The sequence below is a fragment of the Clostridium bowmanii genome, from assembly GCF_018861315.1.
Taxonomy (GTDB): domain Bacteria; phylum Bacillota; class Clostridia; order Clostridiales; family Clostridiaceae; genus Clostridium_AD; species Clostridium_AD bowmanii.
This window is the reverse complement of record NZ_JAHLDL010000010.1, coordinates 1-115,343: the sequence shown is the minus strand read 5'-3', so window position 1 is coordinate 115,343 and position 115,343 is coordinate 1. Positions and strand designations below refer to the sequence as shown.

General features: G+C 31.0%; 113 protein-coding genes, 5 pseudogenes and 1 riboswitch (1 of these 119 running past the window's edge). Of the genes and pseudogenes, 89 read left to right on the top strand and 29 right to left on the bottom strand.

What is annotated here, in order from left to right; all coding sequences use genetic code 11:
* From phnE to KPL51_RS08810, 3 genes are all read left to right on the top strand, one after another.
* Positions 1–749: the 3' portion of a phosphonate ABC transporter, permease protein PhnE gene (phnE, locus tag KPL51_RS08820; RefSeq protein WP_216159682.1), read on the top strand. The gene continues 37 nt to the left of window position 1, outside the view; 749 of the gene's 786 nt are visible here — the last part of the coding sequence; its start codon lies beyond the left edge, outside the window; the stop codon is at positions 747–749.
* The gene (locus KPL51_RS08815; RefSeq protein WP_216159679.1) at positions 749–1,612 is read left to right on the top strand and encodes a PhnE/PtxC family ABC transporter permease; all 864 of its coding nucleotides are present in this window, start codon (positions 749–751) and stop codon (positions 1,610–1,612) included. The genes phnE and KPL51_RS08815 overlap by 1 nt, the downstream gene beginning before the upstream one ends.
* Positions 1,613–2,147: 535 nt before the next feature.
* Positions 2,148–2,384 (top strand): hypothetical protein, encoded by a 237-nt coding sequence (locus KPL51_RS08810; protein WP_216159676.1) that lies wholly within the window; start codon positions 2,148–2,150, stop codon positions 2,382–2,384.
* Positions 2,385–2,666: 282 nt separating this feature from the next.
* Here the strand turns inward: KPL51_RS08810 and KPL51_RS08805 are convergent, their stop codons facing one another.
* Positions 2,667–4,016 carry an APC family permease gene (locus tag KPL51_RS08805; protein ID WP_216159673.1) on the bottom strand — a complete coding sequence of 450 codons (1,350 nt, stop codon included), beginning with the start codon at positions 4,014–4,016 and terminating at the stop codon, positions 2,667–2,669.
* A gap of 195 nt (positions 4,017–4,211) precedes the next feature.
* Here KPL51_RS08805 and KPL51_RS08800 point away from each other — a divergent pair, with 195 nt between their 5' ends.
* The 7 genes from KPL51_RS08800 (at position 4,212) to KPL51_RS08770 (ending at position 14,671) form a co-directional block, all read left to right on the top strand.
* The gene (locus tag KPL51_RS08800) at positions 4,212–5,891 is read left to right on the top strand and encodes a Mur ligase family protein (RefSeq protein ID WP_216159670.1); all 1,680 of its coding nucleotides are present in this window, start codon (positions 4,212–4,214) and stop codon (positions 5,889–5,891) included.
* 264 nt (positions 5,892–6,155) lie between these two features.
* Positions 6,156–6,959: a cyanophycinase gene (locus KPL51_RS08795; RefSeq protein WP_216159667.1), complete on the top strand. Its 804-nt coding sequence runs from the start codon at positions 6,156–6,158 to the stop codon at positions 6,957–6,959.
* Between the two features lie 89 nt (positions 6,960–7,048).
* Complete coding sequence (gene cphA, locus KPL51_RS08790; protein ID WP_216159664.1) at positions 7,049–9,700, top strand: cyanophycin synthetase; 2,652 nt, start codon at positions 7,049–7,051, stop codon at positions 9,698–9,700.
* Between the two features lie 444 nt (positions 9,701–10,144).
* Positions 10,145–10,804 (top strand): TetR/AcrR family transcriptional regulator, encoded by a 660-nt coding sequence (locus KPL51_RS08785; protein WP_216159661.1) that lies wholly within the window; start codon positions 10,145–10,147, stop codon positions 10,802–10,804.
* Positions 10,805–10,868: 64 nt separating this feature from the next.
* Positions 10,869–12,254, top strand: coding sequence for an MFS transporter (locus KPL51_RS08780; protein ID WP_216159658.1), 1,386 nt, complete (start codon positions 10,869–10,871; stop codon positions 12,252–12,254).
* Between the two features lie 38 nt (positions 12,255–12,292).
* Positions 12,293–13,219 (top strand): glycoside hydrolase family 36 protein, encoded by a 927-nt coding sequence (locus tag KPL51_RS08775; RefSeq protein ID WP_216159655.1) that lies wholly within the window; start codon positions 12,293–12,295, stop codon positions 13,217–13,219.
* Positions 13,220–14,671, top strand: a complete 1,452-nt coding sequence (locus KPL51_RS08770) for a DUF6937 domain-containing protein (RefSeq protein WP_216159652.1) — start codon at positions 13,220–13,222, stop codon at positions 14,669–14,671.
* Between the two features lie 122 nt (positions 14,672–14,793).
* On the opposite strand, the gene KPL51_RS08765 is transcribed toward KPL51_RS08770, so the two are convergent.
* Complete coding sequence (locus KPL51_RS08765) at positions 14,794–15,984, bottom strand: macrolide family glycosyltransferase (RefSeq protein ID WP_216159649.1); 1,191 nt, start codon at positions 15,982–15,984, stop codon at positions 14,794–14,796.
* Positions 15,985–16,452: 468 nt separating this feature from the next.
* Here KPL51_RS08765 and KPL51_RS08760 point away from each other — a divergent pair.
* The 4 genes and pseudogenes from KPL51_RS08760 to crcB (KPL51_RS08745) all read left to right on the top strand — a co-directional run.
* Positions 16,453–16,575 (top strand): annotated as a pseudogene (locus tag KPL51_RS08760) (N-acetylmuramoyl-L-alanine amidase); the annotation flags it as partial.
* Between the two features lie 295 nt (positions 16,576–16,870).
* Entirely contained in the window at positions 16,871–17,050 is a 180-nt protein-coding gene (locus tag KPL51_RS08755; RefSeq protein ID WP_216159646.1) for a hypothetical protein, read from the top strand.
* 48 nt (positions 17,051–17,098) lie between these two features.
* A complete protein-coding gene (crcB, locus tag KPL51_RS08750; protein WP_216159643.1) occupies positions 17,099–17,515 on the top strand; it encodes a fluoride efflux transporter CrcB in 417 nt (138 codons plus the stop codon).
* A 30-nt stretch (positions 17,516–17,545) separates the two neighbouring features.
* Complete coding sequence (gene crcB / locus KPL51_RS08745) at positions 17,546–17,899, top strand: fluoride efflux transporter CrcB (protein ID WP_216159640.1); 354 nt, start codon at positions 17,546–17,548, stop codon at positions 17,897–17,899.
* A gap of 207 nt (positions 17,900–18,106) precedes the next feature.
* On the opposite strand, the gene KPL51_RS08740 is transcribed toward crcB (KPL51_RS08745), so the two are convergent.
* Entirely contained in the window at positions 18,107–19,081 is a 975-nt protein-coding gene (locus KPL51_RS08740) for a WG repeat-containing protein (protein ID WP_216159636.1), read from the bottom strand.
* A 375-nt stretch (positions 19,082–19,456) separates the two neighbouring features.
* Between KPL51_RS08740 and sigG the strand changes: the two genes are divergently transcribed.
* The 10 genes from sigG (at position 19,457) to KPL51_RS08690 (ending at position 27,874) form a co-directional block, all read left to right on the top strand.
* The gene (gene sigG / locus KPL51_RS08735; RefSeq protein WP_216159634.1) at positions 19,457–20,230 is read left to right on the top strand and encodes an RNA polymerase sporulation sigma factor SigG; all 774 of its coding nucleotides are present in this window, start codon (positions 19,457–19,459) and stop codon (positions 20,228–20,230) included.
* A gap of 449 nt (positions 20,231–20,679) precedes the next feature.
* Complete coding sequence (gene spo0A / locus KPL51_RS08730) at positions 20,680–21,492, top strand: sporulation transcription factor Spo0A (protein WP_216159631.1); 813 nt, start codon at positions 20,680–20,682, stop codon at positions 21,490–21,492.
* A gap of 130 nt (positions 21,493–21,622) precedes the next feature.
* Positions 21,623–22,327: an RNA polymerase sporulation sigma factor SigK gene (gene sigK, locus KPL51_RS08725; protein WP_216159628.1), complete on the top strand. Its 705-nt coding sequence runs from the start codon at positions 21,623–21,625 to the stop codon at positions 22,325–22,327.
* A 367-nt stretch (positions 22,328–22,694) separates the two neighbouring features.
* The gene (locus KPL51_RS08720) at positions 22,695–23,108 is read left to right on the top strand and encodes a MarR family winged helix-turn-helix transcriptional regulator (protein WP_216159624.1); all 414 of its coding nucleotides are present in this window, start codon (positions 22,695–22,697) and stop codon (positions 23,106–23,108) included.
* A 119-nt stretch (positions 23,109–23,227) separates the two neighbouring features.
* Positions 23,228–23,791 (top strand): flavodoxin family protein, encoded by a 564-nt coding sequence (locus tag KPL51_RS08715; RefSeq protein WP_216159620.1) that lies wholly within the window; start codon positions 23,228–23,230, stop codon positions 23,789–23,791.
* A 19-nt stretch (positions 23,792–23,810) separates the two neighbouring features.
* Complete coding sequence (locus KPL51_RS08710) at positions 23,811–24,515, top strand: FAD-dependent oxidoreductase (RefSeq protein ID WP_216159615.1); 705 nt, start codon at positions 23,811–23,813, stop codon at positions 24,513–24,515.
* A 93-nt stretch (positions 24,516–24,608) separates the two neighbouring features.
* The gene (locus KPL51_RS08705) at positions 24,609–25,235 is read left to right on the top strand and encodes a hypothetical protein (RefSeq protein ID WP_216159613.1); all 627 of its coding nucleotides are present in this window, start codon (positions 24,609–24,611) and stop codon (positions 25,233–25,235) included.
* The gene (locus tag KPL51_RS08700; protein ID WP_216159610.1) at positions 25,226–26,338 is read left to right on the top strand and encodes an aldo/keto reductase; all 1,113 of its coding nucleotides are present in this window, start codon (positions 25,226–25,228) and stop codon (positions 26,336–26,338) included. The genes KPL51_RS08705 and KPL51_RS08700 overlap by 10 nt, the downstream gene beginning before the upstream one ends.
* Positions 26,339–26,692: 354 nt before the next feature.
* Positions 26,693–27,421 carry an RNA polymerase sporulation sigma factor SigK gene (sigK, locus tag KPL51_RS08695; RefSeq protein WP_216159607.1) on the top strand — a complete coding sequence of 243 codons (729 nt, stop codon included), beginning with the start codon at positions 26,693–26,695 and terminating at the stop codon, positions 27,419–27,421.
* Between the two features lie 267 nt (positions 27,422–27,688).
* Positions 27,689–27,874, top strand: a complete 186-nt coding sequence (locus tag KPL51_RS08690; protein WP_216159604.1) for an alpha/beta-type small acid-soluble spore protein — start codon at positions 27,689–27,691, stop codon at positions 27,872–27,874.
* Positions 27,875–27,969: 95 nt separating this feature from the next.
* Here KPL51_RS08690 and KPL51_RS23445 read toward each other — a convergent pair whose 3' ends face one another.
* Complete coding sequence (locus KPL51_RS23445; protein WP_224853773.1) at positions 27,970–28,326, bottom strand: sensor histidine kinase; 357 nt, start codon at positions 28,324–28,326, stop codon at positions 27,970–27,972.
* A 77-nt stretch (positions 28,327–28,403) separates the two neighbouring features.
* Positions 28,404–28,703 carry a histidine kinase dimerization/phospho-acceptor domain-containing protein gene (locus KPL51_RS23440; protein WP_224853776.1) on the bottom strand — a complete coding sequence of 100 codons (300 nt, stop codon included), beginning with the start codon at positions 28,701–28,703 and terminating at the stop codon, positions 28,404–28,406.
* 404 nt (positions 28,704–29,107) lie between these two features.
* Here KPL51_RS23440 and KPL51_RS08680 point away from each other — a divergent pair, with 404 nt between their 5' ends.
* The 9 genes from KPL51_RS08680 (at position 29,108) to KPL51_RS08640 (ending at position 39,068) form a co-directional block, all read left to right on the top strand.
* Complete coding sequence (locus KPL51_RS08680) at positions 29,108–29,554, top strand: hypothetical protein (RefSeq protein WP_216159601.1); 447 nt, start codon at positions 29,108–29,110, stop codon at positions 29,552–29,554.
* Between the two features lie 51 nt (positions 29,555–29,605).
* Positions 29,606–29,845: an SHOCT domain-containing protein gene (locus tag KPL51_RS08675; protein ID WP_224853779.1), complete on the top strand. Its 240-nt coding sequence runs from the start codon at positions 29,606–29,608 to the stop codon at positions 29,843–29,845.
* A 291-nt stretch (positions 29,846–30,136) separates the two neighbouring features.
* Positions 30,137–31,273 carry a C40 family peptidase gene (locus KPL51_RS08670; protein WP_216159598.1) on the top strand — a complete coding sequence of 379 codons (1,137 nt, stop codon included), beginning with the start codon at positions 30,137–30,139 and terminating at the stop codon, positions 31,271–31,273.
* A 295-nt stretch (positions 31,274–31,568) separates the two neighbouring features.
* A complete protein-coding gene (locus KPL51_RS08665; protein ID WP_216159595.1) occupies positions 31,569–33,389 on the top strand; it encodes an urease accessory protein UreH domain-containing protein in 1,821 nt (606 codons plus the stop codon).
* 85 nt (positions 33,390–33,474) lie between these two features.
* Positions 33,475–34,188 carry a hypothetical protein gene (locus KPL51_RS08660; RefSeq protein WP_216159592.1) on the top strand — a complete coding sequence of 238 codons (714 nt, stop codon included), beginning with the start codon at positions 33,475–33,477 and terminating at the stop codon, positions 34,186–34,188.
* A gap of 77 nt (positions 34,189–34,265) precedes the next feature.
* Positions 34,266–34,481: a metal-sensing transcriptional repressor gene (locus tag KPL51_RS08655; protein ID WP_224853782.1), complete on the top strand. Its 216-nt coding sequence runs from the start codon at positions 34,266–34,268 to the stop codon at positions 34,479–34,481.
* Between the two features lie 25 nt (positions 34,482–34,506).
* On the top strand, positions 34,507–36,750 hold the full coding sequence (locus KPL51_RS08650; protein ID WP_312888512.1) for a heavy metal translocating P-type ATPase: 2,244 nt from the start codon (positions 34,507–34,509) through the stop codon (positions 36,748–36,750).
* Positions 36,751–37,061: 311 nt separating this feature from the next.
* Complete coding sequence (locus tag KPL51_RS08645; protein WP_216159585.1) at positions 37,062–38,198, top strand: endospore germination permease; 1,137 nt, start codon at positions 37,062–37,064, stop codon at positions 38,196–38,198.
* Positions 38,199–38,453: 255 nt separating this feature from the next.
* Entirely contained in the window at positions 38,454–39,068 is a 615-nt protein-coding gene (locus tag KPL51_RS08640; RefSeq protein WP_216159582.1) for a P-loop nucleotide/nucleoside kinase family protein, read from the top strand.
* 219 nt (positions 39,069–39,287) lie between these two features.
* Here the strand turns inward: KPL51_RS08640 and KPL51_RS24275 are convergent.
* The 3 genes and pseudogenes from KPL51_RS24275 to KPL51_RS08625 all read right to left on the bottom strand — a co-directional run.
* A pseudogene (locus KPL51_RS24275) lies at positions 39,288–39,422 on the bottom strand (ATP-binding cassette domain-containing protein); the annotation flags it as partial.
* Positions 39,423–39,492: 70 nt separating this feature from the next.
* Positions 39,493–39,870: a GntR family transcriptional regulator gene (locus tag KPL51_RS08630; RefSeq protein WP_216159579.1), complete on the bottom strand. Its 378-nt coding sequence runs from the start codon at positions 39,868–39,870 to the stop codon at positions 39,493–39,495.
* A 396-nt stretch (positions 39,871–40,266) separates the two neighbouring features.
* Positions 40,267–41,199 carry an ArsR/SmtB family transcription factor gene (locus KPL51_RS08625; RefSeq protein WP_216159576.1) on the bottom strand — a complete coding sequence of 311 codons (933 nt, stop codon included), beginning with the start codon at positions 41,197–41,199 and terminating at the stop codon, positions 40,267–40,269.
* A 698-nt stretch (positions 41,200–41,897) separates the two neighbouring features.
* Between KPL51_RS08625 and KPL51_RS08620 the strand changes: the two genes are divergently transcribed.
* From KPL51_RS08620 to KPL51_RS23435, 12 genes and pseudogenes are all read left to right on the top strand, one after another.
* The gene (locus KPL51_RS08620) at positions 41,898–43,154 is read left to right on the top strand and encodes an extracellular solute-binding protein (protein ID WP_216159572.1); all 1,257 of its coding nucleotides are present in this window, start codon (positions 41,898–41,900) and stop codon (positions 43,152–43,154) included.
* Positions 43,155–43,271: 117 nt separating this feature from the next.
* Positions 43,272–44,141 (top strand): carbohydrate ABC transporter permease, encoded by an 870-nt coding sequence (locus tag KPL51_RS08615; RefSeq protein ID WP_216159569.1) that lies wholly within the window; start codon positions 43,272–43,274, stop codon positions 44,139–44,141.
* Positions 44,142–44,208: 67 nt separating this feature from the next.
* Positions 44,209–45,978 (top strand): glycoside hydrolase family 2 protein, encoded by a 1,770-nt coding sequence (locus tag KPL51_RS08610; RefSeq protein ID WP_216159566.1) that lies wholly within the window; start codon positions 44,209–44,211, stop codon positions 45,976–45,978.
* Positions 45,979–46,017: 39 nt separating this feature from the next.
* Positions 46,018–46,419 (top strand): hypothetical protein, encoded by a 402-nt coding sequence (locus KPL51_RS08605; protein ID WP_216159563.1) that lies wholly within the window; start codon positions 46,018–46,020, stop codon positions 46,417–46,419.
* Positions 46,420–46,455: 36 nt separating this feature from the next.
* On the top strand, positions 46,456–47,298 hold the full coding sequence (locus KPL51_RS08600) for a carbohydrate ABC transporter permease (RefSeq protein ID WP_216159560.1): 843 nt from the start codon (positions 46,456–46,458) through the stop codon (positions 47,296–47,298).
* Positions 47,299–47,319: 21 nt separating this feature from the next.
* Entirely contained in the window at positions 47,320–48,351 is a 1,032-nt protein-coding gene (locus tag KPL51_RS08595; protein ID WP_216159557.1) for a glycoside hydrolase family 43 protein, read from the top strand.
* Between the two features lie 575 nt (positions 48,352–48,926).
* Positions 48,927–51,005, top strand: coding sequence for a diguanylate cyclase domain-containing protein (locus KPL51_RS08590; protein ID WP_216159554.1), 2,079 nt, complete (start codon positions 48,927–48,929; stop codon positions 51,003–51,005).
* 401 nt (positions 51,006–51,406) lie between these two features.
* Positions 51,407–53,362, top strand: a complete 1,956-nt coding sequence (locus KPL51_RS08585; protein WP_216159551.1) for an SEC-C metal-binding domain-containing protein — start codon at positions 51,407–51,409, stop codon at positions 53,360–53,362.
* A gap of 210 nt (positions 53,363–53,572) precedes the next feature.
* Positions 53,573–54,055 (top strand): MarR family winged helix-turn-helix transcriptional regulator, encoded by a 483-nt coding sequence (locus KPL51_RS08580; RefSeq protein WP_216159548.1) that lies wholly within the window; start codon positions 53,573–53,575, stop codon positions 54,053–54,055.
* Between the two features lie 305 nt (positions 54,056–54,360).
* Positions 54,361–54,564, top strand: coding sequence for a CsbD family protein (locus KPL51_RS08575; RefSeq protein ID WP_216159545.1), 204 nt, complete (start codon positions 54,361–54,363; stop codon positions 54,562–54,564).
* Between the two features lie 205 nt (positions 54,565–54,769).
* Complete coding sequence (locus tag KPL51_RS08570; protein WP_216159542.1) at positions 54,770–54,922, top strand: lmo0937 family membrane protein; 153 nt, start codon at positions 54,770–54,772, stop codon at positions 54,920–54,922.
* Between the two features lie 45 nt (positions 54,923–54,967).
* Positions 54,968–55,138, top strand: a pseudogene (locus tag KPL51_RS23435) (flavodoxin family protein); the annotation flags it as partial.
* A 114-nt stretch (positions 55,139–55,252) separates the two neighbouring features.
* On the opposite strand, the gene KPL51_RS24270 reads toward KPL51_RS23435, so the two are convergent.
* The gene (locus KPL51_RS24270) at positions 55,253–56,191 is read right to left on the bottom strand and encodes a cobalamin-dependent protein (protein WP_216159539.1); all 939 of its coding nucleotides are present in this window, start codon (positions 56,189–56,191) and stop codon (positions 55,253–55,255) included.
* Between the two features lie 243 nt (positions 56,192–56,434).
* Here KPL51_RS24270 and KPL51_RS08560 point away from each other — a divergent pair.
* Positions 56,435–58,153: pseudogene (locus KPL51_RS08560) on the top strand (methyl-accepting chemotaxis protein).
* Positions 58,154–58,367: 214 nt separating this feature from the next.
* Here KPL51_RS08560 and KPL51_RS24670 read toward each other — a convergent pair.
* Both KPL51_RS24670 and KPL51_RS08550 read right to left on the bottom strand, forming a co-directional pair.
* On the bottom strand, positions 58,368–58,739 hold the full coding sequence (locus KPL51_RS24670) for a L,D-transpeptidase (protein WP_244998045.1): 372 nt from the start codon (positions 58,737–58,739) through the stop codon (positions 58,368–58,370).
* Positions 58,740–59,283: 544 nt separating this feature from the next.
* On the bottom strand, positions 59,284–59,979 hold the full coding sequence (locus KPL51_RS08550; RefSeq protein WP_216159532.1) for a LysM peptidoglycan-binding domain-containing protein: 696 nt from the start codon (positions 59,977–59,979) through the stop codon (positions 59,284–59,286).
* Positions 59,980–60,587: 608 nt separating this feature from the next.
* Between KPL51_RS08550 and KPL51_RS08545 the strand changes: the two genes are divergently transcribed.
* Positions 60,588–60,857, top strand: coding sequence for a hypothetical protein (locus KPL51_RS08545; protein WP_216159529.1), 270 nt, complete (start codon positions 60,588–60,590; stop codon positions 60,855–60,857).
* 123 nt (positions 60,858–60,980) lie between these two features.
* On the opposite strand, the gene KPL51_RS08540 is transcribed toward KPL51_RS08545, so the two are convergent.
* The 6 genes from KPL51_RS08540 to KPL51_RS08515 all read right to left on the bottom strand — a co-directional run bounded on the left by KPL51_RS08540 (position 60,981) and on the right by KPL51_RS08515 (position 68,019).
* Positions 60,981–61,721 carry an alpha/beta hydrolase gene (locus KPL51_RS08540; RefSeq protein WP_216159526.1) on the bottom strand — a complete coding sequence of 247 codons (741 nt, stop codon included), beginning with the start codon at positions 61,719–61,721 and terminating at the stop codon, positions 60,981–60,983.
* 142 nt (positions 61,722–61,863) lie between these two features.
* Positions 61,864–63,129, bottom strand: a complete 1,266-nt coding sequence (gene guaD, locus KPL51_RS08535; RefSeq protein ID WP_216159523.1) for a guanine deaminase — start codon at positions 63,127–63,129, stop codon at positions 61,864–61,866.
* A gap of 121 nt (positions 63,130–63,250) precedes the next feature.
* A riboswitch (purine riboswitch) is annotated at positions 63,251–63,351 on the bottom strand.
* 25 nt (positions 63,352–63,376) lie between these two features.
* Positions 63,377–64,204 carry an FAD binding domain-containing protein gene (locus KPL51_RS08530; protein WP_216159520.1) on the bottom strand — a complete coding sequence of 276 codons (828 nt, stop codon included), beginning with the start codon at positions 64,202–64,204 and terminating at the stop codon, positions 63,377–63,379.
* Entirely contained in the window at positions 64,198–64,671 is a 474-nt protein-coding gene (locus KPL51_RS08525) for a (2Fe-2S)-binding protein (protein WP_216159517.1), read from the bottom strand. The genes KPL51_RS08530 and KPL51_RS08525 overlap by 7 nt, the downstream gene beginning before the upstream one ends.
* A 54-nt stretch (positions 64,672–64,725) precedes the next feature.
* Positions 64,726–66,843: a xanthine dehydrogenase family protein molybdopterin-binding subunit gene (locus KPL51_RS08520; protein ID WP_216159514.1), complete on the bottom strand. Its 2,118-nt coding sequence runs from the start codon at positions 66,841–66,843 to the stop codon at positions 64,726–64,728.
* Between the two features lie 249 nt (positions 66,844–67,092).
* On the bottom strand, positions 67,093–68,019 hold the full coding sequence (locus tag KPL51_RS08515; protein ID WP_216159511.1) for an NTP transferase domain-containing protein: 927 nt from the start codon (positions 68,017–68,019) through the stop codon (positions 67,093–67,095).
* 963 nt (positions 68,020–68,982) lie between these two features.
* Here KPL51_RS08515 and KPL51_RS08510 point away from each other — a divergent pair.
* The 7 genes from KPL51_RS08510 to KPL51_RS08480 all read left to right on the top strand — a co-directional run bounded on the left by KPL51_RS08510 (position 68,983) and on the right by KPL51_RS08480 (position 73,486).
* Complete coding sequence (locus KPL51_RS08510; protein ID WP_216159508.1) at positions 68,983–69,363, top strand: proteasome assembly chaperone 4 family protein; 381 nt, start codon at positions 68,983–68,985, stop codon at positions 69,361–69,363.
* 202 nt (positions 69,364–69,565) lie between these two features.
* Positions 69,566–70,051 carry a ferritin family protein gene (locus KPL51_RS08505; RefSeq protein ID WP_224853786.1) on the top strand — a complete coding sequence of 162 codons (486 nt, stop codon included), beginning with the start codon at positions 69,566–69,568 and terminating at the stop codon, positions 70,049–70,051.
* A 674-nt stretch (positions 70,052–70,725) separates the two neighbouring features.
* Positions 70,726–71,139, top strand: a complete 414-nt coding sequence (locus KPL51_RS08500) for a hypothetical protein (RefSeq protein ID WP_216159505.1) — start codon at positions 70,726–70,728, stop codon at positions 71,137–71,139.
* Positions 71,140–71,307: 168 nt separating this feature from the next.
* A complete protein-coding gene (locus KPL51_RS08495) occupies positions 71,308–71,550 on the top strand; it encodes a hypothetical protein (RefSeq protein WP_216159502.1) in 243 nt (80 codons plus the stop codon).
* A gap of 231 nt (positions 71,551–71,781) precedes the next feature.
* A complete protein-coding gene (locus tag KPL51_RS08490; protein ID WP_224853789.1) occupies positions 71,782–72,312 on the top strand; it encodes an Ldh family oxidoreductase in 531 nt (176 codons plus the stop codon).
* A 201-nt stretch (positions 72,313–72,513) separates the two neighbouring features.
* Positions 72,514–73,137, top strand: a complete 624-nt coding sequence (locus tag KPL51_RS08485) for a DUF47 domain-containing protein (RefSeq protein ID WP_216159499.1) — start codon at positions 72,514–72,516, stop codon at positions 73,135–73,137.
* A 178-nt stretch (positions 73,138–73,315) separates the two neighbouring features.
* Entirely contained in the window at positions 73,316–73,486 is a 171-nt protein-coding gene (locus tag KPL51_RS08480; RefSeq protein ID WP_216159496.1) for a hypothetical protein, read from the top strand.
* Between the two features lie 503 nt (positions 73,487–73,989).
* On the opposite strand, the gene KPL51_RS08475 is transcribed toward KPL51_RS08480, so the two are convergent.
* Complete coding sequence (locus KPL51_RS08475; RefSeq protein WP_216159493.1) at positions 73,990–74,271, bottom strand: RNA polymerase sigma factor; 282 nt, start codon at positions 74,269–74,271, stop codon at positions 73,990–73,992.
* Positions 74,272–74,490: 219 nt separating this feature from the next.
* On the opposite strand from KPL51_RS08475, the gene KPL51_RS08470 reads away from it, so the two are divergent.
* From KPL51_RS08470 to KPL51_RS08440, 7 genes are all read left to right on the top strand, one after another.
* The gene (locus KPL51_RS08470; RefSeq protein ID WP_216159489.1) at positions 74,491–74,790 is read left to right on the top strand and encodes a hypothetical protein; all 300 of its coding nucleotides are present in this window, start codon (positions 74,491–74,493) and stop codon (positions 74,788–74,790) included.
* A 349-nt stretch (positions 74,791–75,139) separates the two neighbouring features.
* Positions 75,140–76,012 (top strand): DUF1206 domain-containing protein, encoded by an 873-nt coding sequence (locus KPL51_RS08465; RefSeq protein ID WP_216159486.1) that lies wholly within the window; start codon positions 75,140–75,142, stop codon positions 76,010–76,012.
* A 321-nt stretch (positions 76,013–76,333) separates the two neighbouring features.
* Positions 76,334–77,185 (top strand): polysaccharide deacetylase family protein, encoded by an 852-nt coding sequence (locus tag KPL51_RS08460; protein ID WP_216159483.1) that lies wholly within the window; start codon positions 76,334–76,336, stop codon positions 77,183–77,185.
* A gap of 170 nt (positions 77,186–77,355) precedes the next feature.
* Positions 77,356–78,171 (top strand): polysaccharide deacetylase family protein, encoded by an 816-nt coding sequence (locus KPL51_RS08455; protein WP_216159480.1) that lies wholly within the window; start codon positions 77,356–77,358, stop codon positions 78,169–78,171.
* A gap of 273 nt (positions 78,172–78,444) precedes the next feature.
* Positions 78,445–78,618, top strand: a complete 174-nt coding sequence (locus KPL51_RS08450; RefSeq protein ID WP_216159476.1) for a hypothetical protein — start codon at positions 78,445–78,447, stop codon at positions 78,616–78,618.
* 491 nt (positions 78,619–79,109) lie between these two features.
* Positions 79,110–79,466 (top strand): glycine/sarcosine/betaine reductase component B subunit, encoded by a 357-nt coding sequence (locus tag KPL51_RS08445; protein ID WP_216159472.1) that lies wholly within the window; start codon positions 79,110–79,112, stop codon positions 79,464–79,466.
* A complete protein-coding gene (locus KPL51_RS08440; protein WP_216159767.1) occupies positions 79,438–79,815 on the top strand; it encodes a glycine/sarcosine/betaine reductase component B subunit in 378 nt (125 codons plus the stop codon). The genes KPL51_RS08445 and KPL51_RS08440 overlap by 29 nt, the downstream gene beginning before the upstream one ends.
* Positions 79,816–79,935: 120 nt before the next feature.
* On the opposite strand, the gene KPL51_RS08435 is transcribed toward KPL51_RS08440, so the two are convergent.
* A complete protein-coding gene (locus KPL51_RS08435; RefSeq protein WP_216159469.1) occupies positions 79,936–80,154 on the bottom strand; it encodes a TipAS antibiotic-recognition domain-containing protein in 219 nt (72 codons plus the stop codon).
* Positions 80,155–80,629: 475 nt separating this feature from the next.
* Between KPL51_RS08435 and KPL51_RS08430 the strand changes: the two genes are divergently transcribed.
* Together KPL51_RS08430 and KPL51_RS08425 are read left to right on the top strand one after the other, a co-directional pair.
* On the top strand, positions 80,630–81,016 hold the full coding sequence (locus KPL51_RS08430; RefSeq protein WP_224853792.1) for an RNA polymerase sigma factor: 387 nt from the start codon (positions 80,630–80,632) through the stop codon (positions 81,014–81,016).
* Positions 81,009–82,046: an anti-sigma factor family protein gene (locus KPL51_RS08425; RefSeq protein ID WP_216159466.1), complete on the top strand. Its 1,038-nt coding sequence runs from the start codon at positions 81,009–81,011 to the stop codon at positions 82,044–82,046. The genes KPL51_RS08430 and KPL51_RS08425 overlap by 8 nt, the downstream gene beginning before the upstream one ends.
* A 252-nt stretch (positions 82,047–82,298) precedes the next feature.
* Here KPL51_RS08425 and KPL51_RS08420 read toward each other — a convergent pair whose 3' ends face one another.
* Both KPL51_RS08420 and KPL51_RS08415 read right to left on the bottom strand, forming a co-directional pair.
* The gene (locus KPL51_RS08420; protein WP_216159764.1) at positions 82,299–82,670 is read right to left on the bottom strand and encodes a GNAT family N-acetyltransferase; all 372 of its coding nucleotides are present in this window, start codon (positions 82,668–82,670) and stop codon (positions 82,299–82,301) included.
* Positions 82,671–82,872: 202 nt separating this feature from the next.
* A complete protein-coding gene (locus KPL51_RS08415; RefSeq protein ID WP_216159463.1) occupies positions 82,873–83,979 on the bottom strand; it encodes a C40 family peptidase in 1,107 nt (368 codons plus the stop codon).
* Positions 83,980–84,553: 574 nt separating this feature from the next.
* On the opposite strand from KPL51_RS08415, the gene KPL51_RS08410 reads away from it, so the two are divergent.
* Entirely contained in the window at positions 84,554–85,975 is a 1,422-nt protein-coding gene (locus KPL51_RS08410) for a L,D-transpeptidase family protein (protein ID WP_224853795.1), read from the top strand.
* 108 nt (positions 85,976–86,083) lie between these two features.
* Here the strand turns inward: KPL51_RS08410 and KPL51_RS08405 are convergent, their stop codons facing one another.
* Both KPL51_RS08405 and KPL51_RS08400 read right to left on the bottom strand, forming a co-directional pair.
* A complete protein-coding gene (locus KPL51_RS08405; protein WP_216159460.1) occupies positions 86,084–86,659 on the bottom strand; it encodes a DUF2812 domain-containing protein in 576 nt (191 codons plus the stop codon).
* Entirely contained in the window at positions 86,659–86,976 is a 318-nt protein-coding gene (locus KPL51_RS08400; protein WP_216159457.1) for a PadR family transcriptional regulator, read from the bottom strand. The genes KPL51_RS08405 and KPL51_RS08400 overlap by 1 nt, the downstream gene beginning before the upstream one ends.
* A 325-nt stretch (positions 86,977–87,301) precedes the next feature.
* Here KPL51_RS08400 and KPL51_RS08395 point away from each other — a divergent pair, with 325 nt between their 5' ends.
* The 6 genes from KPL51_RS08395 (at position 87,302) to KPL51_RS08370 (ending at position 91,037) form a co-directional block, all read left to right on the top strand.
* Complete coding sequence (locus KPL51_RS08395) at positions 87,302–87,808, top strand: nitroreductase family protein (protein WP_216159453.1); 507 nt, start codon at positions 87,302–87,304, stop codon at positions 87,806–87,808.
* A 202-nt stretch (positions 87,809–88,010) separates the two neighbouring features.
* Positions 88,011–88,931 carry a DUF5655 domain-containing protein gene (locus KPL51_RS08390; RefSeq protein WP_216159450.1) on the top strand — a complete coding sequence of 307 codons (921 nt, stop codon included), beginning with the start codon at positions 88,011–88,013 and terminating at the stop codon, positions 88,929–88,931.
* 209 nt (positions 88,932–89,140) lie between these two features.
* Positions 89,141–89,404, top strand: a complete 264-nt coding sequence (locus tag KPL51_RS08385) for a hypothetical protein (RefSeq protein WP_216159447.1) — start codon at positions 89,141–89,143, stop codon at positions 89,402–89,404.
* A 315-nt stretch (positions 89,405–89,719) separates the two neighbouring features.
* Complete coding sequence (locus KPL51_RS08380) at positions 89,720–89,887, top strand: PIN domain-containing protein (protein WP_216159443.1); 168 nt, start codon at positions 89,720–89,722, stop codon at positions 89,885–89,887.
* Positions 89,868–90,566: a PhoH family protein gene (locus KPL51_RS08375; protein WP_216159440.1), complete on the top strand. Its 699-nt coding sequence runs from the start codon at positions 89,868–89,870 to the stop codon at positions 90,564–90,566. The genes KPL51_RS08380 and KPL51_RS08375 overlap by 20 nt, the downstream gene beginning before the upstream one ends.
* Positions 90,567–90,851: 285 nt before the next feature.
* Positions 90,852–91,037, top strand: coding sequence for a hypothetical protein (locus KPL51_RS08370; protein WP_216159437.1), 186 nt, complete (start codon positions 90,852–90,854; stop codon positions 91,035–91,037).
* Between the two features lie 197 nt (positions 91,038–91,234).
* On the opposite strand, the gene KPL51_RS08365 is transcribed toward KPL51_RS08370, so the two are convergent.
* The gene (locus KPL51_RS08365; protein ID WP_224853803.1) at positions 91,235–92,110 is read right to left on the bottom strand and encodes a YitT family protein; all 876 of its coding nucleotides are present in this window, start codon (positions 92,108–92,110) and stop codon (positions 91,235–91,237) included.
* Positions 92,111–92,493: 383 nt separating this feature from the next.
* Between KPL51_RS08365 and KPL51_RS08360 the strand changes: the two genes are divergently transcribed.
* The gene (locus KPL51_RS08360; protein WP_216159434.1) at positions 92,494–94,680 is read left to right on the top strand and encodes a DUF2339 domain-containing protein; all 2,187 of its coding nucleotides are present in this window, start codon (positions 92,494–92,496) and stop codon (positions 94,678–94,680) included.
* 176 nt (positions 94,681–94,856) lie between these two features.
* Here KPL51_RS08360 and KPL51_RS08355 read toward each other — a convergent pair whose 3' ends face one another.
* A complete protein-coding gene (locus tag KPL51_RS08355) occupies positions 94,857–95,183 on the bottom strand; it encodes a TetR-like C-terminal domain-containing protein (protein WP_216159431.1) in 327 nt (108 codons plus the stop codon).
* Positions 95,184–95,451: 268 nt separating this feature from the next.
* Here KPL51_RS08355 and KPL51_RS24490 point away from each other — a divergent pair, with 268 nt between their 5' ends.
* The 16 genes from KPL51_RS24490 (at position 95,452) to KPL51_RS08275 (ending at position 109,353) form a co-directional block, all read left to right on the top strand.
* Positions 95,452–95,832 carry a glycosyltransferase gene (locus tag KPL51_RS24490; protein WP_376770081.1) on the top strand — a complete coding sequence of 127 codons (381 nt, stop codon included), beginning with the start codon at positions 95,452–95,454 and terminating at the stop codon, positions 95,830–95,832.
* Between the two features lie 35 nt (positions 95,833–95,867).
* Positions 95,868–96,365 carry a proline racemase family protein gene (locus tag KPL51_RS24485; RefSeq protein WP_376770080.1) on the top strand — a complete coding sequence of 166 codons (498 nt, stop codon included), beginning with the start codon at positions 95,868–95,870 and terminating at the stop codon, positions 96,363–96,365.
* A gap of 106 nt (positions 96,366–96,471) precedes the next feature.
* Positions 96,472–97,308 (top strand): tetratricopeptide repeat protein, encoded by an 837-nt coding sequence (locus KPL51_RS08340; protein ID WP_216159425.1) that lies wholly within the window; start codon positions 96,472–96,474, stop codon positions 97,306–97,308.
* 126 nt (positions 97,309–97,434) lie between these two features.
* Positions 97,435–99,243: an oligoendopeptidase F gene (gene pepF, locus KPL51_RS08335; RefSeq protein WP_216159422.1), complete on the top strand. Its 1,809-nt coding sequence runs from the start codon at positions 97,435–97,437 to the stop codon at positions 99,241–99,243.
* A 139-nt stretch (positions 99,244–99,382) separates the two neighbouring features.
* Positions 99,383–100,771: a UbiD family decarboxylase gene (locus KPL51_RS08330; protein WP_216159419.1), complete on the top strand. Its 1,389-nt coding sequence runs from the start codon at positions 99,383–99,385 to the stop codon at positions 100,769–100,771.
* Positions 100,772–100,918: 147 nt separating this feature from the next.
* Positions 100,919–101,350, top strand: coding sequence for a MarR family winged helix-turn-helix transcriptional regulator (locus KPL51_RS08325; protein WP_216159416.1), 432 nt, complete (start codon positions 100,919–100,921; stop codon positions 101,348–101,350).
* A 26-nt stretch (positions 101,351–101,376) separates the two neighbouring features.
* The gene (locus KPL51_RS08320) at positions 101,377–101,856 is read left to right on the top strand and encodes a glutathione peroxidase (protein ID WP_216159413.1); all 480 of its coding nucleotides are present in this window, start codon (positions 101,377–101,379) and stop codon (positions 101,854–101,856) included.
* 84 nt (positions 101,857–101,940) lie between these two features.
* Positions 101,941–102,471 (top strand): glutathione peroxidase, encoded by a 531-nt coding sequence (locus KPL51_RS08315; protein WP_216159410.1) that lies wholly within the window; start codon positions 101,941–101,943, stop codon positions 102,469–102,471.
* Between the two features lie 527 nt (positions 102,472–102,998).
* The gene (locus KPL51_RS08310) at positions 102,999–103,721 is read left to right on the top strand and encodes a TVP38/TMEM64 family protein (protein WP_216159407.1); all 723 of its coding nucleotides are present in this window, start codon (positions 102,999–103,001) and stop codon (positions 103,719–103,721) included.
* A gap of 56 nt (positions 103,722–103,777) precedes the next feature.
* On the top strand, positions 103,778–104,434 hold the full coding sequence (locus KPL51_RS08305) for a YdjY domain-containing protein (RefSeq protein WP_216159404.1): 657 nt from the start codon (positions 103,778–103,780) through the stop codon (positions 104,432–104,434).
* Positions 104,435–104,453: 19 nt separating this feature from the next.
* Positions 104,454–104,849, top strand: a complete 396-nt coding sequence (locus KPL51_RS08300; RefSeq protein ID WP_216159401.1) for a hypothetical protein — start codon at positions 104,454–104,456, stop codon at positions 104,847–104,849.
* Positions 104,850–104,943: 94 nt separating this feature from the next.
* Positions 104,944–105,645 carry a TVP38/TMEM64 family protein gene (locus KPL51_RS08295; RefSeq protein ID WP_224853805.1) on the top strand — a complete coding sequence of 234 codons (702 nt, stop codon included), beginning with the start codon at positions 104,944–104,946 and terminating at the stop codon, positions 105,643–105,645.
* An 81-nt stretch (positions 105,646–105,726) separates the two neighbouring features.
* Positions 105,727–106,935, top strand: coding sequence for an ABC transporter substrate-binding protein (locus KPL51_RS08290; protein ID WP_216159394.1), 1,209 nt, complete (start codon positions 105,727–105,729; stop codon positions 106,933–106,935).
* Positions 106,925–107,791: an ABC transporter permease subunit gene (locus KPL51_RS08285; RefSeq protein WP_216159391.1), complete on the top strand. Its 867-nt coding sequence runs from the start codon at positions 106,925–106,927 to the stop codon at positions 107,789–107,791. Before KPL51_RS08290 ends, KPL51_RS08285 begins: the two co-directional genes overlap by 11 nt.
* A complete protein-coding gene (locus KPL51_RS08280; protein WP_216159388.1) occupies positions 107,791–108,570 on the top strand; it encodes an ABC transporter permease in 780 nt (259 codons plus the stop codon). The genes KPL51_RS08285 and KPL51_RS08280 overlap by 1 nt, the downstream gene beginning before the upstream one ends.
* A gap of 15 nt (positions 108,571–108,585) precedes the next feature.
* Positions 108,586–109,353, top strand: coding sequence for an ABC transporter ATP-binding protein (locus KPL51_RS08275; protein ID WP_216159385.1), 768 nt, complete (start codon positions 108,586–108,588; stop codon positions 109,351–109,353).
* A gap of 417 nt (positions 109,354–109,770) precedes the next feature.
* On the opposite strand, the gene mltG is transcribed toward KPL51_RS08275, so the two are convergent.
* From mltG to KPL51_RS08255, 4 genes and pseudogenes are all read right to left on the bottom strand, one after another.
* Positions 109,771–110,574, bottom strand: coding sequence for an endolytic transglycosylase MltG (gene mltG, locus KPL51_RS08270; protein ID WP_216159382.1), 804 nt, complete (start codon positions 110,572–110,574; stop codon positions 109,771–109,773).
* Between the two features lie 502 nt (positions 110,575–111,076).
* On the bottom strand, positions 111,077–111,232 hold the full coding sequence (locus KPL51_RS08265) for a lmo0937 family membrane protein (protein WP_216159379.1): 156 nt from the start codon (positions 111,230–111,232) through the stop codon (positions 111,077–111,079).
* A gap of 125 nt (positions 111,233–111,357) precedes the next feature.
* The gene (locus KPL51_RS08260) at positions 111,358–111,525 is read right to left on the bottom strand and encodes a hypothetical protein (protein WP_216159376.1); all 168 of its coding nucleotides are present in this window, start codon (positions 111,523–111,525) and stop codon (positions 111,358–111,360) included.
* Between the two features lie 223 nt (positions 111,526–111,748).
* Positions 111,749–111,922, bottom strand: a pseudogene (locus KPL51_RS08255) (FMN-binding protein); the annotation flags it as partial.
* 13 nt (positions 111,923–111,935) lie between these two features.
* Between KPL51_RS08255 and KPL51_RS08250 the strand changes: the two are divergent.
* Positions 111,936–112,130, top strand: coding sequence for a hypothetical protein (locus tag KPL51_RS08250; protein ID WP_216159373.1), 195 nt, complete (start codon positions 111,936–111,938; stop codon positions 112,128–112,130).
* 104 nt (positions 112,131–112,234) lie between these two features.
* Positions 112,235–115,198 carry a sigma 54-interacting transcriptional regulator gene (locus tag KPL51_RS08245; protein WP_216159371.1) on the top strand — a complete coding sequence of 988 codons (2,964 nt, stop codon included), beginning with the start codon at positions 112,235–112,237 and terminating at the stop codon, positions 115,196–115,198.
* Positions 115,199–115,343: the final 145 nt, after the last annotated feature.

The following is a 115,343-nucleotide window of genomic DNA, read 5'->3' as shown; positions in this document are numbered from 1 at the left end:
CCTATATGTCTTTAGGAATAATAGTAATTATAACTTTAGTAGCAATGAATATAACAAAGTATGATCCAATACTTGGTTTTACGTCTATTCCTAAGGCGATATTTTGGGCAGGCTCTAATTTTTATCCTACTGTGGAATCTCTAAGCAAACTTCCCACCATAATGAGTAAGATGAAGGAAACAATTTTTCTATCTATAGCTGCAACTACCACTGCTAGTTTTTTTGCAATATTTCTCAGCTTATTTGGATCTAAAACTACTAATACAAATAGGGTGCTCAGTGCTATAGCCAGAGTAATAGCTTCTATATTCAGAAATATTCCAGATGTAGTATGGGCAATGATATTATTATTTTCCTTTGGGCAAAATGCTATGACTGGATATTTGGCACTTTTTTTTACAACATTCGGGTTTTTAACAAGAGCATTTATAGAGACTATAGACGAGGCAAGCTCAGAATGTGTGGAAGCGCTAGAAGCTACAGGCTCAAATATTTTTCAAACAGTTTCACAGGCAATTCTCCCATCAAGTGCACCTCAATTAATCAGCTGGATACTTTTTATGATAGAAACTAATATTAGAAGTGCAACTCTTATAGGATTACTTACTGGTACTGGTATTGGGTTTACCTTTAGCATGTATTATAAAGGTATGAATTACAATGCAGCTAGCCTTGCACTTATTTTTATAGTTGTATCTGTATTAGTAATTGAAATTATATCAAATTATATTAGAAGGGTGATTTTATAATGAGAGATGTAGCTGATTTGAGTATTGATACTCATAAAAGATATTATATTGAACATAAAAAAGATGGTAGAATAAAAACTAAAGCGGTTGGCAATTCTAGTGGAATAATAAATATAACTATAGTCACTCTAATACTTCTAACGATTTATGGATTTTTAACCTTTGATTATAAAGACTTAAACCTGGCAACAGCTATAGTCCAAACATTGCAAAATTTAAAAGTAATGTTTTTAAAGCCAAGTTTAACACATTTTACATTTATGCAAGGCATTAATGCTGTAATAATAACTATGTCACTTGCATTTTTAACCACACTACTCGGAGCCGCTATAGCAATTGTTTTGGGCCTATTTGCTGCAAAAAATTTATCCAACATACATGTTTCTAATTCAATAAAAGGATTTGTTGCATTTATAAGGGCGATACCAACAGTAATATGGGTTTTAATATTTGCAATATCTGCAGGACTTGGGAGTGTAGCTGCTATAGTAGGATTAACCTTTCATTCCACAGCATATTTAACAAAAGCCTATTCAGAATCTTATGAAGAAATTGATGAAGGAGTTATAGAAGCATTAAAGGCCAGTGGTGCAAGCTTTTGGCAGATCGTTTTTCAGGCAATTATCCCTTCAACTAGAAATTATCTTCTTTCATGGACTTTCATGAGATTTGAAATCAACTTTACAAATGCAGTAGCCATGGGAGCAGCTGCAGGCGCTGGAGGCATTGGATATGAATTATTTATGGCAGGTAGTTTTTATTTTAATGTATCAGAGGTTGGATTTATTTCATATTTACTAGTGGGATTTGCTATTATTTTGGAATTTATATCAAATAGGTTAAAAAATAATCAACTTGCTTAATAGATTTATGGTTAAATTATATTTTGCATAGGATAAAAATAAAACTGTTATTGCATAAGAAAATTATGAAATAACAGTTTTTTTGAGCTTAATTATGATACTAAGTCGAATTAACATAAATATACATAAATCTTAACCTAATATTAACTCTCCCAATATATACTATACTTATATAATGTATTATTAGGAGATATCGTTGTGTAAAACTATGTTAGTACTTAACGTAAATATTGTTAGAACATAGGAATAGCCAAAGCTGATAAAAAAGGAGACTGTGAATATTTAACATAGATGTTGTTTAAGTTAATTACATTAAAAATACTCAACATAGGTAGTGAAGGGAAGTGATTGCTTATACTTAACTCATTTCGAAAAATTGATATTAAAATTTTAAGTTTTATTTATAATTATCTTCAATTTCCATTACTAGATAAAATAATGGTCATTATTACTTCAATGGGTAATGGTGGGATAGTGTGGATTTTGATTTCGCTATATCTAATTTATAGTAATAACTATAGAAAAGCAAAAGGAATTGTTTAATAAGTGGAGTGAAAAAGTTAAGATTATTGCTGAATATATTAAAACTAACAAGCAACGTAAAAAAGAAAATACTAACATACTTTCTAACTTAATATCTTCTAATTTGATTTACAATCATTCAGTTAACAAAATTGCTAAAATGGATAAAAATTTTTGGATTTATGAAAAATGCAATAGATGTGGCATATGCCAAAAGATTGGTAAACTAAGTTTCTGTTTGTTATCATAAATAAATTCTACTGCCAGCACTCTACCTTTTTTTTGCAGTAATAATGTCATCATTTATTATGTCTTTTATAGGTGATAATTTCTTAACATCAACTTGCTAAGGCGAATAATTTTGAAGGAATAGTGGCCAAAAGAAAAGATAGTAAATATTATTATGACAAGAAAACTAAAATAAAGTTGTTCTCTTTTGAACAGCTTTATTTTTTTGAGCAAGAGGCATATGCAGTTGGTTTTTAAATAGAAAGCTAATTAGAATGAATATGGGATTAACTTTAGCTGAAGTCTACTTTGAATTCTTTCTCATATACAAGTACACAGGAAGTCCTAGTAAAGTTATAATTATTCCATAGGTTGCATTGGAGGGATCTGTTATAAAAGTACTTACAAGTATAAATACACCTCCTATTATCCCTATTAATGGTGTAATAGGGTAAAAGGGAACTTTATAGGATGTTTTTATATCCTTATGTTTACTTCTTAAGATGAATATACCTGCAACGCACATAGTAAAAAATATCCACATTATAAATACAATTAGATTTGTAAGAGTATCAAAGGAACCACTTAATACATAAAAACTTGCCAGGATTACTTCAAATGCAAATATATTAATAGGGGCTTTAAATCTATTATCAACTTTACTAAAAAACTTTGAAAAAGGTAAAAGCTTATCTTGAACCATAGCGAGTGGAATCCTAACCCCTGTCATTAAATATCCATTTAATGCTCCAAAGATAGAAACCATTATTCCACCAGCTACTAAGGCAGCACCAATAGGCCCAAATAAGATTTCTGCTACGTCCGAAGCTGGTTTAGAGGATGCTATTACCGCTGTGACAGGCATGACGTTAATTATTGCTATATTAATAAATAAATAAACTATTATTATTACGGATAGTCCTATAATTATAGATCTTGAAATGTCCTTTTTACCATTTTTAAGTTCACCGCTCATGTTACCAACGCTAATCCAGCCATCATAAGCCCATAAGGTCCCTAAAATTGCTGATCCAAAACCTGCAATGCCTACTGAGTTTAATGAAGCTACTGGTGCTGTAAAGTCATGAACAGTCCCTTTCACTAAACCAACTAATATGATAACAAGTATTGGAATAAGTTTTCCTATAGTTGCAACAACCTGAAGTTTGCTTCCAAGCTTTGTTGATATAATATTTATGACCATGAGGAAAAATAAAATGAATATAGCTAGTATTTTTTGCTGCATTGTTGTCATTTGCGGTATAAAATAAGTGGATTGAGTGACTAGGACTATTGATAATGCGGCTATTACTCCTGGTACATAAATTAAGGTTTGCATCCATCCAAATAAAAATGCACATTTTTCACCATATAATTCTTTAAGATATACGAAAACTCCACCCGTGGTTGGATAAGCTGTAGCTACTTCAGCAACTGTTAAAGCAGCGGCTGTTGTTATAAGCCCCCCAATTACCCAAGCCATTATTCCTAGCATTGGTGTACCAGCATTTTTAAAAACTGAGGAAGCTTTAAAAAATATTCCCGAACCTATAACCATACCTATAACTATAGTAATAGCTTCTAGAAGTCCTATCTCTTTTTTTAGCCACTTAGAAATAGTAATCTCATTATTTTCAGTAATTGACTCTTTCATTAATAATCATCTCCTTTTCATTTAAGTGTTTTCTAATTAATCTATTACCTTTATTATTATTACAATTAAGACAGTTATAGAACTATTAAAATAACACATACTTCATCTACTAATATAAAATATGAATAAATAATTAGTAAAAGATAACAATATTATAATGAGCATAAATAAATACCCGTAGGAGATGATTACTACTTGAAGATTATTAGCTTTAAGGTTTTTAAGGGAAGGAATATATATTCTCACAAGAAGTGTATAAGGATTAACCTAGACTTAGAAGGGTATAGTGAAATTCCTAGTAATGAAATTTTTCATTTTAATAATAGGCTTATAAATATATTACCGGAGCCTTTCGAACATATATGTGGTATAGATAATAATGATAAAGATTTTAATAAGTCGTATGCAGAAGGCACTTATTTGGCACATGTATGTAAGCATATTATACTTGCACTCCATAATATGATTGGTGTTAAAGTAAGTTATGGAAAGGCAAAGGAAGTATTTAAGGATAGTTGTTATGTAATTTATCAATACCAATTTGTGGATACAGGTATAGAGGCCGGAATTATAGCAGTGGATCTCATTAATTCATTAATTCATAGGTCTCAATTAGATTTAGATTTAAGATTAGTTCAGTTGAGAAAAATATTAATTAGTGAACAGGATAAATTAATTGTGGATATACCAAGGAATATTCCAATAGTAGCAATAACAGGGACTAATGGAAAAACTACTACCACAAGGCTAATAACACACATACTATCAATTTCAGGATATGTAGTTGGAATGACAACAACTAGTGGAATTTATATAGACGGAAAATGTATATGTAAGGGTGATATGTCAGGTCCTAAAAGCGCTTTAGTTGTTCTTACAAATAAGAATATAAATGCAGCTGTACTTGAAACTGCACGTGGTGGAGTAATAAGAGAAGGTCTTGCGTATGATCTTGCAGATGTTGCAGTTATTACAAACATAACAGAGGATCATATTGGGATAGATGAAGTTAAAACCATAGAGGACTTAGCCAAAGTTAAAGCTTTGGTTGGTGAAGCAGTTAAAACTGAGGGCTATGTGGTTATCAATGGAGATGACAAAGCTAGTATAAATATTTTGCATAGGTTTAAGAGTAAGCTTATTATTTTTTCTATGGATAAGAACAATGAGATCATGCAAGTAAACATTAAAAATGGTGGATATGGAATTTATATAGATGAAGATTATATAATTGTACAAAAAAATACTAATGTTGAAAAGTTGATTAACATAAATAATATAGGAATAACAATGAAAGGTTTACTCAAGTTTAATATAGAAAATGCCATGGCAGCTTGCGGAGCTGCAATAGGGCTAGGTATAGATTATGATATTGTAGTGCAGGGGTTAATGTCATTTTACAGTGATGAAAATCAGAATCCTGGGAGATTTAATCAATATTTTGTTAATGATGTAATGGTAATTTTAGATTATGGGCACAACATTGCAAGCTACAAGGCTGTATTTAGTGCACTTAAGAATATAGAACATAATAAACTTATAGGAGTTATTGGGGCACCAGGAGATAGACTTGATAGTTTTATACTTGAAGTTGGTAAATATGCAGGAGAAAATTTAGATTTTATTTTTATAAAGGATAACGAAGATAAAAGAGGTAGAGCTAAAGGCGAAGTAGCGAATATTATAGAAAAAGGAGTGCTAAAATCCAATTTTCATAGTTCAAACATAAATAAAATCTCAGAGGAGTCTGAAGCATTCAAAGCTGCTTTAGATTTTGCACAGCCTAAAGATATTATTATAATATTTATTGAAAATCCTAAACCTTTTATAGATATAATGAGAGAAAAAGGTCAATTAAATAAATACTCAAACTAAATTATGGTGAAGGGTTATAAAAACTCTTGCCTCTTAAGTTCTTTGCTTTTTCTAAGGGCAAGAGCTCTCCTAATTTCTCGAAATGATGTATATTTTTATTCGATTATCCAAATGATAAATAAGTAAAATAACATTAAAATAGTGGAGGATTCACTTAGATAAATTAAGAAAGTTAAATGGATAACCTTTTAAGTAATGGAAGAAACAAAAACTTAGTATGAAAGAGAAGCTCTAAAATCTATAAAATTTATTATAGGATGGTGAATGTTAATTAATATACAAGAAGGGTTAATTATAATAGGTGGAGCAGAAGATAAAAAAGGCGATAAAAAGATCCTTAAAGAGGTAAGTTCACATATTAATGAGGAAAATCAACTTTTAGTTATAGTAACAGTAGCAACAGAGTTACCAGTAGAAGTAGGTAATGAATATACGAATATATTTCATGAGTTAGGTATTGTAAATATCAGAGTACTTGATGTAAGAAATAGGGCAGATGCTTTAAAAACTGAAAATGTGGAATTAATTGAAAAAGCTTCTTTAGTATTCTTTACTGGAGGCGATCAGCTTAGAATAACCAGTATACTTGGAGGTACTCCCTTATATAAAAGTCTGAAGCGTAGACATTCAGAAGATTGTGTCTTTGTTGGCACTTCTGCTGGAGCATCAGTAATGAGTGATGTTATGATAGTAACAGGACTCGATGATGAATCTGCTAAAAAATGTACTCTTAAGATGGCTCCAGGACTCGGATTGATTACTGGAGTTATAATAGATCAACATTTTGCCCAAAGAGGAAGAGTAGGAAGGTTATTAGTTGGTGTAGCAGAAAATCCGGAAATTTTAGGGATAGGTATTGATGAAGATACTTCAATTATTGTAAATAAAAATAATATTTTAAGAGTAGTTGGCTCTGGTGCAGTTTATATTATTGATGGAAGTAATATAAGCGATACAAATGTGTCGGAACAATATCAAAATAATATATTGTCAATATTCAATGTTAAAATGCATGTATTAAAGGATGGAAATAGGTTTGACCTAACATCTAGAATACCAATGGCATAAATATGTTATTATAATTTACTGTCAGTATTTCTTAATATCTGTATTGGTGGTAGATATACAAGGTAGTATCTTATTAGGAGGAGAATTACATGAAAATAATTAATCATAGGGTATTTTACGGTAGAAATATATATTCTCATAAAAGGTGTATAAGACTTGACCTAGACTTAGAGGGTTATAGTGAAATCCCTAGCAAAGATATTTATGATTTTAATGAAGGTTTAGTACAACTTTTGCCAGAACTTAGTAAACATAGATGTGGAATAGATGAAGATAGGGGTTTCATTAAAAGACTTACAGAAGGAACTTATTTGGCACATATAACTGAACATATTATAATAGCACTCCAAAATATGGTGGGCGTAGAAGTAAGTTATGGGAAGTCTAGGGAGATATTTGGAGATAATTATTACGTTATATATCAATATGAATATAAAAACACCGGACTTCAGGCTGCAAATATTGCAGTTGATATTGTTAATTCATTGATCAATAAAAAAATATTTGATATAGATTTAAGATTAAAAGAATTAAAGGAAATATTAATGGACGAACAACTTGGGGTAAGTACACTTAATATTTGTAATGAGGCGAAAAAAAGAGGGATTCCTATTCTAAGGATAGGTGAAGATAGTATTTTTCAATTAGGGTATGGTAAGTATTCTAAAATTATTCAAGCAACAATGGGAAATGATACAAGCGCAATAGCTGTAGGTATTGCACAGGATAAATTGCTAACCAAACAAATATTAGCTATGCATTGTTTACCTGTAGCAAGCGGAATGAAAGTTAAAAGTAGTTTAGATGCTCTTTCCGTTGCAGAGGATATCGGGTACCCAGTTGTAATTAAACCTGAGTTTGGAAACCAAGGCAAGGGAGTTATTGTCAATATAAAACATGAAAAACAGTTATCAGATGCCTATGAACTTTTGGCTCAGGAGTATGAAGATATAATAATAGAAAAGTTCATAAATGGAAGGGATTATAGAGTGTGTAGTGTTTACGGAGATATAGTTGCAGTTTCAGAAAGAATTCCTCCATACATTATAGGTGATGGTGTAAGTACTATTGAAAAGCTCATTCATACCATAAACGGGGATCCAAGGAGAGGTGAAGGTCACGAAAAAGAATTAACTAAAATTAAAGTAGATGATAGACTTATAGAATATCTCAAACAAAAGGAATACACATTAAAGGTTGTTCTTCCCGAAAAAGAAAAATTATTTTTAAAAGATAATGCTAATTTATCTACGGGTGGATTCGCATTAGATTGTACAGATTTAATATGTGAGGAGAATATAGAAATATGCAAAAGAGCTGCAAGTGCTATAGGCCTTGATATTTGTGGGATAGATTTAATATGTGAAGATATAAGTAAACCAATAACCGACGGCGGAGTAATTATAGAAATAAATGCTGCACCTGGTATTAGAATGCATCATAATCCTTGTATTGGATTATCACGTAATGTTGCAGGTCATATAGTTGATAAATTATTTAAGGATATACCAAAAAATATTCCAATAATATCAGTGACAGGAACCAATGGAAAAACTACTACTACAAGACTCATTTCACACATACTTTCCATTGCGGGATATACAGTGGGAATGACCACCACAAGTGGAATTTATATTGATGGAAAATGTACATTTAAGGGGGACACTACGGGTCCTAAAAGTGCTCTAGCCGTTCTTATGAATAAAGAAATAGATGCAGCTGTCCTTGAAACTGCAAGAGGTGGGATGATAAGAGGAGGACTCGCTTATGACCTTGCTGATGTTGCTGTTATTACAAACATAACTGAGGATCACCTTGGAGTAGATGGTGTAGATACTATTGAAGACTTAGCTAAAGTTAAGGCTTTGGTTGGAGAAGCAGTTAAAGATGATGGGTATGTTGTAATTAATGGTGATAATAAAATGTGTATAAGTATTTTGCCTAGGCTAAGGGGGAATCTTATAATTTTTTCGAGTGATAAGGACAATGTAGTGATGAGAAGTAACCTTCATAAGGGTGAATATGGAATTTATATAGACCAGGGTAAAATTATAATCCAAAAGGACACTGATTGTGAAACCTTAATTGACATAAAAATGATAGGTATAACAATGAATGGTGCTTTAAAATATAACACTGAAAATGCCATGGCAGCATGCGCGGCCTGCGTAGGACTTGGAATAAGTTATGATATTATTAAGAAGGGCTTAACTTCATTTCACTGTAATAATGAGCAAAATCCAGGAAGATTTAATACATATTATGTGAATGATGTAATGGTGGTATTAGACTATGGACACAACATTGATGGCTACAGGTGTGTATTAGATGGACTTAAGCAGATAAAACATAATAAACTTATAGGAGTTGTGGGTGTGCCAGGAGATAGACCAGATAGTCACATCCTACAGGTTGGTAAATGTGCTGGAGAAAGCTTTGATTATATTTTTATAAAAGAAGATGAAGATAGAAGAGGCAGAGCTATAGGCGAAGTAGCAGATATTCTATTAAGAGGAGTCCAAAAATCCAAGCTTCATAACAAGAACATTAAGACAATGTTAAAAGAGAGGGATGCATTTAAAACCGCATTGGATTTTGCGAGTCCAGGAGATATTGTTATAGTTTTCTTTGAAAAGGAGTTAGAACAACTTATAGATATAATAAATAACAAAATTGAGGAAGGTAAAAGTGAAACTAAATTATTGAATCCTTCAATTTATATGGATAAAAAGGTACAATAGATTTTTTCTTATCCTATACTTAAAAGATGGTTACCACATATGGGAGCCATCTTTTAACTGTTAAATGGCAGTACATATAAACAGAAGTAATTTTCTGCTTGAAGCAGGAATAGAAAATGTAAAACGTGGCGGGAATCATTGATATTACTACTAGTTTAGATCCAAATTACATTGAGAAGGCTGAAGTTAAAGAAGGATAGAAGAGACTATTTTAAGTTTATTCTATCCTTTTTTATATTACAACAGATAATTGCGAACAATTATTACTGGTATAATATCTACGAAAAATAATTTAAACGATTTCATTGTAATTTACAAGACTGAATGATAATATATATATTGCAGTGATAGTTAAACTATCACCATGTTAATAGTAACTTAAAACTACAAATTAGAGATTTAATAATTAAGTATTACTCTGTTAAACAAAGGAGAGAATATACAATGGATTTAAAAGTAAAAAGAAAATTGGAAATGGATAACCAAAAGAAAAAAAGAAAGGAAGAAGTTGTACTAGCTGCAATAGTAGTTTTTAAAGAGAGGGGCATAGATAACTCTAAAATGACAGATATAGCTGATAGGGCTGAAATAGGAGTTGCAACAGTATATAGGTACTTTAATACAAAAACTGAGATAGTAATAGCTGCAACTGCCATTATGTGGGAAGAAAAAATTAGTATTTTGTACGGTAAGTTTGGTGAATCAATCTTCATGGAACTTAATGGTGCAGATAGAGTTAGAGAAATATTAAATCTTTTTATAAATGTATACCAAAAGTATCCTGAATTTTTAAGTTTTTTAGAGCATTTTGACAATTACATTGTAAAAGAAGCTATACCACTAGAAAATTTGGTGAGTTATGAAAAAATAATAATTGATACAAAATCGGCTATTTTTGATGCAATAGATCAGGGAAAAAAAGATGGGTCTATTAAAAGTAATATTGATAATGATGCCTTTTATATTACAATTACCCATTCATTAATGAGTTTATGTCAAAAATTAATTTTAAGAGGTACCATACTAAAAAGTGACAAAGATATTGGAGGAGAAATACAGTTAAAATTGCTGATAGACATGGCTATGTTGTATTTAGTAAGTTAATAAGAAGCCTTTTAGGTTTCTGAATATAGTTATAAAATACTTAATAATATTAAGGGGGAAAATCATGAAAGAAAAATTACCATTATCTAAACAAATCGCTTACTCATTAGGTCAATTTGGTTGGTCTTTATTATCAGGTATCGTAGGTTCATATTTGATTTTCTATTATATACCAACTAAAGAATCAGGTATTATGACAGTGATTCCGCAGGTAGTGTTCCTGGGATTTTTAACAGTAATAGGATTAATCACAATGCTTGGAAGATTTTTCGATGCGGTAACAGACCCCTGGATTGCAACATTAAGTGACAGAAGTAAATCAAAAAAAGGTAGAAGAATTTCCTTTATGCAAAAGGCTGCTATACCATTTGCTGTATGTACAGTTCTAATGTTCTGGTCACCAGTAAAAGGAGAGAGTCCCATTAATGCAATTTTTCTTACAGTTGTACTACTTTTGTTTTATTTATTCTTAACTATGTACGTAACACCTTTTTTCGCTCTCCTATCTGAACTTGGTCATACACCAGAGGAAAGACTAAACCTTTCTACTTTTATATCTGTTACTTGGTTTTTAGGTGCAGCGGTTGCATCTCAAGCACCTCAATTATGGAACATATTTTTAAAAATGGGTTATAGCATGGAAACTTCAATGAGATTAGCACTATCCATACTTGCTTTCATAGGACTTATTTTTCTTTTGGTGCCTGTATTTACAATTGATGAAAAGAGATATTGTGAATCAGTTCCTTCAGAACTTAAAATGATAGATTCAATTAAAGCTACCTTTAGAAATAGAGAGTTTACAGTATTTGTTTTTTCGGATTTAGTATATTGGATTGCTATTACCACATTTCAAGCTTCACTATTATACTATGTAACTGTATTACTAAGGCTTCCTGATACAATGTTTGGAACCTTATTTATACTTCTAGGGGTAGGTTCATTCTTATTCTATGTTCCAATTAATATAATAGCTAAAAAATTCGGAAAGAAAAAGTTACTAGTTGTTGCCTTTTGTATGTTTATTGCTGTTTATATATATGGTGCATTTCTTGGTAAACTTCCAATATCAAATCAAATACAAGCTTATTTATTAGTAGTTTTAGCGGCGATACCAATGGCTATTTTTGGTATACTTCCAAATGTAGTTATTGCAGATATTGCAGAATATGATGCTAGAAAAACAGGTATAAGAAGGGAAGGAATGTTTTTTGGCACACGTACATTTATGTCAAAGGTAGGACAGACACTTTCAATGCTTATATTAAGTGCATTGCTTCTTTTAAAGAGAAATGGTAGCAATGAAATAGGAATACGTTTAACTGGAGTTTTTGCTGCTGGATTCTGTGTTGTGGGGCTTGTGCTTCTTCTTATGTACAATGAAGAAAAGATACTAAGTGGTATTACATCAGAGGTTAAAGCTTACGATTTGAATAATAAGAATATGTAATTTCATTAAAAAAATTATAAATTCCCCTGCCAGATTTAGTGGGGGAATCTAATGAGAGAGGTGATAGAAATTCTAAGATTTTCAAAGAAAAAAAACACTGGATTTTAAAAGATAGTCATGGTGAACTTGCGCTTTCTGGAAGCAATTGGAGTAGATTTTACGCACTTGATATATATAACCCAGAGGTAAGAGAGTATATTAAGAGCGTGTTTTCAGTAGTGCTTGATGAGTGGGGCTATGATATGGTAAAACTTGATTTTTTGTATGCGGTTTGCCTTGTTCCAAGTAAAACTAAAACAAGGGGTCAAATTATGACGGAGGCCATGGAGTTTCTACGTGAATGTGTGGGGGATAAACTTATACTTGGTTGTGGAGTACCGCTTGGTCCTTCTTTTGGACTAGTGGATTATTGTAGAATTGGTTGCGATGTAGGGCTTGACTGGAATGATAAAGTCTTTATGAGAATGCTTCACAGGGAGCGGATATCTACATTATATGCTCTAGGGAATGCCATAGGCACAAGACAGCTTAATGGAAGAGCCTTTTTGAATGACCCCGATGTATTTTTACTTAGAGAGGATAATATAATGCTATCTGAAACACAAAGACAAACACTTTTTACAGTAAACCATATTTTTGGTAGTTTGCTTTTTACATCAGATAATATAAAAAAATATGATAGTAAAAAGCATTTGATGTTTGATAATATAATGAATTTAAAAGAAAAGAAAATACAAAGTGTAGAGTCCTTTAGAAATGGACTTGTTGAAGTTATGTATTCGCAAGATGAAAGCAGATATTTAGCAATTATAAATTTTAAAAATAAAAATATAAGCTATAATAATAAATTTAGTGTACTTAAAGAGCACTATTTTGACAAGGAAAATCCAGATACACTAACAGAAAAAACATTAAAGTTAAAGCCTTATGAGAGTAGAGTATTTGTTATAAAGGGGGACTTATAAATGGAAAGATCAAAGAATATTTTCGGTAATGAAATTTCAGATAAAGTCTACAATAAGGCTGTAAGAGCAAAAAAGAAACATATTAAAAAATTTGGTGACGATTCAAACAGTGTATACCATTTGAGTGTTTCTGATAATGCAACTTTATCACCTTTCATTGGTATAAAAAATATTGTAACTACAGAGGGTACTGAAAGTATTAATACTGATAAAGGGATTATTATTGGTAATATCAGAATGGGTTTTGGACATTATAGAATATCTATGGCAATAGCTTCTGCTGCCTATTCAATGGGGTATACACCTTATTGGTTTGACCTAAACTCATACAGTGAGACTACAGGAGGAAAGGTAATTGCACACCTTAATTCCCTGTATTCTATGGGATCTAGATGGTCACAAAAATATCCTATTTTTAATAAGCTTTATTGGGAACCGCTTAACTCAGAGGGCTTTAGAAAATTATCCTACAATGCTATGGATCAAAAGATTTCCGAGTTAATGACCCCAATTTTCAAAGAACTTCCAAAGAATATGCCTTTTATAGCAACTCATGTCTGGCCTGCACAAGCGGCTATACATGCTGGAATGAAAAAGGTTGTAAATGTGATTCCAGACAATTGGCCTATGGCGCTTCATCTTGCGGAAGGTTCAATTCATACGGTTCAGACTCCCTCAGCTTTTTTAGGATATAAAACACTTAAGGGAATGGATGGTAAAAAGATACTTAAACCAATACCGGATAAGCAAATATATGAAGTAGGTCATTATATTGATCATGAATTAGTAATAAATTTAGATGGTGACTGCGAAAAAAGACTTGATCGAATTAAAAACAATGAAACTAAGAGGATTCTTCTTACGGTTGGTGGTGCAGGAGCACAAAAGGAGATTTTTGCAAAAATAATACAAAACTTAATGCCGCATGTAAAAGAAAAAAGGGTGGCTATTTATATTAATGTAGGAGATCACAAGGATGTTTGGGAGGGACTATGCGAAGAAATTCCTGAGTTATCATCAATATCTCTGAACTATTTTAATGATTGGAGTAAAACCTGTGATTTTGCCAAAATGGCTCTTGATAATGAGATAAGCGGAATACATGCTTTTTATAATGAAGACATATTTGCTGCAGTGTATAGTTCAAATTTTCTTATGAGATCTTGTGATATTCTTATAACAAAACCAAGTGAACTTGCTTTTTACCCAGTACCAAAGCTACTTATAAAAAGAGTCGGTGGACATGAAGCTTGGGGCGCTGTAAGAGCTTCAGAAGTGGGGGATGGTACAATAGAATGTGAAACTTTTGGTAAAACATTGCAAATGCTTCATTTAATGATAAACGGTGATGAAATACTTACAATGCTTTGTAATAATATAATAAAAGCAAACAAAATAGGTCTTTACAACGGAGCATATAAAGTAATAGAACTGGCTACTAGAAAATTATAATAATGGAAATATAAAGAGTGAGATTACACTATAAGTTATATTGTTTAAAGCATATAGATTTGTACAACATATTTGGCACCATTCTGGCCATCCTATAGGGAAGAAATTATTATAAATACATACTAAGTATAGTAAGTATTATACTTAGTACCTATGCTAAAGTTTAGACCAATATATTTTTCTATTTCAGTAGTAGCAGCTTTATAGCCGCCACAGTTTATCATATCTTCGCTCATTATTTTCATGTTTTCTTTATACATTGAATTGTTAAGAACATCATTTAATGCTTTTTTTAAAGTTTCAACTGAAACATTTTTTTTGTCAATTACTATTCCTAGTCCTAATTCTTCTAATCTTCTAGCGACAGCAGGCTGATCAGCGAATTGGGGTATAGTAATAACTGGAACTCCATAATAAATTGCTTCATTTGCACTATTCATTCCCCCATGAGTAATAAAAACATTTGTACGTTTAAGAACATCTAATTGAGGAACAACTTGATATACTAGAAAGTTATCTGGAATGGTTCCAAGATCCTTTATGTTTACATTTTTACCTATTGACATAATTATTGACATATCAACATCACTAAAGGCTTTTAAACAAATTTGAAAAAAGTTTAATGATTTATTAAATAGAGTACCTAAAGAAATATAAATTACTTTTTCTTTTAACTTATTTAGTGGAATGTTATTTTTTTCTGCCCTTTTAATGATAGATGGGCCAATAAATTTATACCTCGCACGTTGAAATTGTTCACTATGAATCTGAAATTTACGTGAAGTAAAAACTATATTTAGTTCGGGTACATTTTCCAATACTTCCGTCAATATATCATTATTTTTGACTTTTTCCTCGCCAATTATTAACTGCGTAAATATTTTTCTTGCCAGTTTATTTTGAATTAATTTGAACTTAAACGACGATTTACCAGAGTTTTTAGGATTAATGGTGTTTTTATTAAATGCAAACATTGAAATTAATCGTATTGTTGGTTTTTTTAAAGTATCACCTAGATGTTTTCCCATGAAAAACATGAATTCATAAATAATCAAATCATAATTTTTACCAATACGTAGTGCAGTTTCATAAATCTTACTCATAGTTAATCGCATACCTTTCAATGACATTGCTAATTTTTCGTTGTAATCATAAAGCATAATGCTTGCACCAGTAAGTGCTATTTCTTCTCTAAATTCTTCTGAAATTAAATATGTTACTTTATATCCTCTATCAACAAGTTCTTTTGTAATTGCAATTGTTGGATTTACATGTCCATGAAATGGAACATTTATTATTAATATTTTCACCATATTTTTTCTCCTTTTTATTTTATTACAGTTATACTAATCTGTATAAGAATTCTTGGTTTAGTACTTAAAGAATATAATTAAGTATAATTTTTATTATACTTAATTTAAAAATAAATGTTCCATATGATTGTTAGAAGCTCAGGAATAAATCCCTCCCTATGTAACCTGCTATCTGGTGATTTCTGGTGATTTATGTCGAAAGATAACGAATATAGAATCTAATTTCTAGTGATGACATAAGATAATTTGGTTACTTATTGTTACAGTTATATAAGGTAACCCAAAACAATAATTATAAATTGTTATATTCAAGTGTAATCTAGATAAAAAAAGTGGGCAAGAAAGATGCCAAGGTAGTTACTACAGAGACTAATACTTTTGAATTAGCTTAGGAAAATAGTGCCTGCAAGGGCACTACTTTTCTACTTAAACATTTAAATAAGGAATATAATAAGGAGGAAGAGAATAATGGTTAAGTTATGTTTTGATTATGGACATGGTGGAGAAGATAGCGGGGCCTTATACAATGGAAGAAAGGAATCTAATGATGTTTTAAATTTAGGTAGAGCTATAGCTTTAGATATTAGAAGGCAATGATAATAATGTTTTTGATAGTAAAAGAAGTGGGATTATTAAAGCATTAACTAAAGCTATCCTTGCAGAAGTAGGTGTGTGCTATATTGATACCTTAGGAGCAACAACGGGGTAAAGACAGCTACTCAAATAAAGGGAACATACCAATGCGGTGGTGCATAGACTCAAGATAATAAACTCAATTAATTCTAAAAAAATATTTTGGTGTAAAAAAGGGATTTATGGAGTATACGTAGAACAATATAAACTAAGTGAATTATGTAAAATATATGGGGACATTTATACCACTTAAATGATTCACGCAGAGATTGATCTTCTTTTAGATTATAGCAATTTCCTTGAAAATACAGGGAAAAGTGATATAGTAATTGATAAGCTAGATGAGATATACAGAATTTCTATAGACGATAAAATGTATGCTAAAACCATGGAGATTTGTAAAAGAACTATAAGATTAGATGAAAAAAGATAATCGGTGTAGCCTGTGATACACTAGATATGTTGAGGAAGTGAAATACATATGAGAAAATACACTTTTATTGCTATAGGTGGAATGCTTGGAGCAATATTGAGGTATATAATTAAAAATATACATATAGTCTCTTATAAAGGAGTTATACCAATAAATACATTAATACTTAATGTTTCTGGTGCTTTTTTATTAACACTTATACTTACCCTTACTTTTAAAGTTTTTGAGTTAGATGCTGATATGAAATTAGGAATCACTACTGGATTTTTAGGTGCATACACAACCTTTTCCACACTATGTAAAGAAGTTGTAAATCTTATGGAGCAAGGCAATTACTATTCTTCTATATCCTACGTTGGGTTTTCAATAATGATGGGGCTTGCTGCTGCTTACTTTGGAGTAGTACTCGGAAGAGAAGTCGTTGCAAAATACATAAGTAACCATAATGGCTCTAATAATGTGTAACCAGAAGAAGAGACATAGGAGGTTAGCTAAATGACATATGTGTTAGTTGCAGTTGGTGGAGCAGCTGGGAGTTTGGTACGGTATAGTCTTGGTAAATTTATAAGTGGAAAATCAAAACACTCTTTTCCAATAGGAACTTTTATAATAAATATTACAGGGGCAACATTCTTAGGTATCGTTAGTACAATTGGTGTTAGTAGTAATATAATGTTACTACTTGGAGATGGTTTTTTAGGTGCATACACAACATTTTCAACATTTATGTATGAAGGATTTAATCTATTTCAAGAAAAAGAAACACTGAATGCTTTCATATATATTTTATGCTCAGTAATATTAGGTTTAGGAGGATATTGGGTAGGAAGCAAAATAGGTAACTTATAAAAGAGGAGGAGAAATAATTTACATATACATATTTCAGACTTTAATGCTCTGAAAGTAACATAATAGCAATTGTGTTACTTTCACTTTGATGCTATTGTTCATTTATTAAAAATATTTATTTCAATTTAACATATCATATTAACTTGTACCTTTAAATGTATCATAATAAAATTTGTATGAAAATATAAAGAAGTTGATGTAAATTTTTTAGTTTAGATACACGTATTTGTCAACAGGTATGGTTATATTCCCTTTTTTATCTATATAACATGGTTTGTAAATAGGATAACCTTCCTTATCACGAGTTTCAATCAAAATAGTAGCAAGACCTTCACTAAAAGATTCAGCATAATCATATTTTAAAGGAATAACTACTTTGCCTGTTTTATCTATATATCCATATTTAAGTTCAGCTCCTTCAATATTCTGAAATCCAATAACCGCAAAACCTTCACTAAAAGATTGAGCATGATCATATTTTAAAGGAATAACTACTTTACCTGTTTTATCTATATATCCATATTTAAAGGGTTTATCTTTGCTGGGTTGAAGAGCTACAAGAGCTCGACCTTCGCTAAAAGGCTCTACATAACGATATTTTAAAGGTATAACTACGTTGCCTGTTTTATCAATATATCCATATTTATCGTCCAACTTCACTGTTGCTATCCCTTCAGTAAAAGAAGATATTTCTTCATATTTCATAGGTGCTATTTCATTACCATGTTTATCTATTAATCCATAGGTTGTATCAATATTCACAAATATAGATTCTGCATTTGTATACCTCTTAATACCTACTATAGCTATACCATCACTAAATTCTCCTGCAACATCATATTGGTGAGCTATTATTTCATTGTCCGTTTTATCTATATATCCATATTTTCCTGATATTTTAACAGCTGCAAGCCCTTCGCTAAAAGATCCAGCATAATCATATTTTAAGGCTATTACCGCTTTTTCTGTCTTATCTATATATCCATATTTATCCTTTAATTTCACTCTTGCTAACCCTTCATTGAAACAATATGGATTCTCAATTTCATAATTTTTATGTAACCATACCATATTATATTTTTCTTTTTCAGTTTTTGCATATACAGATACTGTATTTATGCATGCTACTAGTGCAAAGTATATTACTAACAATATAATCATAGTCCTCTTTTCTTTTCTCATAGTTTTACCTCCATTAATATGTATTTTTACCTTATTTGTATATTTTATCATTTATTACATATAATGGCAATTATAATAATAGAGTTGGGTATTTTTATTTATCCCCACGAAAAGGTATATTAATATACTGAATATGTAATAGGGTGGGTGTTTCACATAATAGTATAGGGGCTAATACTACACAACATCAATAATTATTAAGATTAAGTAATATTTAATTCAGTACATTTATAAACCAAAATATAAATGAAAAGTACATTAACAATTGAAAAGATGAAATTAATAAAATTGTGTAAGGGTTGTCTGTAGTATAAAAGAGAAATCTTAAGGACATAATTTTAAGACGATTACTTTGAAAGGGATGATGACCTTATTATGATGTTCAACAAAGTAGAAATATGTGGAGTAAATACTTCAAAATTACCTGTAATGAAAGAAAAAGAAAAGAAAGAGTTACTACTTAGGATAAAAAATGGCGAGAATGGGTGTAGAGAAAAATTTATTGAAGGAAACTTAAGGCTAGTTTTAAGTGTTATTAAGCGTTTTAATAATAGAGGTGCAGATGTAGATGATTTATTTCAGGTAGGGTGTATTGGTTTAATGAAATCCATTGATAATTTTGATTTAAGTCTAAATCTTAGATTTTCTACATATGCAGTTCCTATGATTATTGGAGAAATTAGAAGATACTTAAGGGATGATAACTCTATAAGAGTTAGTAGGTCAATAAGGGATATTGCATATCGAGCATTACAAGTTAGAGATAGATTGGTAAATCAAGACAATAAAGAGCCTACTATATCTCAAATAGCAAAAGAACTTGAACTACCGCGTGAGGACGTGGTATTAGCACTAGATGCTATACAAAATCCTGTATCGTTATTTCAACCAATTTATCATGATGGTGGAGATGAAATTTACGTGATGGACCAAATAAGAGACACTAAAAACTCGGATGATAGTTGGATTGAAAATATAGCAATTAAAGAGGGATTAAAAAAATTAAAAGATAGAGAAAAGGTAATTTTAAATATGAGGTTCTTCGATGGAAAAACACAAATGGAGGTGGCCGATGAAATTGGAATATCACAAGCACAGGTATCTAGAGTCGAAAAAAATGCCTTAAAACACATAAAAAAGTATATATAGGTCCTCTAGTAGGACCTTTTCCCATACATTTTTTATACTTACCTTAAATATTTTTATTTTATATAATATATTAGATAAGAAGCCTAATTAACTAACTTAAATTACCTTTTTTGCATTATTCAAATAATATAGACTTAAATTACTACGAGTATTTCATTATAATAATGAACAATATAATAATGTAAATAATTATTTAATAAAGAGGAGGCAATTAGCTTCCTTTTAATAAATCACTAAGAATGTAATATTTTTAGTATATATGCATATTATATCAAATAGCTTACGATTAAAGTAAGTGTTAGTTAGTAGCTGCTCTCATTATGAGGGTGGCTACTTTATTTATTGGACAATATCTACAAATAAATTTTTAAATTAAAAGGATTTTACAATTTTTAGTCGAATTTATAAAATATTGTAAATATATACAAAATATAAAGGAGATTATAGGCATGGAAGAACAAAAAATAAATATAATTATAGTTGAGGACAATAAAGAATTTCGTAATTTGCTAAATGAATATATATTATTACAGGAGGATATTGTTGTTACTGGAATAGCGGAGGATGGGGAAGAAGCATTAAAATTAATTGAAGATAAAAAGCCTGATTTAGTAGTACTTGATATGATTATGCCGAAGCTTGATGGTTTGGGAGTTCTTGAGAAGTTGAATTCAATGAATTTAGATTCAATGCCGCGTATAATAGTTTTATCAGCACTTGGACAAGATAAAATAACTCAAAGAGCCATGTCACTAGGAGCAGATTATTATATTGTAAAGCCTTTTGATCTACAGGTATTAGTTGAAAGAATTAGACAATTGGTTAATGATGGTATATATATAGGAGATGTGAAAAAGGTAATTCCTTATTTTGATAATAGCGAAATTAAAATTAATAAAATTGAATCAACTGATAGGATCACTAAAATAACTAATATCATTCATCAAATTGGAATACCGGCCCATATAAAGGGATATATGTTTTTAAGGGAAGCAATAGATATGGTAGTGGATGATATTGGACTTTTATCAGCAGTTACTAAAGAATTGTATCCCTCCATAGGTAAAAAATTTAATACGACTCCTAGTAGGGTAGAAAGAGCAATGAGACATGCAATAGATGTTGCATGGAGTAGGGGACAAATAGAAACTATTAATAAGATTTTTGGATATACTGTTCAAAATGAAAAAGGCAGGCCAACTAATTCAGAATTCATAGCTATGGTAGCTGATAAGTTAAGATTAGAAAATAAGGTTAGATAGTTAGTAATTCCAAATGAAAAGGGTAAGACTTTAAACTGACCGTTATAAAATATTAAATAAAATTCATTTGTAGGTAATTTTGATAAAAATAATCATATTATATTAATAAGCACTATTTGGAGGGACATCTTTGTTTTTCATTAATTGTTTATTAGATATTATTGGAAACATCACATTATTGACAGCTTACATTACTGGGAATAGTTCATTTCCTCAACCATTATGTGAAGAGGAAGAGAAATCCTATCTAACGAAGTTTAAGGGGGGGGATTTACTAGCTAAAGGAATACTCGTTGAACGAAATTTGAGACTAGTTGCACATATAGTAAAAAAATATTCCTACCCAGGAAAAGATGTGGATGATCTAATATCCATTGGAACGGTGGGACTAATTAAAGCTATTGATTCATTTGACACAAGTAAGGGAACACGTCTTGCTACCTATGCTACAAGGTGCATAGAAAATGAGATACTCATGCTTATTCGCAATATAAAAAAAACAAAGGGAGACGTGTACTTGCAGGACCCTATTGGTAATGATAAAGAGGGAAATGAGATAACTCTTATTGACGTACTAAGTGGTGATGAAGATTCTATTTTTAAGATAGTAGAAAATGAAATGCAAATCAAAAATCTTTATGATAAGATAAATTTTGCTTTGAAGGGTAGAGAAAAAATAATAATCCAAATGCGTTATGGAGTACCTAATGGTATACCTCTAACTCAAAGAGAAATTTCATTGATTCTAGGAATTTCTAGATCCTATGTTTCTAGAATTGAAAAGAGCGCATTAAAGAGGCTTAATAGGGAATTAAAAGATACTGATAATAAATGATAATGAGATGTCTTTTTGTAAAACAAAAATAAATTACTTGTTTTTTAGCAAGTAATAATATGCACATCAAAAAGAAAATACCCTCACATCACTTTCGTGACATGAGGGTTCAATTTTTCAAGAGCACTTCTATAAAATTGTTACATTTTTTATTTTGACAAACAAGTTGGATTAGTTGTTGTTTTCAACATTAAGGGTGGAACTGCAGAAATTAAAGCAACTTTTGCCACCCGTTTAGTGCCATAACACCCTATGTAACGAGACACTATTATGGTAGTAGGAGGTAAAGGGGGGGGAATTGACAAATACAAACTAATTTAGTATACTTATTATATAGTTAGTATACTAATTATATAAGGGGGACAATATGAATTTATCTTACCTAATAATCAAGGCATCAAGACATCTAAAAAATAAACTAGATAAAGCATTAATGGAATTTGATATTACTGCTGCTCAGTTCTCAGTTATTATTCAGATACATTCATCAGGGCTGCCAATTACTGCAGCGGAAATATCTCAAAGGCTAGGGTCAGACAGGCCAACTATATCAGGTATTATAAATAGGTTAGAGAAAAAAGGTATAGTGCTTAAAGTTGCCAACCCAAAGGATAAAAGATCATCTTACCTAGAGATATGTAAAGAATGTAATAAGTTAGTTGAAAAAATGAAAATCATAAGTGATGAATTAACAATTGATATATTTTCAATTTATTCAAATGAAGAAGCTAAGAAACTAACAGAAATGATTTGTAAGTTAAATGAAGAGACTGAGGAATAATGGTTGAAAAGATGTTATTAACAGGAATAACGAGAAAGGTAGGAAGAGACCCTTTAATGATGTTTGTGATGACACTTCAATTAAAAATTTGCTTGAGAAAGGTAAAGGTGAAAATAAATATGAGTAAATTAATTGCTTTTGTTGGAAGTCCTAGAAAAAATGGTAATATTGACACAGTTGTCAAAGAAGTTATTAGAGGAGCAACTGAAAAAAAAATTGATACTAAGATTTATTATCTTAATGATATGACCATAAAGCCTTGCCAAGCTTGCATGTATTGTAGAGAGCCAGAGCATGATCATTGTGTAATACAGGATGATCTTAGACAAGTATATGCAGAAATTAAGGAAGCAGATTACTTAATATTGTCCTCGCCAGTATACATTCACCAAATGTCAGGACTCCTTAAAAATCTTCTGGATCGGTTTTATCCATTGACAAATGAAAAACATAAACCACGGTTTGGTATTAAAAAAACTATTTTTATTTACTCTCAAGCAGCACCAATCCCTTTAATATTTAATAGATATTTTAGATATACTGAAAAATCATTAAAAGCTATGGGGATAAAACCTATTAAGAGAATTACTGTACTTGGAGCCTTTACTAAAGATTCCATACAAAAGAAAAAAGGGGTTTTAAACAAAGCCTATAATATTGGAAAGAATTTAGCAACCAATTAATTAAATGGGGGGAACAACTATGAGTTTATTTAGCGATTTAAAAGCACTACTAATTCCAAAGGAAATAGTTTTTAGAAAAGTGATCAAAGAGGGTGAAGATGTATATACTTTTTTATTTGATGCATGTGAACCTTTAAAATGGAAAGCAGGCCAACATGGCGCCTTTGTTGTCAAACACACAAAGATTAAAAAGGGTACAAGGCCCTTTAGTATTGCATCTAGTCCTTTAGAAAATGAAATCATGATTTCAATGAAAATAGGTAAGCAGCCAAGTGACTATAAGAAAGCCTTATTAGAAATGAATATTGGTATGAAAATGATACTTAGGGGACCAATGGGTGGGTTCCACATTGATCCTACTAAAGCTACTTGTTTTATAGCAGGAGGTATAGGTATAACACCATTTAGATCTATGATTAAGGATATAGTCATGAGAGAGAAGGATTTTAAAGGTAAAATAAATTTGTTGTATATTAATAGAACAGGTAAGTTTTTATATGAAAATGAGCTAAAGACATTTATAAAGGATGATCATATACAAATAGACTTTTTTACAGATAATGAAGAGTTGACAAAAAGTTTAAAAGAAATTGCTATTAATAATAAGGATATAAAATATTATTTAGCTGGACCAAAGCTAATGAATGATTCTATAAAGTCCATTCTGCTAGGTCAATCCGTAAATAAGAAAAATATTAGGGTAGATACATTTTTAGGATATTAAATGCATTAAATGAGTATTATTAATGAACGGCGGTAAAACACCGTTTAAAAAATATAATATAGTTAACCTAGTTAACAATGGAGGAATAATAATATGGAAAAAGGAGTTACAAAAAAATTAAACAAAGGTGATGAGTTGGTTTTTCGACAAATACTTACAAACAAAACATCCCCATCTGAAATGTATTATTATGAAAGAATGACGGATGTTCAAATTATAACACCACAGGGAGAAACTGTTCTACTAAATTCTCTTGGAATGGTAGGTCAATCGCCAATGATGTATTTTGCATTTAAACAAGAAGAAAATAATGATATTTATTATTATGGAAGTATTTTCTCAAAGGAGCCGGTAAATGAAAAAAATATAATAACAAAAGAATGGGTAATAGAACCTGCTGAAGGTAGGTGTCTTAATTATCCAGGAGCATATACCGTTGGGTATGAATGGGACTATAAATTTAAGGTAAAAGAATCTAAAGGTAAATTAACGGAAGTTAATTTGCATAATATTGTAGAGAAGATAGAGCAAATAACAACAGCCCTAGGGGTATATGAATGCTATGTTATAAATGCGTATAATAAATTTGGTGTACTAGACTCAATTTCATGGTTTTCCTCAGAATTAGGTGTAAATGTAAAAAGATTGAGTTATTCAGATATGAAACCTGGATACGAATTAATAGGATACAAAGTAGGAGATGTAGAAATATGCAAATAAATAGTAAATTAACAGCAACAACTATTTCATTACCTTTTTACTATGATAAAGACAAGTTAGTAATGAATGAGCCACTGGCAGAGAGTTTAGTAAAAGACGCATACTCTCAAGGTATAAGAAACTTCACAACATCACCTCAATATATAGGTGGAACATGTGAACGTTTTTTAGGGAGGGTTTTAGAGCCAGTAAGAAAATTTATAAAGTTGTCAACTAATTATCCTTATTTTGATGAAACCTTGCCGTTAGAAAATCCTTTTGAATTTTGTTTAAATCGTTCTTTAATGGATTTAAGAACTGAATACTTAGATTGTTTATATTTATATGCGGATAGTGTTGAGGAAGGATTGTTGCCACAACAGTTGATACAAGCAAAAATGGCAAAAGAAGAAGGAAGAGTGCATCACATAGGAATCATTTTCACTCCACTTAATCTTTTTTCTGCAAAGGAGGTTTTAAAAGGCTCAAATAATATTATAGATACAGTAATGATCTACTTTATACCCACATTGGAAGCTCAAAAAGAATTGCTAAGCGAACTTAAAAACTCTGGAATAACAATAGTCGGCGGAGGTCTAGTTGATGCAGGAAAGAAATTACTTCCAAAAAATATATTAAGCAAATCACATGTGATTGAAAATATTACTGCTAGTGAGATCGCAACCAGGTATTTTATGTCACAATCCGTTTTTGACGAGGTAATCTTCCAATTGGAGAGTAAAGACTTCCTGGATATAGTTTGTAAGGTTTCTGAAGATTTAAAAAAATATGATTATACAGAAATTGAAAAGTATTTCAAGCAAACGGAATTTAATCCTGCAAATCCTCGTGTAATATGTTGTAATTGTGGTTATTGTTCTCCCTGTCCTAAGGGAATTGAAATAAATAAAATTTTTAATTCTTATGCTTATTATGATCAATATGGAATGTCTAATATAGCGCTTGAAGTTTTTAAAGAGTATCAAGATAAAGTGGGAGGAAGTATCGAAAAGACATGTATTAACTGTGGTTTATGTGAAAAAAAGTGTTCACATAGTACTCCAATACATAAAAACTTAAGATCCGTTGAGAAATTTATGAATGCATTGAAACAAGAGCAGTAATATAGAAATAAAGTAATCATTGACTCTATGCAATGGGCGGCGCCAACTCAAATAGGGTTTCTTATGGAGAGTGGGAACTACTGAAAGTTATAGAAATATATTTCAGTAGTTTTTTTGTCGTGTAGCCTGGTTTCAGCATGAAACTTTTCCTTTTTCATGAATTTATATAGAACAAAAACATTAGCTGAGGGTGGAGATACTGAGCGGCTCAAGCCCCTCTGAAGTTGGATGCATGGAAATAAATAAGTAAGTAATTAAGTATAGGTAGCTCGGTAAAATTTTAAATTATATGTATAGGCATTTTTAATAAAAGAAAGCATATTATTTTAAGAAGCTCTATTAGGAGGAACATCTTTGTTTTCCATAAATTGTTTATTAGATATGATTGGAAATATCACGTTTTTAACAGCTTATATAACTGGCAGTAGTTCATTCCCTCAACCATTAGGGGAAGAAGAAGAGAAATCCTATTTAACAAAATTTAAGGAGGGGGATTTACTAGCTAAAGGCATATTAGTTGAACGGAACTTGAGACTAGTCGCGCATATAGTAAAAAAATATTCATATCCAGGAAAAGATGTAGATGACCTCATATCTATTGGAACGGTGGGACTTATTAAAGCAATTGAAGCCTTTGATATAAGTAAGGGCGTAAGGCTTGCCGCCTTTGCTGCAAGGTGCATAGAAAATGAGATTCTCATGCTTATTCGTAATAATAAGAAAACAAAGGGGGATGTGTACTTACAGGATCCTATTGGCACGGATAAAGAAGGAAATGAGATGTCCCTTATCGATGTATTGAGGAGTGATGAAGATTCTATCTTTGAGATAGTAGAAAACAAAATGCAAAATCAAAAGCTTTATGATAACATAAACTTTAATTTGATGGATAGAGAAAAAACAATAATTCAAATGCGCTATGGATTACTTGATGACAACCCTAGAACTCAAAGAGAAATTTCATTGATTCTAGGAATTTCTAGGTCCTATGTTTCTAGAATCGAAAAGAGAGCATTAAAGAGACTTAATAAGGGATTAGATAGCACTGATAAAAACATGTTAAATATTTCAAATAAATTGTAACAACTATGGTGTAATTATAAATTGTACATCATTAGGTGGAAGGAACATATGACTTACAAAACTTGACGTTTATAAAAATAAATAAGAATGTACGTATGTAAAATTTGTTTAAAATATATATGAATTTTGTATTTATCTAGCATAACTCACCATTTTTACATTATTTTAATAATATAGACTTAAATTACTACGAGTATTTCTTTATGATAATGAACAATATAACAATGAAAATGAAAATCATTATTATATAAAGAGGAGGTAATATATATGGCAAACAGAACATTAGTACCACAAGCAAGAGAAGGACTAAATAAGTTTAAAATGGAAGCAGCTAGTGAAGTTGGAGTTACTTTGAAAGATGGATACAATGGAGAATTAACTTCTAGAGAAGCAGGTTCAATTGGCGGACAAATGGTTAAAAAAATGGTTGAGTCTTACGAAAAGAATTTATAATTAAAAGGGAGCAATTAGCTCCCTTTTTTTAGTCCCTCCGTAACCTGCTATCTGGTGGTTTATGTCGAAGGATAATTATAGAATGTTGTATTAAGTCATTTATCTGGCTTTAATATTGATTTAGGAAACATAAGTACAAAAGTACTTCCTTCACCTAACGTACTTTTTACATTAATTGTACTATTATGAGCTTCAACAATAGCTTTTACAATGGTAAGTCCTATGCCATTACCACCGGTGTTTTTATCACGAGACTCATCGCTTCTGTAAAGTCTTTCAAATATAAAGGGTAAATCTTTTTCGGAGATGCCGATTCCGTTGTCCTTTAATTCTACAATAATGTTATCATCTTTAGAAGTTAGTGTTAGTATAACTTCTCCATTTGACTTTGAATATTTAAGTGAATTTGAAAGTAAGTTATATATAACTTGCTTTAATTTGTCTTTATCCATTAATACAACCACATTTGGAATCAAACTTGAATAGAGCTTTAAATTTAAACTATTATACTGAGGTTCAAAAGAGGTTATTATTTTTTCAAGTTCCAATGATAAGTTAAATCTAGATTTGTTTGCTCTAATTTAGCTATATTGTTAAGTCCTTCAACTAATTTTATCAATCGTTCTATTTCTTCATAAAAGCTTGTAAGTATTTTCTCAGTAGTTTCCCAAACCTTATCTAGTAATGCTTCTATATGTGATTTTAAATTGGCAAGAGGTGTCCTAAGCTCATGAGCCATGTCTGATGTCAGTCTTTTCCTAAGAAGCTCTTGCTTTTGTAGGTTTGAATTACCTAAGGTGAAAAGGACAACTCCAGTTACATCTTTCACTTCAATATATAATCATTTTTTCAATATTTATTTCAAGATCACCATTATTGATAATTAATAGTTGCGTTCCTTCTGTAAATTTATATCTACTCTTAATATAATTAAATTATAAGCCGTAATTGTGGAGGAAATATGAAGAAATAAATTAACATAACAAATATCCATCTTCAGTAAATAAACTTAATTTTCAAGATGATAGCACTCTAGAAATTGATTTGAATGGAGCTAAATTGGCACTAACTAAGGGTGATTATAATATGAAAGTGCTTGAAAGATGAGTAAACCTTGTAAAAATATTACTAATTTACAAAATAAATTATCTTCATAATTACTCCACAATTGAGTAGTAGAATATATGTATAGAGAAAAACAAGTACACTAGATACATGGAGGAGTGATATTAAATGAGAAATAAAGTTATGGTTTTAATAATAGCAGGCATCCTAACAGTAGGAGGCATTTCGGTTGCATATGCAACAGTTAAAAATAATTCAACTTTTAATGACTTTAGCAGACCAATGATGAGTTCGCAAAATAATGACAACAAATCATCATATAATTATAGTAAATCTATGATGGGTGATGAAAATGCTGATGGCGTTCAATCAAATGGTAGATATGAGGATATGATAAAAATAATGAGAGATAATGGTTTCAGTGATGAAGCAAAAGCAATGGAAAATAGAGATTTTAGTTCTATGGATAATTTGATGAATAACATAAGTGATAAGGATTATAAAAAGATGATTGACATAATGAAAGAAAATGGATATAGGTCTATGGTTAATATGATGAACTCCATAAACAATGGAGATATGACAGATGTTCATGAGAGCATGATGGGAAGCTAATATTTTGATAGTTTAGTAAAATAATATAAAGACAAGGGAAGGATAATTTGTATGATGGGATTTGGATATGGCAATGGATATAATATGATGGGAGGATGGTTTGGAATGATGATTATTCCTATAATTTTAATCGGAGTGGTTATATATGTAATCAACAATCAAGGGCAAAAGAATAATGGTAAAGATATTGGATTTAAAGATAATTTTATGGATATCTTAAATGAGAGATTTGCTCGTGGAGAAATAAATGAAGAAGAGTATAATACTAAAAAAAATATTATTAAATCATAAATTCAAAAAAATTATAGTCATGTCAAAAGAGTAATTAATAATTCTCCTTTGGCATGACTTTTTAATTGATTTTAAGTAAAACTTTTTCATATGTTCATTAATTTGGATTGCAACTATTTGTTGAATATAAAATTAAGGTAGAATGTTAAAAGTTAGATTTTTATTTTATGCTCTTTACTATTTTAAAATAGATAAACTATAAAGGTGGACAATCTTCATAAGAACTACATAAGTTTATGATAATTTCTCTTTGTGTCTTATGAATTTTAAAAGAGTGAAGGAGATGTAATAATGAAGAATGCCCTGAGAAGTATCGCAGTTGTAATCACCTTGATTTTAACTTCAAATGTAACAGCATTGGCGATTCCAACAAATGAGAAGCTACAACAGCAGAAGGATTCACTAACGAAAATTCAAGATGAGAGGGGAGCAATTGAAACTAAACTAGAAGAGTTTGATAATCAAATTGAAGAAATCATGACCAAGACAGAAGAAAATAACGAGAAAATACTCCAAACTAAAAAGGCGATTGAAAGTGCCGCTGCAAAGGCTAAGCAGGTTGAGAAGGATAACCAAAAGGAACAAGAATTATTTAATAGTAGAATGAGGATTTTGTACATAAATGGATTCGATGGGTATATGGGCATAATACTTGAATCAGAGAGCTTTGGAGATTTTGTATCTAGAGTAGAAAACATAAAAACCATTATTGAATTTGATAATAAAGTAGTGGCGGAGTTTAAAGTCGCTCAAAAAGAATTAATTGAAAAGCAACAAAGTTTAAATAATACGAAGGGTGTATTGCTGAATTTGCAAGTAGAAAACAAGCAGAAGCTTGATAAGATAAACGTTACTAAAGAGTCACAAAATAAATTGATAACTGAGCTAAAGAGCAAGGAAATTGTCTCTGAAGAATTACATAATAAATTGATAACGGAACTAAAAAGCAGCAAGGAAAATACTCTTGTATCACAAATAAGTGAGTCAGAGGTGTCAGCAAGTAAAAGCATAACAAAAATAAATGAAATAAGAAATTCAGCACCTAAATATACACCTTCAAGAGGATCAGCTACTATATCAGATAATGCTGTAATAGCTTACGCTTCTAACTTTCTTGGCACACCATATTTATGGGGAGGTACAACACCTTCGGGATTTGATTGCTCAGGATTTACACAATACGTATACGCACATTTTGGAATATCAGTAGGAAGAACCACCTTTGATCAGATAAATGATGGTGTACAAGTATCAAGAGAGAATCTTCAGCCAGGAGATTTGATATTCTTTGGAACATTTGCTAATCCGCATCACATGGGCATGTACGTTGGTGATAATAATTATATCCACGCTCCTCATACAGGAGATGTGATTAAAATTTCACCAGTAGGAAGAAAAGATTATGTAACTGCCAGAAGAGTAAAATAAAAAATACATATATTGTGCATAGTACAGTTTTGAAGCTTTTTTAATACACTTTGCACAATATATGTTTTTTATGATGCCAATGATGATGGAAAAACAGGCTTGTAGGCCTGTTTAACTTTTTTATTGAAATTTCTTACATTTCTTTATAAAATCTACACATCTTCTTTGTATAATTAAAATTAAGATTTATATTCATAGGGTTAAAGGTACAGTTTAATATTCATGAACCTTGCAAGATAAAAATCCATTTAATATAACATTAAATATCAAAGTAAGAACTTTAGGAGGTAAAAAAGTGAGAATTAAAAAAGAAAAAATCAAAGTCTTTGACATGACATGTACATCTTGCGAGGCAAGAGTGGAAAGAGCAGTTACAATATTAGATGGTGTAAAAACAGCTAAGGCTAGCTTCAGTGCAGAATCTTTAACTATAGAGTACGATACAGATTTCTGTAATAACGAAAAGATTAAAACTACTATAAAAGCAGTTGGTTATAGTACAGAGAATCCAAATAACTATAAAATGGTGGGTATATTTATAATTGTAGCAGCAATTATATTAATTGGAAATTCAACAGGTGGAATTGATATGACCTCAAGGCTAAACGGTGCTACATATTTTGTTCTATTCATTGTTGGAGTCCTTACCTCAATTCATTGTGTAGGTATGTGTGGAGGAATAATGCTATCACAAAGTATAAATAAAGATAGTAAAAGTAAATTTGATTCCATGAAACCTGCCATTCTATACAACGCAGGTAGAGTTGTCTCCTACACTATTCTTGGTGGGATAGTTGGTTCTCTAGGTTCTGTGCTTTCGCTATCATTACCTGTGAAGGCTGGACTTCAAATATTTGCTGGTGTGTTTATGATAATGATGGGACTTAATATGAGTGGCTATAGCTTATTTAGAAAGTTTAATATAAAGCTCCCATGGTCTGCTTGCAACCTTAAGAAAAAACCAAAAACTCCTTTTTTAGTTGGGGTTCTTAATGGACTTATGCCCTGTGGACCTCTTCAGACAATGCAACTATACGCCTTAGGAACTGGAAGTGCATACAAGGGTGCCTTAGCTATGCTAATATTTTCTCTAGGAACAGTACCATTAATGCTTACCTTTGGCGCACTATCAGGGATTATAAGTAAAGGATATACAAAAACACTTTTAAAATTTAGTGGAATACTGGTTGTAGTTTTGGGTATGGTAATGGGGAGTAGAGGACTAGCCCTGGCTGGTGTTAACATCCCAACTACAGCTTCATTAGCCGCTACTTTAGCTGGTAATAAAACATCGGCAGCATCAGCTGCACCAGTTACTAAACCAACTATAGAGAATGGGGTTCAGATAGTTCATATGACGGCAGATGGTGCTGGTTATACCCCGAATGGTCTATATATACAGAAAAATATGCCTGTAAAATGGATAATTGATGGTAAGGCATTGAATTCCTGTAACAGCCAAATTATTATTCCTTCTTTAAACATTCAAAAAGATTTGAAGCCAGGCGAGAATGTTATTGAATTTACACCAAAGGATCAAGATATAAACTTCAGCTGTGGAATGGGAATGATTAGGGGCGTATTTAAGGTGGTTGACGATGTGAAAGTGGTGGACACCTCAAAGCCTGATGCTTCAATACCAGCTCCATCAAGTGGAATGCCTGGTTGTAACATGGGTGGAGGAACTTCAACCGCACCTGCAGCCCCTCAAACTCCAAGTATTTATGGTGCTGATTTAAGTAAGGTTAAAACAAGTAGATTGATTCACATTGCATTGCTTGCTGGTAGCAATCAAACTGCTTCAGTTAAAGGCATAGGATATGAATTTGAACCATTAATTATTGTTGCCGCAAAAAACATTAATACAACTTTAAGCTTTGACTTAAATAGCTTTGATAATCCTAATGGAACCTTTGAAATTGCAAACTCTGAAACAGGAATAAATGCATCTACTTTTAAAGGAGAAAAAGGAATTATTAAAGTAACTGCCAACTTTAGTGCTGATGGTTTTTATACAATTTTGAAAGATGGTAATATTGTAGGTGCTATGGTTATTGTAGATGATTTGAAAAATATAGATTTAGAGCAAATAAGAAAAGAGTATTTAGGAGTATAGGTGAAAAAATGATTTGTTTCTTCATTTAATCTACATAACAATTGGGTATTATATGACTATAAATATTAAAAGGGGTTGTAAAAATATGAAAAATAATAAAAAAATCATAATATTGTTAACTTCAGCTATTCTTACTGTAGCATTTGTGGGTTGTAGTAGTAAATCTAAAACAACTGTAAGTAAAGACTCTGATGGTGCTCTTAAAGCTTTTAATGCTATTGTAAAGGCAAACCCTAAGAGTAAGGGCTATCATAGTGCTCTTCAACATTGGGGATTTAAACTTCCTGCAAATGACAAGTTCGAATGGACTAAAGATACTTCTGCAAATAAAATAGATTTTGCTATGGTAATAGAGGCGGATCCATTAATCAAAGCTGGGTTGGATGTTAAAAAGCTAGATCCTAATAAATGGGTATATAAACCTGCTGAGATAGAAGGCGGAGTTCAGTTATCAAATAGAATAATTTTTCCATATAACGTAAGTGATAAAAAAGAAACTTCAAATGGATCAGAGGATGCTTTTAGAAGAGTTTTAGAGCAGGATCCAAAGCTAATCAAATATATGGCAGATGAAAAACATTATGCCTTAATGCTTGGAGAGGGTAATTCAGTTCATTTTACAGAGAACTTAGGATCATCTGATGAGGATATGGAATTTGTATTTAAGGCAGAGCCACTAATTAAAGCAGGCTTAGATGTTACAAAACTTCAGGGTACTGGATTTAAATTAGAAGTAGCTGGTAAAGATAATATGGACAGTAAAGATGATGAATTAGTTAAGGGTTATAAATTAAAATAAATTCAATTAGTTATAAATATACTATGCATTTAAGGTGTATAGTATATTTTCTAGACACCCCTCGTATGGGGGAGGAGATGCTTAAAGGAATTATAAAGATGATAGAAGAGGGAAGATATTGTGTAGATGTATCTAATCAGATAATTGCAGCTCAATCTCTTTTAAAGAAGGCTAACTTGTTAATATTAAAACAGCATCTAAGTCATTGTGTTAAGGCCGCGGTACTTAGTGATAATGGCGAAGAGAAGATTGATGAGATAATTAACCTTCTCTCAAAGATTATGAATAAATAGTGAGGTATAAAGGAGGCAATATAAAGTGGAAACAAAATTATTAAAAATAGAAGGAATGACCTGCGCGGCTTGTGCAAAGAACATCGAGAGAGTTACAAAGAGACTCCCTGGAGTAGTTGAAACAAATGTTAATTTTGCTACTGAAAAATTAAATATAAGCTTTGAACCGACCAAGGTAAGAACTTCTGACATAAAGAAAGCAATCGAAAAGGCAGGATACAAAGCTTTAGAAGATGAAAGTAACGTGGATATTGATCGAGAAAAAAAAGAAAAAGAAATAAAAGCCTTATGGAATAGATTTATAATATCAGCAGTCTTTGCAGTTCCATTACTTCTTATTGCAATGGTACCTATGATTGCTGAAAAGTTGAACTATCAGCTTCCTTTGGCTATTGACCCAATGCTACATCCAGTAGCTTATGCCATTATACAATTGATACTTGTGATTCCAGTTATGATTTGTGGTAAAAAGTATTTTATTGTTGGAATCAAATCTTTAGTACGTTTAAGTCCTAATATGGATTCGCTTATATCCATTGGAACCTCTGCGGCATTTTTATATAGTTTATTTGCTGTATATGAAATAACTTTTCTGGGAAATGTGGATTATGTAATGTACTTTGAATCAGCAGCAGTTATTTTGACACTTATTACTTTAGGAAAGTATTTAGAATCAGTTACGAAAGGAAAGACATCAGAGGCGATTAAAAAGCTTATGGGTCTGGCACCTAAAACTGCTATTATCATAAGAGATAATATAGAAATTGAAATTTCAATTGATGAAGTTGAAGTTGGCGATATAGTAGTTGTAAGGCCTGGCGAAAAAATGCCTGTTGATGGTGAGGTTGTGGAAGGAACAACACTCGTAGATGAGTCAATGCTAACTGGTGAAAGTATGCCAGTAGAAAAAGCTATTGGACATAAGATAATTGGTGCAAGTATAAATAAGAATGGATCAATTAAGTATAAAGCAACTAAAGTTGGTAAAGACACGGCACTAGCACAAATTATAACTTTGGTTGAAAATGCCCAGGGCTCAAAAGCTCCTATAGCTAAGATGGCAGATATTATATCAAGTTATTTTGTTCCGGTGGTTATAGGAGTGGCATTAATTTCTTCATTAGCTTGGCTTATATCTGGGGAGACCATTGTGTTTTCATTAACTATATTCATATCAGTGCTTGTAATAGCTTGCCCTTGTGCTCTTGGCCTTGCAACTCCTACAGCAATAATGGTGGGTACAGGGAAAGGTGCAGAATATGGTGTTCTTATAAAAAGCGGTGTAGCACTGGAGACTGCACATAAGATTCAAACTATAGTATTTGATAAGACTGGAACACTAACGGAGGGAAAACCAAAGGTAACAGATATTGTCACTGTAGAGGGTATTTCCGAGACATACTTACTTCAAATTGCAGCCTCTGCTGAAAAAGGCTCTGAACATCCATTAGGTGACGCTATAGTTAAAGGTGCGCAGGAAAGATCTCTAGAACTTAAAAAGGTAGATAAATTTGAAGCTATACCTGGTTATGGAATAGATGTTAGTATAGAAGGTAAGAAAATTCTGCTTGGAAATATGAAACTCATGGTAGAAAGTAAAATTTCTTTAGAACAATTAGAGGATATTTCAAACAAGCTTGCACGAGAAGGCAAGACTCCAATGTATATTGCTATAGAAAACAAGATAAGTGGAATCATTGCAGTTGCAGACACAGTTAAAGAAAATAGTAAAAAAGCTATAGAAAGACTTCATTCTATGGGAATAGAAGTTGCCATGATAACTGGTGATAATAAAAGAACAGCAGCAGCTATTGCAGCGCAAGTTGGTATAGATAAAATACTAGCCGAAGTTCTGCCTGAGGATAAAGCTAATGAAGTTAAAAAACTTCAAGCAGAAGGCAGAAAAGTTGCTATGGTTGGGGATGGAATTAATGATGCACCTGCACTTGCTCAGGCTGATATTGGTATAGCAATAGGCTCAGGTACAGATGTTGCAATGGAATCGGCGGACATAGTTCTTATGAGAAGCGATTTAATGGACGTACCTACTGCGCTTCAGTTAAGTAAAGAAACTATAACAAATATAAAGCAAAATTTATTTTGGGCATTTGGTTACAATATATTAGGAATACCAGTTGCAATGGGGTTGCTACACTTATTTGGAGGTCCACTTTTAAATCCTATTATCGCAGCACTTGCAATGAGTTTTAGTTCAGTTTCTGTATTAACAAATGCTTTACGCTTAAAAGGATTTAAGCCTCGTGGATAGGGCGAGGGCGAAGGCACCAAACTTTTGTTTCCTCATGCTCCAGCATTTCATAAAGATTTATAGAGCCCCTATATTTAGATGAAAAAACGTTAAAAGTGAACTAAGGATAACTGCGACTTGTGTTGCAGTTCTATTTTTATTTTTCATTACCAATATCCGGAAGGAAACTGTCTCCTTTTAAAAATTGGAAGCAACCAAGAAAAGGATTCCGCGTTACTTCATCCATAAAAAATTCATGTGAATAATGCCTTTAAATAATGGATAAAATATCTACACGTGGTTAATTATTATATTACAAAGGATGTTAATTTATGAATACAAATGACTTTTCAAATATAAAACTAGTGACCTCATTAGATGAGAATATTAAAATTATAAGAGATATTTTTGTGAATGATAAAACAATTGTATATAGGGCGATATCATTTGGAACCAGCATAAGTACTAAGTGTATGCTTATCTTCATTAACGGTATGGCAGATTCTCAAATGATTAATGAAAATATTATAAAACCAATGTTACTAAGTAACATACCTGATACTAATCCTAGTGAAATTATGAATGTTTTAATGCAAGAAGTACTTTTAACAGGGGACAATAAAACATGTTCGGAGGTTGATGATATTGTCAATGGAATTATATATGGAAAAACGATGCTTTTCATAGATGGTTTTGCGGACGTACTTGTTATAGATACTATTGGATGGAAAACAAGGAATATTTCAGAACCTCAAGCAGAAACTATAGTCAGAGGCCTAGGACGATGGTCGGAATTCTTTGTTTTTGTAGCAATTATTGTTTTCTTAACTATCACTGTTTTATCTATACCACAAATGGATATAAGTAAATTAAAGCCTATATTAAGTAGTGGTTCAGCGCCGGTTTTAAAAGGTGCTTTCTCAGCATTTTCTTACCCTTTTGGTGAAACTATAATATTTACCATGGTATTTTCAAATATATCTAAAACTAAAAATTACAATAAAATATTCATGCTAGGTTTACTTATAGGTGGAGGACTTGTGTTTTTAGCAACACTTAGGAATATTTTATTATTAGGTAGTAATACCATAGCTAGAGTGTATTACCCTTCTACCATGGCAATAAGCCTTATCAGGGTAGGTGAACTACTTGAAAGGCTTGAAATGTTAGTAACTATCGACTTTTTAATATGTGTCTTTGTTAAAGCATGTATATGCATTTTTGCAGTTTGCAACGGAATTTCCAAGGTTTTTGGGTTAGATGATTGCAAATTCATTGCAACACCAATTACACTTTTAATGCTGGCCTTCTCCTCTTTTGTTTACAAAAGCATTATGGAAATGTCATTTTGGAATTTCAACATATGGCAATATTATGCCATTCCTTTTGAAGTTATAATTCCCTTGATTGTTTTTATTATGGCGGAGATGAAGAACAGAAATTCAAAATTTACTCTTTCAAATAAATAAACTACTGAAAGTTATATAAATATATTTCGGTAGTTTTTTTGTCGTTAAGGTGTATTTTATAGTTGAAAGTCCCATGTGGAGATTATGAATTTATCTTAGAGGACGAAGTAATAGATTTCTCCAAGAGACTGGTCCATAAGATAATAGAATTTACTAAATTATTATACAGGAAAAGAGGTATAATAAAGTGAACATGAAAAGTTGAACAAGTTTGAAAATTTTAAGACTTAAATTTTTTACTAGGAGGGTATTGTTGTGAAAAAACTAATTTTAGTAACATCACCACCAGCAAGTGGAAAAACTTATATCGCAAAAAAACTTGCTGAGGCATTACACCAAGTGGTCTATCTTGATAAAGATGTACTCATTAAATTATCAAAACAGATTTTTGTCGTAGCAGGTGAAGAATATAATAGAAGCTCAGATTTTTTTAATGAAAATATACGTGATTATGAATACGAAACAATAGTAGAACTGGCAATGGAAGCTTTGAATTATGACGATATTGTGCTAATTAATGCACCATTTACAAAAGAGATACGAGATTTAAACTATATCAAAAAGCTAAAAGCAACATTAAAAGATAAGAATGCATCTTTAGTGGTTATTTGGGTGAAAACTTCAATCGATGTAACACAGCAAAGAATGATTGAGAGGAATTCTGATAGGGATACATGGAAACTTGCGCATTGGAATGAATATATTGCAGAAATTAATTTTGATATTCCTATTGCTTTGGATGATCCGTTTATAAAAGATGATTTGCTTATCTTCAAGAACTCTTCTGATGCAGAATTCACCGAATCCTTAACAAAAACAATATGTATACTTGAAGAAACAGCAGGTAAACGGGAAGAAATCAACGACTGACAATGAATACTGCCTTAAAACAATAAATAAGGTCTGTCTTGAATTCTTCGACTGCTATTTAAATGGGATGGCAAGTTTTATAATTGAAAGAAACATAAGGCATCGGAATTGTTGAGGCAACAGATATATAAATATTTGTTGTATCAATAAGTCTAAGCTACATTGATTATGCCTTTGTCTCCGCTTTTCGGATGAGCAGATAATTAAAACCACAAATAATCACAGTACAGAGAAACATGCTAAATGAAGCAATATGTGGATTGGGAATGCTTCCTGAAAATCCTTATTAGTTATAATATTTAAAAGTGTAGTTTTACCAGCACCGTTCCTTCCCATAAGCCCATATATTTTATTGGGCTCAAGAGTCTAAGAGACATCTTTTAATGCGATTGTTTTGTTGAAATGTTTTGATGTATTTTTTATTTCAATCCTGCTCATTATGGCAACCACTTTCTATTAAGACAATAATTTCACCTTTGCTGATGTTTAAATTTTTAGCTTCTTCTAAAAGAGATAATATATAACTTTCATAAAAAACGTTTTTTCGTTTGGTTATTATTTTATCCCTGGCCCCAGTGCTTACAAACATTCCGATGCCACGCTTTTTGTATATGATTTCTTCATCCACAAGCAGGTTTACACCGCGGTTTGCAGTGGCTGGATTTATTTTAAACTTAATCGCTACCTCAGTAGTAGAGGGGATTTGCGTCTCTTCCTCAAATATACCTTTAAGTATATTATTTTCAAGCTCTTCAGCAAATTGTAGGAAAATTGGCTTCTCACCACTCGTATTAAATTGCATTTAAACACCACCTTCATATTCATAATATATCATATAGTATGCTTACTTTGTCAATTGGTTAGTCGCTTATGTAACTAACTATATAACACGAGAAAATATATAACACGAGAAAATATATGTCAAGATGAATTAATAAAATTATCGAAAATTTCAATTCGTTTTTAGAGTTTATATTTAAAATGAACGGTTTACAGGGATAGATTGCCAAGAAAGAACAGATTTGTCGAAGAATCAATATAATGCATAGAAAAATTTATGAAGTGTATGAGAAAGAAAATACAATTAAGATTTTAAGAATGTGGACGCATTACCAGTAAAAAAGCGCTATAAGTAGCACTTTTTTTATGTGGCAACGTAGTTCAAGATATTGAATTTTATATTTCGTTTTTACAATAACTACAGTTCATTATAGCTAGTTCTCATAATTATATCTTGAGGAGTATTTCCAAAATGTTTACCCAATATGGTTACTCCGCCTTTATTGTTAGCATTATCTTTTATAGCTATTCTTAAAGTAATATAAGCAGATTTTTCTAATTGTAGATCTTTAAGAGACATACTAGATAATAGTTCTTCATCTAGATAACTTCCATTGTTATCAATTTTAATATGCTTTAGCAGTCCATATTGTGTATGGAAATCAGGCCACCATGATGGGTTTAATTTTCCTCTTACGTCACCAAAGTCTCCAGGAGAAGTCCACGTAACTAACTCTTTATCATTTAAATAAAATGTTATATCCGAGGGCCAGTTATTGTTAACACCGGGGGCTTCTGAACAAATTTCCATGCTGAATTCAAGAGCATGTATAAGAACTTTATTTTTCTCAACATTCATTTTAGGGAATTTATAGTCTACAAAGCCACGTCTAAACCAAAGTACTTCAGCATTAATTCTGGAAGGTGTAAAAAAGGTGCTGGGGTCATCTAATGTTATAATTTTAGTTTCATCTGATAAACCACAGGTAGGGTACACTTCACAATTAATATAATGGCCTATAGGCATTTCTATTTCATTATATTTAAGTACATGATTTAAGGAATAATCACAATAATCCAAGTTAATGTGTATACCATCAAAGTTTTGACTGCATATTTTCATTGCTCCACGCTTGGCAGGATGTAGTTCAGTTAAAATTAAACCTGACTTTTCTAATAGTGTAATATTTGAAGCAGCAGTGGATACTGGAATATTTAAAGTCTTAGCTATTTCTACCACACTTAGATTTTTATCCATTATTAATTTTAAAATATCCACACGAATATTTGTAGATAGGGCATGGCATACCTTTATTAAATCAGCTTCATTTGTAAAGCTTAATTCAAGCATTTATATCAACCTCTCTCATTAATATATAGTTTAATTTGTTAGATATCTGGAGAGTATCTAAATAATACTTTAAATATTCCAATTACCATAATTTTATTATATCATGTTTTTATACATTATATAGTTTGAAAACAATTAAATTGTTTTTTAATAATGAATAAATATTATAAGTTGAATAATATCAGTAATATTCTGTGAAATCCAATGAAATTTAAAATTTATATAGAAATATATTTAGGCTTTAATTATATTTAGTAAACAAATATATAAATTAATTCCATCAAATATGGTTTATAAATGCTGGTATACAATGATAGTGTCTATTAAATATATATATAGAAACTATTCAATATATATATAATGGTTCATTGAAACAGAAAAAATGTTTTAATGCTAAATGAATAAAAATATAAAATAATAATATGAATAAATTTAGCATATTACAATATTATGACTGAATATCCCGGCAGAGACAGAGAAAATATACATATAATTATATTTTATCCATTAATATTGACTTGAAAACGATTAGATGATATACTAATTTTAAATTAAAACATATTTTATGTATTAAACTAAAAAAAATGAAACAAACCAAGCAGATAAAAAACAGTAATTTATTAATTAGTCTTAAAACATATGTTTTAGCGCAGAATATATGCTTTAATATAAAAATGAATATGGGGGATGATTTTAAAATGAATCGTAAAATAAGAGTCCTAATCTGTTCAATTCTTTCTACAATTATAATTAGTTCGGTTTTTGTAGGATGTGGTAAAAGTTCAAGCTCAGCAAATGGTAATACAAGTCCTATAGTATTTTGGAATGTTTTTACCGGTGCTGATGGGCAAAACATGACTAAATTAGTTGCTCAATACAATGCTACAAATCCTAAGATTAAAATTAAAAATGTACCAATGGAACAAAATGATTTGTATGCAAAGCTACCTAGTGTTGTTCTTTCTGGAAAAGCAGTACCAGATCTTACAATAGTTCATGCGGAAAGAATTCCTCTCTTTGTTGAGGATAAAATGTTAATGCCACTCGATAAATATATTACTGCGAATGGTAATATTAAAGAAGAAAATTATGTTTCTGAGGGATGGAAAGTTGGAGGAATCGGTGGCAATCGGTACAGTGTTCCTTTAGATGTTCATTCTTACGTATCATATTATAATAAGGATTTAATGGCAAAGTATGGACCACATGTCCTGGATGATGGTGTTATTACAATGGATGAAGTTAGAGAAGTTGGATTAGCTAGTAAAAAAGATAAAATAACAGGGATGTCTATTGGTTGGATGCGGCCAGAATTTCTTGCACTATATGAGCAACTTGGCGGAGAATTAAGTGCTGATGGAACTGCACCAACATTTAGTAATGAAAAAGGTGAAAAGGTATTAAATGATTTTAAAACAATGGTTAAAGATGGAATTGCAAGCCAAGATGGGGATGATCCGGGACAATTATTTAAGTCAGGTAAACTTGTAATTTGGCCTGAAGGTATTTGGATGGCAAACTCAGTAAGTGCAATTAAAACTTTAAACTGGGGAATGACACATTTTATTACTTATGATGCTAATAAGAAAGTGAACTGGAGTTCATCACACCAGTTCACAATGTTTAAAAATTCTAAAATGAATGATGCAAGAGCAACAGAAATAATGAAATTTATTGCATGGATTGGTGATAATTCAATAGAATGGGCAAGATCTGGACAAGTTCCAGCATCATTAAAAATACTTAAAAGTGAGGAGTTTCAGAAGATGCCACAAGCATTTTTGCTGAAGGAAAAAGGAACTCAAAAAATATTTAATTATAAATATTATGGTTATGCAACAGAAGCGCTTGATAAAATAGTTACAGAAACGGTATTTGATAAAATGGATGTTAAAAAAGGTCTGGATCAAGCTGTAAAAGAAACTCAAGATAGAATAAAAGCTTCTAAAAAATAAGATGAATAAAATTTATTTGCTGATTATTATTATTATAATAATAATCAGCAAATTATAAATAAGAATATAATTAAAAACTAAATTATAAATTTATATAAATTAGAGGTGAATAAATTAATGAAAAAAAAGAATGTAACACCATATTTATTTTTAGCACCGCATTTATTGATTTATTTAATTTTCATGGCTATTCCAACAGTTTTCGGAGTGCTAATTTCATTTACTACCTGGAACATAATGGATAGCCCTAAATTTGTAGGCTTGGATAACTATAAGGAAATACTGATAAATAGTAGTTCTACATTTTATACCCAGTTTCATAATGGGTTTAAAAATACATTATTTTTTGTTTTAATTAGCGTTCCTTTTATGATAATAATTCCTTTATTACTAGCAGTAGCTTTAAATGAGAAACCTAAAGGGCATAAATTGTTCCAGGCATTATTCTATTTACCAACATTGCTTTCAATATCATCAGTAATTTTAACTTGGACCTTTTTATTTAACAAAAATCTAGGTGCAATTAACAATATTTTTAAATTAGATATTGTTTGGGCGGGAGTACTTCCATACACGTGGATTGCAATCCTTATAATTACTATCTGGTGGGGAATTGGTGGAAATATGGTAATTTACCTTTCTGGATTAGCTAGTGTTTCAAAGGATCAATATGAAGCAGCTTCTATTGATGGAGCTAGTTCAATGAAAAAAATCTGGTACATAACACTTCCGGGAATCAAAAATCAATTAGCATTTACACTTGTATTAACAACAATTGCTCAGTTTAATATATATGGTCAGCCCTTGATGTTTTCAAATGGAGGGCCTTCAGGCAAGACAACAGTTTTACTAATGTATATAAGACAAATTGCCTTTGGTACAGGGCAGCCCATTGCGGGAATTGCTTCAGCTATGGCGGTAATGCTTGGATTGTGCATAATTGCTGTGTCGTTAATACAATTTAGATTTATGAGAAACGCAGATTAAAGTTAATAATAAGAGATGTGTTAGTTCTATTGTATGTATTTTAAAGCTAGCTAGGAGGGGTAGGTTCATGACTGAAAAATTAAGACAAGAATACCCAAGACCACAGTTTGAAAGAGATTGTTGGGTGAATTTAAATGGAAAATGGAAGTTTGAGTTTGATGATGAAGACCTTGGGATAAAAAATAAGTGGTATAATAATTCTAATTTTACAAAGGAAATAGAAGTACCATATTCTTTTCAGTGTAAAATGTCGGGAATAAATAATCAAGAATTTCATGATATTGTTTGGTATTCAACAAAATTTGATTTGTATGAAAAATTTATAAGCAAAAGGGTGTTATTAAATTTTGGAGCAGTAGATTATAAAGCAGATTTATGGATTAATGGAGAACATATGGTGACTCATGAGGGGGGGCATGTGCCTTTTTCAGTGGATATCACAGACCTGTTAATAGACAAGAATAATAATATAGTGCTTAGAGTTGAAGATTATACTACAGATTTAGAACTACCAAGAGGAAAGCAGTATTGGAAACATAAATCTGAAGGTATTTTTTATACGAGAACTACCGGTATTTGGCAGACGGTATGGCTTGAGGGTGTAGCTCAGACTTATTTGAAAAGAGTTTGGATGACTCCAAATTTAGATAAGAAGAAAGTTTTAATTGAATATGAGGTTACAGGTAAATTAATAAATACTGATTTAAAAGTTGAAATTTACCTTAGAGGTAATAAGATCGTCGAAGATAATATTAAGATAATGAATGGGAGAGGGAAACGAGATTTTTGGATAGACCAAGAGGGGACAGATCACTGGAATCCAGAAACTTTAGTATGGTCACCTGAAAATCCAGTACTTTTTGACATAGTGTTCTCAATTTATGAGGATAATAATAAAATTGATGAGGTTAAATCTTATTTTGGTTTAAGAAAAGTATCAATTGTAGATGGAATATTTATGCTTAATAATAGGCCATACTATCAAAAAATGCTTCTAGATCAGGGTTATTGGGAAGAATCTCTTTTAACAGCACCTAGTGATGAGTCATTCATAAAGGATATAGAGATGTGTAAAAAAATGGGTTTTAATGGAGTTCGAAAACATCAGAAAATTGAGGACCCAAGGTATTTATATTGGGCAGACAAAATGGGAATTTTAGTTTGGGGAGAGATTGCAAATGCATATAATTATTCCCGTAAATATGTAAGAAGAATTAGTGATGAATGGATGGATATGATAGAGAGAGATTATAATCATCCTTGCATAGTAGCATGGACTCCTTTAAATGAATCTTGGGGTACAGAGTCTATAATGAATAATAAAGATGAACAGGCACATTCAGCAGCAATGTATTATATGACAAAATCCCTAGATGGCTCACGTCCTGTAATATCAAATGATGGATGGGATCATACAAAGACTGACCTACTAACAATACATGATTACGAATGGAAAAAAGAAGTTTTAAAAGAAAGATACTCAACAATTGAAAGTATTGTAAATACGAAACCGGCAGGCAGAGGAATGTTTGCACAAGGGTGGGATTATGAAGGACAACCAGTTATAGTTTCAGAGATGGGTGGAATCTCATATAAAAAAGGCGATTGGAGTGGATGGGGATATTCCTCAGCCAATTCAGATGAAGATTTTGCAAAAAGATATTATGACGTTATTTCCGCTTTGTTAGAATCCCCACTAATACAAGGATTTGTATATACTCAAATTACAGATGTTGAGCAAGAAATAAATGGTCTATTAACCTATGACAGAAAACCTAAAATAGACCTTAATATTATTAAACAGATAAATGAGGGAGAATGGTTGGTAGAAAAATAGTTTTATAAGATTTATTGTAAATATAGAAGGTGGGTGCCTATGACTAGAAAATTTGAAAAATCAATAGCTTTGGTAGGGTCCGTTTGGCAGATAGTTTCTGGGATTGTAACTATGTTGATTTATGCTACGTGGATTAGATCGCAAGGTCCTGGTTTAAAAATAGCAACTGATAAGTTTATATCTTTAAAGCTACTAACTAATAATATATATATATTCACTGTAACTTTTGGAATGCTGTATTTTTTAGTAGGAGTTATAAATTTTTATCTGGCAAGAAGGTTGAATATAAATAAGGTTGAAGTGAAAACACCTATTTGGTTTGTTATATGTGGGATAATATCATTATGTTTTATGGATTTTATAGGCACATTGACTTTTATAATATCAGGGTTAACAGCACTTGCACGAAATAAATCAATTAGTGCTAGTCAGGGAAATTAAACATGTAGAAAATTAAGGAGTTGGAGGTGATTATAAATGGATTTTCTTAAGAAAAATTGGGTTAAAATTATGGCTTTTATATTTTTATTAGTATTAGCTATCATATGGTTAGTACCATTAACATGGACGATTCTTTCTTCATTTAGATCAGAGGCGGAAATTCAAACAGTAGGGTATAGAATACTACCTGTACAGTATGTATTGACTAATTATATTGAAGCTATAACAGACACAACAAATTCAAATATAGCTAGGTGGTTTTTGAATTCACTATTTATTTCTACGACACATACGATTTTGGTGCTAATAACAGCATCTATGTCTGCTTATGCATATTCTAGATTGCAATTTAAGGGACGGGACACTCTTTTTATAATAATTCTTTCAACAATGATGTTCCCAAGTGTGGTTAATCTTATACCTTCTTATAAAATTGTTGATATGCTTGGATGGATAGATAATCCATTAGCAGTTATAGTTCCTGGTGTTGGAGGGGTAATGAACATATACTTAATTAGACAATTTATGCTTGGAATACCAAAGGAGTATGATGAATCGGCTAAAGTAGAAGGTGCAGGAGATTTTACAATATTTTTTAAGATAATATTGCCATTAATTAGACCTGTATTAACAGTAGTGGCACTATTTACTTTTACAGGATCATGGAATGATTTTTTATGGCCATCTATAGTTTTTAATAATGTTGAAAACATGCCGTTAACACCGGGATTGAGGCTTTTACAAGGAACTTATGGAGGGTTCCCAGCTCATCTTATGGCCTCGGCGATAATTTCTATAATTCCTACTTTTATATTATATTTATTTGCTCAGAAATACTTCTTGGAAGGACTTGCATTATCTTCTGGTGTTAAGGGCTAGAAGGTTTAAAATGAGGGGGTTTTGTTAATTAAATTATACAATAAAGTCTTTATGGTAATAATAAGTATTTTGACAATGAGTTTTATGGGCTGCAAAGGGAAAATAGTAGAAAAGGTAGAAACTTTTAATAATCCTATAGTAGCTAAAAGTAGTGCCGATCCATGGGTAGTAAAAGCGGGAGGTTATTATTATTATACTTATAGCGATGGCAGTAACATAGGTATAAAAAAAGCAAAAGAACTTCAAGGTATAGGTCAAGGAGAAGAAAATATTGTTTGGATTTCGGATACAAGTACAGATTATTCTAAAGAGGTTTGGGCACCAGAACTACATTATGTCAGTGGTAGATGGTATATATATTTTGCAGCTGATGATGGTAAAAATGAAAACCATAGAATGTATGCGCTTGAGGCAGGAACAGATGCAGAAAATCCTTTAGGTGAAAGCTATAAGCTTAAGGGGAAGGTTTCCGATAAAACAGATAAATGGGCTATTGATGGAACTGTTCTTAAAGTAGATAAAGATTCCTTATATTTTGTTTGGTCAGGATGGGAAGGAGATAAAAACGGAAAGCAGAATTTATACATTGCCGCCATGAGTAATCCCTTTACTATTAGTGGAGAAAGAGTACTTATGTCTACTCCAGAATATGACTGGGAGAAGATGGGTATGCCTATAAATGAAGGACCACAGGTATTAGTAAAAGAAAAGAATATTATGATTGTCTATTCGGCCAGTGGAAGCTGGACTGAGAATTACTGTTTAGGGTTATTAGTTAATAATTCTAAGGATATACTTAATTCCAAGAGTTGGATTAAAAAATCTCAACCTGTATTTAAGGGAACTGTTGAAAATACTAGTTTTGGAGTAGGTCATGCTTCTTTTGTTAAATCCCCTAGTGGTAAAGAAGATTGGATAGTGTATCATGGTATGACTGATGGAATAGGTTGGCAATATAGAGATATTAGAACACAAAAATTTACTTGGGATAAGAATAACTTACCATTGTTTGGTATACCGGTTTCTTTAGAGGAAGATCTTCAGGTACCTTAATTTGGGGCAGGTGGAAGATAGGCGAAGATGATCATCTTATGCGAATTTAAGGTGAATAAGTTGGGTTGTAAAGTTAAAAAGGCAAAGTTTATAAAATAATCTTAAAAGTCAGGTATTGTAATCAACAAATGATTATAATACCTGATTTTTGTTTATACTGAAAAACACACCTGAGGGTGAGTAGTTTGTGATGCGAAATATCGTAAAATTTATTTGTAGAAATTCATAAAGAATTTTCTATTCATCTAAAAATTATTTTGGCGTAAAAAAGGAATTTATGGTGTATACGTAGAACATTATAAATTAAATGATTTATGTAGAATATATGGGGACATTTCAACCTCTTAAATGGTTTACGAAAGTGCAATTACTGGATTGAATTTTACATATAATATTTTTTAGTAACTTGGAGGTGAGCCATTACGGAAAGTGAATGTAATAACATCACAATTAATGAAATGTTAGACAAACTTGAAAAAACAAGATATGTATATTCAGAGAAGACAATTGAACTTAGTTTACAGGTATATTCACTATGCGTGGCTGAAAATTATGAAATTGGGATGGCATATTCTTTGTATAGAGTTGGAGTAGCTTATTTGAACATGAGTAAATATGAAAAGGGAATGCTATATTTATTTGATTCAATGACTCTATCTCAAAGACAAGGCATATGTGATCTGCAGATACTTGTATATATAGCTATAGGTGATATCTATTTTGATATTGGAGAATATGAAAAGAGTACAGAATATTATAATTATGCTGAAAAGCTCACAAAAATAATTAGTAAAAGAAAAAACTATTATAATGAAAGTTTTGAATTTTATGCTGCCAAGATTTATAATCGAATGGGAGAAATATATAGAATTCTTAGATGTTACGAATATGCGAATATATATTATAATTTGTCTGTTAATCTTGATAATAAGTTGAATTACAAGGCCACCTTTGGGGTTGCACTTTCGAACCTTGCTTATGTTGAATTCCACCTAGGTCACTATGATAAGGCCATGGAAAATTTAAATGAGGCACTTATATATTTAAATAAATATGATTATAAAAGTGGCATAGTAGAAGCTTACGGGCTATTTGCTTTAATACATGAGAAAAAAGGAAATTATGACGAATGCGAAAAATATTTTTCTAAAGCCATGGCTGTTTCTTCAGAAATATCCTATGTTTACGCAGAGATTGATCTTCTTTTAGATTATAGCAATTTCCTTGAAAACACAGGGAAAAGGGATGTAGCAATTGGTAAGCTAGATGAGATATACAGAATTTCTATAGAAAATAAAATGTATGCGAAAACCATGGAGATTTGTAAAAGAGCTATAACGTTATATGAAAAAGCAAATGATGTTAATAATGCAAATATATATTATAAATTATATTTTAAGTATCAAAAGGAATTAGAATATTTAGAATTAGAAAATAGAGCTACAAATTTAAAATCAAAGGTACAACTTGATAACCTAGAAGATGAAAATAAAAGGATATTAGAAAAAAGCGAATCATTTAGAAGAAAAACAGAGGAGCTTACAGAAACTATAAAAAATATATCTATTATAAGTGAGCTGGGAGAAAAAATCACTACTACTTTAGATCTTAATCAAATTTATCAAATGATTCACAATACGATACAAAGCTTTATGAAAGCTAATACTTTTGGCATTGGTCTTTATAATGAAAAGAAGAATACAATTGAGTATCAATATCTTATAGAAAATAATGTGAACACAAAGCTTCATGAAGTTAATTATGATAATCCTGCAAGCATGGCAGTAAAATGTTTAAGGGAAAATAAAATTATAACAATAAATGACATGTTTAATGAATATTCAAATTACGTTGATGATCTAAATTATATAATAAGAAATAAAGAAAATAGCGAATTGAATTCCGCAATATATTGTCCACTCACCATTGATAATAATTTAATTGGTGTTATCACAGTGCAAGCCTTCGAGAAAAATTCATTTACAAGTCTTACAATAGAGATTATAAAAGCACTTTCATCTTACGCAGCAATAGCAATAAACAATGCAATAAAATCGAAAAATCTTCTTTTAGAAGTTCAGCAAAGAAGAGAAGTTGAATTACAACTCAAAGATACTAATAATAAATTAATTTATTTATCTGAAAATGATGGACTTACAAACATTCCAAATAGAAGGAAGTTTGATGGTATTATCACAGAGGAGTGGAACAAAGCTAAAGATAGAAAAAGTCATATATCAATTATAATTTTTGATATAGATTGTTTTAAGCAATATAATGATAACTATGGTCATATAGAAGGGGATAATTGTTTAATAAAAATAAGCAAGATACTCAGTCAATCGTTAGTGAAGAACTATTTTGCAGCAAGGTATGGTGGAGATGAATTTGTTATCGTACTTCCGGATACAAACTTAGAAGAGGCTATGAAGTATGGTGAAGATTTTAGGCTTATTGTGGAAAGATTGTCATTAATCCATAAATTTTCTACTATAAGAGATACTGTAACTGTCACTCTAGGTGTTTCATCTGTTTTACCAGATAATAACTCTGAAATTGCTCAATTTATAAAACATGCAGATGAGGCTTTATATAAAGCAAAGAATAAAGGTAGAAACCAGATTATAGGTTGCGAATATGAGAATTTAGAGTAGAAGAAATTTAACGTTCCTCTTTCGCGAATACTCCTGGGGTGTTTATTTTTACATCCCATATATTTAGATGAAAAACTTTAAAAGTGAATTAAGGAGAACTGCAACTTGTGTTGTAGTTCTCTTTTTTTATTAGAAGATTAAAAAAACATTTCTCAACTCAACGAGTTACATAAGGTACATTTGAATTATTGCCCTTGCTATTTAGTAGATGTGCTTTTATAATTAAATGTAGTTGAGCGTTTATAATTGCGAGTGCGGTATGCACACCTAGAATACAAGCTATTTAAGAATAAAGATAGGTAGATACGAGTTAGATTTTAGAAGAGGGTTTTATACAAATATAAATGGATTAATCATTAATAGCTACTAAATTTAAGAAAAAGAAATGGAGAAGATAAAATTTGAAGGGTAAATGTTATTATTGCAATAAGGAATTATCAGAAAGAACAGTTAAAAGGCATGTTAAAGGTTGTAAAGTTAGAAAAGAAAAGCTAGAAGAAGCTATGGCGAGTTCTAAAAAAACTAAGAGTCAATATATTTTGTCTATAGTTCCACAGTATGGATCAAAAGAGTATTGTTTATATATAGCTATAGATATAGATTTAACTTTACAGAATTTGGATAGCTTTTTAAGAAATATTTGGTTAGAATGTTGTGGACACTTAAGTAGTTTCATTATAGATGATGTAAATTATGATTCTTCAGTGGATGAAGATTCTGAATTTTTTTATGAAGACGAAACAATGGATTTTAAATTGGCACAGGTAATTTCTGTAGGTGATAAATTTAGATATGACTATGATTTCGGTTCTACTACTACATTAAAACTTGAAGTTATTGATGAGTATTTAACAGGGGAAAAACATAGTCAAATAGAAATATTAGCTAGAAATGAAGAAATACAAAATTTTTGTGCAAATTGTAATCAAGAGGCAAAGTATTTTGATTATGAAGAAGAAAAGTTTTTTTGCGAAGATTGTATAGATGAAGATGCTGATATGGTAGGTGAATTTGTATATACAAATTCACCTAGAGATGGAGTTTGTGGATACGAGGGAGACAGAGATACGGAAAAACAGTATTTACCAGGAAATAATTTCAAATACAAGAAATCTAAAACAAAAGGGCAGAAGGATATAGTCCCATTTGTACAGGATGATAAATTGGGTATAGATGATTATGAAGGAGATTTTGCATCTCAATTGGATAGCGCAATGAATGATATAGATCTAGAAATTGAAAATAAAGCAAATGAAATGTTTAATAAAGTAAAAAGAGGTAAGTTTACACATAATTTAAGAGAATTATTAGAATGTAATACCAAAACTGAATTATTAAAAATAACATCTATTCTAAAGATTACGAAGGTATCTAAGTTTAATAAAGGGCAATTAGTAGAAATACTTTTAGATGTGTATCAAGATAAAATAACTGAAGCACTATGTTTAATCGATAGTGAAAGATTTGAATTTTTAAAAAATGTAGCTGATAAAAATGGATACATATCCTTTGAAGATCATGATTTCACATTAAATCCAGAATATTTTTTAGAATACGGATTTGTATTTGCATCTAGGGGAGACGATGGTATATATTTAATTATGCCAAATGAAACAATAAGTGCTATAAAATCCTTGGATAATGATGAGTATAGAAAAATATTAGCTAAAAATACAGAACTAGTAAAGCTATTCTGGGGAATGACCTATAATTATGGTGTATTATTTATGAGTGATTTTACAAAGATGCTTAATAATTATGTTGACTATTCTTTAGATGAAACTGATATTTACGGAATAATTGTAAGTGGTGAAGATTATTATGATGGTTATATAATGCAAGGGAATATAGCTAGTAGTATAATGGCGCCATTAGAGGATGTTATTCATATTATAAATGCAAGAGAGAATATTTCAAGTGATAGTGATTTTTGTATTATAAAAAAGGATGAACTACTTGAATCTTCCAATGAAGAATATTTAGTTGGAAATAAAATAAGTAGGAGATTCAAAAGGTATTTAAAGAATAATTGGAAAATGGAAGATTCACAGATGGAAATGATTATAATTAATTTATATGCAGATATTCAAGAAAATGAAAAAGAAGAAGTAATAGAAAATATCCTGTATGCATTGGGAGAAGCGGGTGAAAATGACCTTGAAAAATTATTAGTAGAAATAAATAGTTTTCTAAATAACATTAGACTTTGGAGATTAAAAGGATATACTTTAAACGAATTAAATTCAGAACATAATAATGCTTCTACGCCTAAGATAGGAAGAAATGATCTTTGTATGTGTGGAAGTGGTAAAAAATATAAAAAATGTTGTGGATCTAAGGTTATTCAGCTATTTTAGCAGTATCACAAGTTTGAGAAAAGCAGGTCGTATTAGAAATGGGTAGGAATAGCAAAGCCCCTCGATATAACATCGAGGGGCTTTGCTTAAAATTTATAAATTGATAATAATAAAACATTGACAAATATCTAGAAAGGTAATATATTATCTTGATAGATAGCATATTACATATTAAGATAATATATTAGAAGTACAGAGAGGAAGTTAATTATGAGTAAGGTTGATAATATGAGTGATAGGCAATATTTATTTGGAGTGATTTTCATAGTTGCTAACAGAGTGGATACTATGCTTGAAAGAGAATTTAAACGATTCGGGATTACAACAAAGCAGTGGTTTTTATCTGTTATTATAAAAAATTTATTTGATAAGCCACCTACAATGAAAGAAGTTGCAAAGGAAATGGGAAGTTCTCATCAAAACGTCAAGCAGGTTGCTTTAAAGCTAGAGCAAAAGGGATTATTGATTTTGCAAAAGGATAAAAGAGATGCCCGTGTAACTAGACTAAAGCTTACAGAAAGTAGCTATGAATTTTGGAAAAAGCTTAGTGAAGAAGGAACCACGTTTACGCAAGCATTATTTAAAAATATAGATAAAGATGAATTACAAGTTGCAAGGAGGGTAATGCAGAAGATGCAGCTAAATATTAATGAGATGGATAATGATAGTGATGGTGTCGAAAATCCTGAGTAATTAGCAAGAGGGCTTTAGATTTCTCGGGTTAGATACAAAAAAGAAAAAGATAACCACTGAGATTAATTTTAAAGTTAGTGAAAATACTTCATTAGATTATAGGTAGAAACGATGGTTAAAAATTAAATAATAGTCTTTGAAACTTAGAAGGTTAAGGTGATTTACACTGAAAATGTCGAAAAATGTTGTAAGATTAAGAGTTATGTGGTATAATATAAATATACATTCTAGATTATAGAAAAATTTCATTAATTTGAATGTGAAAATATATTTGATATCGATATTAGATAAAATGGAGGTGCAAGATGCCTAATTTAAATAATAAAGTTGAAAATGCAAAAGATAAGGTTGTAGGGAAGACCAAGGAGACTGTAGGCAAAGTCACAGATAGCCAAGAGATGGAGCTTAAAGGGAAACTTCAATATCAGAAAGGGAATTCAAAGGAAAAAATTGATAAAACTGAAGATAAGATTGAAGAAAAGCTTAATGATACATTAAATGAAAAATAAGAATATAAATAACTTTGAACGAAATTTCAAAATGCAATATTAAAAATAGACGATTGATTATAAAATAACAAGGAGTGTGAATTGTATGTTAGCATTAATTGGTGGAATTGTTGTAATAATAATAATACTTAAATTTGTTGGTGTTTTTTAGTTAAGAGATTTACTATTATAATAGTAAATTAATATAAGAAAGGTTGTGTTCTAGATGGGTATTTTAAGTTTCATAGGTGCAGTTGTAGTATTCTTTTGGGTTTTAGGATTAATATTTAGTATTGGCGGCGGTTTGATACATATTTTACTAGTAATTGCTGCAATAGTGTTTATAGTGGATATCATTTCAAAAAAAAGAATTAGATAGGAAAATTTTTCATAGAAAAGAAAGAGCCATTAGGGCTCTTTCTTTTGTTTTTTTTGTGGATTCAGTCCTTTCGTGAAGAATGTTTTGGACAGGAGTATTCCTTATACACACCCCTATTTTGAAATTAGAAATGGAGAGATGCATCATAAAAGAAGGTATGATCATCATTTTGACTTGAAGGTATGGTTTTACGGAGAGGATATCACAGAGAAGGAATAACTGTTATCCGCTGGCTCTATTTTTTGTATTTAGTGTAAGATAGATTGTAAAATGTTTTAGAGAATTAAAATTAATTAAAGATACAACAGATATAGTTTCAATGATTTAAGGTTATTGCAAAGTTCTATTCATCATAAACTCATTAGCTACCTTTACAGCCGCATCTGCAGTAGATGAACATCCATCGGCTCCAACGGATTTCCATAAAATTTTATACCTATTGAATAGTCTCCCACCTACTATTATTTTAACATTGTCCAATTCTTTCAAACTCCTTATAGCTGCAATTAAAGATTTCACTGAACTCAGATAGTAAGGTATTGTACAAGAAATTGCTAGAATATCAGCTTTACGTTCTTTAATTGCTTTTATCACACTCTGTGTTGGAACGTCAGATCCAAGTAAATATGTTTTCCAGCCATCAATTTCAAAAAAATCTGTAACCATACGTATTCCAATAATATGAGAATCTCCAGAAGTACTTAAGGATACAAGGGTATGACCATTTTTTTCACACGTATGGAAATGAGGAAAAAGTTGTGACATTATCAACAGCGTAGAATTTGAAAAATAATGTTCTTGGTAAACATCTATAATATTCATATCCCACTGCTCTCCAATTTCTATAAGAGACCTTTCGAATATATCACTATATACTCTTTTTATATCAATTATGCCACTTTCAACTGCGTTTAAAATCAGTTCACTAGCTATTTGCAAATTACCGTTAATTAAAGCATCAAAATATGAAGTCTTTAATGCTAGTACCGTAGGGTCTATGAAAGACTTAGATAATTTTAATGAATCCCTTTGTGTAAAATCTTCATTAGCACTATTTATTTCTGATCTTCCAAGTAGGTAATCTAGTGAAACATTAAAAAAGTCTGCTATTTTTAGCAGCATTTCTTCATCCGGAAAGCGTTTACCCTGCTCATAATTAGCTATAGTTGTTTGAGCTAAAGCAAGCATTTCAGCTAAATCCTTCTGAAGTAAATTATTTTCTACACGAAGATTTTTTAGTCTATTACAAAAACTACTTATTTTAATCACCTACCCTTCAATTATAGATTGACATAAAATACCGTAAAATTCAATAGATTTTAATACTTTTTATTATTATAAAAATAATTTTGTTATTTTAGGAAGAATATGTTTACAAAACCACAAATTGAGTTATATAATATAACTATAACACAAAACGTAATAAATACACTGAAATTTTATTAACAATTATTAATTTTTGCTATTTATAATTCGAAGAATATATTTTAAAAAAAGAAGGGGAGAGTTAGAATGAAATTTTTTATTAATTTAGGTGTAAAGAAGAAACTTATATTAGCATTTTCAGTGATTTGTATTTTTATGATTTTGATAGGATTACAAGGTATATTAAGTTCATCAAAAATAAATGAGGGCTCTAGGTCTATATATAGTAATAGTTTAATATCTATTAAGGACTTGGAAGAAATTAAAGGAAATATTAATGAAATGAGAGTTAATATGCTTAAAATTGTTTTTGAAAGAGATAGATCAAAATTAGATGAGCAAATAAAAAGTATAGATGAATTAACCGATGAAGATGTAAAGTTTCAAAAGGAATACGAAAGTATACCTTCAAATTCAATAGAAGAGGATAAAGCATATAATGAATTTAAGAATGAATTAGTAAAATATAGAGAGGGAAGAGATAAGATAATAGAACTTGCAAAAGCTAACAGCTATGAGGAAGCAGTTAAAATTTTTAATTCTGAAATAAATCAAATTAAAATTTCTATGTTTGCAAATTTAGAAAAATGTATTGAAATAAATCAGAAATTAGCTGCAGAGGCTAATTTAGATAACATAGCTCAGTTTAATAAGGTTAGATACACAATAATAACTTATACAACTATAGCATTTTTTATTATAATTTTTATGGCATACATATTAAGTAAAAATATATCGGATCCACTAAATAAGATAAAAGAATTAGCTAATAGGCTATCTTCCTACGATTTCTCAACTCCACTTAATATTACAAGGGAAGACGAATTTGGACAAACAGCTGTAGCTTTAAATGCTGCACAACATAATGTGAATAGTTTATTAAAGGTAATTATGGAAAATGCACAGGAGATAGGTGCGTCGTCTGAAGAACTCTCAGCTACAGTTGAAGAATTATCTTCAAAAGTTGTAATTATAGATGAAGCAGTAGATTCAATAGCTACGGGTATGCAAGAATCAAGTGGCGCTTCAGAGGAAATAAGTGCATCTATTGAAGAAGTAGATTCGAGTATAAATGTATTATCTTCAAGGGCCATGGAAGGAAGTAATAATTCATATCAATTTAAAGAAAAAGCTACTGAAGTTCAAAGTAATAGTCAAAAGGCCATTGACGAAACTCAAAAGTTATATACTGAAAAACAAAAGAAGATGGAAAAGGCTATTGAGGATGGAAAAGTAGTAGATAGTATAAAAGTTATGGCGGACACTATCGGAAGTATAGCAACACAAACCAATCTACTTGCATTAAATGCTGCAATAGAGGCGGCATGAGCTGGGGAACAAGGAAGAGGATTCGCAGTGGTAGCAGATGAGGTAAGAAAACTTGCAGAGCAGTCAGCACAAGCAGTAATAAATATTCAAGATACTATTGTTAGAGTTCAAGGGGCATTCAAAAGTAGTATTGACACAGGTAGCGACATACTAGAATTTATAAATACACATGTTCAAGAACAATTTAGTGCATATGCAGAAACTGGAAATCAGTATTATAATGATTCAGATTTTGTAAGTAAAATGTCTGAAGAAATAGCAGCTATGTCTGAAGAAATTACAGCAACAGTTGGACAAGTAAGTGAAGCAGTTCAAAGTATGGCTGTGTCTTCGCAAAGCTCAAGTGAAGAAGCACTTATAATTAAAGAAAGCATGAATGAAACGTCGCAGGCTATAGAGCAAGTAGCAATAACAGCACAAAGCCAAGCGGAACTTGCTCAAAAATTAAATGAAATAGTTCAACAATTTAAGATTTAACAACATTTTGGAAGCTTCAAGTCTGCCATCGTTGCTAAGCGGCCTCAGTCCGATATTACATAGGACTGAGGCCGCTTATCAATTTGGGTATGGATAATGAAGTATCGTAGTAAAAATTATTCACATACTATTGTTATAAGGATTAAGGGGTACAAGCATATAAGAACTAAAAAAAGAGCCAATTATGCTCTTTTTTACTTGGAAATTTAAACTGCTAGAATATCCTAACTACAGTACCTACACTGGCATAGTTAAAGAGGTCCTCTACATCATTAGCATACATTCGTATACAACCGTTTGAGGCAGCTGTACCTATGGAAGGTGGATTATTTGTACCATGAATCCCGTAATGGGGTTTTGACAAACCCATCCATCTTGAACCAAAAGGTCCTCCAGGGTTAATCTGTTTGTTTATTATTGTAAATGTCCCCATAGGTGTAGGTGTTCTAGGTTTTCCTACAGCAACGGGATATGCCTTGAAAAATATTCCATTTCTGTACAAGGTGAGTGTTTTAGCCGTAGTATTTATAGTAATGCTAAAAAGAATTGACGAAATAGGCACACATATGACCTGGCCTATATTCAAGTTATTAGGATCTACGCCAGGATTTAAATTTAATAGGCTCTGAAGGGATACATTAAGTGATATTGTAATTGAGCCAAAGGTTTCTCCTTTACGGATGACATAGGTGTTAAGCATGGGGCAAACAGCCTGTTCTGTCTTTTCCTGTGCTATACAAATTACCTGACCTATGCTTAAATTCTCTGGAAGTATACTTGGATTTATGGAGAGAATTGATTCAATAGAAGTATTAAATCTATTGGCAATGGTAGCTAAGTTATCTCCTCTTTTTATTTCATAGGGAGAAGTTCCAATAGGGCATGTAGAAGCCTGTGGTTGTGTTTGTGGTATGCAAACCACCTGCCCTACTCTTAAACTTTCGGTATCGATGTCTGGGTTTGATGAAACAATAGCATCAACCGTTGTATTAAATTTAATTGCAATTTTATACAAGGTGTCGCCATTTTGAACCGCATAAGAAGATGTCCCCATTGGACATTGGCGGTTTAAATCTACATAAATCATAAAGTTCACCTCGAAATAAGAATATTAAATGGATAAATTTCAATTATAGTATCATTACTGTTGTCACTACAGGCATAAGATTAAATAGCTCACTTACATCACGGTTGGACAGTATTATACTATGTCCCTGCGAAATGTTTTCAATAAACTGAGGATTATTAGTACCCTGGATACCAAGGCCAGGGGTAGAAAGTCCAATCCATCTTGCTCCTCGTTCCACACCAGGATCTACCTGCTTATTTACAACTGTGAAAGTTCCACGAGGAATCGGATCATTAGGATTTTCAAGACCAATTCTATATGTTTTAAGCACATTTCCATTTCGATATACTACAAGCTTGTGCTCACCTATATTTATTTCAACAGCAACGATAGGGGGGGCAACAGGTATGCATAATATCTCATCTATATACAAATCATTAGGGTCAATTCCATAGTTTGAATACAATAGCTGCTGAGCTGTAATATTAAAGCTGCTTGCTATTGAAACAAGGGAATCACCCTCTACCACAACATAATAATTGGTTGTTGGACAAGAAGGGTACATCTGAAGTTTTAGAGGAACACATATATGTTGACCTACCTGCAAATTATTCGGGGATATACCAGGGTTAAATTGTACTATATCTTGTACAGTAGTATTGTAGAAGCTTGCTATGTTTCCCAAAGTATCTTTATCTCTTATGGTATAGGGTACTGAGCCAGCAGGACATTGGTTGTAAGGATTTCGATAAATCATAGTCATCACCCCAAAAAAAAGAATATATTATATGATATTCTATTTACTTTCAATATGTTACAATAACTGTTAATAAAGGTAATTGGGTCATGTGGTTAAATGACTTTCTGGAAATGAAATCAGAGTTGACTGTTTTGAATATTAAATATATCTATGTTGACTTTTATACATAATATTTGTAAAATATAAAAAAGTGGGTGATTAGAATTAAAGAACTTTTAAAAGCTTATAAAAGTAATATATTATTTTGTATTATTCTGATTATAGCTATGTGTATATCTATAACTATTGGTGCTATTTCTATGTTTTTTATATCTTATTACACACGAAATATATGGTTATCACGACTTTCATGTGCTTTAATTTTTAGTATGTTACCTTTCATTTGTTGCAGCATTTTTAATTTAAAATATTCAAAACGATTTGTAAATAGACTTTCTATATTTTTGAAAGCATCAATTTTATCCTATTTTCCTATTTTTGTATTAGGGATTATAATGTCTTTATTTGTAAGCAATAAATAGAACTAAATATAATTTTATATAGAAGACCAACTTAATATATATATGAAATAGATGGCAAAAATTTCTGCGAAAAGAGGACGAGTAATGCAGGTTAATAAAATTATTGATTTTTTAGAAACAGATATAATAAGTGTTACTTTTTCGCCTAATGGGTTAAAGTATTTATCTTTAAAAAATAATAATGGTAATGAGATGATTGAGGTGTTGCCACAAAAGGGCATTGGAATATGCAGAAGTGGAGCTGGCTTTTTAAGGGAAAAGCTTTTGACACTTGAAGGACATGATGTCGATAAGCTTAGGGGTAATTATGTGTGTAAAAGGAAAAGTGCTGTATGGAGTGATGAAAAAGATTAACAGAGGAAGCCGAGATTATTAAAAGAATTTAAATGGAAGTTAACGAATAAGTTAAAAACATAAAGGTAACCGCATCTTTCATGGCTGTAATAGCTATAAAGGGTAGCGGTTTTCAGTAAGGAATTATTTAGAAACCTCACTCAATAAATTAATTGTATATTGAACTGCTAAATTTTGTTGTTCTATACTAGAAATTTTAGCTGGATTATCACCCTTTTGATTTCCGTAGTTACCAAACTGAGCATGGTTAGCACCAGCGATAGATTTAAATCCAGTATCCTTTGGAAGTATATCTTTTGCACCAGTTACTTTTGTTATATCTGCACATCCATCTTCGGAGCCCCATAATGATAAAACTTTGAGGTTGGAACTTGATAAGTCATCTTTATTTTGAGGGTAAGCTGCATACATAATTAATCCCTTTACTAAATCTAAATGATCATGAGCGAAGCTTGCAGCCATTACTCCACCAAGGGAATGTCCACCAATAGCCCAATTTTTAATCCCAGGATAGGTAGCAATAACTTCCTTTCCTTTGTCCCCATTTAAAATGGCGAGGTTTAAAGGCATTGGTACGATAACTACCATATAGCCTTTTGCTGCTATTTTACTACAAAGTGGAGCATAGGCCTCAGGTGCAACTTTTCCACCTGGATAGAAAATAAACCCTGTAGTTGCTTCTTGATATTTTGGAGTAAAGGTGATAAATTTATCTCTTGTAATATTTATGGTACTGTTACTATTAAAAACAGCTACAGCATCTTCAGTTGGTTTGGAATAATTAGATACCCAAAATGCTGAGTACCCTACTAAGAGTATTATAATAACAAATGGTATAAATTTTAAAAGTCTTTTCTTTTTCATAAGGACCTCCTTTAAAATAAAAAATATATTATAACCATTATACAATATATTCAGTATTGGAAGGTAGTAAATAGATATAGAAAAGCAATCAATATCAGTACATACTACTGGTGCTCCTTAGTTCCTATACAATTTTAAACATTCACATTGGCTCAGAAAGTAGTTTTCCAGCAACATATCGTTTTGTTATATTTCTGTCGTCTCCGCAGTATATGAACCTTTGGAGGCGCTCTTCAATGCTTCTAAAATCCCTATCGCCAAGGTTTTCATCATCTATTACGAGAGCATCTAGTGAGTATCCAGCCTCGAAAGACCCCACCTTGCCAAAGAATTCTCCGCCACCTTTTGTTCCCATATAGAAAGCCTCAGGCATTGTAAGGCACCTTTCAACCTTTCCACTAGTGAGCCAATTTATCTTCGACGATTGAACGGCACGGTTCATTACCATATATATACCTATCTGATGACCTGCACCTATGTCTGTGCCAAGTCCAACCTTAATTCCAGCATCAAGGAATTTCCTTGCTGGCATTATACCTGATGACAAGTTGTAATTAGCATTTGGGCAGTGTGCTATAAAGCTGTTTCTTTTAGCTAGTAGCTCTATTTCTTCCGGGGTACTGTGTACCGCATGAGCCATAATCGTATTTTCAGTCAGAAGGTTCATGACCTCATATACATCTGCGTATGATTCAAATTCTGGATGGAGTGTTTTCACCCATTGGATCTCATCCTCATTCTCAGAAAGATGACTTTGCACTTTAAGATTGTACTTTTCAGAAAGCTTAGCAAGACCCTTCATGAGTTTTACTGAACATGATGGAACGAACCTTGGTGTTATTATAGGCTTTACAAGATTGTACTTGTCCTTTGTAGCCAATATCCACTCTTCAGTAGATGCTAGTGATTCCTCAGTTGACTCTACATAATAATCCGGTGAATTTCTATCCATATTAACCTTTCCAACGTAGGCACCAATACCCGCTCTATTCATGACATCCATTAGGATTTCAGTTCCATTTCTGTGAATCGAAGAGAAAAGTACAACGCGAGTGGTTCCATTTCGCCACAACGCCTTTGCAAGATTTGTGTAAAGTCTCCTAGCATACTGCTCATTGCTATATTTAGCTTCTTCTGGAAACGTATACTTATCAAGCCATTGCAGCAGTTCCTCATCTAGGCCAAGACCCATATTCTGAAACTGTGGAGCATGCAGGTGCATATCTACGAATCCAGGAATTATTAGTGAATTACCAAAATCATCTACTTCAATCCCCTTTAAGTGGCTTGGAAGTTCTTTGAATATCCCTATAACTGATCCATCAGCTTCTACAAGATAACTGTCTTCATAGATTTCGAACTTTTCACAAGAAGCAGTAAAAATTATGTTGCCTTTAAGTGCTTTCATTTTTATCCTCCCTTTTTTATGGATGATTATACGATGTATTAATTGTGCTCACTTTTAAAATTGCATAAAAAAACAGGTTGCTAAGTTAAATGACTATAGAATAATTAAAGCTAGATTCAGCATAGCTTCAAATTATTCTTGTAGTCAGGTAATTTACAGCAACCTGGTAGATACTATTAGAGCATATTTCTAATATATACAAGATAATATTTAATTGTTCTTTTTATTTTACATCTTTACACATTAATTAGATACCATTTTCATTTAAAAAATCTTTTAATAGATTAATACATACAGTTTTCCTATATTCTTTTGAAACTCTTCCACTACTTGGGTTTATTGCATTATCGTATACTTTTAGGTAATTATCCTTTAAACCCTTAGCTTCACTAATAGTCTTGCCTATAAACATTTCATCAATTTCAGGATGCCTAACTATAGTAGGTTCGATTGCTCCAAATGCAGTTGCTAGATGAGTAATCACTCCATCTTCTTCATGTAAAAGTGCTGCAAAACCCACTCTAGTAATTGCTAGTGCCTTCCTAGCGCCTATCTTTTTATAATAGTAATTTTCAAGATATTTTTTAGGAATTAAAACTTCAACTATGAGTTCTCCTTCTCTCAGGTCAAGCTGTTTTCTTTGCTTATAAAAATCTTTAATATATATTGTTCTGTCAGAACTAGCGCTTTTTAGTCTAATTAGTGAGTCCGTAACGAATAATACCAAAGCTGAATCAGCCTTTGCAGATCCATTTCCTATATTCCCACCAATGGTTCCGAAATTTCTTACAGCTGGGCCTGCAAGCTGTGACATTGCCTCCTTTAAAATACGAGGTGCAAGATCTGATTCCTCTATTTCAGTAAAAGTACACTGTGCCCCCATTCTTATATAATCAGAATCTGATTTTATTATCTTAAGCTCAGGTATCTTATTCAAAAACAGATAGCTTGTAGTTTCCTCCACTTCAAGCATCAGGTCAGTTCCTCCACTGTAAGGCTTAACATTTTCATCCCTCATTATTTCCAATGCCTCGTCTAATGTTTCTGGAACGTATCCATTATTTAATTTTACCATAATCCTTCACCTTCTTTTGCTGCGATTCCTATAGCTTTAACTATAGAATTGTATCCTGTGCAACGGCATAAATTTCCGGATATTCCACGTCTTATATCTTCCTGTGTTGGATGTGGAATCTTTGCAAGTATACACTCTGTTGCAAGTACCATCCCTGGTATACAAAATCCACATTGTACTGCTGAAACATCTCCATATGCTTTATCAATAACCTTAAACCTTTCAGTGGTACTAAATCCCTCTATGGACATAACATCACTTCCATGAATACTTCCCATTGCTATCATACATGAATTAGCAAGTCTTCCATCGATGATAACAGAGCAAGCTCCACATTCACCCTCCTTGCAACCACACTTTACTCCAGTAAGTCTATAGGTTTCTCTAAGTACATCTAAGAGCCTGTTTGATGCACTACCCTCATATTGAACATTTTCTCCATTAAGCTTGAACTCAATATATTTCATGAGTATACCTTCCTCTCTATTTTAATATGGTTTTCCACATGTAATTACTTATATCTAGTCCTCTTTTGAGGATATTGCTCTTAGTGTATCTTCTACTGTAAATGGAATGTGCTGAACCTTCTTACCTAAAATTTGTTCTACAGCCTCTATATATGCTGCAGCGGTTCCTACATTTGGAAGTTCTCCTGCACACTTAGCTCCATAAGGCCCATAGGGATATTTGTTAACATGCATCGAAGCCTTAATAACTGGCACATCCATAGCAGTTGGTATGATATAATCGCTAAGGCTATTATTTCTAATGCGTCCTGTGCTATCATGATCCATAAATTCCATTGATGAATAACCAATGCCTTGAAGCATTCCACCCTCCATTTGCCCTACTACTATATTCATGTCAATAGGGGTTCCTACATCAAAAGATCCATATGCCCCTATAACATTGTGCTGACCTGTTAACATATCAATCTCAAGCTCTACAGCCTGAACTGACCAAGAATAGGTTGGATAAGCATCTCCACGAAATTCAGCAAGTGAGAATGGTATAAGAAACTCTGGATGTTTGTAGTGCTCCTCCATGATCTGCTCCTGTCCATCCTTCCATTCATCTTTGAGCCGTGCTGTGGCGAGGCGAACAAGCTCTCCAACTACCATAAGTGATCTTGATGCAACTGTTGGGCCAGAGTCTGGAACTTTGTCAGTATCTGGGTTACGTACTATTATTTGCTCAAATGGAATTCCCAGCTCTTTACCTGCTATTTTTGCGAAGGTTGTTTGTAGCCCTTGTCCCATATCAGTATTTGAAGTGAGAATTTCCACAGTGCCATCTTTATACTTTTTAACTTTTAGTACTGCTTTTATTAAGTCTCTTTCTCCTGAGCCTGTGAAGCCTGCACCATGGAATGCCAGTTGCATTCCTATTCCACGTCGTAATCTTCCAGTCTGTGGCTTGTCATAAAGTTCTTTTTTCTTCTTGTAATCACAAAGATTATCCACTTCTTTAATCATCTCAATCAGTGGAACGTGGAAATGAAATTTTCCATTAGTTGAAGTGTCATCTCCCTGCGTTACAATATGTTCTTGTTTAAACTCTAAGCTATTTCTTCCTTCACCTTTTGCTACGTGGTTCATAAAAAGATCCATGTCAAAGAATACCTGTGGTGCTCCAAATCCTCTGAAAGCGCCTTTAGGAACTGTATTTGTTTTGTTAGCTTTTCCGTGAACTCTTAGATTTTCTATATTGTAAACTCCAGTAGCACATATTGTTCCACGCTGAAGTACTACCGCTGAAAGTGTTGAATATCCACCTGCGTCATATATTATATCGATATCCATTGCTGTAATCTTTCCATCTTTAACAGAAGCCCTATATCTTGCAGTTGAAGGATGCCTTTTGCTAGTTGACATAATATCTTCTCTTCTATCAAATATAACTCTTACTGGTTTTTTAGCTTTCATGCTTGCTACTGCTACCTGACATGCAAGTATTGATGGATAATCTTCTTTTCCACCGAAGGCTCCACCTGTAATATCTGTTTGAACCTGAACCTTGTCCTTTTCAAGTCCTGTTGCAAGTTTCACCGCTGCATGAACATAATATGGGCATTGCATTGATCCTCTAACGGTGATCTTACCATCATGGTAGTCTGCAATCATTCCATTAGTTTCTAGATACAATTGTTCACCATAACCTGTATTTAAAATTTCATCATACACTTTGTCCGCATTTTCAAAGCACCCATCCACATCACCTTTTCCATGATGGTAATCAAAAAACGCAATTTCTGATTTAGTCATATCCAGTATGGCAGGAAGTTGCTCGTAATCGACTACAATTTTCGCTACAATTTCCTCTGTGATTTTTTCATCCGGTCCTACCACCATGAGAATTGGATCTCCAATGTATTCCACAGTATCTATAGCAAATACTGGCATGTCCTCGAGTACTATATGAACCTTATTTTCACCAAGAACATCGTCCTTGTCAACTATCATGTATCCATCTGGTAATTTTGGCAAGGTAATGCTTTTTATTTTAGCATGAGCTACAGTTGATCTCAAAAACTTACCGTGAAGAATGCCATCTATAGAAACATCTGCTACATACTTTGCCACACCTAATATTTTTTTTGAATGATCTTTTTTAAGAACTGAATTTCCTATATTATTCATAATACCCTCCTTATATTTGCTAAGGTTTTAAGTGTATTTGCATGACTCTTTTTCTTAAATCTCTTTTTTTACCTAACATTATAAAATGATGATGTTTCTTAATTTTCTGAATAATAAAATCATATAATATCGTTATCTTGTTCTTCTTAGCTCCAGTACATGATATTGTTATCATATACTACTTGGTTCGATTATATGATAACGTTGTCTAAGTTTCAAATACTTCTTGAGAAGTATTTGAAAGAATACTTAAATATCATCGGATGTTTTGTCTACAAAATACTTTTTAAATTGCTCCCAAGTATACTTATTTACCGCACTATAAAACTGGTCATAATTATCCATAAATTCTCTGCCCTTAGGGCTAAGTTGTGTTCTTCCTTCTCTTGCACCTCCGCGCCTTCTTAAAACTATTTCATAACCAAGGCTTTTTTCAAGTTCATTAATCATATCCCAAGCTTTACTTAAGGATAAAGACATCCTTTTGCAAGCGCCATTAACAGAATCATTGTCGTCTATAAGCTCAAGAAGAAGTCTTAATCTAGAATCAAGAAAAACCTTTTCTTTCCTTATATTAATAGTTAAAGCAGGCTGAAACAAACTATCATTGTGCGACGTTAGAAGTTCTTCCAATTTGTCTTCATCTTTAACTGAGCATGTAACTCCTTTATCATTTACATTAAGCCAAGTTATAGGAGCACCCAAGGAATCAATAGCTCCCTTAAGTCCATTTTCGCCATCATAGGAAAGAATACTAGGAATATGTAAACTATCAATGAGTAGGGGATGCCCACCATGCATATTATAGGATGGAATAACGATTTCATCCTTTGTTTCAATCATTTCTAGCACTGTCGTATAATTAAACATAGGCACATTTACAGGGGTTAATAAAACTCTATTACACTTACCTAGAAGATATTTAAGCCCAATCTTGTAGGAATCAATAAGTGGAGGGTTCTCATAATCCTTGTTTATAATAAAAATAGCATCTTCCCTCGCAAGATCTGATTTTATTTCCGGTTCCTCAAAACCTGTAATTACCACAATAGGCCATATGCCAGCTTTTTTATATGTAAGTACTATTCTTTGAATTAAAGATATTGAACCAACCTTTTTCATTGGATAAGCTACGCATTTGTTGGCAGCAGCAATTATTCCTCCAACTGTTCTCATGGTATCACCTCATTAAAAGATTCTTGATATCTTATTATATTCTATACTATTTTTATTAAAAATCAAACTTACAATGCTCCGAATATCTGGGCGCCGCATTACAAACAATTATTAATAGAGAGATTAAGGCTGTAGAGCCCGCAGTCTTGTCTATTTATAGGATTCAAGGTGGTATAACATAAAATAGAGGAAATGACCTTTGTGGATTTGAAGGTTGCAGTTTATCCAGGCTACAAAGCTTAATAAAATAAAAAGAAGTGTGATTAAAAGTTCTGGGGAGATGATGTTAAAATAATTTATGAAATAATAAAGCATACTGATGAAATAGATGGCGAAATAGGAAAAGTTAAAAGAGGATTTTAAGATATCTATTACTTATGGTAATGCATACCATATTATAAGAGAGCCTCAAATTAATGGAATTATTCTAGCAATATTGACAATAGTTGTAAAATTATATATACTATTATTATACACTTTAGGCATCTCCCTTAAGTATTTTAGGGGAAGTGTCTTTTGTGTTATTTGATACAATTTCATTATTGGTGTTATAAATTATATAACAAATGAAACTTTTCATAATACAGGCTATTAAAAATCAAATAAATACTGTGCTATTAAGTAATACTAGAGGGGGGGAGCCATTTAAATGTCTAGAAAAATATATATAACCAACTCAGACAAGAATAAGCTCTTGGTTATTCTGAAGGTAGTATTATAGAATGGGAAGTACCAAATGGAGTTGTGCAAATTCAGGTGAAAAAAATATTATTCCAGCCGGAAGCTCAAAAACTTTATGAGCTATAACTGTATATTCTTTAGTAGCGACTTAGTGTTCCATTTTGGAAAAACCTCTGGTACAGTAATTGAGGGTAAGTCAATGTATTAAGTTTTAATATTTTAAAAAATGAGACCTTTAATAAATTAATTATAAAGAAGAAACCTAGCAATTGAGGTGATAGTATGCAAGAGTTTTTTTTAGAGAAACACAGAATAAAAATAAATATGAAAGCTATTACAATGGGGGAGGATCTTATTGTAATTATTTCAGGAGGAGATAGTCCTCACATAGGTTGTGTAACTTTAAGTACTCCTAGACCGAGTTTATTAAATTCTAAAGTTATTAGCTCTACTACATCTGTACTAAATTTAGTAGGCCATAAAGATGATGAGGCTGCAAGATATGTGTCTAATGAAATTTCCTCTAAATTAAATAAAAATGTGGTTGTCACCTGTGGTATTCATATAGACAATATAACCGCTGAAGAAATTGAGATTACATTAAAGCTAATAAGGGAGTTAACAGAGACCTTAGTACAAAAACTGAAAATTGTTGGAATGTAATACAAAAACTGAATTATTAAAAATAGCATATTCTGAAAGAGTGTAAATTTGAAGATTCAACATATTTTGTAGACAATGTATGAATATTCATTATTTTCTTACACATTCAGATAAAAAAAGTGTAAGCTTGAATTGGAATATTCTAAATGATTTATAGATGTAAAAGTTTGAATTAGATACACGAATAGAAAGGGGCGATATTATGATAAATAATACTTTTAGTGGACTTGAAATGTTTAAAATAGCTATGCAAATGGAAGAGGAAGGGTACAATTTCTATATTAATGGAGCTAATCATACAAAAGGAAAGATCAAGGAATTTTTATCTTTCGCTGCTAGTCAAGAATTCATTCATAGAGAGAAATTTAAAAAACTTTTTGATGAATCAAGAACCAACAAAGAAATGGATTCTGAATATATATTTAATCCAGACGTAACTAAATATTTAAGCAACTTAATAGAAAATCAAGTTTTTGATAAACAAGAAAAACCAAGAGACGTGTTCACAGATTTAAAGTCAACACTTACTTATGCACTCAAAATGGAAGAACTTACAATAATCGTTTATACAAAAATGTATGAAAGTATATCTGAAAATGATGTTACAGAAATACTGTCTAGTATACTTGAAGAGGAAAAGGCTCATGCAGCATATTTTTCAAAATTACTTAAGGAAATAATAGCTTAGTTCAATGGAGGTATAATATTGAAGTAGCTTAGAAAAATAGAGCTAGTAGATAATTTTTTATCTGCTGGCTCCATTTTCTTTTCTGTGTAATAGTACCATTGTACTTGCAGATATATTTGATAACTATGACTGGAATAAAAAAATAAATTTAATTAAAGCTTATTATACAACAAAATAAATGGGGGCGATTCTAATAAAGAAATTTAAACTAACTAGAAATATATATATATTTTGTGGATTTGGTTTTTTACTATCTACTTTTCTGGAATTACGTGCGTTTCAATTAACAGCCAATAAAGCTGTTCTTGTGCCAATTTTATATGGAATTGTATCTATTCTCATGTTTATTAATGCTTATATTTATCATAAGAAAATTATTAAAGAAAATAAGAAAGATAATGAACAATAGAAGTATTTAAACTAGTGAATTAATCTGTAAACAACGATGTATCTAATAAGAAAAAATTTTTATTAATAATAAAAATATCCTACATCATAGTAATAGATGTAGGATTTCTTAAATTTATAGTTAGTTCCTTAATTACTTATGTAGCTTTGATTCAGAAGTCAAAGGAAACATATGGGAATCATATGTTGAATAGTGTTATAATAAATTCATATAAAGGTTTGGCAATTCAGTAAATTTTTAAAAATGATGGGGGGAGAGATTATATATGAAGATTAAGAAAAAAAATGGAACTTTACTGTTAGTAATTTTAGCAATCAGTATTTGTTATGCCTTAACTTATATACCTCATAAGATAGTTACCATAATGCCAGCTGAGGTAGCCACCATTAAAATTTTTGATGGCAATACAGGAAAATCTCTTATTATTAACGACAGAAAAAATATTGAACACATTATTGGAAATCTTAATACTATAAAATTTAGAAAAGGTAGATTATCTTCTCGCTATAAGGGGTATTCTTTTAATACAACTATTTATAAAATTAATGGAGAAGTATATAAACAATTCATAATTAACTCGGTAGGTAGCATCCGCAAAGACCCATTTTTTTATATAGATAGCAAAAATAGTATTGATTATGATTATATCAGAAAGTTGATATCTTACAATAATAATTAAATCTTTATAAGTTGTATTATTCATCTGCCTTTTTCGAGGGAATATTTATTGCTTTTCAAATGAAACCGATATTGACGTAAGGGGGGAGAAAAGGTTACTATGATAATTGATAAATTAGCGGACAACAAAAGGTATTAATGTATGTTTTATGAGGGGAAGTGATTAGTAATGGAATATGATAAATTAACTTATAGAATTCTAAACAGGTTAAAAGAAGGTACTTCACCTTCAGCAATCCAATTAGGTATAACAAGTAAAGAAAAAAATGATAAGCTATTCGAAATGAAGGATGCCGGTCTAATTGACTATGATTTAATTAGTAAACATCCAGCATTTGAAGGCGAACCTAGAACCATTATACTTAAACCAAAGGGTATGGAGATTGCTAAAAATAATGACATAGGAATATAGTGGGCTCCAAGCATGCCACTAGTATAAGTGTGACTTGGTGAACAGCGGTAAATTATTTAGTGAAAATTAAAAATGAGCATCAGTGGCTGAGTGGTAGCTATTGATGCTTGTTTTGATCTGCTCGCATATACTTAAACCACCAACACCACAATGCCCTATGGCTATTATCTCTTATGGAAAAAAATTATATAAAATGCTACAATGAAAGTAGAATGAAGGAGAGTGAAAATTATGAGAATTTCGTTTGAAAAGATGAATGCTGAGATTAAACGTGTAATGATAAAAGCATGTCTAACAGAAGAACAGGCACAAATTTGTGCTAAGGTTCACACGGAGTCTAGCAGAGATGGCGTTTATTCTCATGGACTTAATAGAGTCTCAAGGTTTATAGACTATGTGAATAAAGGATGGGTTGATATCAAAGCTATTCCAACTTTAGTTAAAAGTTTTGGTTGTATGGAGAACTATGATGGGAATATGGGGATAGGGATTCTAAATGCAAAGTTTGTTATGAATAGAGCAATGGAGCTTGCTAAAGAGAATAACATTGGAATTGTAGCACTTAGAAATACAACTCACTGGATGCGTGGTGGTACATATGCATGGGATGCAGCAAATGAAGGTTTGTTATCAATATGTTGGACAAATACAGAGTCTTGTATGCCAGCATGGGGCTCAAAAGTGACCTGTGTTGGTAATAATCCATTTTGTATTGGAATTCCTAGAAAAGACGGTAATATTGTACTGGATATGGCAATGTAACAGTATTCTTATGGAAAGTTACAAGTAACAAGCCTAAATGGTGAACAGCTTTTATATGCCGGTGGCTTCGACACGGTAGGAAAACTAACAACAGAGTAAAACATTTAATTTAGCAGGTATGCAGGCTTCAAATATCATAATTCCCAATAAGGAACTCAGGGATGGATATCTTAAAGAAGTTGAATCTAATGGAGGCGAAATATGGATAAAGGAAATATTTTGGATAGGTTTTTCCCAGATAAATATGATTTTTATGAGATGTTAACTAAGCAAGCAGAAATAAATGCTTTTGGGGTAGAGATGCTACAGAAATGGTTGAGTAGTGGATCTGATGAAGAAAAGCAAAAGCTGCTTTTGTATGTTAAAGAGGCTGATGAAGGTAGAATGATTATGGAAAGCAAATTAATAGAAGCTTTTACTACTCCTTTTGATAGGGCAGATATCTATTCTTTTTCTATCACAATGGATAAGATTATAAAATATACTAAATCAACACTATTGGCCATGGAAACTTATGAAGTAGCAACAGATGATACTATAACCACTATGGTTGACAAACTAAAACAGGGGATGGATTTTCTTTCAGAATCAATAAATATTCTGAAAAATAATCCGATTAATTCACAAGAAAATATAATTAAAATGAGAGCTGTGAATACTGATATAGAGCGACTTTATAGAGAGGGAATGGCTATAATATTTAACACAAGTGATTCAATGAATGCAATAAAACATAGAGAAGTATACCATTATATAAAAAATGCTTCTCTTAATTTAGAAGACACTGTGGATATATTTCATAGGATAGTTATAAGGCTTATATAGTATCATTTTAACTATATAAACTTTTTTAACGTCATAGGAAAGAGAGTTAACAAAGATTCAACATAAGCTTAACTATATCTAAAGAAATATATGATATTGTTATATTAAATATTAAAGTAATAGTGCTTCATGTAAATGTAATAATAATAATAATAATAAATATTTGGAGGTAATAAAATTGCAGAATGCTTTAATCATTTTTTGTTTGATTATTTATTATATTGCTTACAAATTATGTAGAGTAGCAAAGGTCTCTGACTGCCAGGAATTAGAGGATAAATTATTTTTAGAAATATATGTAGACAAAAGAGAAGAATTCAGAATTGAAAAATCAAATTCTTACCAATAGCCCTTTTTCAGTAATTCCCTAATTTGATTAACCATAGAATTAAATATAGACTTATTTTTAAGTGTTTTAGTTTTAAATGTTATTATATATGGTAAAGTAATAAATATATATAACTTAGAAAGGATGATCAAATTTTATGGGAATACTAGATAAAAATGATGAATCAAAATAATAATATTTGGATCAAGAGCAAAAGGAACAGTTAAATGAGAATATAGAAAAACAAATTGCTAGAGATGGGATTGTGATTTATACTCGATAATAAATTGTATTGTCACAATATTAAGAGTAGTTATATTATCATTATTTCTTATTTGAAATTACAGGCTGGATACCAATCATTGGTATCCAGTTTTTATTCATTTTTAGATAGTATTTGGAAGACAACCGGGGGATTAATTAATTCTATTTTTTTATGAAGGCAGTACAAAAGGCATTGACTATGATTATATCAGAAACTTAATAAGAAACTATGATTCACTCTTCATAGAAAGTATTTTTCATTAAATATATCCGAAATCTTCATATATTCTATCTAAAAAGTTTTTACTAGGGGTTACTTTACTGTTTTTTCTATAAAAATCTAAAATAGAATTATGTGCTATACGAAAAATCCAATTTTTACTTAATTCTACCTCAGTAATTTTATCCTTGCTTTCAAATATTTCAGTGAATACTGTAGTGATTATATCTTCTGCATTTCGTTTATTTTTTACAGCAACATAAATATATCTGTATACACAATCATAGTAAATGTCATAAAGCTGTTCGAACTTGCTTTCCATTAAGCTGTGTCCCTCCTATTATACCTTTTTATTTATAGTTTTAATTATATCCTAATTTTATCAAATAGTTGTGTCAATCTAGTTACAGACATGTTTCTAGTTTGTGAATAATCGATTTATAATAATAGAATATTTTTGTAAAATAAAGGTAATTCAATGAAAATAAAGAATTATAACGTGAGGGATTTTACAAGCTGCTAAAAAGAAGGAGTGGTGTATATGATAAAAAATTCAATTACAAATATTTATATATTAATTGTTCTGTTAGTATTTTCAATTTCAATGCTAATAGATACAAATGCAAATACAGTTGAATTGGGATTGTTCCTCTTAATATTTGCATTTGGTACACTTATAGCAATAATATCTGAAATGATAAAATATCACATTAGTAAAAACTATTATAGGAAACCTAATAACGTAAATGAGCAAAAGAAAATTGAAGCTATCCTTTCTAGAAAATATATTAATCAAGATGGAACTTATAGCTTTGACGAACTAAAGAAACTTAGAAAGTAAATGTGTTATCCTTTTTTCTAGGTTCCAGAAAAGCAACTCCACCATTTTTCCTGGATCCCTTCCTCACCTATTGCTATTGAGATTCACATGATGGGAGAGATATTTAAATAATTTTAAAGGTTATTAAGATAATTTAAAGAATATATATACTAATAATACTTTAGTTACAGGTGGTGATGCTTCTCATTAAGATGATCCATTATCGATAGCACCCATAGCAGCAAAATTAATCTCTATCTTTATATAACTGAAGAAGAAAGTTGGCTCGCCTTTGGGGCATAAAGATTACTGGAAGTGAGTAATTGCATATATACAAAGTAGTGCAGATAATAAGTAAGGCGGTGATTTCATGGCAAACAAAACAAAAGCAATACATAAAATAAAAAAAGTTGGCAAAAATATAGCTAAAAACGATACTTTTAATTCAATCGCTGAAACCATGGCACGCTTAGGCTATGCCACACGTGGGTTGATATTTTTTGTAATAGGGTTGCTGGCCTTTCTTCTTGCATTTAGAAACGGTGGAAAGACGACAGATCAGCAAGGAGCCATAGCGGCAATTGGTAGTCAGCCTGGAGGGCGGATATTATTATGCATCGTATTGATAGGTGTGATATGTTATTCATTATGGGGATTAATCCAAGTTGTGATTAATCCGCTCCATAAAAAGAATGACATAAAGGGCATTTCAGCAAGGATAGGATATTTATTTAGTTCAATTGCTTATGCTTTTCTGGCACTACCAACCTATGATCTTATCACTGATGGGTCGCGAGCCGCTGTTAATGGTAAGCAAGGAGTTCAAACCCAAAACTATGTGGCAAAAATTCTTACTATTCCTTTTGGACAATGGATGGTGGTTTTGGTTGCTATACCTGTAATCTTATTCGGAATCTTCCAGATTTTCAAGGGCATTATGCCACATTTCGGACGTCAGCTTCATCTCATCAAACTGACGTCACCTCAATTAAAATGTGTTAAAAGTTTAGGTAGATTCGGGATAATATCACGAGGCATCATCGTCACCTTAGTTGGCGTCTTTCTAATTATCGCCGCTTATACATCCAATTCAGAAAATGCTAAAGGCTTTTCTAGCACTATTATGTCTCTTATTAGTCACCCTTATGGACGTTGGCTTATGGGAATTATAGCTTTGGGATTGATGGCACTTGGAGTTTACGATTTCTTTATCGTCATATTTTTCAGGCTAAGGAAATATTAAGATATTACCCCCCGGGGGTGACTCTGAAATTGTAGAATCAAGTGATGGAAGTATAGATTGGCAAAAGGAAAGTTGTTTTTATTGAACAACTTTCTTTTTTTTTACGTAAATTTACAGATGTTGAAGGAAAAAACAATTTTATGTCGAAATGTGTATTGATATAAATATAAATATAAATATAAATATAAATATAAATATAAATCAAACACTACACTTAAAGTATACAATGTACATAATAAATTTTAATGGGCAACTACGGTGACGTTAAAAACACTGTGAAATATCTTAAGCAAGCTATTGCATTAATTAGGAGGCAAACTATTGAAAAATTCAAAATTACGCATATTAACTATAGTATCAATTATAATATTTACAGTAATATTAACAGGTTACAACCATAAGATATACTCTAAAGTATCTGCACCAAACGTAACTACCACTGAACCCTTAACGCAGTCTATAAAGATGACAAATATTAAATTACTTGGAGCCAACGTAGGAACACCTAAAGTTCCTGTATTAATGTATCATAGTGTGACAGCTGATAAAAACAACACTAACGAACTTAAAGTAAGTCAGTCAACCTTCAAAGCTCAGTTAAATTATCTAAAAGTTAATCACTACACTACAATATCACTTGACCAATTATATAGTCATATGGCAAAACATACTTCACTTCCAGCAAAGCCTGTAGTAATAACATTTGATGATGGGTATGAGGATAATTATACACTAGCTTATCCTTTATTAAAGGCAAACAATCAGAAAGCTACTGTATTTATGATTGCTAACTGTATAAACACAGAGGGCTATTTAACATCGAAACAACTTAAAATAATGGATAAAAATAACTTCATAGTAGAAAGCCATACTAATAATCACGATAATTTATCGAAACTGTCATATATAAGTCAGCTTAATACTTTAAAAAACAGTAAAGCTATTTTAGAAAAATTATTATCCAAAAGGGTTATGTACGTATCGTATCCTTTTGGTGCATACAATAAATCGACTGCAAATGCTGTACACACTTCAGTATACTATTTAGGAATAGGCACTGACAATGGATTCTCAGGTGTAACTGATAACTACTACACTATTAACAGGGTATATATAAACGCATTTTATAGCATGAGTAAGTTTGTAAACAGATTAACAGTTCCAATGAAATAAGCATATAGGTTATGGGTAAGGGTAAAAAAATTAAAAATATAAGTTCGATTTTATATAAATATTTTATGGAATATAGCAAAGTGAATAGCCTCCAACTTTTATTTGAAAGTAAATGAGCTGTCATTAGAAATATAATAAAGAAATAACTTTAGGCATATTGGAGGTTTATTATGAAAAAGAAAGTAGCTTTATTAGTAACAATACTTACAGTTCTAAGCTGTCAAGTAGCACTAGCTGCTAGTGGTATAACAAAGGTGTCATCGTTAAATGTGAAAATATCTAGTGAATCTAATAAAGCGCATTTAGCAGCAGCAATACAAAAGGTACCTGTATTAATGTATCATAAAATAGCAGCTGTATCATCAAAAACAGATGGATTAATAATAGGACAATCTGTTTTTTACTCACAGATGAACTACTTGAAAGCAAATGGGTATACTACAATAACCATGGACCAATTCTATGCTAATATTTCTAAGAGAACCGTACTACCTAAAAAGCCAGTATTAATAACATTTGACGATGGATATGAATCTAACTACACATTAGCATATCCAGTATTGAAGGCAAATAATCAAAAGGCTACTGTATTTATGATAGGAAAGAATATAGATAAAGACAGAAAATCTCTAACTTCTAAGCAGATAAAAGAAATGGATGCTAATGGATTTAGAGTAGAAAATCATACATTTAATCATGAGCAACTAGGAAAACTTTCATATGCAAGTCAATTAGCTACTATAACTAAGGCAAAACAGGCACTAGAAAAGATATTAGGCAGAAAAGTAACATATATAGCTTACCCATGTGGTTCATATACATATAATACAATACAAGCAGCACACGCAGCGGGATGTACATTGGGCCTATCTACAGATGTAGGACTTTCATCGAAAGCAGACAATCCGTACACGATTAATAGGGTATTTATTGGTCCACTAGATACATTAATAACTTTACAGCATAAATTAAACTATGGTATTTAATACCTATTATATAATTTACCTCATAATTGTATTTTATTGAGGTTTAGTAAAATAATTTAAATATTTAAAATTGATTAAAAATGTGAGGAGTTGGTATACATAAGAGAACCTGTAAGTTTATTGGGCTTTTTAATAATAGTTTTTTAAATGAAATCTATTAAGAATCTGCACGAGTTTTTATTCTTCAGTTATCTTAATTAATGCATATATTTTGTGCTTTGTTGCCATACTAGCTAGGTATTGATAAAATTTAATATATGGGAGGTTTTATTCATGCCAAAAGCTAAAGAATGTGTTGATCAAAGTATGACAAGTGTACAAAATACGGTTGCATCATTGCAACAAGCACTTAGTTCAGCAGAAAAAGAAGATAATAAAGCTAAAATTCAAACAGCAATAGATTCTCTTAATTCTGCAACCCAACAATTATCTAGTTATACAGATTAATATTATAAAATGGATTAACTAGAATTATTCCCTCAGGTTGTTTAAAAGACCAGTATAATTTTTTATTATACTGGTCTTTTGTGCGTTCAATTGCACGATAGCATTATATAGTTTAGACTTTATTAAAACGTATTAATTTTTTTTTGGTTCCATGCCTAATTACTTCAGCTTTTATCTCATAATCATCGTTTGAAACTCTTGTTATATTCGCTAAAGTAGTTTCAAGCTTTTTAGTTTCATTTTCATATTTTTATACTAAAAATACATCACAAAAGTATATCATAGATATGAGTATTATTGATGCTTATTACATAAATTAGTTAATTGAAAAATTAAGGGAAAAGACAATTTTTTTTACCTAATTAAGACTTAACTATTACATTTCATAAAAAACTAGCTTACTTTAAAGACAAGAAAGTGATAATATTATGTATAATACTTTATTAAATTATGTCACTATATTATTAGGTTATAACGAAAGGAGCATAGCTATGAGTTTGACTATTAAAACATTCTACATTAAAGAAGTTGTTTTTGGAGAAAAAAACAATGTTAATGTGGAGGGAGCAATGACATTAAATAAAGAAGCACTTCAGAGAATTCTTTTGGAAGAGCCGCTTATTAAAATGATTGATTTGCAAATTATAGCACCCGGGGACCATAATAGGTGGACAAATTGTATTATGGATTTTATCCCGATCTCAACCAAGGCTTTGGGTACAATAGGCAATGGCATTACTCATACTTTAAATGGTGTATATGTTATGCTCACGGGTGTAGATAGTGAGGGTGAGAAGCTAACACGCGCACCTTGCTGGAATTATAATTACAGGTACCCCTCAGGATAATGACAGTAAATATTTTATTGGTGAAAGAATTGCCAACTGGGCACAAGCTATGAATCTGGACGGAGCAATAATTTCAGTGGAAGGCTATGGAAATGACACCATAGATTTTGCCAACACCATTGAACAAATTAGTGAAAAAGGGATATCTGTTTCTGAGCTAAGTTTCATTGGAAAAGAAGGGTTTGTTGTAAATAATAAATATATGGATACTATTGTGGATTTTAATAAATCAGATTTAGGTTATGAAACTAGTCGAGTAGGAGAAAATAATGTGGATGAACAGGATGCAAAAAAAGCTCTGGCATATTTGAAGCTTAAGATGAACAAAAAATCACACTCTAGGCTGTAAACCAAGCCTATTACAAATTTTGACTAGTTTATAAAAAAAGACAATTGTGACGATGCTGTCGTTACAATTGTCTTGTTCTCATTTCCTTGATTGCAATCTAGGTCATATTTTTAATTTAGCTTAACACATTAAGTTATTGCCCTTATTTTCCTTTGTATCTTTCCCCTCATTTTGAGAATAAAAGTTTAAAGCATCTCCCATAAATTTAGAGGCACCAACACCATATTTCTTGTCCATTACTTTTATATACGTTGGATTTGATAAATAAAGATCAGCCGTATATCCCCAATAATCCTCTCTTATTCCTGTCAAATCCGAAACTTGTTTTATCGTTTTCATTGCTGCACCTCCAACCTTGAGTTTAGAGCTATCAATATTGTCTAACACTTCAACCGGTTATGAGTCTTTGTCAATATAATTAAACTCTATGTTTATAGTACACTATGACACAGTGTTAGGGTCAACACTTTTTTTGAAAAGTTTTAATACCCTTGCGAGATAAAAAGTATGGATTAGTATTATGAAAAGTTTAAGGCTAGTTAAAACTTTTGGACAAATTTAGAAATTTAGGTTATATTTAAAAAAAATATATTGTTAGAACAGAAATATATTTTTTTGCAAATGATGTGTATAAGTAGAAACATTGTGTAACTTTTTAGATGTTTTTTTCACTATATATTAAAGAGGTGATGGTTGGTTGGAAAGTATAAAAGAACTTTATGAGACTTATGAAAAATATATTTTTAGATATCTATATGGATTAACATTTAATTTTTATAAAGCTGAAGAACTTACGCAGTAAACTTTTTTCCAATTGCTTAAGTCCTTTCATAGATTTCGTGGGGAATGCCATGTATCTACTTGGATATATAAAATTGCAAGGAATGTATTTATACAATATTCTAGAAAAAATTCTGTAACAACAATTTCTATAGATGAGGGTTCGTTAGATATTCCCGATAGAGATGGTCCTGAAGAAGTTCTTGAAAGGAAGGAAAGCAGTAGGCGAGTTATAGGTGCTCTACTTAAAATTCCTGAAAAACAGCGTGAGATTTTTTGGCTAAGAGAATGGCAGGGGATCTCATATGAAGAAATAGCTAGTATAACAAACCACACTCTTTCTTGGGTGAAGGTAAATATACATCGTGCAAGATTAGCCTTTAGGAAATCTTATTGTGAAGGAGGAAATGTAGATGATTAAATACCCATGTGAAATGATAGAAGACTTGATTCCATTATATATTGAAGGCGATGTAAGTGTTGCAACTAAGGAAATAGTGGAAAAGCATCTTAAAAATTGTAAAAATTGTAGTGCTCTTTTAGTTGAGTATTCAAATGATGAGTTAAAGGTAATTGATTTTAAAGAAGATTTACCGCATGCTAACACTTTTAAAAAATTGATGAAGAAATTAAAAATATGGGGTTTAATTGCTGTTGCAGTAGCGATAGTCGTTGCCATAGCTATAGGAACAATAGGTTATAAACTAGGTGAAAAACCTAAAAATGATATTTTAACACTAAAAACCATTGTTAAAACTTTTGAAAAGCAAGGTGTGTTCCTTAAAGAAAATAGCTCCCAATATCTTGATGAATATGAACTAAGTGGAGTAAAACCAGCTGTCTTTGCCATAGGTGACAAAAAAGGCACTTTACTTGTATATGTTTTTAAGTCATTTGTAGAACGTAAAGATATAATAGAGAAGTCTAATAAATTCAATGGTTTATTTTCTTTACAAGAATATCCTCTTAATGCAAAAAATGCCCTTTTAGTTTATGTATCTGCGCAAAACCCAACAACAGAGGAAGAAATGAAGAGCATAGGCGAAACAAGAGTTTTGATTTCTGATATTGTGTTTAAATATTTAAATGATGGAAAAGTGGCTATTTATAAGGGAGAGAGCACAAACTGGGAGGGGACTTTCACCGTAAAATATTATGAGCATTGGTGGGAGGATGAAAAGGGCAAACTTCATTACGATTCTTACAATGAGAGTTCTCCGTTAGTTAAGTATAAAATGACTGATATAACATCTGTTGGCCCTATTAGTTTTGAATATAAAACCTCTTCAGGCGGAGGGACATCAACGGGTTCAAGGCTTGATAAGGAAGGTTATTCAAGAATGGGAAACAGCGGTGGAAATGGTGCAATGCATCGTGAAAATGAGGATATTACTTTTACTATTAAATGGAATGGAAAGAAAGAAAATATTATATTGAAGGCACAAAAATAATTTATATTACTATTATAATGAATCATAGGGACTAAAATATAATTAGGGTAAATTATCTGAAATCTGTTTAGATGATCAAATCTTACGAATATTTTTTAAACCAAGATAATTGTGACGACATTGTTGTCATAATTATCTTGGTTTAATTTCCTTGATTGCAATCTAAGTATTATTTTTTATTCATTACTTATTATTTTTACAATAAAATTTTAGCAATTCTCCGATACATTTAGATGCATTGCCGTTATTCTTTTAAAGAATCAAGCCCATCATAATGGTATCACCATAAACTCCATTTACATAATTGTCTTTTTTAAGTATACCTTCAACTTGAAATCCAACTTTTTTATATAACTCCATGGCTGTATAATTATTTTCACTAGTTAAAAGGCTTATTTTTTTTGTGGTGCCATTTGCATTTGCCCATGCTATAAGATAATCTAAAAGTTTCCTACCAAGTCCCAATCCACAATATTGTTGTGCTATAACTATTCCAAATTCGCCCACATGCTTAAATCTAGACTTAGGACTAGAATTAATTGAGACTATGCCTATTATTTTACAATCTATTTCTGTAAGTAATATTATTGAATTAGCCTGCTCTTTTGTAGTTTCTAAATACAGCTCATAATCAGCTCCTTAAATTATTAACCGTAGCTGCAATAATTCTATTAATCTATTACCTTTTACATATTAATATTAATTAATCTTGATCTAATTTTTGAATATCTTCTATTGAAGATTTCGCCACGCACTCTCGTGACTTCAGTCATGAGTTAGTGGCGTTAAGTATTATTGTATTTGTAATATTTAATATTATCTTTTTTTAATTAACTCTTCGTCCATATGTGAAATCACTATTAAGTGGTTGAGTTCTAAGTACAGCACCTGTATGAGGTGCATTTATCATGTTACCGTCCCCAACATATATCCCTACATGATGAGCTGGTGTCCCGAAAAATACTAAATCTCCAGGTTGAAGATTATCCCTAGATATAAGTGTTCCAACATTTTGTTGGTCCTCTGAAACCCTTGGTAGGTCTACCCCGAAATGTGCAAATACATATTGTGTAAATCCTGAGCAGTCAAATCCTGAAGGGCTTGTCCCACCCCACACATAGGGAACACCAAGAAAATTTGAAGCATATGCTAGAAGTGAGCTAGAAGAAAATGTACTACTACCTTGTGTAACTGAGCTTGTTGCAGGAGATTGGTTTGTTGCAGCTGCATTTCTTGCTGCGGTAGCGCGTTCAGCTGCTAGAACAGCTTGTCTTGCCTTGGCAACTTTACTTGCTTCAAGAGCTTCGTCTGTTTTCAGTTGTGCAGCATATTGCTTTTCCTCCGCATTTAATTGTGCTACCAATACAGTTTGGTCTGATTTTTGTTTGGTTAAAGTAGTTAATTTCTTTTTATTGTCATCTCTTAGAGAAAGCAGGGTTGTATTTTCTGTAGCTAGCGCTACCTTCTTTAAATTAATTGCTGCTTGTTTTGTTTTCAAATCATTAATAACATCTTGATCAAATTTTACTATGGTTTTGATATCTTCTAATCTAGATATAAGATCGGCTACATCCGTGGAGCCTAGTACAACGTCTATATAGCCCGATGAGCCATTCATATACATTACTCTCATTCTTTTATCAAAAAGGATTTGTTCTTCTTTAATATTATCCTCTGCTTTTGCAATATTTATTTGATTCCTTTTAATGTTCTTTTGTGTTTTGGTTATAGAGTCTTCATTAATACTAATTTTAGACATGATTTTTTCAATCTGATGGTCCATCATCCCAATTTTATTTTCAAGGTCATTTCTTTGTGTTTGAACCTGCTGAATTTTTGCCCTATCTGATGCTGGATCTGCGTATACATTAGTAAAACCAATGTTGATAGTTACAACAAGTGCAATTATGGTTAAACCAAATTTCTTGTTCAATTCTCCATCCCCTTAAATATAATTTTATCTTTCGATATGTTATCGTAAATATTTTAATTACATTAACATAAACACTATAATACACAATTTAAGAAAATATGTAAAGGAACTGATTACAAATGAAGGATATGTTTGGTAGAAATAGTTAATGTAAAATATAGGGTATTGTGAATAAAGAAAAACGCAGAACTAGAGCAGGATTTTATAGATGGTAAAATTGCCGTTTATGACATGAAAATGACGTTTGGAGACATTTGAGTTGTAATGTAATTTTATATAAGGTAATATATAAATGGAAAAGAGTTCCACTATTCATTTCAAGTAAATTAAAATAAAAATAATTATTTTATATTTACCTACCATATTATTGATTACTATTATAACGAAGAGGACAACTTATTTTTTGTTGAGTGTGGGAATTATGAACATATTTCTTGGTTTAAGTATGAAATTCATTCCGAAGATTATTGGATACAAACCTGAAAATATTAAGACGAAATACTTTCCTTTTTATAATAATAGCAGGATTTTGTTTAGTGATAGCTTTATCACAAATTTTATAAAGAGGTGCATTATGCAAACAGAGCCAATAAAAGGCAAGAAAATGAAAGTAAAAACAATAACGCATAATAAAATTATAAAAGTTAGTATAATTTCTTTTTCTGTTTTACTTATTTTATATTTGGGGATGTCTATATATTTTAGTACTCATTTTTATTCTAATTATGTATTTAACGGTATTAATGCTTTTGGTAAAACAGTAGAGCAATTAGATAAAGAAATATTATCAAAATCTGAAACATACACACTTGAACTTACGGAACGAAACGGTATTAAAGAACAAATAAAGGCCGCTGATATTGTACTTAAATATAATGCAAAAGATAAGATCCAAGTTTTAAAAGATAGGCAGAATTCTTTTGCGTGGATTCATGTGTTTTTTAATCATAAACAATCTGAAATATATGGCATGGTAACCTATGATGAAAAACTATTAAAAGAACATTTTAATGAGCTGTCATGTTTTGATAGTAAGAAAGTAATTGAACCTGAAAATGCTAAATTTAAATATTCAGATACTGGCTACGTAATTGTAAAAGAAGTTATGGGGAATAAAGTAAATACAGCGTCATTGTATGCAAATATAGTGAGTGCAATTCTTAAGGGTGAAACAACAGTAAATTTGGAGGCGGAAAATTATTACATAAATTCAAAATATACTTCAAGTTCTAAAGAAGTTATAAACACTAAAATCTTACTTGATAAATATATAGCCTCAAAAATTACATATACCTTTACTGGAGGTACAGAAGTTTTAGATGGTAAACTAATAAATAATTGGATTAGGATAAATAAAAATCTTGAGATTTCATTTGATGAAATCAAAATAAAAAATTATCTAGCGAAAACAGACGATAATTATGATACATATGGCAGGGATAGAGATTTTCTTACATCACTTGGAACAAGGGTAAAGGTCAGTGGCGGTACTTATGGGTGGTTAGTTGACCGTAGAGGAGAAGTCACCGATTTAATTGCGACTATAAAGAAAGGACAAACCATAAAAAAAGAACCCCGCTATATACAAACCGCAGCATCTCATAATATTAATAACGATATAGGTAAAACATATGTGGAAATTAATATTACAGAACAGCATTTATGGTTTTATAAGAATGGGAAGCTTATTGTACAAGGGGATGTGGTTACTGGTAATCCAAATAGAAATTTAGCAACACCAGCAGGCGTTTATTCAATACAATATAAACAAAGGAATGCCACATTAAAGGGAGAAGGCTACAGTACACCTGTTAATGTTTTTATGCCTTTTAATGGGAATATAGGGATACATGATGCAGGTTGGAAAGAGGAGTTTGGCGGAAGTATATATTTGACAAATGGTTCTCATGGTTGTGTAAATTCACCACCTAGTTTAGCACAAACAATATTTGATAATATTGATGATAGTACTCCGGTTGTTTGTTATTTGCAGTGATTTACAAAATGGGGTATCGTTAATATTGAAGATAATAGCATTGCAAAGTGCATTTCTTGTGGTAAATGTAGCCTAAAAATAGTGCCAGCCAGGGCACTATTTTTAGGCTTATTTCTTTTCATTTGTATCTAAAGGATTTTGTATTTCTTTAATCATTTTATTTAATTTTGAAAAATTTGCTATTCCCATCCCAAAGAAGAATACTATTAGAATAATACATAAAGAACCACCAATAATAAGCCAAATAGAAATATTATCAATATTAGGTATTATAAGGACATTCCAACAACTAATCACAGCTAGTAATGGGAATATAGCTATGCCTTGTGTTTTGTATACCTTCTTGCACATATCTATTTTAGATTCAGCATCACTAAAAATACTATTATCGTTTTCTCCAACATCACATTTAGCTTTGCGGAAATAATACCATTTTTGATATTTCATTATATACTCCCATCCGCAATCTTCAAACATCTGAATATATGCTTCTTCATATTTTCCTTCTTCGTTGAAATCTAATTGATAGATATATTCGACTGGTTCACACTTCTCAAATGTATATTTTTTAAGTGCTTTAAATGTCTTCAGCTTCCAACCTGCTTTATGCTGCTTTTGTAAGAATTCCTGTTCTTCAACAAAATCAGCTAGTCCAAAGAATTTTTTCATAACTTTTGTTTCCATTATAAATCTACTCCTTTGCTATTTTTATAAAGTCTTTCAATTCTTTTAAGCTCAATATACAAGATATTTTGACCCAATTTCGTAATTTCATATGATTTTCTTTTACTTTCTTCTTTTGTAAATCTTATCAAACCATCCTTTTCCATCTTTGACAGACTTCCATACATGGTTCCAGCACTGATGTTAATCTCTTCATTTGTCATTGCTTTTACCTTTTGTATAATACTATACCCATGCATTTCCTCTTGCAGGCAAAATAAAATATAAAAGCCTGTTTCAGTCATTGGAATATAAACTCTTTTGATCTTTTCATCCATGATTATACCTCAATTCATTGTACTGCTATGTATAGTAATGCAATACATCGTATCTATATACTATCGCACTGCTATATATTTGTCAATAAAAAATCTTGGTTACATTTACCCAAAATAACTGAACCAGTAACAAGTAGACAAAATAAAAGTATTGTTAGTATCATTATGAATACTATGTAATAAAAAAGTGCGTACTTGCAACTAATGCATGTTGTGATAAAATTGTAGCATACAATGAGTGTTAAATTGATGTCAATTATTATTATTATTATTAAAAGCAAAACATCTGAAGAAATAAAGAAAATTACAACCTGGAGGTATTAAAATGAAAGAAATTCTAAACAGAAGAAGTATAAGAAAATACGAGGATAGACCAGTTGAAGTAGAAAAAATAAATAAACTTTTAAGAGCTGCAATGCAAGCACCATCAGCAGCAAATCAAAAACCATGGGAATTTATAGTTGTGGAAGATAAGAAAACATTGAAAATATTATCTGAAACGAGTCCATATTCTAAGATGGTTGCAAATTCAGCAGTTACATTTATTCTTTTATCAAGAAAAGAAGGGTTGATTTTTCAAGAGTGTTCACAACAAGATATGGCAGCTGCTGCAGAAAATCTTCTTTTAGAAGCTGTAGAGTTAGATCTTGGAGCAGTATGGCTTGGAGTTGCACCTGTTGAAGAAAGAATCAATTATATAAAAGAAATGTTTAATTTACCTGAAAATATTGAACCCTTTGCAATAATACCTGTAGGATATCCAGATGGACAAAAAAATGAATTTGTAGATAGATTTGATGAAACAAGGGTTCATTATGGAAGTTGGAAATAAATTATTAGTAGGATTACCGCTGATATAGCTTATGAAGATAGTGACTGCGAGGGCACTATTTTTATCTGCTTGAACAATATAATATAAATTTAATTTAATTTAATATTCAAATAAGGGTAGAACAAAATAGAATAACATAAAAAAGGTCAAATGCAGCAACTTTTAACAGGAAAAGTTAGAGTTGCAAAAGTAGGTGAGAGGTTTGTTTTTATATAAAATAGATGGTAGTAATTTAGAAGAGATAAAAGAAAACCCTTTTTCAAAGGAAGTAGAACTACATAAATTATGTGAAAGTAACTTAGAAAATATATTTGGTTTAAATTTTGTTAAGAGGGAGTTTTCTTTTAACAACTTTAGGCTCGATACCTTAGCTTTTAATGAGAGTAGTAAATCTTTTGTAATCATTGAGTATAAAAATACTAGTAACTTTAGTGTTATAGATCAAGGATATGCGTATCTTTCTTTACTGCTTAATAATAAGGCTGATTTTATACTTGAGTACAACGAAAACTGTAATAGTACATTAAAGAGAGATGATGTGGATTGGTCGCAATCAAGGGTTATATTTGTATCTCCATCTTTTAATAATTATCAAAAGGAGTCTATTAACTTTAAGGACTTACCTTTTGAGCTATGGGAAGTAAAAAGATTTACAAATGATACAATGTACTTTAATCCTATAAAAGTATCTAGAAACGCAGCCTCAATAAAATCTATATCAACAACTAATGAAGAAATAAATATAGTTAATAAAGAAGTAAAGGTAATTACAGAAGAGAATCATTATAAAAATGGAAGTGAAGAAACTATAGAACTGTATGAAAAAATAAGAGAATATATACTATCACTTGATACTAATATAATTATTAATTGTAGAAATCCGTATATAGGGTTTGATATTAATAATAAGAATTTGTATGGAATTACATTACTGAAAAAATCATTGAAATTATGGATTAATGCACGGACTGGTAAATTAGATGATTTAAAAAATATTGCTAGAGATGTCTCAAAAATAGGCCATTGGGGTAATGGTGATTATGAGATACAAATAAGTAATAATGAAGATATTGAGTATATATATAGTTTAATAAGGCAGTTGTATAAGATGGAAAGTTTATAAATTTAAATTGAGAAGTCAAATATGGTTTGTTAGAAAAATATCTATAATAGATGCCCAGCATAAAATTGTAATAATTACTAGCTTAAAATAATTATTACAGCTACTGGAAGTAGCGAGCTAAAAATATCTCGCTAAGTGGGTTATTTTACCCTTTCAATTTATCATAAAATGTTATACAATGTATACGAACATATGTTTGGAGGGGTAATATGAAAATTATAGCAAAGCCTATTGAAGTAGTTTCTTGGACCGATGCATTGGGAAATATGAATCCTGTGAGATTTAAAATAACTAATGAAGATGAAAGTAATTCTGTTGTTAAAATAGATAAGGTTATTTGCGTTGATAAAGAAAAGCTGGCGGGGAACAATATGTTAGTGTTTAAATGTCAGAGTGTGATAAACGGAAATGAGAAGCTATATGAGATAAAATATGAGCTAAGTACTTGTAGGTGGATATTATTTAAGATTTAGATTTAAGATACATTATAAAAATAACAATACTGCACTTGGGAGTAAACCAGGGGCATGAGAGGCTACGAAAGCTTTAGAAGAACATACACTTTAAAATAATATTACAATGCAATGGACTTAACAGGTATAAAACATCACTATAGGTAGAAATATGATAATACTGTTAAGATTTATACCAATAATGTAAAGAGTAAGTTAATTTTATGATGTTAAATTATATCTATGATATAGTTTAACTAGACATAAATAATTATTGAGGAGGTGAAACTTTATTAAACAAAGCCACCTTTTTAACTTTGTTTAATAAGGGTAACAATGATTAAAAACTACATTATTGACACAAATGTAATGGTTCACGATCCTGATTTTATTTACAATTTTGAAGACAATAATATCATTATTCCAATAATATGTATAGAAGAGTTAGATAACCTTAAAAAAAGAGAAGGTATAGTAGGATATAATGCAAAAAATGGCATTTGAGTTACTAATGGATCCAACCATAGATTTAGTAACAATTTCTGGCGGAGCGGGATCGGGAAAGACAATTCTTTCAACTGCAGTTGCCCTTCGAAAGGTAATAGAACAAGGAATATTTAGAAGAGTAATTTTTGTTAAACCGGTTGTACCTGCAGGAGATGATATTGGATTTTTACCTGGTACAGAGGAAGAAAAATTAAAACCTTGGATGGGAAGTTTTTATGACTCAATAGAAAATTTAATGGATTTAAAAAATAAAAGTAAGAAAAAAAATGATAAAAGTAATAAGATTAAAAAAATTGATGAACATGAAGTTAAAAAAACAGAAGTATCAGTAAGTGACTTTATTAATAAATTCCGCAAAAGTGGGGTAATAGAAACTAAAACCTTTACTTATATGAGAGGGAGAACACTTTCAGATGCATTGGTTATAGTTGATGAATCACAGCAAACCACACCTCATCTGGCAAAGCTTATGCTTACAAGAGCTGGCTTTGGGTCTAAATTTGTGTTTATAGGTGATCCATCGGATAATCAAATTGATAATACATTGGTTGATGAAAAATCCAATGGATTAGTTTATACCATTGAAAAAATGAAAACTTTCGCTATTACAGGACATGTAACTTTAGAACAAGTAGAAAGAAGCCCCTTGTCTAAATTAGCTGAAAAGTCTATGTAGAAAAACTTTAGGAGTACAGATTGTTGCTACAAATGGGGTTAGCTTAATATATTTATGGATAAATTATATTTTTTAATAGGATAAAAATAAAACTGTTATTGCATAAGAAAGCTATGCAATAACAGTTTTTTGAGTTTAATTACGATACTAAGCCGAATTAACATAAATATACATAAATCTTAATCTAATATTAACTCTCCCAATATATAATATACTTATATATTGTATTATTAGGAGATATCGCAATAAAAAAGTTAAAAACATATATTTTAAGAGGTGGAAATAATGAAAACTATAGTAATATACAAATCAAAAACAGGATTTACAGAAAAGTATGCAAAATGGAAACTGAAGATTAAAAAGCAATTAACACCTGATGAAAAAGGGATGCTATCCAGTTACGACAGGCCAGTAGATTTTACAAGAAAGAAAAATATAGATGGAATAATTACTTATGTTAATCCTGTGTAAAACTATGTTAGTACTTACCGTAAATATTGTTAAAACATAGGATTAGCCAAGGTTCATAAAATGGAGACTTATGCTGCTAAGATTTTTATAAAAGGTTATGTCTTAATAATATATTACCTTGTATTTATACATTTTGTTTTTAATTAATATATATTATTAAATAAAAACAATTATCATTGGAATTATCCCTATTAATTCTACTCCCCTGATAAACTATCAAATCCTACTCCTTTTCCCCATACTGAAATTACAGGTAATACATCTACAAATGCATCAGGATCAGTTTGTGATATATATCTCTTAATTAACATAGATTCTCTCGGAGAACATATTGTTAAAAGTTTTAATTGTGCTAAATTTTTATAACAACCTTTCACCTCATAACTTGTAACACCTCTTTTAATACTGTGAATTATATATTCAGTTATATCCTTGTGGTGATTACTTATAATCTCAAGTTTAACTTTTTTTGAACCAAATCCAAACATAACGGTGTTAATTACGATAACAACTATAATCTGTGAAATAATAGCATAAAGTGCAATATTTAAACTGTATACTATGGCTGATAGTGCAATTAGTGTTCCGTCAATACAAAGTAAAATTTCGCTTACATTTACAAAAGTAAAAATCTTATGGTGAATAATTTTAGCAATGGTATCTGTACCACCCATTGAAAAACCTCTTTTTAGTACGAGACCAGAACCGATTCCACAAATTAGTCCAAAATAAATTGAGGCCAGCATCATATCATCACGTATAAAGTAAAAATTAAATTTTTCAAAAACAATCAATACAAAAGGAAATATTATGGACAGGGTAATTATTTTTATACCTTCTCTCTTTCCCATAGATATCCAAGCGATGGTTAAAACTAAAATAGATAGCACGTAATAGATATAGGTATATTTAATATGAATTAACTTTTCTAATATGATTGATAATCCAGTTATACCACCTGTTATTAATCCATTTGGTTTCAAAATAGAAGTAATTGAAAATGCAATTAATATAAATCCTACGGCTATAAATAAGGAATCCATTAGTTCCTTATTAAATTCGATTTTTTTCAAAATATCACCTTCCTCTTAATTATTTATATACTTATTATAAATGAAAATATTTTGAACTTATAGGTAGTTTAGTTAATTCTGTGTTAAGTTTATGCAGTGCAAAATCAATATATATTTTCAATATATTATATAAAATATTGATTTTTAACTAATTCAAAACAATGACGATCACAATTACATTAAAAGCAAGCTTCATCTATTGTAATTCTCAGTTTTATTAAAATATGAGGAAGTAGAAGGGGTAACATGTGGGATAGTATGGATTGAATAATGCAAGTGAAAAAATAGCAGGTTTACCCGCTTTTACTAGTTGTAAAGAAATGTTATAATTGTGTGAATATATAATTATATATTTTGAAAATAACATGTGGGGGGGACTTTAAATGAAGGATATCCATGAATATCTAAGGTTACAAGATGAAATAAATAAAGAAATCCATCTTATATTGTTAGACTTAGAAACAGTAGATAAAAGTGAAAAAGAGGTACTATACCTAGAAAATAAACAATTATTAGATAAACTCAAGAGGAGCAATAGCAGTGTAGTGGATCAAACTAGAAATGAGTTTGTTTTGCTGAAAAATAGAATGGATACACTGGTAAATACAAATGTCAGTAAAAAATTAGGCTTTAATGTGGAAATATCCAACTTATTCCAAATTGCAGGTAACTTAGAAAGTAAACTAATTAATCTAGAAACAAAAATTAGAGAGAACACAGTATCACAAGAACCTACTAATAGTGCTTTAACTGAAAGTGTGCCAATTGTAAATAACACTACAGCTAAGAAAAAAGAAGGGAAGGGACTAAAACTCGGGGTAGGGGCATTAAACTTAGTTGGTATAATTTTAATTTTAATATCGCTTTCTACATTTGGTAGATATGTTTATGTAAACTTTATGTCAAAAGAGATAAAGGGAGTAACTCTATTTATAATACCTACGTTAATTCTGTTAGCAGGGGAATTATACTTTAGTAAGAAAAACTATAAATTCTCAAAAGGGATAACGGCGCTTGGAATATCTGGTTTATATACAGCGGTAATAATAAATTACTTAGCATTAGACAATCTTACAGGTATAGCTGCACTTACTATCACTGCAATTATAACTGGCGGAGCAATTTATTTAAGTTATAAAAAGGAATCAAATTTACTTAGAATTGTAACTCTAATAGGAGCATATATATGCTTAGTACCTATAGGTGTTATATCTATGCAGCAGTCTTACATTATAGTTATAATATTAGTTCTTATAAATATACTTAATATATATTTTCCACTGCAAGCAATAAAAAACAAAGATATAAACATACCATTTGAATTCTACACATCGATGCTAGCATTATTCTCTACTGTAATAATTGGAATGAATTTTGATGAGAATGTTCAAATAGTGCTTTTAATATCAATCATGGTTATATATAGTGTACAATTTATGCTGACTTGCAAAGATAGTGAAAGCAGACTTAACTCGGTGGGGTTACTACTGTATTTTTTAATATATCCTATGGTAACGTTAGGAATATACTGGAACTCAAACATTTGGTATGCACCTTTAGTCGCCTACTGTATTATTGGAATTGTAATATTATTAAGAGTGAAAAATTCATCTAAATGGACGGGATATGTAGGTACCATATTAACTTGTTTAGCCATACTTATAAGAATAAACACAAGGGGTGAAAAATATACTGCAGTTACAATATTTGTATCCATTCTAGTTTTTATTACATTATTGGAATGGATAAAATATAAAAATTATCTTTTGGAATTCACTTTAAAAGGATTAGTATTCATAAGTATATTAAGTTACTTAATAAATATAAGAAAACCTATTACTATTATATATTTAGTATTGTTTGCTTCAATACTCTATTGTTGTAAAGAACTTAAAAATAATCTAGTAATCATAGTATTTAAATATTTTTACCTCTTAACTATAGCAGGGTGGGTACTAAATCACATTATGGATATAGAGGTGTTAAATAATTTAGAGTCATTTATAGTATTGAGTATTTGTGTTATCTACACAATTATAATAAACAAAGTGAATATATTAAGACATGATAAAATAAAAATAATGAATTATATAAGTTTATGTTTTATAGCTCTTGGCTGTATAATTTCGGGCTTAGTTGGGAGCACAGAGTTTTATCTAACTACCGCTCTTATAGTTTACCTTTTAGTATTCATGTTCACGAAAGAGTATGTAGATAGTAAAATATTAAGACAAAATAAGGTGCTGATTTATGCATTGCTATCAACTTATATAGTAGTTAGATTAAGCTTTATAGTGGATGTAATGTATGAATTTAAACAATTACTACTTAGTACATCACTGATGTTAGTTGCATTAGGTAGTGTATTTTTAGGATTTAAGATAAACAATTCTAAACTTAGAAAATACGGTTTAATATTATCGCTTATAACTTGTGCTAAATTGATGTTGGTAGATTTCTATTCGTTTAGCTTTATAATTAAGACACTAGTATTTATGATAGTGGGGATAATAGCATTAATAATATCTTATACATTTTCTAAGTTAGAAAAGGAATATAAAAATAAATAGAATTATTAAACAAAATGAGGGAAAGGTATGGAGCTTAGTGAAATAAAGCTAGTAGATAATTGTTTATCTACTAGCTTTATTTTTTAGTTCCAAAACGACCATTTATGGTGCTTAAATAAAAACAATATTAGATTAGTATATACAGTAATTTCTTCGTGGATAAAAAATGTCATTTCCTATTTTTGTTGTGTAAGTTTATTTATAATTTTGTTATCCATAAGTTGATACATAATTAATATTAAGTCTTCTGCCGGCAAAACCTTGTTCATTCTAAACCAATAACTAACTATGGCAATCATAGCCGAAAGAATATATTCTAAAATAAAATCAAGTTCAATTTCATTTATGTCAACTTTTTTAGAAATTTGTTGCATGACTAATGGCTTAATTGAATTCTTAATTTTACTCGCAATCGTCTGATAATCCGTTAAAAATGCTCTTAACCAAAAGAAAAATGGTAAACTTCCAAATGGTTTTTCCTGTCCTTTTGAAAAAGTTGACAAAAATCGACCTGCATTAGTATCATGCAGTAACTTTGTATTTCCAAGACCAAAAGACTGGAATGAGAACATACATCAAAACGGTTATTGGTTTGTAGAGGAACAAGTCGAATATGTACCACCAAAGGAACTCGATGAATTTCTTGCAAAAGGTGAAAAACCTGTATATATCGGCTTTGGGAGTGTTTTTAATCTAGACCAAAAGGATAAAACTGTAAAGCTGATTCTTGAGGCGGTTCATAAATGTGGTAAACGGGCAATCATCAGTGGTATGGGTAGTATAGAACATCTGCCTGAAACTGTAATCGCAATTGGCAGTACTCCACACAGCTGGCTATTTGAGCATGTTTCTGCAGTTTGTCATCATGTCGGTGCCGGAACCACTGCCGCGGGCTTTAAGGCAGGTGTGCCAAGTGTGATTATTCCTTTTTCCAATGACCAGTTTGCATGGGCGCACAGAGCTAATGACTTAGGTGTTGGCTCAAAGCCTATTTACGGAAGAGACCTGACCGCTGGAAGACTTGCGGTGGCAATTGAATTTGCCCTCAGTGATAATATAGTTCTAAATTCTAAAACCCTCGCTCAAAATATTGCTATGGAAAATGGAGCGAGAGATTGTGCACAAGTGATTGTATCTTGTCTTGAGAGGTAGTTTATTTAACGTTGTTATCTTTGGAACAGGTCAGTTTGATCCCCATAACAGGAACTTGTGCAAAAATAGCAATGATTTATGAACAAGGAGAATTAAAAGTCGGTGAGACTTTTGTAAATGAAAGTATAACAGGTACTACTTTTAAAGGAAGAATAATTGAGGAAACAAAAGTAGGAGAACATAATGCAATTGTTGTTAAAATCACTGGAAGTGCATATATTATAGGATTCAATCATCTGGTTATTGACGAAGAAGATCCAGAAGTTGAGGTTGTTACGGTAAGTACTGGAGATAAAAATCGACTGGTTATTGAAAAAAATAAGGGAAGTATGTCAAGGGAAGAAATCGAAGAAAGATTAAATGCTTTAAAGGATATAAAATTTCACCCAAGAGATAAAATGGAGAATAGGCTACTCCTTGCAAAAGGAGAGCGACTGTATCAGGAGCCCTTAGGTGACAAACGTGAACTGATAGGAGATTCTAGAGATAGATCCTACCGCCGAGATATCAGCAATAAAAAAGGCATATGCTAAAAAATTAAGAATAAATCATCCAGAGGATAACCCACAAGGTTTTCAGTTACTCCATGAAGCTTATAATAGTGCTTTAAAGTTTGCCAGGAAAAATGGCATTTATAAGGTGGCAAATATTCCACCAAAAGAAGAAGCTTTAATAAAAGAAATTATTAAATATCCATTAAAGGTTGAGGAAATACAAAGGCCATTTGTAGAAGAAAGTTATGATGATGTTCCAGAATACAATAATAACTATAGCCCTCCTAATGTCAATATTGTTAATGATTTTGTTGATACGAAAGTTAACTATGAACAGGATATTTATGAGTTTTTTGAAAGGGTAAATTCTATATATAATAATTTTACCTATCGTACTCAGGAAAAGAATTGGATTGAACTTTTAAATTATGACATTATGTGGAAATTAGAGTTTGTGTCCCTTATAAATGCAAAAATGATAGAGTTCTTAATGGGACATCACTTTCTTACTAGAAATATATGTAATATTTTAAATGAAACCTTTCATTGGGATGAACAAGAAAGGTTTCTTAATGATTCCTATCCAGAAACTTTTACTAAGTATCTATTTAAGCAGATAGGTGAAGAGAGAGTTCTCGGCTATTGTTCTTTTAATACAAGTATTAAAATTGACTACGAACAATACTTTCATTACAGGGAAGAAGCACAGAGGGCTCTACTTGGAAGTGATTTAAAATTGGTAAAAAATTATATATCACTTGCTTATGAAATGTATCAAAGTGATCCAGACTTACTTTGCATAAAAGGAGAATACTATCTTCGGATAGCCGATAAAAATAAGGCATTAGAAGTATTCAAAACTGCAATTTTGATTAATCCGTCTGATGATAATATGTATTTATATCAAGCACAAATAATGTATGACTCTAAAAATTTTACGGAGGCAATTAAAATCTGCAAGGCCTTTAAAACAACTGACTGAATTAGCTTAGTGAAATAGTACCTGCCAGGGCGATATTTTTTAGGGTAATTTTTGACACTGATGTATAGACCAAATGAATAATAAGGTATAAAATATAAATAATTACAATACGAAGGGGGCTTTAAAATGGGAAAAACTTTAAAAGATAGAAAAGATGTAGAGCAATCACTTACTTGGGATTTATCTGCTATTTATTCAACCGAGCATCAGTATAATTTGGCTGTAAAAGAGATTCAAGGAATTACTTCAGAAGTGGAAAAAAATTATAAGGGGAAACTGAATACAGCAAGAAATATTAATCAATGTTTGGATAAAGTGAGAGAGATAGCCGAGATTTCGTACCGTGCAGAATCTTACGCAGAACTTGCAGTTTCAGTGGATTATACTAACAATGAAAATCAAGATAGAGATATGCAATATATGAATATTGCATCTGATATTGACAGTAGGCTGAGCTTTGTAAAAAGCGAGATTATGCAAGCTAATGAAAAAATTATTGAAGATGCGATAAGCGAGTCAAAGGAAAATAGCAATTATTTAAAGGATATAAAAAGAGACAAGGCACATGCACTTCATCCAGAAGTAGAAAGAGTATTAGCTGCTTTAGCGGGTACATTAGAAGCTCCTTATAGCATTTATGAACAAGCTAAGCTTGCAGATATGGATTTTGGTAATTTTATTGTAGACGGAGTGGAGCATCCACTTAGTTTTGGACTTTTTGAAGATGAATGGGAATCTGAAAATGATATAAAGATCCGTAGAGCTGCTTTTGAAGCTTTCTCTTGTAAATTAAAGGAATATCAGAATACAATAGCTGCAGTTTATCAGACTCAAGTACAAAAGGAAAAAACAATGGCAACACTTAGAGGGTTTGATTCTGTTATAGATAGTTTGTTATTCTCTCAAAAAGTAGATAGGAAGTTATATAACAGGCAGATAGACTTAATTATGGAAAAGCTGGCACCTCACATGAGAAAGTATGCAAGGCTTCTTGGGAAGATGCATAAAATAGAGGAAATGACCTTTGCAGATTTGAAGATTTCAGTTGATCCAGGCTACGAGCCTAATATAACAGTAGAGGGGTCTGAAAAATACATTGAAGGGGCCTTATCAATACTTGGTGAAGATTACCTTACAATGATTAAAAGAGCTTATGATGAGAGATGGATTGACTTTGCACAAAACAAAGGAAAATCTACAGGAGCCTTCTGTGCAAGTCCTTATGGAAGTCATTCTTTCATTTTAATTTCTTGGACTGAAAAAATGGCAGAGGTATTTACACTAGCTCATGAGCTTGGACATGCAGGACACTTTGAGTTATGTAACAAAAGCCAAAATATATTTGATACAGAGGTCTCAACATATTTTGTAGAATCACCATCTACAATGAATGAGATGCTCATGGCAAATTATCTTATGAAAGTTAATGATGATCCTAGATTTAAGAGATGGGTTTTATCCTCAATGATAGGACATACCTATTATCATAACTTTGTAACACACCTTTTAGAAGCAGCATATCAAAGAGAGGTATACAATATAATTGATCAGGGCGGAAGTGTTCAAGCTACAAAGCTTAATGAAATAAAAAGAAGTGTACTTGAAAAATTCTGGGGAGAAGATGTAAAAATAAATGTTGGAGCAGAACTTACATGGATGAGACAGCCTCATTATTACATGGGACTTTATTCTTATACTTACAGTGCAGGACTTACCATAGCCACAGAGGTTAGCAAGAGGATTTTAAGTGAAGGCACACCAGCTATAGATGATTGGAGAGCTGTACTTAAAGCGGGCTCAACTAAAACACCAGTAGAGCTTGCAAAAATGGCAGGAGTAGATATAACCACAGAAAAGCCACTCCTTGATACTATAGAGCATATTGGTAATATAATTGATGAGATAATAAAGCTCACTGAGGAAATAGAAGGCTAAATAATATAAGTTAAAAGAGGATTATCACTTAATTTAAGGGAGAATCCTCTTTTAAATTTAATTATATCAGGGTGCATATATATATTCTAATGTAACCATTGTTTTCACTAATACACACAACCTGCTTCAGATTACATCTTTGCCTCAAGTCTACACAGAAAATCCAGAAAAACCTGGTATTATGAGCAGTAATTTAGGAATGTATCGTGTTCAGCTTAGTGGCAACGATTATGAAATGAATAAAGAAGTAGGCATGCATTATCAAATTCACCGTGGAATCGGTATTCATCAAGAGAAAGCGAACAAGCTTGGTGTCCCGCTTAAAGTGAGCATTTTTATTGGAGGCCCTCCTGCTCATACACTAGCTGCCATCATGCCATTACCTGAGGGATTAAGTGAAATGACCTTTGCGGGACTTCTTTCTGGACGTAATTTTCGTTACACTTATGTTGATGGTTATTGTATTAGTCTTGATGCTGATTTTGTAATTACTGGTGAAATTTATCCAGGTGAAACGAAACCTGAAGGCCCTTTTGGTGATCACATTGGATATTATAGTCTTATTCATGATTTTCCATTAATGAGGGTGCATAAAGTATACGCAAAGTCCAATGGAATCTGGCCATTTACAGTTGTTGGTCGTCCTCCGAAGGAAGATACTTCTTTCGGCAATCTTATCCATGAGTTAACTGGTAATGCGGTAAAATATGAAATTCCTGGTGTGAAAGAAGTTCATGCAATAGATGCAGCGGGTGTTCATCCATTGCTATTTGCCATAGGAAGTGAGAGGTATACACCCTACCAAAAGGTCAAACAACCGGCTGAACTTCTCACCATTGCTAACCGGATTTTAGGAACAGGACAACTTAGTTTAGCTAAATATTTATTTATTACGGCGGAAGAGAGTAAACCGTTAGATACACATAAAGAGATAGAATTCTTAACATATATACTTGAAAGAATTGACCTTCATCGTGACATTCATTTTCAAACAAATACAACCATGGATACTCTTGATTATTGGGGAACGGGTCTAAATACTGGTAGCAAAATGATAATTGCTGCATGTGGTGATCAGAAAAGAAAATTGTGTGGTGACGTGCCCAAGCAGTTAATGGATTTACAAGGTTTTAAAAATCCAAGGCTCTTAATACCAGGCATCGTCGCAATGGAAGGACCTGAATTTTTAAGTTATAAAGAAGTGCAAAAGCAATTAGATGACTTAAGCTGGGCAATTGACGCAAGAGGTGCCATGCCAACTTGCCCAATAATCGTCATATGCGATGACAGTACATTTATGAGTCTTTCTCTACAAAATTTTATATGGGTCACATTTACAAGAAGTAACCCTTCACATGATATTTATGGAGTTAATAGCTATTATGAAAATAAGCACTGGGCCTGTGATAATATGATTATTGATGCACGTAGGAAACCACACCATGCACCACCATTAATTCTTGATCCGTCAGTTGAAAAGAATATACGGCATTTCTTTGCAAAGGGAGGGAGCTTAAGCAAAGTATAAATTCATATGATAAAGAAACATAAAAAACGGTAAAATAAATATATGAAATGTCTTGACAATGGGAATAATAAACCATATAATAAATTATAGGTTGAATTTGATACAATTAAATTTAATCAAATTATATTTAGCACAAAGAGGTTAACTATGGATAAATATGAAACAATTAAATTAGACAATCAGTTATGTTTTTCATTATATGCTGCATCAAGGGAAGTAATAAAATTATATAAACCAGTTCTTGATAAATATAATCTTACTTATACACAATATGTAACAATGTTAGTATTATGGGAAGAAGAAAAAATAACTGTCAAGGAAATTGGAAAAAGATTGCATCTGGATTCTGGAACTCTTACTTCAGTGCTAAAAAAGCTAGAGGGTATGGAATTAATAATAAGATATAGGGATCCAACAGATGACAGAGTAGTAGTAATTGAATTGGATGAAAAGGGAAGATTATTAAAAGATGAAATACTTGAAGTTCCAGAACTAATAGCTTGTAAAGTTGGAATAACTATAGAGGAATTTATGGTTTTAAAAAAATCCTTAGATGAATTGTTAAAGAAATTTAGTTAAGATAGAATCGAAAGGAAGTAGTAAATATGAAATTTTATGATTTTTCAGCAAAGGAAATGGATGGTCAAGAAATAAAGATGGAGAAGTACAAAGGTAAAGTAGTTTTAATTGTAAATACTGCAAGTAAATGTGGATTAACACCTCAGTTCGAAGATTTGGAACAATTAAATAGGGAATACAAAGAAAGAGGTTTAGAAATCTTAGGATTTCCTTGTAATCAATTCGCAAAGCAAGATTCAGGAAGTAATGAAGAAATACAAAATTTTTGCCAATTAAACTATGGAGTTTCTTTTACTATGTTTGAAAAAATAGATGTGAATGGAAAAACTGCACATCCCTTATATAAATTTTTAAAAGATGAAGCAAAAGGTCTTTTAGGTAAGGAAATAAAATGGAACTTTACTAAGTTTCTACTAGATTCAGAGGGTAATGTAATTAAGAGATATGGACCTACAATATCTCCATTAAAAATAAAGGTTGATATTGAAAAATTATTAAAAAACTAAAAATATAAAAAAATAAAGAATATTATGATTAAAAAGTTATTTTTAAAACAAACAAAAAAATATATATAAAAAGGAGAAATTAAAATGATATATGATTTTAAGGTAAAAAACATAGAAGGTAAGGAAGTTTCAATGGAGGATTACAAAGGAAAGGTGCTTTTAATAGTTAATACTGCCACAGGCTGTGGGTTTACACCACAATATGAAGGACTTCAAAAGGTTTATGACAAATATAAAAATCAAGGTTTCGAAATATTAGATTTTCCAAGTAATCAATTTTTTGCTCAAGCTCCAGGGAGTAGTGAAGAAATCGCTAACTTTTGCCAGTTTACATACGGCACAACTTTTCAAACCTTTGATAAAATAGATGTAAATGGCGACAATGCAGATGAATTGTATAAGTTTATAAAGAAAGAACAACCTAAAGCATTGGAAGATGATGCCTCAGAAGGATTGTATAAAAAATTGTCAGAGATGGGATTTAATACTGATGGCGATGATATTAAATGGAACTTCACAAAGTTTCTTATAGATAAAAATGGTAAGGTTGTAGACAGATTTGCTCCAACTTATGAACCAGAAAAAATAGAAGAAAAAATTAAAAGCTTATTATAAGCTAAATAAGTTATTTACCCCTAAAAAGTTTAGGCTAATGAGCAATAGGAAAGTATAGCATCAATATTTACTGTGAAAATACTCCAAGGATAGAAAATACTCCAAGGATAGAAAATACTATCCTTGGAGTATTTTTTTAAGTTAAAATCACATAAGCTCTTGAATCTCATAATAGTAATAATTATTCAAGCTAATTAATTTACCAATAGATATATCAATAGGCATAGGTAATATCTATTGGACAATTACAAAGAACATTGATAACATATTTGTGCATTAATATTTAATAAAGATGAAATTATAGAAGAGCAAAAATGAAAAAAAGATCAATATACTATATTTATTTTATTATTATTGGGGTATTTAGATCCTGAAAACTCAAAAATGGTAAAAAAATTAGTTCTAAAGGAACAACAATTTTAAGAAGTACACATAATATTGGTTTTTAGATTATACACAAAAAACTTATGAATGGAAAAAGGAATTTTAAAATAGAAGATTATAATATTGAATTAAGGAGAAATAAAATGGAAAATACACCTAATAAGAAAAAGAGTCCCATTAGTAAAATTATAATAATCCTACTACTTTTAGTTTTAGTTTTAAGCTATTTATTTGTACCATCTATAAAGGGAGCATTTAATACCATCTTTAAAATGTTTGCAAGTGGAGATTTTACACTTGTTAGCTCATTTGTAGCATCCTATGGAGCATATGCTGCAGTTATTTCTTTTTTATTAATGATATTTCAATCTATAGCTGCACCACTGCCAGCTTTCCTAATTACCTTTGCTAATGCAAACCTATTTGGTTGGTGGCAAGGAGCACTGCTTTCATGGGCTAGTGCCATGGCAGGAGCAGCAGTTTGTTTTTATATCGCTAAGGTTTTAGGGAGAGATATTGTAATCAAATTAACAAGCAAAACGGGACTAGAACAAATTGATAAATTTTTCATGAAACATGGTAAAATAAGTATCTTGATGGCCAGATTGTTACCATTTATTTCTTTTGATATTGTAAGTTATGCAGCAGGTTTAACCTCTATGTCATTTGGCTCATTCTTTATTGCAACGGGTATAGGGCAATTACCTGCAACAATTATTTACTCTTATGTAGGAAGTATGTTAACTGGAGGAACAAAATTATTTGTAACAGGTCTATTATGTTTATTTGCACTATCTGCATTAGTTATATTGTTTAGGCAAATTTATCTAGAAAAACAAAAGAAAAAATTAAGTGTAAATAAATAATCTGTTTTACAGATGTTTAATAAAAAAATTATAAATTAAAGGGAGCTTGAACAATTATGACAATGAAAAAAATATTAACCGTTTTATTGGTAGCTGCACTTATATTCTCACTTGCAGCTTGTACTAAAGCAACACCGGAAGTATCAAAAACTGAGGCAAAAGTATTAGTAGTTGACAAAGAGGCAAAGGAAATTAAAATGCTTTGTGAAGTAAATGGTAAGTATTTTACAGAAGCAACACGTCATGGAATTGTTTTTGAAAAAGGATCAAATGGAGAAAAATCACTTCTTCGTGGCCTTGCAGATGAAAAAGAATTCCATCAAGCATTACTTGATATTGGAGCTAAACCTGGAAACAACTTAAAAGCAACAGATATGAAAGCAGGTGCTGATAATGGAGTAGCAGTTGATGGAGACAAGTTAACCGCCGTAGTAACTTGGGAGGGACAAGCTAAAGAAATTCCATTTGCAGATATTATCAAAGCAAGTGTAGAAAAACCTATGGATTTACGTTTTGGTGGAAACCTTGAAAGTGCTAAGAAAAACAATACTGGATGTGTACTTTGTTTAGATAGCTGTGCAACAGGTATTACAAGTGATGCAGCATATCTAACTGGAACTACACAAAATAACGTTGTTAAATTCTATGGTGATAAAGATGTATTACCAGAAGATGGGAAAGTAGTAACAGTTACTTTTCGTCTTGCTAAATAATTGAAACTTATGGTGTTATATGAAATATTTTAATATTGTTTATAATAGTTTTTTATGGGCCCTGGTAATTGCAATTACCAGTTTTAAAAGTGAATGGCTTGAAATGAGGGTAAATATAGGTTACATATTTTTTGCATCATTCATCCTTTTATCTGTAATTTTAAGTGCAATTTCAAGAAGAAAACAACTCATACTAAGTGGTGTATCTTCTACCGCTAATTTGTTTGTTTGTACAATTTATGCCATGATACTTTATGGGTTCCAAAGATTAAAGGTGGTACCTGCTTCTATCATTCGGGAAGGAATTCATATAAATAAAATTCCCTTTTCAGTAATCAATGGGGCATTACTAATTATTATAATCTTAGGACTTGTGCTAATTACTATGTTTAACAAATCAAAACAAAAAAAATAAAAATAAAATTGACTGGCTTAAAATTTAGTTTATGAAACTAAATTTTGAGCCACTGTCATTGTTATACTATATTGGTATATGGTTGGAGGTGCACGTGAATAAGAATAGAAATAAGGTTAAAATATTTATTTTTGTAGGGATTATTATTGCAATTTTGATTTTAAATAGATACTTCGGATGGTCTAAATACTTAGGAAATAAAGAAAATTTAGTTTTTCTTAAGAATATTGTAGAAGAAAACATGCTATTAGCAATGGGTATTTATATAATTCTAACAATTATTGGTTGTGTGGTTTTGGCCCTTCCAGGTGTTACCTTTGCTATTGTTGCAGGTATGGTGTTTGGACCTTGCATTGGTATATTTTCTTGTTTGATCGCAACAACAATTGGAGCCTCACTTGCTTTTGTAGTGGGAAGATTTTTCCTTAAGGATTCAATTAAACCAATGCTTGAAAAAAATAAGATTTTAAAAAAATTATTATTTTCTAAGGATGAAAAAAGTGATCTGATAGTTCTTATGATCACTAGAATGGTGCCAATTTTTCCATACAATCTACAAAACTTTGCATACGGAGTTACAGATATAAGTTTTTGGAAGTATACAATTTATACCTTTATATTTATGTTTCCTGGAGTATCATTTTTTACTATTGGAGCTGCAGGACTTACTGCAGGTGAAGATAAATGGAGGTATTTCTCCATTTCAGGAGTACTCGCGGTGTTGGTAATGCTAGTTGGATTTTTCATCAAAAGAAAATTTATTGGCAAGGAAACTGAAGGATTCTCTAATACATAAGATAAGCTGAGGATAATACATTAGAGTGTTATATAGGCAATACAAAGATTATTTATACTATTAAGTTTTCAGGGGGGGACTATGAAAAATAAGAAACTATTATGGGTTGTTTTAGTCTTTACGTTAATGATTTCCATGGTCGTTTTTGCAGGCTGTGGAAATAAGGTAGTGAGAAATCAAACGGTAACCCTCTACGGTTGGGGTGGAGATGAAAGAGTTAATGCTTGGATTGATAATGAATTAGGAAAGTATGTAAAAGAAAATTATAATGTAACTCTTAATCGTGTGCCAATGAATATTGATGAAATTTTATTAAAACTTACGGATGAAAAAAGTTCATCTAAAACTGGATCAATTGATGTAATTTGGATTAATGGTGAGAATTTTTACTATGCAAAGAAAAATAATCTTTTACATGGACCATTTCTAAATTCTTTGGCAAATGCAAAAAAATATTATGACCTAGAAGGACCCTCAGCAACTACAGATTTCGGTTATGCTACAGATGGTTATGAAGCACCTTTAGGAACAGCTCAATTTGTATTTAACTATGACAGCAAAAGGGTTAAGTCAATACCCACTAATGCACAAAGCCTCAAAGAATATGTGGTAAATAACCCAGGACGGTTTACATATCCAAAGTCCAATGATTTTTCTGGCTCAGCATTCATTAGAACAGTATTATATGATATAGTTGGATATGATAAGTTGAAAAATTTAGACCCTAGCTACGATGCGGTTAAGAAATCAATTACTCCAGCATTAGAATATTTTAAGGCGCTTGAGCCCTACCTATGGAAAAAAGGACAAGTGTATCCAGCTGATTCCGCTCAACTAGATAGTTTATATCAAGATGGAGAAATAGATATTACAATGGCCTATACTGCAAATAAGGCTTTAAGCATGGTTAAAAATAAAAGTTGGGTTTCAACTACAAAAACTGCTGTATGGGATAAAGGAACACCATTCAATACTCATTATTTAGCAATAGCAGCTAATGCGCCAAATGTTGAAGGGGCTTTAAAGGTAATTAATGCGGCATTATCACCTGAGATGCAAATATCTAAGGCAAACTTAGATGGCTGGGCGGATTTACCATCAATACAATATAAAAAGATATCCTTAGAGGAAAAGGGAAACCTTGATAAAGTACTAACACCTGCAAAGGAATACGCGGACTCAATTTTAAAATATGAAGAGCTTTCAAAGCATCAGCAGCCAGAGCTTAAATCAGATTTAGTAGTTATAATCGATAAGATATGGGAGGATGTGATTCTTTTTGATAAATAATATTAAAAAGAAGAGAATTCAAGGAATATTATTAATGCTGCCTGCATTATCAATAATAGTTACAGTTACCATAGTTGTTATCATAAATACATTTTTAGAAAGCTTAGGATATATTCCTGAGCTTTCCTTTAATAATTTTACCACTAAGTATTATGTGGATTTATTTACAGATCATATTTTCCTGAAAAGCTTATATTTTAGTTTTAAAGTAGCATTTATATCTGCAGTACTTGCTACTATCCTAGGTGTTTACACCGGATACTATGTTTCAAAGTGGCAGTATAATTTTATGAGTCTTCTATATAAAATTCCCATATTGTTATCCTATGTTGCAGCTGCTGCACTAATTTATAATACCTATAGTGATAAGGGCTTACTATATCATATTGTTTCTACTTTGGGAATTTCACAGGCTAATGTTAATTTAATTTATACTTCCAGTGGGTTAGGTGTAATACTTTTGAATATATTTAAGGGATTGCCCTTTGTAGCCTTTTGTGTGGCGCCAATTTTTAGGAAGGCTGATGAGACCTATAGTTTTGTAGCTCAGAATTTAGGCTGTACTAAATTTAAATATATAATAAAAATACTATTACCCTTAGCGAAAAGGTCAGTAGTAACTTCTTTTTTAATCATTTTTAACTTTAATATGTTTACCTATGAAGGATTTTATTATTTAGGACCATCAAATCCTATTTCAATAGGAGTATATGCTTACAAGACGTATTTGAATTCTGATCTCTCTAATAGAATTTATGGTATGGCTATAAATATGATTATGATTATAATATCTATTGTGTTATGTTTTTTATATTATAATATGATAAAGGGCCATGGAGAAGGGGAGATATTATAATGAACAAATTCTGCTATAGAGTAGTATTAATTATGATTTTTGCTTTTCTTATATTACCAATTCTATCTATGGTCATTTGGGCCTTTTTTACTAATTGGAGGTCTACAGATATACTACCTAATTCCTTTACCCTAGCTGGGTTTCAATACTTTTTTACTTCAAAGGATTGGTATATTGGAATAAAATCAGTGATTTTTTCTGTGGAAGTAGCATTGATAGCCACAATTAGCAGTATAATGGTATCTAGGTTTTTGATTACAATAAACATAAAAGCTAAGATTGCCTTAGAAAGTATTTTTTATTTACCAATGCTATTGCCAGTAATAAGTGTATGTTTAGGAAGTCATAAATTGTTTTTGAAAAGCCCATTGTCTTCAACTTTTGCACTTTTAATTTTGCATACTTATTTTTCACTGCCATATGCTTTTAAGATGACCTATTCTTATTATACGGTTTGGGGTATAGAAGAGGAATTAACAGCTAGAGGACTAGGAGCTTCCTTCTGGCAAGCTTTTAAATATATAAATATACCGATATATATTAAGGGATATATTGGGTCGTTTTTCATGGCCTTTATTATTTCATATTCCCAATATTTTATTAATCTATTTATCGGTAACAATAAACATGTTAATTTTTCTATGATTATGACACCTTATATAACTAATTCTAATAGAAATATTTCAGCAGCATATACATTAATGTATATATTCTACGGTGTGGTTGTAATGATATTTACATCTTTAATCGGTAAAAATATATTAAGAAAGAAGAGCTAATTATGAGGTATGGATATGAGTAAAATAGAATTAAAGGGTATAGATTTTTCTATTGGCAAAAATAAAATCTTAAAAGATATAAATTTAACCATTGAAAATGGTGAGTTTTTTTCTATTTTAGGTCCTAGTGGAGTGGGAAAGACTACAATATTTAAAATTATCACAGGAGCTCTAATTCCTAAAAGAGGAAGTATATTAGTAGATGGAAACATTATAAATGATGTACATATTGAAAAAAGAAACATAGTGATGGTACATCAAGCGAAACTACTATTTCCCCATATGACTATAAGAGAAAATGTGGAGTTTGGCCTTAAAATGAGGAAGGTATCTAAAGAAATGATTAGACAAAAGGTGAATTCTCTTACTGAATTTTTTAATATGGAAGAGCATATGAAAAAATACCCTCATCAGCTTTCGGGAGGACAACAGCAGCTAGCATCATTAATGAGAGCATTAGCTGTAGATCCTAAGGTGCTTCTGTTGGATGAGCCTTTTACTGGTCTCGACAATAACCTAAAGAATTATGTTAAGGCTTATATAATGAAGATTCAAAAGAAGTTTAGTATAACAACAATTATGATTACCCATGAGAAAGAAGATGCTTTCTCCATGAGTGATACTATTGCTTTCTTATTTGAAGGAACGGTAGCTCTTGTAGATAAAACAAGAAATTTAAACAATAAAACAGGGATAGACTGCATTGATGAATATCTAGGGGAAATTACTACACTAGAGGACGGAAAGATTATTTTTTCTGATAGAATTATCGAAATAGGGTAACCGTTTCTTGAAAAATAGATGAAAGTTCCACTTTTATGTTTTGATCAATAACTGTAGATTTTAAGGTAGCTAAAAAAAGGAAAATATTAAAAAAGTAGAGACTAAAAAGAGTCTCTACTTTTTTTGATATTTATCTAATAACAATAATTAGTTTACATACTAAGGATTATGTAAACTAATTATTAAATGTTAACTAAAATTAAATTATAATTTATAGCTTAGAAATAAAGTGAATAAATTTAAAACTATTAAGGAAAGGAGTTAGCAGTAATTGCTTTGGCTTTGATAAAAATAGAAGTTCGTATATTCAATATTGCTTTGGTGTTTATAATGGGTGGAAAGGAATTTAGTCACTTAAATATGGTATAAAAAATAGTCCCCATAATGAATTTATATTCATCATGGGGACTATTTTAATTATTTAATATATATAGATACATTTTTAAGGTGCTGAGCATATGTTTCAGAAAATATATGCTCATTAGTTTTACTATTTAATACATAATAAATATAATTAGTATTTGCTGGGTGGATAGCAGCATTTATTGACTTAGTTCCTGGACTACATATTGGTGATGGGGGTAACCCTTTATTCAAGTAAGTATTATATGGGGATTTTACTGCTAAGTCTTTATTGTATAGTTTTGCTTTATGACCAATGACATATAGTATTGTTGCGTCTATTTGCAATGCCATATTTTTATTTATCCTATTGTAAATAACACTAGCTATTTTGGGCCTGTCTACTTCTTTTTTTGCTTCTTTTTCTACTAGAGAAGCTGTTATTAAAGTATTTCTTATATTCAATTTATTTTTAATAATATAATCTTTATTAGGTGCTATGTTTAATTGGAAACCTTTAAGCATTTCATTTATAATTGTTTTGCTTGATGTTTTATTTGAAAAAGAATACGTTGCAGGATATAAGAAACCATCTAACTTATGTTTATCATTGGGCACTTCTTTTAAAAACCAGTAATTATTATCTGCCCAGTTCTCAGTTTCATTTATAAAATCTTTTTCTGTAACCAATCCTGATATTTCTAATGCTTGTCCTATTTCTATATTTGTATATCCTTCTGGTATTGTAACTGTAACTATATTATTTTTATTAGTTACAGAATTGCTTAGATAGAATATTCCACATAATGCTAAAATAAAAATGATAATTATAAATATAGTTTTAGTAATCTTCATACTTTTAAGGTTCGTATTTTCCATAATACATTAGGCTTTGTAAGAACCAATTTCAACTCCTTTTTAATTCTTAATTGTATTTTTAGTATATCATAAATATTGAACAAAATTTTTGAAAATTCTAAGAACAATTTAATTACAGTAATTTAATAATTAAATAAACTAAAATTGAGGTAAAATTAATGAAGAAAGCAAATGCTAATCTTCATATAAAAGATATCACTCCAACGGTGAGTTATTAGCAAACATAAGCAACAATGAGAATAGATAACCAAGAAAAAACCACTGAAGTATAATTAAATATGCTTCAGTGGTTCTTTTGTGTTAAAAATAGTTAATGTGTTAAGGTTGAGAATACTGTAATTTAGTTTTTCCACCGTATTTTATTAAAATATATTTATCCTTTATATTGATATCTGCTCCATATTTTACAAGAAGATTTAGAAGTACTACAGAGTAATTAAAGCTGCAGTGAAATACGGGGGTTTTACCGGTTATTAATCTTCATTATCAGAATAACAATTTTTTAAGTTCTTCTTCTTTTTTCTGAAATCATATCTACAATTAATACTATTGCAGCGATAACAAGTAACCAATGAATCATTTGTCCACCAATATTAAACATAAACCCTAAGAACCAAAAAAGTATTATTATTCCACCTATTCTACTTAAAAACCCCATCTAAAACACAACCTTTCACAATATATATTTATTAAGTCTCTGTAAATATTATAATGACCAGATTTTCATTATGTATACCAATCACTTAAATATGTATTTTAATAACATATCTAAATTACCGAAAATTACCCCATTTTATTATTATTTAAAATTAAAATATAGGCACTTGTGTCGGTTTTGCTATGTAAACTCCAGTCAAGTGCATCAAATAGTTTTTCTTTTTCTACATCTGAAAGATTTGAAACTAATACATTAAAATCATCCTGAAGATTCTTAATTTTAATCCAATCCAAATCTTTCACCTCGTGATTGTCGTAGTAGAGAGATGAAGTAAATAAGAGGTTTAAACACTAACTCTAAAAAAGCAACATTCTTGTTATTAGAATGTTGCTTTTTAGATGAAATTTGATAACTACACTTCTTAATAAACAGAAAGGGCAGCTGGGCATGAAGAACTGACGACATGTTAAGTGTTGAAGATGCCAACCAGTGAATTAAAGATTTGTAAAAGGAATCCTAAAGTGTTTGCTTTGCAGATGTAACTGTTATTTCAAGCACTCTATTTAGAAATGAAAACTTTTCTTTCATAATATCAAATTCTGAGCCAGACTTGATAAATTTTGCAGTACCTTCAATTAAAAATCCAGTTCCCATAGATCTATAGCCCATAACCTCTTTACTTCCGATAGATATCTTGGTAGAATTGAAAAATGGATTAAGTGAAGATGAAATTATAATAAGGGCTAAAAATCATGGTGTAATAGTTAATGCCGTATCAACGTTTTGGATGAGGTTAGAGAAATATTCTAATAATATGATTATGCTTGGTTTTGGCGAAATATCTGAAAATGACATTGCTGAAGGTATAAAAATACTAAATAATGCATGGTTTACATAGCACAAGCTTTCGATTTTAAATAAAATGCATCAATTATTGTAAGGACAACAAAAATAGAATACAATTAGTTAAAGAGGATAGAGTGGTTTATGGGAGGTTAAATTGTGATTGAAAAAACGATACTTGAGTTAATTGAAACTGAAGATAAAAAGATACCATTAACAGATAATGATATAGCAAAAAAAGTAAATACTACTAGAGCATATATAACTAAATTTAGAAAAGAGAAGAATCTACTTAATTCTAACCAAAGAAGAGAAAAGGTTTTATATGTGGATATTAAAAAGATTATTAGTGATAATAAGCTAATATCAGATAATATGTTATGTAAAAATTTATCTGAAATTGGTTATGACATCTCAAGGTATTCTGTCACTCAAATAAGAAAACAAGTTGTTTTGAATGAAGATAAAGATATTGTAGATAGTGATAAAGTGTCATTAAGTGGAGCAATAGAAAAGACAGTAGTAAATGTAAGCACCGGTGATATAACCGATGTCCAAAATTATTATAAAAATAATCACAAAAATATAAATATAAATAAAAACAATAATCTAAGAGAGGTTATAGGATATCATGGATCACTCAGAAATCAAATAAGACAAGCGGAGGCAGCAATTTTATACCCTCCACATGGCCTTCATACTCTGATACTTGGGCCTTCAGGGGTAGGAAAAAGTTTTTTTGCAGAAGCTATGTACAACTTTGCTATTAATTCTTCGAATTTTAATAATAATGCTCCTTTCATAGTGTTTAATTGTGCTGATTATTCAGATAACCCTCAATTACTTCTTTCCCAATTATTTGGATATGTAAAAGGTGCATTTACTGGAGCAAGTACTGATAAGATAGGCATAGTGGAAAAAGCAAATGGTGGTATATTGTTTTTAGATGAAGTACATAGGTTACCTAATGAAGGACAAGAAATATTGTTTCATTTGCTGGATAAAGGAAACTATAGGAGACTAGGTGAAACAGAAAATAGTAGAATAGCAAATGTAATGATAACTGCGGCAACTACAGAGGATCCAGAATCTTCACTATTATTGACTTTCAGAAGAAGGATACCCATGATAATTGATCTTCCATCCATTAATGATAGGCCAATTAGTGAAAGATACATATTAATTGAAAATTTTTTTTCTCAGGAAGCTGCAAGAGTTGGTAAAGAAATTACTATTAAGTTTGATGTTATTAGATCCTTATTATTATATGGTTGTCCAGGTAATATAGGTCAATTAAGAAGTGATATTCAAGTGGCATGTGCTAAAGGATTTTTAAATTCATTAAGCAACAATTTATCCGTCGTTATTGAAATAACAGATTTGCCTGATCATGTGCCACTAGGAATACTTAGTGTTTCAAGCAGAAACTCAATTTCAGAGGAGATATGTGATGATGACCTGATTGTTAACCCTGGAGAGGTAAGTACATATAAGCTAAAGGATGACAGGTATATATTACCTGATAAAATATATAGCAATATACAAGAAAAATATTATCATCTTGAAAAGCAAGGTCATAAAAAAGATGAAATAAATAAGATCATATGGAATAAAATGAAGTTTGATTTAAATAGATTTGCTAAAAATATAGAATCAAATACACTTTTTCATAAAGAAGAACTAAAGGATGTAATTGATGAAAAAGTATTGAGGGTTGTTGAAAATGTAACTAACATAGCCAAAAGTTACATAGATAATCTAAAAGAAAATTTTTATTATTGTATAGCTGTGCACCTAAATTCTACATTAGAGAGGATAAAACAAGGAAAAATAATTAAAAATTCTCAATTAGATTATATTAAAAATGAATATTATAATGAATACAGAGTTGCTAAAATACTTACCAGTGAGATAAATAGTAGTTTAGATATAGAGTTACCTGATGATGAAGTTGGTTTTATAGCTATGTACTTAAAAACCTTTTCTACTATGAATCAAAAGATAAGCAGGGTGAATGTTATTGTATTAAGCCACGGACATGTAGCCTGCGGAATGGTAGATGTATCAAATAAACTATTAGGCACAAATCTTGCCATAGGAATTGAAATGTCACTTGAGGAGAGTCCTCAAACACTGCTTAAAAAAACCATAGAAACAATAAAAAAAGTATATGAAGGAAAAGGTTGCTTACTTCTGGTTGATATGGGTTCTCTTGTAACCTTTGGTGAAATTATTACTAAACAAACGGGAATACCTACAAGAGTAGTTGGTAGAGTTGATACTGTAATGGTGCTGGAAGCAGTAAGAAGAGCGCTGATAACTAGTGATTTAGATGAAATAGCTGATGCATTAGATGGAGATAAGTCTTATGTTGGTGGAATAAAGGCAGCTACTAAGTATTCAAAGACAATAATAACAGTCTGCATAACTGGTGTAGGCTCGGCATTGAAAATTAAGAAGTATATTGAAGATATAATGGATAGTTCAAATGAAAATATAGATATAATTCCAATTGGAATTATGAACAAAGATAGTGCTCAGGATAAAATTCGTGAAATTCGTGAACAGCATAATATAGTAGCAATAGTAGGAACTATTAATCCTGAAGTTTTGGGTATTCCATTTATTTCATTTCCAGATATTTTAAAAGAAGATGGAAAACTAGCGCTAAAGAACTTACTGGGAATAAAGGTAATTAGCCCATTATCATATGTTATAAATGAAGAACTCATACAAATTAGAGATGATCTATTTTCAAAGCTAGATGTAATTGACGCAATGTGTAAATTGCTACAAATAAAGGGCTATGTCACGGAAGAGTATGTAATGAGTGTGTATAAAAGGGAGATGATGGGTGGTACAATAATTGTAGGCAATGTTGCGATTCCTCATGGACTTCCGGAGTTTGTGGAAAAATCTTCGTTAACTATTTTCAAACTTAAAAATTCTATAATTTGGGAGAATGACACTGAAACAAATATAATAATTATGATTTCACTTAAAGAAAGTGAGGGGGAGATAATATTGAAATTGTTTGATTTATTATCTAAAGGTGAAATGATTGAGAAAATAAATGGAGCAAATTCGGCTAAGAAAATTGCAGATTTATTTTTAGAGCAATAAAGATTTTAATGTAAACATGTGTTTTAAGATAGAAGCATTTAAGCTTTTATCTTTTTTTTTAGTGCGCCCGGCATGGGCGTTTACTCGTCGGTGAAAGTCCGATACGGGGGCTGATAGTGCCAACCGTTAGCTTAAGACAAGGGTG

Coding starts and splice junctions, on each gene's coding strand:
- KPL51_RS08265 (WP_216159379.1), bottom strand. CDS start 111,232: ATGGGGTTTTTAAGTAGAATAGGTGGAATAATAATACTTTTTTGGTTC.
- KPL51_RS08505 (WP_224853786.1), top strand. CDS start 69,566: ATGATAAATAATACTTTTAGTGGACTTGAAATGTTTAAAATAGCTATG.
- mltG (WP_216159382.1), bottom strand. CDS start 110,574: ATGGAAAATACGAACCTTAAAAGTATGAAGATTACTAAAACTATATTT.
- KPL51_RS08370 (WP_216159437.1), top strand. CDS start 90,852: ATGAAAACTATAGTAATATACAAATCAAAAACAGGATTTACAGAAAAG.
- spo0A (WP_216159631.1), top strand. CDS start 20,680: ATGGAAGAACAAAAAATAAATATAATTATAGTTGAGGACAATAAAGAA.
- cphA (WP_216159664.1), top strand. CDS start 7,049: ATGAAAATAATTAATCATAGGGTATTTTACGGTAGAAATATATATTCT.
- KPL51_RS08320 (WP_216159413.1), top strand. CDS start 101,377: ATGAAATTTTATGATTTTTCAGCAAAGGAAATGGATGGTCAAGAAATA.
- KPL51_RS08280 (WP_216159388.1), top strand. CDS start 107,791: ATGAACAAATTCTGCTATAGAGTAGTATTAATTATGATTTTTGCTTTT.
- KPL51_RS08530 (WP_216159520.1), bottom strand. CDS start 64,204: ATGGTAAAATTAAATAATGGATACGTTCCAGAAACATTAGACGAGGCA.
- KPL51_RS08520 (WP_216159514.1), bottom strand. CDS start 66,843: ATGAATAATATAGGAAATTCAGTTCTTAAAAAAGATCATTCAAAAAAA.
- KPL51_RS08670 (WP_216159598.1), top strand. CDS start 30,137: ATGAAGAATGCCCTGAGAAGTATCGCAGTTGTAATCACCTTGATTTTA.
- KPL51_RS08445 (WP_216159472.1), top strand. CDS start 79,110: ATGAGTTTGACTATTAAAACATTCTACATTAAAGAAGTTGTTTTTGGA.
- crcB (WP_216159643.1), top strand. CDS start 17,099: ATGAGAAAATACACTTTTATTGCTATAGGTGGAATGCTTGGAGCAATA.
- KPL51_RS08770 (WP_216159652.1), top strand. CDS start 13,220: ATGGAAAGATCAAAGAATATTTTCGGTAATGAAATTTCAGATAAAGTC.
- KPL51_RS08715 (WP_216159620.1), top strand. CDS start 23,228: ATGAGTAAATTAATTGCTTTTGTTGGAAGTCCTAGAAAAAATGGTAAT.
- KPL51_RS08680 (WP_216159601.1), top strand. CDS start 29,108: ATGAGAAATAAAGTTATGGTTTTAATAATAGCAGGCATCCTAACAGTA.
- KPL51_RS08570 (WP_216159542.1), top strand. CDS start 54,770: ATGGGTATTTTAAGTTTCATAGGTGCAGTTGTAGTATTCTTTTGGGTT.
- KPL51_RS08720 (WP_216159624.1), top strand. CDS start 22,695: ATGAATTTATCTTACCTAATAATCAAGGCATCAAGACATCTAAAAAAT.
- KPL51_RS08600 (WP_216159560.1), top strand. CDS start 46,456: ATGGATTTTCTTAAGAAAAATTGGGTTAAAATTATGGCTTTTATATTT.
- KPL51_RS08710 (WP_216159615.1), top strand. CDS start 23,811: ATGAGTTTATTTAGCGATTTAAAAGCACTACTAATTCCAAAGGAAATA.
- KPL51_RS08740 (WP_216159636.1), bottom strand. CDS start 19,081: ATGAGAAAAGAAAAGAGGACTATGATTATATTGTTAGTAATATACTTT.
- KPL51_RS08300 (WP_216159401.1), top strand. CDS start 104,454: ATGAAATATTTTAATATTGTTTATAATAGTTTTTTATGGGCCCTGGTA.
- KPL51_RS08545 (WP_216159529.1), top strand. CDS start 60,588: ATGCAGGTTAATAAAATTATTGATTTTTTAGAAACAGATATAATAAGT.
- KPL51_RS08785 (WP_216159661.1), top strand. CDS start 10,145: ATGGATTTAAAAGTAAAAAGAAAATTGGAAATGGATAACCAAAAGAAA.
- KPL51_RS08510 (WP_216159508.1), top strand. CDS start 68,983: ATGCAAGAGTTTTTTTTAGAGAAACACAGAATAAAAATAAATATGAAA.
- KPL51_RS08615 (WP_216159569.1), top strand. CDS start 43,272: ATGAAAAAAAAGAATGTAACACCATATTTATTTTTAGCACCGCATTTA.
- KPL51_RS08525 (WP_216159517.1), bottom strand. CDS start 64,671: ATGAAATATATTGAGTTCAAGCTTAATGGAGAAAATGTTCAATATGAG.
- KPL51_RS08540 (WP_216159526.1), bottom strand. CDS start 61,721: ATGAAAAAGAAAAGACTTTTAAAATTTATACCATTTGTTATTATAATA.
- KPL51_RS08660 (WP_216159592.1), top strand. CDS start 33,475: ATGAAAAATAATAAAAAAATCATAATATTGTTAACTTCAGCTATTCTT.
- KPL51_RS08605 (WP_216159563.1), top strand. CDS start 46,018: ATGACTAGAAAATTTGAAAAATCAATAGCTTTGGTAGGGTCCGTTTGG.
- crcB (WP_216159640.1), top strand. CDS start 17,546: ATGACATATGTGTTAGTTGCAGTTGGTGGAGCAGCTGGGAGTTTGGTA.
- KPL51_RS08310 (WP_216159407.1), top strand. CDS start 102,999: ATGGAAAATACACCTAATAAGAAAAAGAGTCCCATTAGTAAAATTATA.
- KPL51_RS08375 (WP_216159440.1), top strand. CDS start 89,868: ATGCAAAAAATGGCATTTGAGTTACTAATGGATCCAACCATAGATTTA.
- KPL51_RS08470 (WP_216159489.1), top strand. CDS start 74,491: ATGATAAAAAATTCAATTACAAATATTTATATATTAATTGTTCTGTTA.
- KPL51_RS08515 (WP_216159511.1), bottom strand. CDS start 68,019: ATGAGAACAGTTGGAGGAATAATTGCTGCTGCCAACAAATGCGTAGCT.
- KPL51_RS08485 (WP_216159499.1), top strand. CDS start 72,514: ATGGATAAAGGAAATATTTTGGATAGGTTTTTCCCAGATAAATATGAT.
- KPL51_RS08275 (WP_216159385.1), top strand. CDS start 108,586: ATGAGTAAAATAGAATTAAAGGGTATAGATTTTTCTATTGGCAAAAAT.
- KPL51_RS23445 (WP_224853773.1), bottom strand. CDS start 28,326: ATGGATAAAGACAAATTAAAGCAAGTTATATATAACTTACTTTCAAAT.
- KPL51_RS08620 (WP_216159572.1), top strand. CDS start 41,898: ATGAATCGTAAAATAAGAGTCCTAATCTGTTCAATTCTTTCTACAATT.
- KPL51_RS08405 (WP_216159460.1), bottom strand. CDS start 86,659: ATGGAAACAAAAGTTATGAAAAAATTCTTTGGACTAGCTGATTTTGTT.
- KPL51_RS08675 (WP_224853779.1), top strand. CDS start 29,606: ATGATGGGATTTGGATATGGCAATGGATATAATATGATGGGAGGATGG.
- KPL51_RS08465 (WP_216159486.1), top strand. CDS start 75,140: ATGGCAAACAAAACAAAAGCAATACATAAAATAAAAAAAGTTGGCAAA.
- KPL51_RS08380 (WP_216159443.1), top strand. CDS start 89,720: ATGATTAAAAACTACATTATTGACACAAATGTAATGGTTCACGATCCT.
- KPL51_RS08610 (WP_216159566.1), top strand. CDS start 44,209: ATGACTGAAAAATTAAGACAAGAATACCCAAGACCACAGTTTGAAAGA.
- KPL51_RS08755 (WP_216159646.1), top strand. CDS start 16,871: ATGATTCACGCAGAGATTGATCTTCTTTTAGATTATAGCAATTTCCTT.
- KPL51_RS08625 (WP_216159576.1), bottom strand. CDS start 41,199: ATGCTTGAATTAAGCTTTACAAATGAAGCTGATTTAATAAAGGTATGC.
- KPL51_RS08290 (WP_216159394.1), top strand. CDS start 105,727: ATGAAAAATAAGAAACTATTATGGGTTGTTTTAGTCTTTACGTTAATG.
- KPL51_RS08815 (WP_216159679.1), top strand. CDS start 749: ATGAGAGATGTAGCTGATTTGAGTATTGATACTCATAAAAGATATTAT.
- KPL51_RS08780 (WP_216159658.1), top strand. CDS start 10,869: ATGAAAGAAAAATTACCATTATCTAAACAAATCGCTTACTCATTAGGT.
- KPL51_RS08580 (WP_216159548.1), top strand. CDS start 53,573: ATGAGTAAGGTTGATAATATGAGTGATAGGCAATATTTATTTGGAGTG.
- KPL51_RS08385 (WP_216159447.1), top strand. CDS start 89,141: ATGAAAATTATAGCAAAGCCTATTGAAGTAGTTTCTTGGACCGATGCA.
- KPL51_RS08400 (WP_216159457.1), bottom strand. CDS start 86,976: ATGGATGAAAAGATCAAAAGAGTTTATATTCCAATGACTGAAACAGGC.
- KPL51_RS08705 (WP_216159613.1), top strand. CDS start 24,609: ATGGAAAAAGGAGTTACAAAAAAATTAAACAAAGGTGATGAGTTGGTT.
- pepF (WP_216159422.1), top strand. CDS start 97,435: ATGGGAAAAACTTTAAAAGATAGAAAAGATGTAGAGCAATCACTTACT.
- KPL51_RS08575 (WP_216159545.1), top strand. CDS start 54,361: ATGCCTAATTTAAATAATAAAGTTGAAAATGCAAAAGATAAGGTTGTA.
- KPL51_RS08450 (WP_216159476.1), top strand. CDS start 78,445: ATGCCAAAAGCTAAAGAATGTGTTGATCAAAGTATGACAAGTGTACAA.
- KPL51_RS08305 (WP_216159404.1), top strand. CDS start 103,778: ATGACAATGAAAAAAATATTAACCGTTTTATTGGTAGCTGCACTTATA.
- KPL51_RS08550 (WP_216159532.1), bottom strand. CDS start 59,979: ATGATTTATCGAAATCCTTACAACCAATGTCCTGCTGGCTCAGTACCC.
- KPL51_RS08455 (WP_216159480.1), top strand. CDS start 77,356: ATGAAAAAGAAAGTAGCTTTATTAGTAACAATACTTACAGTTCTAAGC.
- KPL51_RS08410 (WP_224853795.1), top strand. CDS start 84,554: ATGCAAACAGAGCCAATAAAAGGCAAGAAAATGAAAGTAAAAACAATA.
- KPL51_RS08500 (WP_216159505.1), top strand. CDS start 70,726: ATGAAGATTAAGAAAAAAAATGGAACTTTACTGTTAGTAATTTTAGCA.
- KPL51_RS08795 (WP_216159667.1), top strand. CDS start 6,156: ATGTTAATTAATATACAAGAAGGGTTAATTATAATAGGTGGAGCAGAA.
- KPL51_RS08645 (WP_216159585.1), top strand. CDS start 37,062: ATGAATACAAATGACTTTTCAAATATAAAACTAGTGACCTCATTAGAT.
- KPL51_RS08490 (WP_224853789.1), top strand. CDS start 71,782: ATGAGAATTTCGTTTGAAAAGATGAATGCTGAGATTAAACGTGTAATG.
- KPL51_RS08315 (WP_216159410.1), top strand. CDS start 101,941: ATGATATATGATTTTAAGGTAAAAAACATAGAAGGTAAGGAAGTTTCA.
- KPL51_RS08655 (WP_224853782.1), top strand. CDS start 34,266: ATGCTTAAAGGAATTATAAAGATGATAGAAGAGGGAAGATATTGTGTA.
- KPL51_RS08700 (WP_216159610.1), top strand. CDS start 25,226: ATGCAAATAAATAGTAAATTAACAGCAACAACTATTTCATTACCTTTT.
- KPL51_RS08395 (WP_216159453.1), top strand. CDS start 87,302: ATGAAAGAAATTCTAAACAGAAGAAGTATAAGAAAATACGAGGATAGA.
- KPL51_RS08435 (WP_216159469.1), bottom strand. CDS start 80,154: ATGAAAACGATAAAACAAGTTTCGGATTTGACAGGAATAAGAGAGGAT.
- KPL51_RS08425 (WP_216159466.1), top strand. CDS start 81,009: ATGATTAAATACCCATGTGAAATGATAGAAGACTTGATTCCATTATAT.
- KPL51_RS08765 (WP_216159649.1), bottom strand. CDS start 15,984: ATGGTGAAAATATTAATAATAAATGTTCCATTTCATGGACATGTAAAT.
- KPL51_RS08325 (WP_216159416.1), top strand. CDS start 100,919: ATGGATAAATATGAAACAATTAAATTAGACAATCAGTTATGTTTTTCA.
- KPL51_RS08495 (WP_216159502.1), top strand. CDS start 71,308: ATGGAATATGATAAATTAACTTATAGAATTCTAAACAGGTTAAAAGAA.
- KPL51_RS08475 (WP_216159493.1), bottom strand. CDS start 74,271: ATGGAAAGCAAGTTCGAACAGCTTTATGACATTTACTATGATTGTGTA.
- KPL51_RS24490 (WP_376770081.1), top strand. CDS start 95,452: ATGGGTAGTATAGAACATCTGCCTGAAACTGTAATCGCAATTGGCAGT.
- KPL51_RS08805 (WP_216159673.1), bottom strand. CDS start 4,016: ATGAAAGAGTCAATTACTGAAAATAATGAGATTACTATTTCTAAGTGG.
- sigG (WP_216159634.1), top strand. CDS start 19,457: ATGATGTTCAACAAAGTAGAAATATGTGGAGTAAATACTTCAAAATTA.
- KPL51_RS08690 (WP_216159604.1), top strand. CDS start 27,689: ATGGCAAACAGAACATTAGTACCACAAGCAAGAGAAGGACTAAATAAG.
- KPL51_RS08360 (WP_216159434.1), top strand. CDS start 92,494: ATGAAGGATATCCATGAATATCTAAGGTTACAAGATGAAATAAATAAA.
- guaD (WP_216159523.1), bottom strand. CDS start 63,129: ATGAAAGCACTTAAAGGCAACATAATTTTTACTGCTTCTTGTGAAAAG.
- KPL51_RS08630 (WP_216159579.1), bottom strand. CDS start 39,870: ATGCAATTTAATACGAGTGGTGAGAAGCCAATTTTCCTACAATTTGCT.